General features: G+C 35.7%; 89 protein-coding genes and 1 pseudogene (2 of these 90 running past the window's edge). 40 read left to right on the forward strand and 50 right to left on the reverse strand.

What is annotated here, in order from left to right:
• Positions 1 to 567: pseudogene (locus Q5N69_RS00985) on the reverse strand (porin); it reaches 644 nt to the left of the window's first position.
• A gap of 266 nt (positions 568 to 833) precedes the next feature.
• Positions 834 to 1,493, reverse strand: coding sequence for a 7-cyano-7-deazaguanine synthase QueC (queC, locus tag Q5N69_RS00990; RefSeq protein ID WP_304366774.1), 660 nt, complete (start codon positions 1,491 to 1,493; stop codon positions 834 to 836).
• Between the two features lie 113 nt (positions 1,494 to 1,606).
• On the opposite strand from queC, the gene queE reads away from it, so the two are divergent.
• Positions 1,607 to 2,290 carry a 7-carboxy-7-deazaguanine synthase QueE gene (gene queE, locus Q5N69_RS00995; RefSeq protein ID WP_304366973.1) on the forward strand — a complete coding sequence of 228 codons (684 nt, stop codon included), beginning with the start codon at positions 1,607 to 1,609 and terminating at the stop codon, positions 2,288 to 2,290.
• 84 nt (positions 2,291 to 2,374) lie between these two features.
• On the opposite strand, the gene Q5N69_RS01000 is transcribed toward queE, so the two are convergent.
• From Q5N69_RS01000 to pdsR, 3 genes are all read right to left on the reverse strand, one after another.
• Complete coding sequence (locus tag Q5N69_RS01000; protein ID WP_304366775.1) at positions 2,375 to 2,788, reverse strand: peroxiredoxin; 414 nt, start codon at positions 2,786 to 2,788, stop codon at positions 2,375 to 2,377.
• Between the two features lie 249 nt (positions 2,789 to 3,037).
• The gene (gene pdsS / locus Q5N69_RS01005; protein ID WP_304366777.1) at positions 3,038 to 5,317 is read right to left on the reverse strand and encodes a proteobacterial dedicated sortase system histidine kinase; all 2,280 of its coding nucleotides are present in this window, start codon (positions 5,315 to 5,317) and stop codon (positions 3,038 to 3,040) included.
• Positions 5,318 to 5,356: 39 nt separating this feature from the next.
• Positions 5,357 to 6,103: a proteobacterial dedicated sortase system response regulator gene (pdsR, locus tag Q5N69_RS01010; RefSeq protein WP_304366779.1), complete on the reverse strand. Its 747-nt coding sequence runs from the start codon at positions 6,101 to 6,103 to the stop codon at positions 5,357 to 5,359.
• Positions 6,104 to 6,338: 235 nt separating this feature from the next.
• Between pdsR and pdsO the strand changes: the two genes are divergently transcribed.
• The 3 genes from pdsO (at position 6,339) to Q5N69_RS01025 (ending at position 8,515) form a co-directional block, all read left to right on the forward strand.
• Complete coding sequence (gene pdsO, locus Q5N69_RS01015; RefSeq protein ID WP_304366781.1) at positions 6,339 to 7,148, forward strand: sortase-associated OmpA-like protein PdsO; 810 nt, start codon at positions 6,339 to 6,341, stop codon at positions 7,146 to 7,148.
• Positions 7,149 to 7,428: 280 nt separating this feature from the next.
• Positions 7,429 to 7,965: a peroxiredoxin-like family protein gene (locus tag Q5N69_RS01020; protein ID WP_304366783.1), complete on the forward strand. Its 537-nt coding sequence runs from the start codon at positions 7,429 to 7,431 to the stop codon at positions 7,963 to 7,965.
• Between the two features lie 136 nt (positions 7,966 to 8,101).
• Complete coding sequence (locus Q5N69_RS01025) at positions 8,102 to 8,515, forward strand: hypothetical protein (RefSeq protein WP_304366785.1); 414 nt, start codon at positions 8,102 to 8,104, stop codon at positions 8,513 to 8,515.
• A gap of 153 nt (positions 8,516 to 8,668) precedes the next feature.
• On the opposite strand, the gene Q5N69_RS01030 is transcribed toward Q5N69_RS01025, so the two are convergent.
• Entirely contained in the window at positions 8,669 to 9,361 is a 693-nt protein-coding gene (locus Q5N69_RS01030; protein WP_304366786.1) for a VC0807 family protein, read from the reverse strand.
• Between the two features lie 561 nt (positions 9,362 to 9,922).
• Between Q5N69_RS01030 and Q5N69_RS01035 the strand changes: the two genes are divergently transcribed.
• From Q5N69_RS01035 to Q5N69_RS01045, 3 genes are all read left to right on the forward strand, one after another.
• The gene (locus Q5N69_RS01035; RefSeq protein ID WP_304366787.1) at positions 9,923 to 10,198 is read left to right on the forward strand and encodes a putative quinol monooxygenase; all 276 of its coding nucleotides are present in this window, start codon (positions 9,923 to 9,925) and stop codon (positions 10,196 to 10,198) included.
• Between the two features lie 44 nt (positions 10,199 to 10,242).
• Positions 10,243 to 10,674 (forward strand): hypothetical protein, encoded by a 432-nt coding sequence (locus Q5N69_RS01040; protein WP_304366789.1) that lies wholly within the window; start codon positions 10,243 to 10,245, stop codon positions 10,672 to 10,674.
• 128 nt (positions 10,675 to 10,802) lie between these two features.
• On the forward strand, positions 10,803 to 11,051 hold the full coding sequence (locus Q5N69_RS01045; protein ID WP_304366791.1) for a DUF3297 family protein: 249 nt from the start codon (positions 10,803 to 10,805) through the stop codon (positions 11,049 to 11,051).
• 173 nt (positions 11,052 to 11,224) lie between these two features.
• Here the strand turns inward: Q5N69_RS01045 and Q5N69_RS01050 are convergent, their stop codons facing one another.
• On the reverse strand, positions 11,225 to 11,620 hold the full coding sequence (locus Q5N69_RS01050) for a hypothetical protein (RefSeq protein WP_304366793.1): 396 nt from the start codon (positions 11,618 to 11,620) through the stop codon (positions 11,225 to 11,227).
• Positions 11,621 to 11,714: 94 nt separating this feature from the next.
• Between Q5N69_RS01050 and Q5N69_RS01055 the strand changes: the two genes are divergently transcribed.
• On the forward strand, positions 11,715 to 12,155 hold the full coding sequence (locus tag Q5N69_RS01055) for a MarR family winged helix-turn-helix transcriptional regulator (RefSeq protein WP_304366795.1): 441 nt from the start codon (positions 11,715 to 11,717) through the stop codon (positions 12,153 to 12,155).
• 154 nt (positions 12,156 to 12,309) lie between these two features.
• On the opposite strand, the gene Q5N69_RS01060 is transcribed toward Q5N69_RS01055, so the two are convergent.
• Positions 12,310 to 14,709: a DUF1566 domain-containing protein gene (locus Q5N69_RS01060; RefSeq protein ID WP_304366796.1), complete on the reverse strand. Its 2,400-nt coding sequence runs from the start codon at positions 14,707 to 14,709 to the stop codon at positions 12,310 to 12,312.
• A gap of 396 nt (positions 14,710 to 15,105) precedes the next feature.
• On the opposite strand from Q5N69_RS01060, the gene Q5N69_RS01065 reads away from it, so the two are divergent.
• Together Q5N69_RS01065 and Q5N69_RS01070 are read left to right on the forward strand one after the other, a co-directional pair.
• Entirely contained in the window at positions 15,106 to 16,422 is a 1,317-nt protein-coding gene (locus Q5N69_RS01065; RefSeq protein ID WP_304366797.1) for an AarF/ABC1/UbiB kinase family protein, read from the forward strand.
• Between the two features lies 1 nt (position 16,423).
• A complete protein-coding gene (locus Q5N69_RS01070) occupies positions 16,424 to 16,696 on the forward strand; it encodes a TIGR03643 family protein (protein ID WP_304366799.1) in 273 nt (90 codons plus the stop codon).
• A gap of 73 nt (positions 16,697 to 16,769) precedes the next feature.
• Here Q5N69_RS01070 and dinG read toward each other — a convergent pair whose 3' ends face one another.
• A complete protein-coding gene (gene dinG / locus Q5N69_RS01075) occupies positions 16,770 to 18,848 on the reverse strand; it encodes an ATP-dependent DNA helicase DinG (RefSeq protein WP_304366975.1) in 2,079 nt (692 codons plus the stop codon).
• 214 nt (positions 18,849 to 19,062) lie between these two features.
• Here dinG and Q5N69_RS01080 point away from each other — a divergent pair, with 214 nt between their 5' ends.
• The 4 genes from Q5N69_RS01080 to Q5N69_RS01095 all read left to right on the forward strand — a co-directional run bounded on the left by Q5N69_RS01080 (position 19,063) and on the right by Q5N69_RS01095 (position 24,971).
• Positions 19,063 to 21,513: a DNA polymerase II gene (locus Q5N69_RS01080; RefSeq protein ID WP_304366801.1), complete on the forward strand. Its 2,451-nt coding sequence runs from the start codon at positions 19,063 to 19,065 to the stop codon at positions 21,511 to 21,513.
• Between the two features lie 279 nt (positions 21,514 to 21,792).
• Positions 21,793 to 22,305 (forward strand): type II secretion system protein, encoded by a 513-nt coding sequence (locus tag Q5N69_RS01085; protein WP_304366803.1) that lies wholly within the window; start codon positions 21,793 to 21,795, stop codon positions 22,303 to 22,305.
• Positions 22,306 to 22,532: 227 nt separating this feature from the next.
• On the forward strand, positions 22,533 to 23,621 hold the full coding sequence (locus Q5N69_RS01090; RefSeq protein WP_304366805.1) for an MBL fold metallo-hydrolase: 1,089 nt from the start codon (positions 22,533 to 22,535) through the stop codon (positions 23,619 to 23,621).
• A gap of 168 nt (positions 23,622 to 23,789) precedes the next feature.
• On the forward strand, positions 23,790 to 24,971 hold the full coding sequence (locus tag Q5N69_RS01095) for a cystathionine beta-lyase (RefSeq protein WP_304366807.1): 1,182 nt from the start codon (positions 23,790 to 23,792) through the stop codon (positions 24,969 to 24,971).
• A 115-nt stretch (positions 24,972 to 25,086) separates the two neighbouring features.
• On the opposite strand, the gene Q5N69_RS01100 is transcribed toward Q5N69_RS01095, so the two are convergent.
• Complete coding sequence (locus Q5N69_RS01100; protein ID WP_304366809.1) at positions 25,087 to 25,380, reverse strand: DUF3817 domain-containing protein; 294 nt, start codon at positions 25,378 to 25,380, stop codon at positions 25,087 to 25,089.
• A gap of 288 nt (positions 25,381 to 25,668) precedes the next feature.
• Here Q5N69_RS01100 and Q5N69_RS01105 point away from each other — a divergent pair, with 288 nt between their 5' ends.
• From Q5N69_RS01105 to Q5N69_RS01125, 5 genes are all read left to right on the forward strand, one after another.
• Positions 25,669 to 27,612 (forward strand): S9 family peptidase, encoded by a 1,944-nt coding sequence (locus Q5N69_RS01105; protein WP_304366811.1) that lies wholly within the window; start codon positions 25,669 to 25,671, stop codon positions 27,610 to 27,612.
• A 432-nt stretch (positions 27,613 to 28,044) separates the two neighbouring features.
• Positions 28,045 to 30,336, forward strand: a complete 2,292-nt coding sequence (locus tag Q5N69_RS01110) for a YHYH protein (protein WP_304366812.1) — start codon at positions 28,045 to 28,047, stop codon at positions 30,334 to 30,336.
• Between the two features lie 18 nt (positions 30,337 to 30,354).
• Positions 30,355 to 30,891: a hypothetical protein gene (locus tag Q5N69_RS01115; RefSeq protein ID WP_304366813.1), complete on the forward strand. Its 537-nt coding sequence runs from the start codon at positions 30,355 to 30,357 to the stop codon at positions 30,889 to 30,891.
• A gap of 251 nt (positions 30,892 to 31,142) precedes the next feature.
• Positions 31,143 to 32,582, forward strand: coding sequence for an ATP-binding protein (locus Q5N69_RS01120; protein ID WP_304366814.1), 1,440 nt, complete (start codon positions 31,143 to 31,145; stop codon positions 32,580 to 32,582).
• Position 32,583: 1 nt separating this feature from the next.
• Complete coding sequence (locus Q5N69_RS01125; RefSeq protein WP_304366816.1) at positions 32,584 to 33,261, forward strand: response regulator; 678 nt, start codon at positions 32,584 to 32,586, stop codon at positions 33,259 to 33,261.
• A 74-nt stretch (positions 33,262 to 33,335) separates the two neighbouring features.
• Here the strand turns inward: Q5N69_RS01125 and Q5N69_RS01130 are convergent, their stop codons facing one another.
• The 6 genes from Q5N69_RS01130 to Q5N69_RS01155 all read right to left on the reverse strand — a co-directional run bounded on the left by Q5N69_RS01130 (position 33,336) and on the right by Q5N69_RS01155 (position 39,237).
• Entirely contained in the window at positions 33,336 to 33,611 is a 276-nt protein-coding gene (locus Q5N69_RS01130) for a hypothetical protein (protein ID WP_304366818.1), read from the reverse strand.
• A 65-nt stretch (positions 33,612 to 33,676) separates the two neighbouring features.
• Positions 33,677 to 34,705 carry a YHYH protein gene (locus Q5N69_RS01135; RefSeq protein ID WP_304366820.1) on the reverse strand — a complete coding sequence of 343 codons (1,029 nt, stop codon included), beginning with the start codon at positions 34,703 to 34,705 and terminating at the stop codon, positions 33,677 to 33,679.
• Positions 34,706 to 34,895: 190 nt separating this feature from the next.
• On the reverse strand, positions 34,896 to 35,771 hold the full coding sequence (locus Q5N69_RS01140; protein WP_304366822.1) for a GyrI-like domain-containing protein: 876 nt from the start codon (positions 35,769 to 35,771) through the stop codon (positions 34,896 to 34,898).
• Positions 35,772 to 35,928: 157 nt separating this feature from the next.
• Positions 35,929 to 37,314, reverse strand: coding sequence for an alkaline phosphatase (locus tag Q5N69_RS01145; RefSeq protein ID WP_304366824.1), 1,386 nt, complete (start codon positions 37,312 to 37,314; stop codon positions 35,929 to 35,931).
• Between the two features lie 24 nt (positions 37,315 to 37,338).
• Positions 37,339 to 38,475, reverse strand: coding sequence for an endonuclease/exonuclease/phosphatase family protein (locus Q5N69_RS01150; protein WP_304366826.1), 1,137 nt, complete (start codon positions 38,473 to 38,475; stop codon positions 37,339 to 37,341).
• A gap of 78 nt (positions 38,476 to 38,553) precedes the next feature.
• Complete coding sequence (locus Q5N69_RS01155) at positions 38,554 to 39,237, reverse strand: TetR/AcrR family transcriptional regulator (RefSeq protein WP_304366828.1); 684 nt, start codon at positions 39,235 to 39,237, stop codon at positions 38,554 to 38,556.
• 714 nt (positions 39,238 to 39,951) lie between these two features.
• Between Q5N69_RS01155 and Q5N69_RS01160 the strand changes: the two genes are divergently transcribed.
• From Q5N69_RS01160 to deoA, 3 genes are all read left to right on the forward strand, one after another.
• Positions 39,952 to 43,056: a TonB-dependent receptor gene (locus tag Q5N69_RS01160; RefSeq protein ID WP_304366830.1), complete on the forward strand. Its 3,105-nt coding sequence runs from the start codon at positions 39,952 to 39,954 to the stop codon at positions 43,054 to 43,056.
• 413 nt (positions 43,057 to 43,469) lie between these two features.
• Positions 43,470 to 43,886 (forward strand): cytidine deaminase, encoded by a 417-nt coding sequence (locus Q5N69_RS01165; RefSeq protein ID WP_304366832.1) that lies wholly within the window; start codon positions 43,470 to 43,472, stop codon positions 43,884 to 43,886.
• A 45-nt stretch (positions 43,887 to 43,931) separates the two neighbouring features.
• Positions 43,932 to 45,245, forward strand: a complete 1,314-nt coding sequence (deoA, locus tag Q5N69_RS01170) for a thymidine phosphorylase (protein WP_304366834.1) — start codon at positions 43,932 to 43,934, stop codon at positions 45,243 to 45,245.
• Positions 45,246 to 45,403: 158 nt separating this feature from the next.
• Here the strand turns inward: deoA and upp are convergent, their stop codons facing one another.
• The 5 genes from upp to udk all read right to left on the reverse strand — a co-directional run bounded on the left by upp (position 45,404) and on the right by udk (position 49,955).
• On the reverse strand, positions 45,404 to 46,030 hold the full coding sequence (gene upp / locus Q5N69_RS01175; RefSeq protein WP_304366836.1) for a uracil phosphoribosyltransferase: 627 nt from the start codon (positions 46,028 to 46,030) through the stop codon (positions 45,404 to 45,406).
• 554 nt (positions 46,031 to 46,584) lie between these two features.
• A complete protein-coding gene (locus Q5N69_RS01180; RefSeq protein ID WP_304366837.1) occupies positions 46,585 to 47,163 on the reverse strand; it encodes a thymidine kinase in 579 nt (192 codons plus the stop codon).
• A gap of 43 nt (positions 47,164 to 47,206) precedes the next feature.
• Positions 47,207 to 47,980 carry a deoxyribose-phosphate aldolase gene (gene deoC, locus Q5N69_RS01185; protein WP_304366838.1) on the reverse strand — a complete coding sequence of 258 codons (774 nt, stop codon included), beginning with the start codon at positions 47,978 to 47,980 and terminating at the stop codon, positions 47,207 to 47,209.
• A gap of 54 nt (positions 47,981 to 48,034) precedes the next feature.
• Positions 48,035 to 49,285, reverse strand: coding sequence for a NupC/NupG family nucleoside CNT transporter (locus Q5N69_RS01190; protein WP_304366840.1), 1,251 nt, complete (start codon positions 49,283 to 49,285; stop codon positions 48,035 to 48,037).
• Between the two features lie 28 nt (positions 49,286 to 49,313).
• Positions 49,314 to 49,955: a uridine kinase gene (gene udk / locus Q5N69_RS01195; protein ID WP_304366842.1), complete on the reverse strand. Its 642-nt coding sequence runs from the start codon at positions 49,953 to 49,955 to the stop codon at positions 49,314 to 49,316.
• Between the two features lie 415 nt (positions 49,956 to 50,370).
• Here udk and Q5N69_RS01200 point away from each other — a divergent pair, with 415 nt between their 5' ends.
• Together Q5N69_RS01200 and Q5N69_RS01205 are read left to right on the forward strand one after the other, a co-directional pair.
• Positions 50,371 to 51,588 (forward strand): phosphopentomutase, encoded by a 1,218-nt coding sequence (locus tag Q5N69_RS01200; protein WP_304366844.1) that lies wholly within the window; start codon positions 50,371 to 50,373, stop codon positions 51,586 to 51,588.
• A 79-nt stretch (positions 51,589 to 51,667) separates the two neighbouring features.
• On the forward strand, positions 51,668 to 53,953 hold the full coding sequence (locus Q5N69_RS01205; RefSeq protein ID WP_304366846.1) for a TonB-dependent receptor: 2,286 nt from the start codon (positions 51,668 to 51,670) through the stop codon (positions 53,951 to 53,953).
• Between the two features lie 255 nt (positions 53,954 to 54,208).
• Here Q5N69_RS01205 and deoD read toward each other — a convergent pair whose 3' ends face one another.
• Together deoD and add are read right to left on the reverse strand one after the other, a co-directional pair.
• Positions 54,209 to 54,916, reverse strand: coding sequence for a purine-nucleoside phosphorylase (gene deoD, locus Q5N69_RS01210; RefSeq protein ID WP_304366848.1), 708 nt, complete (start codon positions 54,914 to 54,916; stop codon positions 54,209 to 54,211).
• 168 nt (positions 54,917 to 55,084) lie between these two features.
• Positions 55,085 to 56,098, reverse strand: coding sequence for an adenosine deaminase (gene add / locus Q5N69_RS01215; protein WP_304366849.1), 1,014 nt, complete (start codon positions 56,096 to 56,098; stop codon positions 55,085 to 55,087).
• A gap of 303 nt (positions 56,099 to 56,401) precedes the next feature.
• Between add and aroG the strand changes: the two genes are divergently transcribed.
• Positions 56,402 to 57,454, forward strand: coding sequence for a 3-deoxy-7-phosphoheptulonate synthase AroG (aroG, locus tag Q5N69_RS01220; protein WP_304366850.1), 1,053 nt, complete (start codon positions 56,402 to 56,404; stop codon positions 57,452 to 57,454).
• Between the two features lie 651 nt (positions 57,455 to 58,105).
• Complete coding sequence (gene fbaA / locus Q5N69_RS01225) at positions 58,106 to 59,179, forward strand: class II fructose-bisphosphate aldolase (RefSeq protein WP_304366852.1); 1,074 nt, start codon at positions 58,106 to 58,108, stop codon at positions 59,177 to 59,179.
• A 124-nt stretch (positions 59,180 to 59,303) separates the two neighbouring features.
• On the opposite strand, the gene Q5N69_RS01230 is transcribed toward fbaA, so the two are convergent.
• Positions 59,304 to 60,272: an AEC family transporter gene (locus Q5N69_RS01230; protein WP_304366854.1), complete on the reverse strand. Its 969-nt coding sequence runs from the start codon at positions 60,270 to 60,272 to the stop codon at positions 59,304 to 59,306.
• 805 nt (positions 60,273 to 61,077) lie between these two features.
• Here Q5N69_RS01230 and Q5N69_RS01235 point away from each other — a divergent pair.
• Positions 61,078 to 62,118: a LacI family DNA-binding transcriptional regulator gene (locus Q5N69_RS01235; protein WP_304366855.1), complete on the forward strand. Its 1,041-nt coding sequence runs from the start codon at positions 61,078 to 61,080 to the stop codon at positions 62,116 to 62,118.
• 64 nt (positions 62,119 to 62,182) lie between these two features.
• Here the strand turns inward: Q5N69_RS01235 and Q5N69_RS01240 are convergent, their stop codons facing one another.
• Complete coding sequence (locus tag Q5N69_RS01240; protein WP_304366857.1) at positions 62,183 to 63,070, reverse strand: AraC family transcriptional regulator; 888 nt, start codon at positions 63,068 to 63,070, stop codon at positions 62,183 to 62,185.
• A gap of 133 nt (positions 63,071 to 63,203) precedes the next feature.
• On the opposite strand from Q5N69_RS01240, the gene Q5N69_RS01245 reads away from it, so the two are divergent.
• On the forward strand, positions 63,204 to 64,553 hold the full coding sequence (locus Q5N69_RS01245) for an MATE family efflux transporter (RefSeq protein ID WP_304366858.1): 1,350 nt from the start codon (positions 63,204 to 63,206) through the stop codon (positions 64,551 to 64,553).
• Positions 64,554 to 64,658: 105 nt separating this feature from the next.
• Here Q5N69_RS01245 and Q5N69_RS01250 read toward each other — a convergent pair whose 3' ends face one another.
• The 9 genes from Q5N69_RS01250 to Q5N69_RS01290 all read right to left on the reverse strand — a co-directional run bounded on the left by Q5N69_RS01250 (position 64,659) and on the right by Q5N69_RS01290 (position 80,853).
• Positions 64,659 to 65,954 carry an MFS transporter gene (locus Q5N69_RS01250; RefSeq protein ID WP_304366860.1) on the reverse strand — a complete coding sequence of 432 codons (1,296 nt, stop codon included), beginning with the start codon at positions 65,952 to 65,954 and terminating at the stop codon, positions 64,659 to 64,661.
• Between the two features lie 700 nt (positions 65,955 to 66,654).
• On the reverse strand, positions 66,655 to 67,629 hold the full coding sequence (locus tag Q5N69_RS01255; protein ID WP_304366862.1) for an aldose epimerase family protein: 975 nt from the start codon (positions 67,627 to 67,629) through the stop codon (positions 66,655 to 66,657).
• Between the two features lie 41 nt (positions 67,630 to 67,670).
• Positions 67,671 to 69,326, reverse strand: a complete 1,656-nt coding sequence (gene pgi, locus Q5N69_RS01260; RefSeq protein WP_304366864.1) for a glucose-6-phosphate isomerase — start codon at positions 69,324 to 69,326, stop codon at positions 67,671 to 67,673.
• Positions 69,327 to 69,431: 105 nt separating this feature from the next.
• Positions 69,432 to 71,450: a transketolase gene (tkt, locus tag Q5N69_RS01265; RefSeq protein ID WP_304366866.1), complete on the reverse strand. Its 2,019-nt coding sequence runs from the start codon at positions 71,448 to 71,450 to the stop codon at positions 69,432 to 69,434.
• Between the two features lie 135 nt (positions 71,451 to 71,585).
• Positions 71,586 to 72,548, reverse strand: a complete 963-nt coding sequence (gene tal / locus Q5N69_RS01270; RefSeq protein ID WP_304366868.1) for a transaldolase — start codon at positions 72,546 to 72,548, stop codon at positions 71,586 to 71,588.
• A gap of 228 nt (positions 72,549 to 72,776) precedes the next feature.
• The gene (gene xylA, locus Q5N69_RS01275; protein WP_304366870.1) at positions 72,777 to 74,096 is read right to left on the reverse strand and encodes a xylose isomerase; all 1,320 of its coding nucleotides are present in this window, start codon (positions 74,094 to 74,096) and stop codon (positions 72,777 to 72,779) included.
• Between the two features lie 65 nt (positions 74,097 to 74,161).
• Positions 74,162 to 75,619 carry a xylulokinase gene (xylB, locus tag Q5N69_RS01280; protein WP_304366872.1) on the reverse strand — a complete coding sequence of 486 codons (1,458 nt, stop codon included), beginning with the start codon at positions 75,617 to 75,619 and terminating at the stop codon, positions 74,162 to 74,164.
• Positions 75,620 to 76,248: 629 nt separating this feature from the next.
• Entirely contained in the window at positions 76,249 to 79,269 is a 3,021-nt protein-coding gene (locus Q5N69_RS01285) for an endo-1,4-beta-xylanase (protein WP_304366874.1), read from the reverse strand.
• Between the two features lie 456 nt (positions 79,270 to 79,725).
• A complete protein-coding gene (locus Q5N69_RS01290) occupies positions 79,726 to 80,853 on the reverse strand; it encodes an alpha/beta hydrolase (protein WP_304366876.1) in 1,128 nt (375 codons plus the stop codon).
• 468 nt (positions 80,854 to 81,321) lie between these two features.
• Here Q5N69_RS01290 and Q5N69_RS01295 point away from each other — a divergent pair, with 468 nt between their 5' ends.
• Positions 81,322 to 81,948 carry an isoprenylcysteine carboxylmethyltransferase family protein gene (locus Q5N69_RS01295; protein ID WP_304366878.1) on the forward strand — a complete coding sequence of 209 codons (627 nt, stop codon included), beginning with the start codon at positions 81,322 to 81,324 and terminating at the stop codon, positions 81,946 to 81,948.
• Positions 81,949 to 82,023: 75 nt separating this feature from the next.
• Here Q5N69_RS01295 and Q5N69_RS01300 read toward each other — a convergent pair whose 3' ends face one another.
• Both Q5N69_RS01300 and Q5N69_RS01305 read right to left on the reverse strand, forming a co-directional pair.
• Positions 82,024 to 82,419, reverse strand: a complete 396-nt coding sequence (locus tag Q5N69_RS01300; RefSeq protein WP_304366880.1) for a universal stress protein — start codon at positions 82,417 to 82,419, stop codon at positions 82,024 to 82,026.
• 258 nt (positions 82,420 to 82,677) lie between these two features.
• Complete coding sequence (locus Q5N69_RS01305; RefSeq protein ID WP_304366882.1) at positions 82,678 to 83,460, reverse strand: ThuA domain-containing protein; 783 nt, start codon at positions 83,458 to 83,460, stop codon at positions 82,678 to 82,680.
• Between the two features lie 190 nt (positions 83,461 to 83,650).
• Between Q5N69_RS01305 and Q5N69_RS01310 the strand changes: the two genes are divergently transcribed.
• The 7 genes from Q5N69_RS01310 to Q5N69_RS01340 all read left to right on the forward strand — a co-directional run bounded on the left by Q5N69_RS01310 (position 83,651) and on the right by Q5N69_RS01340 (position 89,907).
• The gene (locus Q5N69_RS01310; RefSeq protein WP_304366884.1) at positions 83,651 to 84,619 is read left to right on the forward strand and encodes a Gfo/Idh/MocA family protein; all 969 of its coding nucleotides are present in this window, start codon (positions 83,651 to 83,653) and stop codon (positions 84,617 to 84,619) included.
• 96 nt (positions 84,620 to 84,715) lie between these two features.
• Positions 84,716 to 86,170: a sugar porter family MFS transporter gene (locus tag Q5N69_RS01315; RefSeq protein WP_304366885.1), complete on the forward strand. Its 1,455-nt coding sequence runs from the start codon at positions 84,716 to 84,718 to the stop codon at positions 86,168 to 86,170.
• A gap of 316 nt (positions 86,171 to 86,486) precedes the next feature.
• Positions 86,487 to 87,518 (forward strand): glycoside hydrolase family 43 protein, encoded by a 1,032-nt coding sequence (locus Q5N69_RS01320; RefSeq protein ID WP_304366976.1) that lies wholly within the window; start codon positions 86,487 to 86,489, stop codon positions 87,516 to 87,518.
• Positions 87,519 to 87,547: 29 nt separating this feature from the next.
• Complete coding sequence (locus Q5N69_RS01325; protein WP_304366887.1) at positions 87,548 to 88,216, forward strand: hypothetical protein; 669 nt, start codon at positions 87,548 to 87,550, stop codon at positions 88,214 to 88,216.
• Between the two features lie 74 nt (positions 88,217 to 88,290).
• Positions 88,291 to 88,983, forward strand: a complete 693-nt coding sequence (locus Q5N69_RS01330) for a hypothetical protein (RefSeq protein WP_304366888.1) — start codon at positions 88,291 to 88,293, stop codon at positions 88,981 to 88,983.
• A 132-nt stretch (positions 88,984 to 89,115) separates the two neighbouring features.
• On the forward strand, positions 89,116 to 89,604 hold the full coding sequence (locus Q5N69_RS01335; protein ID WP_304366890.1) for a hypothetical protein: 489 nt from the start codon (positions 89,116 to 89,118) through the stop codon (positions 89,602 to 89,604).
• Between the two features lie 105 nt (positions 89,605 to 89,709).
• Positions 89,710 to 89,907 carry a CPXCG motif-containing cysteine-rich protein gene (locus Q5N69_RS01340; RefSeq protein ID WP_304366892.1) on the forward strand — a complete coding sequence of 66 codons (198 nt, stop codon included), beginning with the start codon at positions 89,710 to 89,712 and terminating at the stop codon, positions 89,905 to 89,907.
• A gap of 214 nt (positions 89,908 to 90,121) precedes the next feature.
• Here Q5N69_RS01340 and Q5N69_RS01345 read toward each other — a convergent pair whose 3' ends face one another.
• From Q5N69_RS01345 to Q5N69_RS01385, 9 genes are all read right to left on the reverse strand, one after another.
• Positions 90,122 to 90,475: a hypothetical protein gene (locus Q5N69_RS01345; RefSeq protein ID WP_304366894.1), complete on the reverse strand. Its 354-nt coding sequence runs from the start codon at positions 90,473 to 90,475 to the stop codon at positions 90,122 to 90,124.
• 410 nt (positions 90,476 to 90,885) lie between these two features.
• Positions 90,886 to 91,854: a D-2-hydroxyacid dehydrogenase gene (locus Q5N69_RS01350; protein ID WP_304366896.1), complete on the reverse strand. Its 969-nt coding sequence runs from the start codon at positions 91,852 to 91,854 to the stop codon at positions 90,886 to 90,888.
• Positions 91,855 to 91,857: 3 nt separating this feature from the next.
• On the reverse strand, positions 91,858 to 93,177 hold the full coding sequence (locus Q5N69_RS01355) for a glycoside-pentoside-hexuronide (GPH):cation symporter (protein WP_304366898.1): 1,320 nt from the start codon (positions 93,175 to 93,177) through the stop codon (positions 91,858 to 91,860).
• 75 nt (positions 93,178 to 93,252) lie between these two features.
• Complete coding sequence (locus tag Q5N69_RS01360) at positions 93,253 to 93,792, reverse strand: cupin domain-containing protein (RefSeq protein WP_304366899.1); 540 nt, start codon at positions 93,790 to 93,792, stop codon at positions 93,253 to 93,255.
• Between the two features lie 3 nt (positions 93,793 to 93,795).
• Positions 93,796 to 94,737, reverse strand: coding sequence for an SMP-30/gluconolactonase/LRE family protein (locus tag Q5N69_RS01365; RefSeq protein ID WP_304366901.1), 942 nt, complete (start codon positions 94,735 to 94,737; stop codon positions 93,796 to 93,798).
• Positions 94,738 to 94,800: 63 nt separating this feature from the next.
• On the reverse strand, positions 94,801 to 96,393 hold the full coding sequence (locus Q5N69_RS01370) for an aldehyde dehydrogenase (NADP(+)) (RefSeq protein WP_304366903.1): 1,593 nt from the start codon (positions 96,391 to 96,393) through the stop codon (positions 94,801 to 94,803).
• A 68-nt stretch (positions 96,394 to 96,461) separates the two neighbouring features.
• Positions 96,462 to 97,649, reverse strand: coding sequence for a fumarylacetoacetate hydrolase family protein (locus Q5N69_RS01375; RefSeq protein ID WP_304366905.1), 1,188 nt, complete (start codon positions 97,647 to 97,649; stop codon positions 96,462 to 96,464).
• 138 nt (positions 97,650 to 97,787) lie between these two features.
• Positions 97,788 to 99,566, reverse strand: coding sequence for an IlvD/Edd family dehydratase (locus Q5N69_RS01380; RefSeq protein WP_304366907.1), 1,779 nt, complete (start codon positions 99,564 to 99,566; stop codon positions 97,788 to 97,790).
• 25 nt (positions 99,567 to 99,591) lie between these two features.
• Positions 99,592 to 101,232: a glycoside hydrolase family 43 protein gene (locus Q5N69_RS01385; protein ID WP_304366909.1), complete on the reverse strand. Its 1,641-nt coding sequence runs from the start codon at positions 101,230 to 101,232 to the stop codon at positions 99,592 to 99,594.
• A 925-nt stretch (positions 101,233 to 102,157) separates the two neighbouring features.
• Between Q5N69_RS01385 and Q5N69_RS01390 the strand changes: the two genes are divergently transcribed.
• Positions 102,158 to 103,588, forward strand: a complete 1,431-nt coding sequence (locus Q5N69_RS01390; protein ID WP_304366910.1) for a polysaccharide lyase family 7 protein — start codon at positions 102,158 to 102,160, stop codon at positions 103,586 to 103,588.
• Positions 103,589 to 104,102: 514 nt separating this feature from the next.
• Here the strand turns inward: Q5N69_RS01390 and Q5N69_RS01395 are convergent.
• The 3 genes from Q5N69_RS01395 to Q5N69_RS01405 all read right to left on the reverse strand — a co-directional run bounded on the left by Q5N69_RS01395 (position 104,103) and on the right by Q5N69_RS01405 (position 107,941).
• Positions 104,103 to 105,218 carry a polysaccharide lyase family 7 protein gene (locus tag Q5N69_RS01395; protein ID WP_304366912.1) on the reverse strand — a complete coding sequence of 372 codons (1,116 nt, stop codon included), beginning with the start codon at positions 105,216 to 105,218 and terminating at the stop codon, positions 104,103 to 104,105.
• A 488-nt stretch (positions 105,219 to 105,706) separates the two neighbouring features.
• Complete coding sequence (locus tag Q5N69_RS01400) at positions 105,707 to 106,717, reverse strand: kelch-like protein (protein ID WP_304366914.1); 1,011 nt, start codon at positions 106,715 to 106,717, stop codon at positions 105,707 to 105,709.
• A gap of 390 nt (positions 106,718 to 107,107) precedes the next feature.
• On the reverse strand, positions 107,108 to 107,941 hold the full coding sequence (locus tag Q5N69_RS01405; RefSeq protein WP_304366916.1) for a hypothetical protein: 834 nt from the start codon (positions 107,939 to 107,941) through the stop codon (positions 107,108 to 107,110).
• A gap of 595 nt (positions 107,942 to 108,536) precedes the next feature.
• On the opposite strand from Q5N69_RS01405, the gene Q5N69_RS01410 reads away from it, so the two are divergent.
• The gene (locus Q5N69_RS01410) at positions 108,537 to 109,535 is read left to right on the forward strand and encodes a substrate-binding domain-containing protein (RefSeq protein WP_304366918.1); all 999 of its coding nucleotides are present in this window, start codon (positions 108,537 to 108,539) and stop codon (positions 109,533 to 109,535) included.
• A 93-nt stretch (positions 109,536 to 109,628) separates the two neighbouring features.
• Here the strand turns inward: Q5N69_RS01410 and Q5N69_RS01415 are convergent, their stop codons facing one another.
• Positions 109,629 to 111,290: a glycoside hydrolase family 43 protein gene (locus tag Q5N69_RS01415; protein ID WP_304366920.1), complete on the reverse strand. Its 1,662-nt coding sequence runs from the start codon at positions 111,288 to 111,290 to the stop codon at positions 109,629 to 109,631.
• A gap of 134 nt (positions 111,291 to 111,424) precedes the next feature.
• The gene (locus Q5N69_RS01420; protein WP_304366922.1) at positions 111,425 to 112,612 is read right to left on the reverse strand and encodes an endo-1,4-beta-xylanase; all 1,188 of its coding nucleotides are present in this window, start codon (positions 112,610 to 112,612) and stop codon (positions 111,425 to 111,427) included.
• Between the two features lie 492 nt (positions 112,613 to 113,104).
• Between Q5N69_RS01420 and Q5N69_RS01425 the strand changes: the two genes are divergently transcribed.
• Together Q5N69_RS01425 and Q5N69_RS01430 are read left to right on the forward strand one after the other, a co-directional pair.
• Entirely contained in the window at positions 113,105 to 113,836 is a 732-nt protein-coding gene (locus Q5N69_RS01425; RefSeq protein ID WP_304366924.1) for an NUDIX domain-containing protein, read from the forward strand.
• Positions 113,837 to 114,019: 183 nt separating this feature from the next.
• Positions 114,020 to 115,343, forward strand: the 5' portion of a protein-coding gene (locus tag Q5N69_RS01430) for a glycoside-pentoside-hexuronide (GPH):cation symporter (protein WP_304366926.1). 32 nt of this gene lie beyond the right edge of the window; the window shows 1,324 of its 1,356 coding nt (coding positions 1-1,324); it begins with the start codon at positions 114,020 to 114,022; its stop codon lies beyond the right edge, outside the window.

The raw sequence follows: 115,343 nt of genomic DNA on the forward strand, positions 1-115,343 counted from the left end.
TTCAGTATCTGATGTGTATATTGTTCCATCGAATCTACCCCAGTAGCCCTCATAGTTAATTAGCAAGTCGTTAATGCTAAACTCGTAGTTAGCCAATATGCCATCAAATGTTGCAAAAAACGCAGAGTCATAAAATTGCTGGGGTAATGTTAACCAGGGATAAGCAAAACCAACATCTAGGCTATCGCTATAGTTGAAAAATGGAATTCGCTGCCTTCCAAGTTTAACTTGTAATGCATTATTTGGCTGATAAGTAAGATATAGCCATTCTAAACCTGACTGTCTTTGTTCACCTGTATGCGCAATGCCTTGAGCGGTAAGAGAGAAGTCATCATTGAATTTATAATCAGCTTGAAGGGCAAATAGTGATTGTTTATTAATACTAATATTATTGCTGTAGCCTACATATTCTGCATTTTCATCATCAAGGTAGCCAAGAATAACGCGAGCAAAACCAGAAAACTCAAGTTTATCTTCTTCAGCAAGAGCAATAGAGCTCGTGGCTAGTAAAGAGCTTAATAAAATGAGGGCAACACTAGATGTAACTTTTAATTTTTTAACGGTCATAATAATAATAATAAAGACTCTAGTGAAGTTAATAAGTTACTAATGAACTTATTATGATAAAGAAAATCATTGAGTCAAATTTATAACTTATTAATTTGTTATTTATTAATAGGATGATTGAATGTTTTAAGTAAAACTATTTGAAGAAATGAAGAAATGAAGAAATGAAGAAATGAAGAAATGAAGAAATGAAGAAATGAAGAAATGAAGAAATGTGACGCAGTGTTTACGTCACGTATTTTAATTTAACCTAACTCTTAATTATTTTAGGCTTCGTAAGCAATAGGATCTGTTACATTGTTTTCTTCAAAGGCTTCTAAACGTTCTTGGCAAGCACCACATTTTCCACAGGCTTTTTCACGACCGTTATAACAAGTCCATGTGTGGCTGTAGTCTAAGTTCATGCTGATGCCGTCAGTTAAAATAGCTGTTTTGTTAACATTTAAGTACGGGCTAAATATTTCAACTGCTTCGTAGTTAGCAATTTGACAAACATCGTTCATCTTCATCACAAACTCAGGTCTACAATCCGGGTAAATTGCATGGTCACCAGAATGTGCGCCGTAATAAACTTGCTCTGCACCAACTGAAACAGCATAGCCAACTGCCAATGAAAGTAAAATCATGTTGCGATTTGGCACAATAGTCGACTTCATGTTTTCAGCTTCGTAGTGACCTTCAGGAATATCTATATCGTCGGTTAACGAAGAACCAGCTAATAATTGGTTGATAGCTGAAATATCAATAACTTTATGATGAACATTAAGTTGTTCACAAACATGGCTTGCACATTCAAGCTCTTTTACATGTCGTTGTCCGTAATCGAAAGAAAGTGCAAACACTTCTTTTCCATCTTTTAAAGCGCGATTAAGTACGGTGAATGAATCCATGCCGCCTGAATAAATAACAACAACTTTGTTAGCCATTTCTAATGTCTCTTGAGGTACAATACCCGAAATTCTCGTTAAGCGATTAATAGGAATTCAGGTTATAATAATAAAAGCGCGCATTTTACTAGAAAATCAACACAGGCTAAAGCATAAAAGTGAAAACAACTTGCTATAAAATTAATGAGTTCTTCGAAACCATTCAAGGAGAAGGATCTTTTACCGGACAACCTTCTATATTTATTCGTCTACAGGGATGTCCTGTGGCTTGTTCTTGGTGTGATACTAAACACACATGGGACATAAATCTTGACGATTCAGTTAGCACTGAAGCTATGGCAAGTAAAACCGAAGAAACGACACAATGGGCAAATATGTCTGTTGAACAGATTCTCGCTTGGGTGAAACCCAAAGGTTATCAAGCTAAACATATCGTTATTACCGGTGGCGAGCCTTGTATGGTTGATTTAACGCCTTTATGTGAAGGTTTTGAAGCTCAAGGTTATAGTTGTCAGGTTGAAACCTCAGGTACGTTTGAAATTCAAGTAACTGATAAGTGCTGGGTGACGGTTTCACCGAAAATTAATATGAAAGGTGGATATAAAATTCTACGCAGCGCTTTAGATCGCGCTAACGAAATCAAACATCCTGTTGCGACAGAGCATCATGTTGAAGAGCTAACTGATTTACTAGCGGAGCATGAAGTCACTAACAAGCCCATTTATTTACAGCCTATTAGCCAAAAACAACGAGCAACTGAACTGGCGATCGAAACTTGTATTAAAAACAACTGGCGTTTATCTATTCAAGTTCACAAATATATTGGTATTGAGTAGCTATTTAGTCGTTATTTCGTGAGCTAAAAGGAACGAAATGAAGCTAATGCTTTTGTTCCTTTTAATATCATTATTAGATCAATTTTACGATTCAGTGACTATTCCAATAAACTTGCTAGCTAACGCTGACAAAGTATCCTCAGTTACAACTTCAACATTATCTTTACCTTTAACATTACCAGCTTTAATTAACACAGTTCTTGGATAACCATGCCCACCAAACAAGTTAGTGATTTGTTCATGTTCAGGACTAATAAAATCTCCTTTTTGTAATTGAACGTTTACTTGTAGAACATCAATATCTGCAGAATTCAATTTTTCAGTAAAACCATCAATATGTAGTGCTTGTCTTTCAGTACAGTCGGGACACCATGCTGCAACAATATTTACAACAAAAGTATCGCCTAAAGCTATACGACGATTAACTTCTTCAGGTTCAACAATCTGAGGTGTGTAGGCTGACGGTAAGTTATTATTAGAGTTTTGTTCTATTGGCATTTGAGTTAATTCTTTTGTGTTGTTTTGGTTAAATTTTTCAGGCTATATTATTCAGGGATTATCGCCAATTTACAAAGTGTTTTGATATGTTAGTTAAGATGGCAAATAAAATACTTTATAGCTTGAATAGCTTTCGTTATGTCAATTTTCTTAATGTTTTAAATAAATAAGCTTTAAAGTCAAATAATAAACAAACAGCTAACTTTCTTTGTTGTTGATTTTATCATTTGTTCAAAAGCGAGTTCATACTTAGCTCAATGCTTTATCCAAAGTAATACTTAAGGTTACACCTGCAGGATTGTGATGATCATTAGCGCTAATACTTCCTTGATGAAACTCTACAATCAGCCTTGCGATATAAAGTCCTAAACCTAAATGCGGTTGGGCTTGTCGTTTAGTATCACGCATCGATACCATCGAATCAAATAATCTATCTTTCATTAATTCAGGTAAGTGCTTGCCGTTGTTACTAATATGGATCACAAAAGTTGATTGGGTTTCTTGTAAACTAATACTCACTTTTTGGTCGTTACTAAACTCTACTGCGTTGGCAAATACCTTATCAAGCAACTGTGCAATATGTTCAGGCGATCCCTGTATGTTGGGGACTTGTTTACTATTTAGGTGATTGCTTTCGTTCACTAAACCATTCAATGAAAATTCTACATCTGTGTATATTTGTTTGTAACCTTGCACACAGCCCACCAGTACTTGTTGTAAGTTAAAGGGGACACGTTCAGTGGTGGCCAGCATTTGTTCTAAATTTGTTGCTTCACTCATATTTGTTAAGATCAAATTCAACGTATTAATACCTGTTTGTGCTCGCTCTAAATAAGGCACTGTACTTTCAGGTAGTTGCTGCATCGTTAGGTTTTCAAGCGATGTTCTAACTACTGCAATCGGTGTTCTAAGTTCATGTGACAAGCGTGACGACATACCTTCTAGATAATGGTTATATTGGCTAAGTCGATTAACTGCAGTTGAAAAGCTACGTGATAAATCACCAATTTCATCATTAGCGGTTGATGCAATAAGTTGATTATTAATACGCCCATTTTCGTCAATACTTGATTCAGCCTGATTGCGTAATGTTCTTATGCGGTTAGATATGCGCGATGCAAATAAAAAGAAACATGTAGCACCCAGTAACATGATAGCGAGTATTGACGTAAAGAGTTTCTCAAGAGCTTGGTTTCTTAAAGTTCTGATGCCATTTGTAGTTTCTTCTACAATAACTGCACCGTGTACTTGGTTATTAATATAAATAGGGTAAGCGGCTGAAAGCACAACAGCTTGCTGATCTGTGGTTAAACGCCATTGTGAATGCGCATTACCTTGCAGCGCGCTCTTAATATGTTTACCTGTTAAATGCTGTGCGTCGTATAGTTCGTCGATAAAATCTTTAGGTGGCTTGGTGAGGAATTTATAATAAAAAGGTAATAGCCAATTTTCTTCAATTGAGTGCCATACAGAGGTAATAATTGAATTGTTTGAGTCATTCGAGCCAGAGTTATTTGAAGCAGTTCTTTTATTCCATACACCGTTGGCTTGTTTTAAATTTCCTGCTTTTGCTAAAACCCGTTGATGTTGATCCACTACCCATACACTTGAGTTGGTGTAACTCATGCCTTTTACAATACGCTCAATTTCAGGTGAGGGCACTAGCACAGTACCTAAGGTTTTTGCGCTGCTTGGATCGGCTGAACCAATAACACTAAGAGCATCGGTAAATTCTTTATCTACATCATGAAAAGCAAACGCGATATTGTCGCCAACCATCTCCATAGGAATACGTAATTCTACATTGTAACCTTGCGGTGTCTCTAACCAATGCCCTTGTATTTTAGGGGCTACGGTGATAATTGTTTTAAAAGGTGGATTCTGTGCAGAGTAATCAAAACTCTTTATTTCAACACCAGCAGTTTCAATAATTTGTGTTTCAACTTTATAAGCATCTAACCAACCTGAATTTTTGTTACTTATAATGAAGCGATTAAAGTTGTTTTGTGGATCGCTTAAGCCGATTTCTAAATGATCATTTTTAAATATACCGCGCGCATTTTTGTGACGATATATTAATTTATTATCCACGACAGTAAACATCATATAGAGATATTTATCGTATTGACCAACAGTAGCATTGAAGTGCAATGAACTTTCTACAGATGACTTTGATAACTGATTTTTTTCACCGTAATAATGAGCGCGGGAGTTAAATAATGGCCAATCAATTGGTAAGCCGTCTAATTGAATTGCTGTGGTTAACTTGTAGCTATAAAGATCTTTGCCTTTTTCAACATTAGGCAGAAAGCTTGCTTGGTTATTAAAAAGGTTAGGGCGTTCATGCAAAGCGGTTGCTAAAGCACGAGCTGTGCCGACGATGGTTTGCTCTTGTCCGTAACGTAGGTATTTTTCCATTTCCCATACGTACTGATAACCAAACCAAGGTAGGCTGAATAAAAACGATGAGAGTAAAAGTAATTTAATACGTAACCCAAACCTAAAAAAAGACTTACTTTTATTAGGCATAGTTAGAGCTTCACGCTTAATTTTTGTTTGCTCACTTTATTAAGCATTATGGATTGAACCTGCATTATTTGTTGTGTTGTTAGTATTAGTGGGTAAGTCTTCATTCCAGCGATAACCCATGCCGTAAACCGTTTCAATGTAATCAAAAGTGGCATCTATTCTTATAAATTTTTTACGAATACGTTTTATATGTGAAGTAATAGTGCTGTCATCAACAAATATATTAGAATCTTGCATTAATTGAGTTCTGTTTTTCACATGTCCTGGATGCTTAGCCAAAGCGTAAACCATCCAAAATTCTGTAATGGTTAAATCAATTAGTTGATTTTTCCACATCACACTCATGCGTTGGCTGTCTATTGTCATTGAACCAACATTTATTAGATGATCTACTTGCTGAGGTTCTTTCATTGCATTTTGACGACGAAATAAAGCTGAAATTCTAGCGCTTAGGTGAGGTAAGCTAATATCTTTTGTTAAATAATCATCAGCACCAATTCGTAATCCTGAAACCGTATCAAAGTCATTATCACGAGCCGTTAGAAAAATAATCGGTAAAGTCGTTGATAGGGTTCTTAACCACTGACATAAAATAAAGCCACCATCGTATTCCTCCTCTAAACCAATATCTAAAATAACCAAATGTGGCAAGCGTAAAGTAAATGCTTGTGTCGCACTGTCACGATCGGCATAAGTTTGTACTTGATACCCTTGGCTACGAAGCACATCAGCATAGTTTTCTCTTATGGCTGCTTCATCTTCAACTATCGCAATACGTTTACTCATTTATTCCTTTACCTTTGTATTTAAACTAAGCCTGTTTTTATGAGGTAAATATATCTAATTATTCCGCTAAGTTCGCGCTTTTATTGATATTGCCATATTGTTGCCACATTTGTTCTTTGATTTTCCTTTTTTACGTCGGTATTTAGTCTGACTTGTTTTGTTTAATAGCTACACCAAACGAATAAAGCTATTCGGTTGAAACTAAAAACAAACTTAATCACTGAAGGAAATAAACATGAACTCTTTACGTATAAACTCAAAAAGCACTAAATTATTTAACTCAAGAAAATCAGCTATTAGCTTGTTAGTTATTGGCTCATTAATGGCAGCACCAAGTTATGCCTTTGATGAAACAAATACTGCAATAACCCCACAAGAAAAAGTAGAACAAGCTAATACAAACGTAGAAATAGGATTTGGTTCAGGTGCTTTAATTGGCGCTGTTGTTGCTGGCCCCGTTGGTGCATTTGTGGCAGGTTTAGTGGGAAGCCTGATTGCTAAAAATGTAAATGCTGACAACACCATTGAAGATTTAGAAGTTACTTTAGCGAGCACACAACAAAATATAGATGAAGTGATAGCACAACATCAAAAATCGTTGCAAGCAACCGAGCAATCTTACCAAGCTGAGTTGTTATCGTTAGAAAGTAACTACAAACAATCAGCGCAATTACAAGCTGAAAATTTATTAATGAGCTTACAATTCTCAACAGGTTCAAGCGAAGTTAAGCCACATTATCAACAACAAATAATAGCCCTAGCTAAAATGTTAGAGCAATCACCAGAGTTGTCGGTAGATTTGTCGGGTTATACCGATTTACAAGGTGATGAAGTTTTAAATCATGCGTTATCGTTAGCGCGAGTCAACTCAGTTAAAAACGCTTTAATAGATGGTGGCGTTGAAAGCGACCGTATTAAAATCTTTGCTCTTGGTGAATCAGAGCCAGTAGTTGCAAGCAAAGATAAAGAAATAAGCTTCTACGATAGAAGAGTAGTGATCAAGTTACATCACACAGAAGAAGAGCAAACAGCGCACAATTTTTAGATGCTTTTTATACCATATGTGATTTTAAAATATTCTGGTGACGGGTTAGCAGAATATAAAATGCTCTAAGGAGGTAAGTTAAGTCGACTACAATACATTCAATAGAGCTTATTTCGGCGGAGATAAATCGAATATAAAAATTCTAGTTGAGAGATCAACTAGAATTTTTATTGTTACAAACTAGAAAAACTTTTAACTTTGTAATTGTTTATTTCATAAGCTTGATAATGGCTTATCTAGCATCACCTTATTAAGTACAACAAACAATAAAGGCGGTTAAATGACAAATCATAAGTTAAGTGCAGGCCAAAAATTTCCATCATTATCAGTGAACAAACTTGATGGCGGTCAGATAGACTTTTTGAACCCTAAAGGAGATTTCGATTGGCTTTTAGTGGTGGTCTATCGAGGGCAACATTGTCCTAAGTGTACGCAATACCTAACAGAGTTAAATGAATTACTACCTAAGTTCAAAGAAGTTGGTGTTGGCGTTGTTGCTATGTCTGCAGACTCCGAAGAGCAAGCTCATACTCAAATTAACAAAATCAATCCTAGTTTTGATGTAGGTTATGACTTAACACTTGATCAAATGAAAACACTAGGCTTATATATTTCTAACCCAAGATCAGAAGCAGAAACCGACCATCCATTTGCAGAACCGGGTTTATTCGTTATAAACGAGTCTAAACAAATACAGTTAATTGATATTTCAAATGCACCTTTCTTAAGACCTGATCTTATGTCTGTTATTAACGGAATTGGTTTTATCCGAGATCCTGAAAAAAACTATCCAATTCGCGGTACATTAGATTATTAATAAATCAGCATAGATAAATAGTCTGCTTGGTTAATATTGATAGATAAAACCAAAGCTTTATCTTGAATGTTGATTCAATAAAAGCACATAATATCTTGTAAGTAATGAATTATTTTTTCACATACAAGAGATTAACATGACAGACACAGAGAGTAAGCCGAATTTATTTGTTAAAATAGTATATTGGCTAAGTACAGGTATTGTTTTATTTTTATTAACCTTTGCTGCTATTTCTTATCATGTAATACATGATGCGCAGGCAGCATATTTTACTGCATTTGGATACCCAACGTATTTAGTTTATCCATTAGCTTATTTAAAAATAGCCACTATTTTGATCATTGTTAGTCATAGATATAACGATTTACGCGATATGGCTTATGCCGCTTACTTTCTTAATATGGCAATGGCTTTGGTTGGTCATATTGATTATGGCGACTTTTATGGGCACGCTCTAGTGGGTATGATTGCTATTCCAATTTCGTACTTATTTGGTAATAAAGTACGAGGTCGACCACAAAGAAACTTATTTGGTCGCTGGACTAACTAAATCTTAAGTGAAAAATATTAAAAGCACTGAATCTAAGGCTCAGTGCTTTTTTATTTATTATTTTTCAATAAAATATGTACTTGATCTATGTTGCAACTTATAACTCGTGTTCACGATTAAACCCGATTTAAATCAACTTGTTTTTATAAATGATTATTGTTCTACCATTAACTCAGTGAGCTTATAACCTGTTAAATCTTTTATTACTCTTGAAACATAGTACATAAGAGCAGCAAGCATTAACATTGAGGGTATTACAATAATTGGGTAGCTCATCAACGTCATATGACCAAGTTCTTCATTAAACTCAACGGTTCCCGCAGGACTTGTTACAAGCCATTTTGCTAGTGCATAATTCATTACCGCAGAAAAAATGAATGTTAATGCTAATAATTTGTTAGCAAAACCTATCTTGTTTCTAAATACATCTGTTTTACCGTTTTCAGTAAGTTTTTCATATACAAGTCCTACCTTAAACATATATTCATTCAATAATAGCTTTGCAATTAATGGCTTACCATACATCCCCGTAAATATTGTGAATAATGCTATTAGCGTAGGTATAGATGCTTCTTTTATGGCTAACCACTGTACACTTAACTCAAATAATGCAATTCCGCCTGTTAATAAGGTACTAAAAAAACCGAATGCAGATATTAGATTCATCTCTTTAGTTCTTAGGTAATCATAAATAGCGTACCCAAGCGGAAATGACAAAGCTATAATCAAACCTGCAACAACACCGAAATACTCAGGAGTGGAGAACTTCATTAGAATCCACGAGGGTAAAGCTACATTAAAAATGATTTCTACGAAGGGTTTGTTTTTTGGTTTTTCCGCGGTCATTATTTATTTCTACTCTGTGTTTTAAATTTAATTGGGATTTTATTAAGCTAAGTTATTATGAACTTTTATCGATTAAATAGGGCTCAGTGATCTTTTGATATTTCTTTTACAGAAGTTTTACTTAAACACAAAATAACACCTAGTTCATTCAAAGTTAAAAATTTCAGACAAGTATAGCCTTTTAGAGTCATTAAAAACTAATTTACTCACTTGCTTCTATAATTTGTGTTCAGTAATTAGATACAACTGAATTTATACTGAAGGTAGGGCGACGTAAGAAACAAAGCTGAAGATAACTATTATATACAACTCACGCCACGATTAAATCTGTTTTAAACTCCACAGTAAGATACCAACAAACCCTTTTAGCGTCTTTATTATAAAGTATAGTTTATGAGATACTGATGCTATAAAATGCTAAAATGTACTATTTAAGTTGAACCCAGTTTAAGATGTTTTTAACTCATTTAAATTGTTATTAATCTTAGTTTTACCTTTACTGTAGCTGTTAGAAAAATATCAAATCAAGCTCAGGTTATTTATCTATTTTCAGGACATTACATGCCAATTATTGTTGCAGGAAAACTCATTATTAAAGAAGGATTACGTGATAGATTTATTATTGAATCTCTCGAATCAGTATCAATAGCCCGAGATAATCAAAGCTGTGAAGATTTTTCTGTGTCTCCCGATCTTTTAGAAGAGAATAGAGTAAACATCTTTGAAAAATGGCATTCACTTGAAGCTTTAGATGCTTTTAGAGTCGCTATTCCAGAAAATAATCTGTTTTCAATGGTAGAATCCTTTCAAGTTAATGAATATGAAATAGATAGCTAGTAACTAACTTAACCGTTTCCCCCTATATTTTAGAGTAATTTAAATTGAAAACTATTAGCCTACCAGTATTAAACTCACCATTGGTTGAAAAGCAAAAAGATAATAAAACAACAAAAATTACAGGTTATTCAGTGTTTAACGACATAGAGTATTCGATAGAAGATTATAACGGCTTATTTATTACCGACAGAATTGAAGCGCAAAATTTCCGTCATCGTATGAGCGAACCTGGTTATTTCAGTACTTGGCATGTGGCTGGTGATGCTACTCTTATTATTGTCCGCTCTGGTACTTTACGTATGACACTGCGAAATGGTGATTACCGGGACTTTTCAGCAGGTGATATGTTTGTTGCTCAAGACTATCTACAGGATAATGAAACTTTTAATAATGAAGTTCATGGTCATACCGCTGAATTAATAGGTGATGAGCCTTTGTTTGCGGTGCATATTAAACTAGCAACAAGAGTTGTTTAATTATGGCTGAGTGATAATGATTAGTTGTTAGTATGAATATTTATCCTCTAAACTTGACTGTCTTTCTTGAGCGTTATGATTTTATTGTCTACAATAACGCACTTTTTTATTTACGTTAGAACGTTAAAATGACCGACACTAATTCAAAACCGGCTTTACCAGATCAACTTTCGGGGAATCCTCGCAGCCCACATCACGTAGCTGAAATTTTTGAGCACTCTATTGGTATTAAACTTAACGGCAAAGAACATTTCAATGTTGAAGAGTACTGCATCAGCGAAGGTTGGGTAAAAATCCCTTCACCTAAAGCATTAGATCGTCGCGGACAACCAATGTTGATAAAACTTAAAGGCACTGTTGAAGCTTTTTATAAGTAATCAATACCTGAGAAGTTTTAGCTAGAATTTAGCTCAACTAAAAACACAATACCCAGTAACGAGTTGCTTCGATACTGGGTATTTTTTTGTCTAATGTATGTACCTTCTAACTCAAAGGGTTAATAAGATACTTGTTTTTTGTAGTTAATTTCTTTAAATATATTTCTTAATAGTTAATTCTCAATACTACATATTTCTCTTCTTTTTATTATTTGCATAATGCCAAATACTGTAACCATTAGAGCGATTAATATAGTACTAATAATACCTGCCATAGTTGTTATCCATAATCCCATAAGCAATAAAACACTAGAGCCAATAGCCCATAAAAAATCACCAAATGAGAAGTACAATATTAACCATTTGTTTGGTGTTTGTTGTAATGAAGCCCAAATTAAATGAAGCCCATTGAATACTAATACAGCAGCTAGAATCTGTAATATCAATTCAGGGAAGAGGGTATCACTTCCTAAAAAGACAGCGACTTTTATTGGTAAGCATATAAATATCAATCCAAATATTATGCAACTTATGGCATTTGCTATTAAGACGTTTTTAAGTGTGAACATATTTACTCTCATGTATACTAGGTTGACATAGACGTGAGGAGATTAAAGTAGAGAGTTAATTATGTCAACAAGGTTGACAAGAAAGGGCACCCCAATGGTAGAAAGTCAGTCTCTAAAGTTGGCTCTTGGTGCTAGCCAAGTTAATGATTTAATATCAAAATATTTATCCAATGCTTTAAAAGAAAAAGGTTATAAATTTGCATCACCTTCAGCATTAAGCTTTTTAAGCACATTAGAATGCGGCGTTAATTACGCGTCAGAAATAGCCAGAAACTTAGGTGTTTCACGTCAAATGGCAGCTAAAACTGTTAAAGAATTATGTTTAGCAGGGTATTTAGAGCAGCTAGATGATGTAGGTAAACAAAAGAAAATTGTATTTACTCAAACGGGTGAATTGTTAATGTCTGATGCAAGGCAGCTGTTGGCAGACATGGATAAGATCCTTAATCAAAAACTTGGTAATAATGTTATTACTACTACCGTTGATAATCTTAATAAGATACAGACCACAATAAGAAAGTTATCTGATGGCTAAGTAGCTATTATTGTTAAAATACTTCCGGAAAAATAAAATACTTCGTCATGCGTTTTTTTTACCAATGTAATTTATAACAGCAAAGGAGCTTATTCTCATAAGTTCCTTTTCTGTTAAAACAATCAAACTTAACTAATTTAATTAACTAAGCCAATTAACGAGCATTCTTAGGTGGTCCAGTTGGGGCTTCACTTGCGCTGATATAACCATCTTTATTTTTATCGAAATGATTGAAGCGAGTTTCACCAGCTTTAAACTCTGATAAATCAACTTTCCCATCGTTGTTTTTATCAAAACGGTTGATGAATTTATTACCATGAGTACTTCTAACTGTTGTTTGATTTCTTGGTGTATTGCTTTTTGTATTACTCGCTTCATTTGCAGTAGCATAACCAGTAGTTGAGGTAGTGATATTGGTATATTCATATCTATTTTCTTGTAGCTCGCCTGTGGCTATTTCAAGGTTTCCACCTCTTACTAAACGAACATAGTTGTCTACTCGGATCATATCGCCTTGTGGGCCTCTCGATGTTGGTTCACCTGTTTTAGGATCACTACGCTGTGAGCCTGCGCCATGAACGTCCATAGTTTTTCCACGCATTTCACCTAAAGCTTTACCAAAAGCTACATATACAGCACCTTCGGCCTGCACTGGACCATCAAGGTGAGTTGTTGAGCTCCAGTAATATGGATAATCTTTTTCGCCACCTTCATTTTTAATCGATGATGTGTAAAAGATAGGATCAATTGCTGCTGAGTTTGATGTTTCTGGCGATCGCGTATAATCAACAATACTTTGTAGCTCTTTGGCATTAGGTAAGCGCCAATCGTTGAAGCCACCTAATGTTGATTCTTGAGCGTATTGCAGTGCTTGTTGCCAGTTTAAACCTTTAAGGCTGTCACTTTGCTGCCAAACTAAGCCCGTTGCTTTATCTGGCACTGTGCCATTGTTGTTGTCTACAAAATTGTTTTTGCCATAGTCGGTATTGCCTCTGACAAACCTGAAGTACATTTTATTAGGCGCTGAACTGCGAGGATTATATTTTGGATAACCTTTGATACGGCCATCTACAAAGTTAACACCAAAAACCGTTTCGTCGTTCTTCATGGTTTTTGCAACATACTCAGTGCTCGACCATGTTTGAGCGTCAATCTCTCGCTCTTTAGAGCTAGTATCGCCAATGGGCTGATTAAAGTAAGTCGTGTCGATGAAAGGAGTTAGTGCTTTGTCACCTTTAACTGTGCCTGAAAATTGAATTAAAGAATAAAGCTCTTTAATGTTAGGTATACGCCAGTCGTTATGACCTCCTGTATTTGTGCTATTAACTTTTTGTAAGGCTTCTTCAAAGGTAAGTTTTTCTCCCATGTCTTTTTGCCACACAAGTCCCGTTACGTTATCTGTAATTGTGCCATTTTGATTGTCAGTGTAAGAAGGTGGGTTAATAATATAACTAGCGTCTTGACCGAAAAAATCAGCTCCCTGCTTAGGCAATGAAATAGCGCTATTGTTGCTGTAAGAAATACGTTGTCCTGAATCAACAATGGTGTAGATGTTTTCTATTTTAGGGAGGGCAGAGTTTATAGCTGATGATCGAGGTGCTGATGCTTTAGCCGCTTGTTTGTTTATTACCATTAAATCTTCAGCAAAAATAACATTACCACGGTAATTTTTTTCAATTTCTTTCAAGCTTGCAGCCGTATCAACAAGTGTAGAATTGAAGTGCGTATAAACTAAGTTTTTAACATTTGCTTGTTTAGCCATACGGCTTGATTCAGCTAGGTTAAGGTGCGCATTACCTTTCTTCTTTCTGTTGCTATTGTCTTTATTATTAGATGATTTTTTCTCCGTTTTACCTTTGTTTTTTTGACGACCATCTTTCATTACCATACCGCCTGAATCAATGATCATAAAATCAGCATTTTTAGCAAGAGTAGGTAAGTCGTCTGAATAAGTAAGATCACCTGTAATTACAATAGATTGACCTTTATAGTCGAAGCGATAAGCAATGGTATGGATAGTATGTGGAACTTGTAGAGTAGTAACAAGAATGTCATCTATTTTGAATGACTCACCACCTTGTAAATCTCTTACATCAAAAGCTTTTTCACGTTCAGCTAAAGTGCGTTGAGTTTTACTGAGGCGGTATGAAATATCTTCGTTATAAAGCGCTAAATTAGATTCAGCAAGCTTAACGGTGTTTGGTGGTCCTATAATAGAAAAGCTATTTCTTCCTAAAAGGGAGCGGATAAACATAGGAACAAACTCTTCGTTATGATCAAGATGATGATGAGTAAAAACTAGTGCTGATAAGTCTCTCGGATCAAAACCTAACTTATTCAAATTAGCTTGTGTGCCGTTGCCCATGTCTACCAAAATATGCGTATTACCCGCTGAAACCAAAGTACTGGCACTGGCTCTGTTTTCATTATAAATAGGTGAGCCTGAACCAATAATGGTAGCCGTAAGTTTATCTGCAGCTTTAGCCATATTAATGAGTGATGTTGTTGAAAGCAGTAATGTTGATAAGAGCAATACAGTGATTATTTTTTTCATAGTAAAACCTAACTTTGATTAACCATTATGGAGTTAAATACTCATGCCACCTTAACTTCTGATCTTAAAGTGGTATGAACATAATAAAGTCATTGTACAAATTCAGCTGAGTATTCTTAGGCGAATTTACAAATCTTTAGGCTATTTTATAGCGTGAAGATTAATACCTGCTGAATGTTAACAATGATTTTTAATTTGATTGAAGTTATGACGATTGAAGCAGCATCAAATATTTGGGGGGTGGTAAAAATTGCTCGGTATTTTACACGGGTAAATAGTTGAGGATTTTAATAAGAGTCTCTTGTTGTTAAGACTGAATTTATATTTAACTTTTAAAGTGATCAAAGCATTCAATCTAATCGTATAAATAATAAATGCATGACATGGTAAGTTGATGTGAAAAAAGAAAAGTCTGTTCCTATTTCAAGATTGTCTCGATTAACCAGCTTGGGCTCAATGGTTTCTAAAGTTGCAGGTAATATACTTGTTGATGGTGCAAAACAATGGTCTAAAGGTCAATCAACCACAGTAAAAGACTTGCTGGTTCAACCTAAGAATATAGAAAGCTTAGCTGATAAGCTGTCAGAATTACGTGGTGCAGCCATGAAAGTTGGGCAAATTTTATCGATGGATGCTGGCGATTTATTACCACCAGCCCTGAGTCAATTACTTGATAAACTTCGTTCGAATGCTTCCCCTATGCCTCATAAACAACTTATACAAGTACTTGAAGCTGAATGGGGAAAGGACTGGCTGGATGGTTTTGGCTATTTTGATTTAAAGCCTTTTGCTGCCGCATCAATAGGTCAGGTACATATTGCACATAAAGACAATGGAGAAAAACTGGCGGTAAAAGTGCAATATAAAGGTGTTTCAAAAGCAATATCTAGTGATGTAGATAATGTCGCTTTATTATTGAAAATGTCTGGTTTACTACCAAAACATATTGATATTGAGCCACTCCTTGAAGAAGCTAAAGCGCAGTTACTTATGGAGGCCAATTACACACAAGAGGCTGCTTTCATTAATGAATACCGCGATACGCTAACACTTAAAGAATTCGTTTTACCCGAAGTACATAATGATTTATCAACTCAATCCATTTTAGTGATGAACTATATTGAGGGCGTTCCTATTGACGAGGTAGCGGCATTAGATCAAACCGTTAGAAATAGCGTTATTGAATCTTTAATAGCGTTGTTTTTTGAAGAATTATTTTCATTCCGCTTAATGCAGACAGACCCTAACTTTGCTAATTATTTGTTTCAAATAGAGTCAGGTAAAATTGTATTACTTGATTTTGGCGCTACACGTAAAATTCCACATGATATTAGCTTGGGCTATTTAGTATTAATTAATTCTGGTGTTAAAAATGATGAGAGTGGAATGGTGAATGCCGCTAAAGATATTGGATTTTTCCAAGATGACATCGATCCTGATTATTTAAATCAAGTGTTAGGACTGTTTAGGTTGGCATGTGAGCCACTTATTATTAACGAAAATTACAATTTCGCAGAGAGTGGTTTAGCCCAAAGAATTAAAGAAAAAGGGATGTTAATTAACACACAACAAGAACAATGGCATACACCACCGATTGATGCCGTATTTATTCATCGAAAATTGGCTGGCTTATATTTACTTGCTGCAAAGTTAAAAGCCAATATTAATATACACAGGTTATTTGATAAATATGCGACTAAACAAAGATATTGATATGTTAACCCCATCAGAAAAATCAAGAGTTATTGAAATGGCTTGGGAAGATCGTACGCCTTTTGAAGCTATTGAAACCTTATATGGATTAACCGAACCTCAGGTTATTGGTTTGATGAGACAAACATTAAAACATAAGACGTTTAAAAATTGGCGAGCTAGAGTTTCAGGGCGAAAAAGTAAACATTTAAAATTACGTTCTGAAGTCATAGGCCGATCTCATTGTCCAAGCCAGTATAAGGTAAAATCAGCCACTAAAGCTAAAAGTCGATAAGCTTTTAGCTTTAGCAATTTACTTTAGCCGATATGAACCTACAGCTAGCTGTAAGTCTTTAACTCTGTATTAGCTAGTATTTTACGATGCGTTTGTAAGGTGGTAATGAATCGAGCAGCTGTTTACCGTAACGTTTACTTACTACACGTCTGTCGAGTAGGGTAATAGTGCCTTCGTCATTTTCATTTCTTAATAATCTACCTGTTGCTTGAACTAATTTTTTAGAGGTATCAGGTACTGATAACGACATAAATGGATTACCACCTTTAGCGGTAACATATTCTGCTTGAGCCTCTTCAACGGGTGAGGTTGGTACGGAAAAAGGTAGTTTGGTAATTATTAAGTTGTTTAGATATTTACCAGGTAAATCTAATCCTTCAGAAAAACTTTGCGTACCAAAAATAATGCTTTGTTTATCGCTGTCGCAATTCTTTTTATGTATCTCAATAATCTGCTGGCGTGACTGTTCGCCTTGCACCTGAATGTCTAACTTGTTGCTTTCACGTAAAGCTGCAGCGACTTTTTCCATTTGCCAATAAGATGAAAACAATACCAATGTAGAGGATCCTTGATCAATGATTTCAGGGAGTTTCTCTATAAGTTCATCTGTAAATTGATCGGCACTGGGTTCATATTTCATTACCGGAATGACTAATTCAGCATTATTTTGATAATCGAAAGGGGAGTTTACTTGTTGGTATTGCGTACCATCATTGTTTTGTAAACCGACTTGAAATCTAAAATGTTCAAAAGAGTTTAACGCTAAAATAGTGGCTGAACATAAAACTGCACCGTCGCATTTGCTCCACAAGTTATCTTCAAGGGTAAAACCAACTTCAATAGGTGAAGCTGAAAGCACGTAATCGGAACGTTTTCCTTCTGAAATTTCAACCCAACGTGCTAAAGGCGCACCTTTTTCGTTATCTGTTTTTTCGTACATCTGCCAAAGAGAATGAAGATTTTCAAGTCGTTGGAGCATAAATCCTGACTCAGCTAATAATGGTTCAGCCAAATACATTTGGGTTTCGCCATCTTTGGTAGATTCCATTAATAAGTTATAAAGCTTATTGGTATGAGCCAAACATTTTTTGCTGAGTTCGCTAATGTCTTCAGACCAGTTTTTTAACGATTTTGGAATGATGCCATTTTCAAATCGAAACTGTTTTTCTTTAGGGAAGTAGGCTTCTTTATTATTTTCGATAAAGGTATAAACTTTTTGCAGTTCAACTAATAAATCTTGGCAATCGTCACCTAATTTTAGAGCCGGAGAAATAGCACGTTGCGACTTTATGAGCTTAGCCATCTTATCGCCAGTTTCTTTTAGCTTAGTTAGCCACTCTATAGCTCCCTTCACGGAAACACTGGCACTAGAGTGGTCACGCGTAACTTTTGGAAGGTGATGTGCTTCGTCAATTATGTAGAAAACGTCTTCAGGTGCAGGTAAAATTTTACCACCACCTAGTTCTAAATCGGCTAATAATAAACTGTGATTTATAACTAATACATCACTCATATCCATCGTTTCTCGGGCTTTATGAAACGGACAATGTGTGTGTTCAGCTAGGTGTTTTAAGCAACTATGTTTATCGCATTGTACTTGTTGCCAAATATAATGAGGAACACTATCTGGCCATGAGTCTAAATCACCTTGCCAGCTATTGTCGCCCAACTTTTTATGCATCTCGGCGAGTATTCTAACATCGGTAGCACTTGGTTTTTGTGCGAAAGTAAACCCAGCTTGTGGGTCGTCACCATTAGTAACGGCAGCACTTAATTTTTGTCGGCAAACATAACGTTGGCGACCTTTAACTAAGGTAAATGAAAAATCGAGACCTGAGTGCTTTTTCAAAAAAGGGAGATCTTTATCGACTAACTGTTCTTGCAGGGCAACAGTAGCGGTTGAAATACATACTTTTTTATCGCGAGATAAAGCTAATGGAATAGAGCCCAATGAATATGCTAGTGACTTACCAGTACCGGTACCTGCTTCAATAACAATAATTTTTCGGTTTTTATCGTATTCGCCTGCAAGGGTTTTAGCTATTTCAGCAATTAAAAAGGTTTGCTGTTTACGCGGGTTAAAGTTCGTCATATTTTCGCCAATGGCTTTATAGCTGGTGCGTATAACTTGCTTTATTTTGTCACTTAACATGTGAAGGAGGTTTCCATAATGGGCGGTATCATTTACACTGCTGTATATATTAACAGTTTTACTGTGCCTTTTTCGAGTATTCTTTTTAGTAATGACGAGTAATTCAATAGATAATTCTTCAAAAAGCACTCTGGCTGCTTCATCACTTGATTCATCAACTGATGTTTCTTTAAGTTCAGATGCTAGCGTATATCCGCATTCAAAAAACAAGAGTGTGCCGCAAGAAGTTAACCAAGGTTTCATTTTAACTCGTCAATCACAAGATCGTTTTGGACGAACTTGTATTACTTTATGGTTAAAAACAGCCACTGGTGCTGTGAAATTAGAAGTACTTGATGAGCTATCAGTATTTTTTGTTACTCAGTTACAACAAGATGAAGCGATTAAAGTACTAAACGATGCTTCAATTAAAGTTGAAAAAGTCTCACCTTTACAGCTAAAAACGTTTACTCAAGAACCTGTTACAGGCATTTATTTTAAATCTATGCGAGATTTTTATGCCGCACGCGATAGATTAAAACACCACAAAATTAAATGTTATGAAGACGATTTTAGGCCTGATGATCGCTTTTTAATGGAACGCTTTATTACCGCTAACTTAAGTTTTATTGGTATGGAAAAAGCAAACTTTCAGACAACTTCAGATCAAACCAACACGACCAATTACAAAGCGTATTCAAAAGCAAAATGTAAAGCTTTGCCGTATCACCAAGCGGATAAAAATATTGCCTTAACTATGGTTTCAGTAGATTTAGAATGCTCGATGAAAGGTGAGCTATATTCGATAGGTTTATATGCAAAAGAAAACGGTAAAGATATAAATTGCGTATTTATGATTGGCGAGCCAGAAGCAACCGAGCTTGAGTATATTCACTGGGTGGAATCTGAATCAGCTTTACTAAGTGCTTTTATTGAATGGATACGGGTTTATGATCCCGACATCATGATCGGTTGGAACGTGATTAACTTTGATTTTAGTTTGTTTCAAAAACGCTGCGACTTACTCGGTATTAAATTATCAATCGGCAGAGATGGCAGTGAACCTTATTGGCGAGAAAATGCTAACAGCGACCAAAAATTTATAGAAATAGCGGGCAGAGTCGTACTTGATGGCATCGACTTATTAAAAACAGCGACTTATAACTTTCCGAGCTTCTCCCTCGAAAATGTATCAAATACACTACTAAATACCGGTAAAAAAGTAAAAGACGTTGATAATCGTGTTCAAGAAATCACCGATAACTTCCACAACAATAAACAAGATCTCGCTATTTATAACCTTGAAGATTGCCGCTTAGTATGGCTGATTTTTGAAAAAACACAGCTGCTTGAATTTGCCATATTACGTGCTCAACTAACAGGATTGCCTATAGATAGGATTGGCGGATCGGTTGCCGCTTTTACGAATTTGTATTTACCCAAGCTGCATCGAAGTGGTTACGTCGCGCCAAATATGAGGGATGGTGAGTCGGGTTTAGTTTCGCCAGGTGGTTTTGTTATGGACTCGCTACCTGGTTTATACGACAACGTTTTAGTGCTTGATTATAAAAGCCTATATCCAAGTATTATTCGTACCTTTAATGTAGATCCTATGGGGTTAATTGAAGGCTTAGAAGACGACAAACATCAACGCAATAATCCAATAAAAGGCTTTGACGGTGCTTATTTCTCAAGAGAAAAACACTTCTTACCTGATATTATTCAATCTCTTTGGTTAGAGCGTGATAAAGCGAAAATTGATAAAAACGCTGCCTTATCTCAAGCAATAAAAATCATCATGAATTCCTTCTATGGAATTTTAGGATCTACGGGCTGTAGATTCTTCGATCCACGCTTAGCAGGCTCAATTACCAAACGTAGTCATGAGCTGTTAAAAATAACATCAAAGTGGATTGAAACTGAAGGTTATAAAGTGATTTATGGTGATACAGATTCTATATTTGTACATGTTGGCTCAGACAAAACCCAAGAGCAATGTCTTGTTTTAGGTAAAGAACTGCAAAAATTGATTAACACTAAGATGGATCATCTACTGCTAAACGAACATGGCGTGCATAGCCAGTTAGAAATTGAGTTTGAAACTCACTTCAGTAAATTTTTAATGCCAACAATCCGAGGATTAGATGTAGGTACCAAAAAGCGCTACGCAGGTATGATATTAGTACTTGACAAAGAAACAGGCGTTGAACGTCAGCAAATGGTTTACAAAGGCTTAGAAACCGTAAGAACAGATTGGACAGAGCTCGCAAAAGAATTTCAACAAGCTTTGTATTTAAAAGTTTTTAATGATGAACCAACGTCTGAATACATACTCGATATTGTAGAGCGTACCTTAGCAGGGGAGTTTGATGATAAATTGATATATCGAAAGCGTATACGCCGTCGTTTAAATGAATACGTTAAAAACGTTCCTCCGCATGTAAAAGCCGCACGCTTGGCTGATATGATCAATCAAGAGCAAGGCAAACCTTTACGCTATCAAAACAAAGGTTGGATCGAATACTACATCACCTTAAACGGCCCACAGGCTAAAGAATACTTAACTGCACCGTTAGATTATCAGTTTTATATAGACCGACAATTAGAAGCGGTAGCCGATGGTATTTTACCTTTTGTTGGATCGAGTTTTAACGAAGTAACGAATAAGCAAATGGGGTTGTTTTAGGGTTGATGAAATAACTAGTTTTAAAGTTATGCAGGTAATTTTAACTTCAAACTAACACTATTTTTGAATAGGAAATATTGATAACTCACGAAATTAAAGCCTTAATTTATTTACTGCCGCGGTATTACGCAATACTACAAAAAATAAGAAAAGCTTGATCTCCTTAGCACCACAGCTATTATAACTCTGATAGTCTCGTTGCTTTTAGATTAAATGGATCCTTGTCTCTTCTGCGCCGAACAAACACTTCTTCAGTAAAATATATAGAGATTAATATAGATGTATAATCAAAAGAAACAGCAAGGTTTTACCTTAATTGAACTAGTAGTCGTTATTGTTATTCTAGGTATTTTAGCCGCTACCGCAGCACCAAAGTTCATAGATCTTACTTCCGATGCTAACGAATCTGTTTTAGAGTCTGTGGGAGGAAATATTTTATCAGCCTCTAAGCTTGTGTACGCCAAATCAATTATTCAAGGCGTACAAAACCAGGCCACAGCCGATGTTGATTTGGATAATGATGGCATTACTGATGTTGCCGTTATATATGGTTATCCTAGTGGTGACAGAACAGGTGGAATAGCCAATGCTTTGGATTTAGGAGACGATTGGGCTTATGGGGATAGATCTAATCATGCCGCTTTCGTTTTAACTTCTTCATCCCTTGTTACTTTTAGTGGCATTACTAATAATAATATACCGATTACAGGAACTAACTGTTATTTGACTTACACGCCGCCTACAGCTGCTGGTCTCTCACCAACCGTGACATATATTACAGATGGTTGTTAATGATCTACTGGCATCTTTAAAAAACATTTATGTGTGTTTTTCACCACTTTAAGGTCGACTCTATTGATCTCATGGAAGATTGAAGCTGATATAACGTGAAGTCTTGAACAGATAAATGTGTTTTATTGCATTTGTGGTTCAATGGTAAATATCACTAACAATCTCTCTGTTTTTTATGAATCTTTTTCAGTAAATAATTCAAACTTAAAATCATAGGTTTAACATCATTGAAAAAACTAAGCACAATCGTTGGCTTATTAGCTTTCATCATTCTTATTGCTTGTAGCTCTTCAAATCAAGCTGATTCAGCTTATGCAAATGCTACCCAAAATAGTAATGAAATTTCAGGGGATGATTCTACAAATCGATCGAGTTTGTCGGTTGGTTTATCTATTTTTAAGCGTTCATTAATTCAAGATCGTAATAACGAAGTACCAAATGATAAATATGTTCAGCCTCTCAAAAGAGCTCAATTAGATGCGCTTGGTAATGAAAGCGTTTACGTCGTTAAGCTTGGTCATTCATCCATTCTAATGAAAGTTTATGGTAAATATTGGCTGATAGATCCTATGTTTAGCGAACGTGCATCTCCTGTTTCTTTTGTTGGACCAAAACGTTTTGAAGCTGCGGCAATTAGCATTGAAGATTTACCAAAAGTCGATAAGGTGTTTATTTCACATAATCATTATGACCATTTAGATAACGACACTATTGAATTTTTATCTAACGACACAACACTTTTTTATGTACCTGAAGGCGTTGATGAAAACTTAGCGAGTATGGGAGTTTCGAAAGCTAATATTCAAACATTCGTTTGGTGGCAAGAGGTCGATTTTATAGATAACTCAGATTACAACAATCGAGAATTTACTGTTGCTTTTACTCCATCACAGCACTTTTCAGGAAGAACACTTTGGGATAAGAATGATACATTGTGGGGATCTTGGGTCTTTTTACTAGACGAATATAAACTCTATTTTAGTGGCGATACGGGGTATTTTGATGGATTTAAAATTATTGGAGAAAAATATGGGCCTTTTGATGTAAGTTTTATGGAGAATGGAGCTTACGACGATCTTTGGAAAACTATTCATATGTTTCCAGCTCAAACAGTACAAGCTCATCAAGACCTTAAGGCTAAAGTTTTAATACCTATTCACAACAGTACTTTTGATTTAGCCTTTCATGAGTGGGATGAACCATTAAATGAGATTTTAAAGATATCTCAAGAAAAGAAAGTTACCTTAAGTACACCAAGGTTTGGTGAAATTATAGATTTGAAGAAGCCTATATTTACTGAGCATTGGTGGAAATAGTTTATTTTACGTGTGACTGAGCTAATGGTTTGAGTATTAGCTCAGTTATTAACGTTAAAGTATTCTTAGTTATTGTCAGAAATTCCGTGCACCTTTGATCTAATCAGGTTATAAATACATTATAGATGGCTAGATAGCTATAAGCTTTAAAGAAGTGAGATCATATAAATGAAAACTGAAACAAAAGTCGTATCAGCAGGACGCGCTGCAAAATGGACAAACGGTGTGGTAAATCCACCTGTACAACGTGCTTCAACCGTAGTATTTGAGTCGGTTAAACAAATGAAAGAGGCTGCGGTTAATAAAACCAATCAAACCTTGTTTTATGGACGTCGCGGCACTACGACTTCGTTTGCATTTAGTGATGCTATGGTTGAACTTGAAGGCGGCGCAGGTTGTGCTTTATATCCTTCAGGAACCGCAGCTATCACTAACGCTATTATTTCGGTTGTTAAAACGGGTGATCACATTTTAATGGTTGATAACGCTTACGAACCAACACGTGATTACTGTGAAAAAATTCTTGCTAAGATGGGCGTTACTACTACCTATTATGATCCGTTAATTGGTAAAGGTATTGAAGCGCTTATTCAAGAAAATACGAGTCTGATATTTTTAGAGTCGCCAGGTTCTATAACTATGGAAATTCAAGATGTTCCAGGTATTGCTGAAGTTGCACATAAACATGGTTGTATTGTAATGCTTGATAATACATGGGGCGCAGCGGTTAACTTCCAGCCTTTCGAACATGGTGTTGATATTTCAGTACAAGCGGCGACTAAATACATTGTTGGCCATTCAGACGTTATGTTGGGCACAGCCACAGCTGTTGAAAAATACTGGCCACAAGTGCGTGAGAACAGTTACATCATGGGGCAGTGTACTTCGCCAGACGATTTATATTTAGCGTTACGTGGCATCCGTACCTTAAGTGTTCGATTAAAACAGCATCAAGCCAGCTCGCTTAAAATTGCTAAATGGCTAGCGACTCGTCCAGAAGTTGAAACGGTACTTCATCCTGCTTTACCTTCATGCCCAGGCCATGAGTTTTTTGAACGTGATTTTAATGGTTCAAATGGTTTATTTTCGTTTGTATTAAACAAGGGCACACAAGCTGCAATTACTGCATTACTTGACGATATGGAGCATTTTAAAATGGGCTATTCGTGGGGCGGTTTTGAAAGCTTAATTTTAGCTATTTCGAACGTGCAATCTATGCGTACTCAAACCAAATGGAAATACGAATTCCCATTAATTAGATTACATGTTGGTTTAGAAGATGCGGATGATTTAATTGAAGATTTAAGCAAAGGCTTCGAGCGCTTTAATGCGGTTTTAGATCAAGCTTAGCTACTATTAATTACCCTCTAGAATTTTCGCGATAAATAAAAAACCAGATACTAAGTGCCTGGTTTTTTTATACTTAATCTGAATTCATCTTAAAAGAACATTCATTAAATTGAGTTCAAGCTACTTCTGATTTATGACTGTTTTTTAACTCTTTTTGCACAAACACTTCAACAGCTATAAAGGCAAAAGGGATCAAGGAAGCTAATAATATAAGAATAAAGGTTAGGAAAGACCATTTCTCTTTATGCCATGTTAGAAAAGCAAATACGATATAAATCATAAATAATACACCGTGCCCCATCCCTAATACTTGCACAAAATCCCTACTAATAATGTTTAACGTTACACATAAGATTAGTAGAAAAGATAGTCCTTCTATTAGACTAATTCCTCTAAAAATTTTTAACATTTAAAACCTATTTTTTCATTGAAACTATTATTTATGGTGAAAATTTTAACATAAACTGAATTTGGGATAATGACTTTTGTTAAGGGAAGATACATATTTATAGAACAATATTCGAGGTATTTGTTCTTTAGAAAATTATATAACTAGATTCAAATGAATAGCAGGATAGATAATTTAAAAGGATAAAGTAACTTGAATTATAGAGTATTAACATACTATTAGGCTGATTGGTTGTAGAGTGATTTTTATATATACTAATGTTTATTATAATAAAAAAAGGACTTATAAATGCGCTACATATTACTCATATCTATTCTTTTAAGTTTCACCTCAATTGCCGAAGAGCCTCTAGCACCACTCGAACTATATGCTAATAATCCTGAAATAAGCTTAATGACAATGTCACCTGATGGCACAAGAATAGCTTATAAAACTATACAAAACGATCGTAATATTCTAGTGATTAAAGATATAGCAACGGGTAAAACTTTAGGTGGATTAGCTTTAGATGGAATAAACGCTCAAGAAGTTTACTTTATTGATAATTTTAGAGTAATCATGAGAGCATTTGAATATAAAAAAGTGATTGGTTTTAGAGATAAGAATAACTTTAGTGCGGCCTTTATTTATGATCTACGTTCAAAAGAAACCAGACAAATATTAATACCAGGCCATGGAATTTACACTGGGCAAACTAATGTTGGCACCATTGTTGGTTTATCTCCTGATAAAAAGTCTGCTTATATGCCTGCTTATTATAGTGAGTTGGCTGGAGCGAGTCGCTTTGGTGAAGGTCCAGTTTATACTCTAATGAAAGTGAGTCTTGAAACTAAAAGAACACCTCGGCACCTCCGCATTGGAACCCATGATGCAATTGATTTTTTTGTTGATGAAAAAGGTGAACCTCTTGCTAGAGAGCGTTATAACCAAAAAGATGCCCTTCATAGAGTCCAAAGTTATGTTGATGGAAAATGGCTTGACATTTTTTCAGAAAATACACCATTTGTGCATCGCTCATTTGTAGGCTTAACGCCAGACAGAAAATCTTTAGTGATGACAATGACAGGGGAAAATGATCGAAGACAATATTTTACTATGTCATTAAAAGATGGGACTGTCTCTGAGCCTATTTTCTCTAGAGATGATGCAGATGTAGAAAGCGTTTTTAGCGATCTTCAGCGAGTAGTTTATGGCGTTGAATATTCAGGATTTAAATCAAGTTATGCGTTTTTTGATGACAAATTAACACAAACTTTTGCAGCTATACAAAATGCCTTACCTGAAAATAATTTTACTATGGTTGATCATACACCTGATTGGAAAAATATTATTTTCAAAATAGAGGGTGGGGAACAAGGAGGTGAATATTTACTATTTGCTAATAATGGCTTTAGTTTTATTGCATCTGGACGACCTAACATTTCTGCTGCCATTGTTAATCCAGTAAAAGAATATAGTTATAACGCTCGTGATGGTTATAAAATTCCTACGTTGCTTACTTACCCTAAAGCTAGCTTTGGTAAAAAACAAAAGCTTCCTGCTGTTGTTATGCCTCATGGTGGACCTGAATCTTATGACAAAATTAGATTTGATTGGCTTTCTCAGTATTTAGCCAGTCGCGGTATTTTGGTGATACAACCACAATTTAGAGGGTCTGAAGGTTTTGGTGCTACTCACTTAAGAGATGGTCGGGGTGAGTGGGGTCAGAAAATTCAAGATGATATAACTGATTCCATAACTGCATTGGGTAAAGAAGGTAAAATCGATCTCGAACGTGTTTGTATTATGGGTTGGAGCTATGGTGGATATGCGGCATTAGCTGGCGCGACAATGACGCCTGATTTATATCAGTGTGCGATTTCAATTAATGGCCTAAGTGATATAGAAGAAATGCTAGATTTTGAAAGGAAAAATTATGGAGAAGATAGTTCAACGTATCGTTATTGGCAGGAAGTTATCAACAGAAAAAACTTAGATGCTGCATTTCTTAAATCTATTTCACCAATAAATCATGTTGATAAAGTTAAAATCCCTGTATTATTGGTTTACGGCAGCCGAGACAGAATAGTACCTCCTGAACAATCTGAAGATTTTTATGATGCCCTAAAAGATGCTAAGAAAGACGTTGAGTTATTAAGAATAAAAGACGAACCCCATAGCTTTTTGAGAAATGAATCAAGGCTAAAAACTTTAATGGCAATTGATACTTTTTTAAATAAACACTTATTATAATTTTTACTAAAAACACATATAGGGAAAGTGTTAACGCTTTCCTTTCATTTTTCTCATTCCTTTTTAAATTCTATTCTTTTAATTCTTACTATTAGCTCAAAGAAAATCACGAAAATATCTAAAACTACATAATTTCCCTACATTTCATCGTTAAACTAATCAACCTCAGCTCGACTTAATAAGTTTTTCTATAGTGACTATTTTTACTAACTTCTTCGTTAAATTCACTTGCAATAGGCTAGCTATTGACGCGTAAATTTGCCTTGAATTAAGAAAAACTATCACACTATAGTGAATTAATAAAAATTAAACATTAATTTTCAATTAGTTAAACTTTATTAAGCCGAGTTGAGGTTATTCACAATAAATTTTTGACGTTTCATTTTTGACGTTTAATTCTTACTGTTTAAGTATAATATTTTGAGGTTTTAAATGATGAAAAATACGTGGACACTTTCGCTAGCTTTAGTGTGTGGTTTATCGCTAAGTGCGTGTAATGAAGGTACTGAACTAACTCAGCAATATAGCGATACTAATGAATTTACTTTAGCGAGCTCAGCTATGGTAGATGGTGGTAAATTACCTATCACTTATACGTGTGATGGCGAAAGTATTAATCCTCCCTTTAATTGGAGTGGGGCACCTGAAGCAACTCAATCATATGCGTTGATTATGCATCATAACGCTCCAGACGGTATTCATTGGTACTGGACGATGTACAACATCGATAGGGATGCCACAAAAATAAATAGTGGTGAAACACTCGGTTTATTGGGTAGTAATAGTGTTAACGATATAAACGAATATGCGCCACCATGCTCTAAAGGTCCTAGAGTGAAAAGTTATACCTACACACTTTACGCATTATCTGAGCCAGTAAACTTGTCTAATGACTTAGCTGAACTTACTGTTTCTAACAACCATGCGAAAGTAGATAAAGACACTCTGTTAGCAGCAATGAAAAACATCACTTTAGATTCTGCTGAACTTACAGTCAGCTATGAGCGGGATGGTCAGAGTTCAAAGCAAAGAACTGAAAAAAGACCTAAGCCAGCTCCTTTCATTCAACCTGATTTGTCTAAACATATTGATTCTGTTCGTTGCACTACAATTCAACAGTCGGTAAGTGACGCCGGTTTTGATAAAAATGTTGATGTGATTTGTGATGAAACCTATGCTTACATTGCATCTTCTACCTATCCTGATCATGAAATGATGACAGGCATTACCGGAACTAATGAACAAATTCCCGTACCTGCTGAAGGCTATGCAGCACCGATTAAACTCGAACCTAAGAAAGCCGATACATTAACGACTATTGATGCTGCTGTTGGCGTTGCTGTAAATGGTGTACCTATTTATGATTATTCATCACAAGGTGAATTAGATGTTAGTCAATACGATGCTAAACACGATACTTTAGTGCTAGGGCAGTTAGATAATTGTGGTGGTCATTCTGGTCGAGGGGATGATTATCATTATCATGTGTCACCTACATGTATGATCGATACCATGAAAAACCAAGAAAGCGATGCCATTATTGGTTGGGCGTACGATGGCTACCCACTTTATGGGGACAAAAATCCAGATGGTAGTGCTATCGCACAAGGTGATTTAGATGTATGTAACGGACAAGAAGATGATACTTTTGGATATCGATACCAAACATCACCTACACCACCATACATTATTCAGTGTTTAGTTGGCGAAGTTGATACATCGAAATTACCTAGAGTTGCTCCATTAAGTGGCGATACGCAAGGAATAAGAGCTGATCTTCGTCCACCTGCAGGTGGTGTTGAAAACTTAACTCACACAGTGTCAAAAGATGGCAGCCGCACTATGCGTTATTCATATCAAGGTGAAGATTATTTTACGACTTATACACCATCAAAGCAGGGTGATAGCTGTTATGACTTTACACAAAAAACTATTAGCAATGGTGGCAAAGTTGAAGAAGGCACTTTTTGCAGAAACAGTGATCAAGCAAAAGCTGAACCAGCGAAAAATTTAGCTACAGAGAAAGAAGACAGACCTAAGTCTGAACCTAAGCGTAAGCAAAATGTATTGACGCCATTAGTGACTGTTAATTCTACAAATCCAAACATTTCAGGTGAACACCATTTTAAGCTAGAAGCATGGGCTGACAACTGGTTTGCTGCTTATGTTGGCGAAAACCTTCTTATTGAAGATTCAGTCTCTATAACCACTGAGCGTTCTTTTAATGCAGAAAGAGTTATCTTTTCTGAAGATTATCCTATTCAGCTTAATTTGATTATTAAAGACTTTAAGCAAAATGATTCAGGGTTAGAGTACATAGGTGCCAGAAACCAACAAATGGGTGATGGCGGTTTTATTATGCAAGTAACTGATATAGATATTAATGAAGTTGTTTCTGTTACAGATAGCAGCTGGAAATGTGAAGTACTTCATCGAGCACCTTTGAACAAGTTATGTGAACAAGAGTCGAATCCTGTTGCTGGTGAAGGCTATTGTACTTTCATGTCTAAAGAAGCACCTAACAATTGGTTAAAGGCTGATTTTGATGATTCATCTTGGGCTAATGCAACTGAACATGATACTGCGTCGGTAGGGCCAAAAGATGGTTATAACGAGATAACTTGGAATGAAAATGCTCAAATAATTTGGGGCGATGATCTTGAAACTGTAAATACATTAATCTGCCGAGCAACCATTGAACAACCTGAATCTCAACAGAAATAAATAACCGGGAGAATAACAATGTTTTTAGTTAGAAAATTGCAATACGCAAAAAACTTGCGTGCTTTAATGTTTGTTTGCCTTGGTTGTTTTATTACTGTTAGTACTGCTTCAAACGCTCATGTTTTAAATGAAACAACAGCACAAGTTGTGCTAAGAGATGGGCAAGTTGAAGTGAAAATGTATACCGATCTTGAGCATTTTAGCTCTGCTTTACAAAGTGATCAGGCTTGGTTGTTGGGCGATATTGATGCCGTAATGCCTGAGAATTTAAATGCTAGTGAACAAGAAAGCTTTATTGTTAATGCGCTTAAACAAAAGATGCTTTTAACGGTAAATGGAAAGCCAATAAGTGTTGATACAGCATACATAGGAGGAGTTGTAGATAAAAATGATGCTGACACCAGAGAAGTTATTTTCCAAGCAAGACATAGCTTTTCAAAGGTATCTGAACTCTCTGTTTCATTTCATAAAAGCTTAGGGGCAGTGCATACCAGTTTTGTTAAACCTCAGTATAAATTAGTGAGTGCTGGCGATACGGCTAAGATGATTTTTTAAAAACTTATAATATTAAGCAATATCAGCTATATAAAATTGGCTTATTTAACAAGGGGGTTACCATCGGATTTAAATAGGCCTTTCTTATATCAAAACCTTAACTTTAGGTATTCATCTCCACTATTATTTTACAATCGGTTTCAGAGTGTGTGAACTACTTAAATTCAAGGTAGTTTGAATGGCTAAGGCTACCATCAATATGCAATACTGCTACTAAGCATAAAACCATGATTTTAAAGAACAGAGAACCCGTGAAGTTAATCCATAAATTCTTTTTAGCTTTTTTCGCTACAAACATTACCTTGGTTGGCTTAATGTTTGTGTTTATATATCTGAATTTTTCGACTGAGTTTAATAGCTTTGTTGAAAAAGAAGAACATAAGCATCTTTCAGACGTAAAACAGCAATTGACTCAGCTTTATTCTGAATTAGGAACTTGGCAACCTATCACGAAAAACACACAATTATGGCGCTCTATTGTTGAGCCTAAAAAGAATAATAATACGGCAAAAAACAAACCTAAAAAAATTGATGATAGTGCACGTGCAGATAAAAAATCCGCCTCATTATTATGGTTAAATATTCCTGCTGATTTACTCCAGACAGGTAAGCGCATTAGCTTATATGATAGCGATAAAAAGGTTGTCGTTGGAAGAGCTGATATAGATGAAAATCCTTATATCGAAGCTGTTTTGTTAAATAACAAGGTGATTGGTTGGATAGGTTTGGTGCCTTCTAATTTAGTTGAAAATAGTCCAGCTGAAGCTTTTTTATCGGCACAACTTCATAGTTATTTGCTGATCACTTTATTCGTTATTTTGTTGGCTTTTGTTATGGCGATTTTTTTGTCTAAGCATTTAATCAAGCCAATAAAACAAATTGTGAACGGCACCAATGCTCTCACTAAAGGTGAGTTTTCAAGTAGAATTATACCGCTTACTAAAGATGAATTAGGTACCTTGTCTAATAACTTTAATGAGTTAGCGGGTACTCTTGAACATAATCAACAAATGCGATTTCAATGGGTATCTGATACTTCTCATGAGTTAAGAACACCACTTACCGTTCTGCGCTCTCATTTATTAGCTGTGCAAGATGGCGTTTTTGTTGCCGATGAAAAGCGTATTAGCTTATTAATCAGTCAGGTTGATAATTTAAACCATATTGTTGATGATCTTGCTCAATTGGCTAACAGTGATACAGCTAGCTTAACTTATAGCAAGGTTGATGTTGACGTGGTTAATATACTTCAGGAATCAATCGATAGTTATACTGCACGTTTTAAAGCGCACAACTTAAAGGTTAGCAGCCAAGGTTTACAACGTTTTGGAGCATGCTTACTTAGCGGTGATAAAGATAGATTACAACAGTTGTTTTTAAACTTACTCGAAAACACTTGTCGATATACTCATTCTGGCGGGCAAGTAAGTATAGAGATTAATCAACTTGGTTCTGAACTAGAAATAACTTTGCAAGATTCGGCACCAAGTGTTTTACCTGAAGAACAAAGTAAACTTTTTGAACGTTTTTACCGTGTTGAGAAATCAAGAAATAGAGATTTTGGTGGCTCAGGACTTGGTTTATCGTTATGTAAACAAATAGTAGAAGTTCATGGCGGTGATATTTCATTAGACGATTCACCATTAGGCGGTTTATCCGTAAAAATTACATTTCCCGTTCTAGGTCTATAAAATGACACATAAAATACTGATTGTGGAAGACGAAGAAAACATTGCTGAAGTGCTCATTGCTTATAGCCAACAACAAGGTTTTAGCACTGAATATTTTAATTCAGGTAAAGGCGTTGTTAACTTTGTAAAACATAACCCTGTTGATTTGATACTGCTAGATTTAATGCTACCAGAAGTTGATGGTATTACCGTATGCAAAGAGATTAGAGCATTTTCAAGTGTACCTATTATTATGGTTACAGCTAAAAGTGAAGAAATAGATAAATTAGAAGGTTTAAACCTCGGTGCCGATGACTATATATGTAAACCTTTTAGTCCTAAAGAAGTGATTGCTAGAATACAGGCTGTGTTAAGAAGAGTTAATAAACCAACAGCTAACATTATTCATCAATCAGGCTTTGAAGTACAAAAAGAGGACTATGTGGCTTTACTTAACGGTAAAGATATAGGTTTTACCGCAGTTGAATTTAAAATATTTCTGCTTTTTGTAAGTCAAGCTGGGCGAGTGTTTACGCGTGAAGATATTATTAATACTCTCTATAACCAAGCTTTAGATATGTCTGATAGAAATATAGATAATCATATCAAAAATATACGTAAAAAAATCAACCGGGTTGAAGAAGGGCTAAACCCTATTTCCGCAGTTTATGGTGTGGGTTATAAGTTTAAAACAACATAGTCGATTTGTATTTTCTCACCTTGATGACGAACGTTGTATAAATTTAGTTAAGTCCATACTGATTATCAGTATGTTCATGATTTAGTTTGTTTTTTTTCTTTGCTTTGTTCAATAAACTGAATAGGCTGATTTCTCACACACATTAGTTTATCAGCCATATATTGACAGGTGCCAATATAGAGGTCGTTATGACCTCCTTCATATCGACACATTTGTGATTTTTCTTTTATTGCACAAGCTTTTATTGCAAGTTCGTTTAATGGTCCTGAATGAGCATTAGCGTAGCCCATTAAAAAACATAAAACACTTGTTGTTAATAAGGTAATAGCTGATTTTTGTTTAATTGTCATAACTTAACCTGAGCTGTGTTTAAGATGTTTTAATTCATTAGAAATAATTCTAATAACACTTTAACTTAATCTCTTGGCGGTGGTTTATGCCCTAGAGGAGGACCTTTTCTTCCATCAGGCCCGCCTGGAGGAGGTCCACCTGCATCAACAAACTCCCCATGAAGACAACCAATAAACAAGTTTTCGCTTGGGCTTGCTGCATGGTAATGATAGCCTCTTGTTTCATCCGTGTTTCCACGACATTCATCAAGTGTTTCTTCGTTACCTTGAGCATCTTTCATGACATATATGCCATAACCATCTACAGCATAACCAATTAACGGCGCGTGTCCGTCTTCTGTTGTTACCGTATCGGTACAACCTGTGGTTGAATGATAATGATAACCTTGATGTAAATTAATGTGCCCACCACAATCATCAAAAGCTGCTATGGTATAACTGCCTAATATAGCTTGTATTGGTGCAGGACCCGATAGTTCAGTGCCATCGAGTGCAATTCCAACCGTTCTCACACGGCCTGTTTTTTTTGCAGGAATTGGTGTTGTTGGAATAAGGTAAGTTAAGCTGAAGTCATCTTCTAAATAAGACAATTCACATTCAATACAGTTTTGTTTGTATTGCTCCTCTACATCAGGTCGAGCAGCACCTGAACATGATGCTTTGGTGGCTGTGTAGCGAATCTTATTTGTTTTAGCATCGTAAAGTACCCACTTTTCATCACCGTAATATTCATCAAGACTTAAAATGAATTGTCCAGTGAGATCAACGAGATCACCTTTTCCTTCATTATTAAACCACTTACCAGAAACATCAGCCCCGTCTTCAGTAGACCTCGGACAAAAAGGACCTGGAACTCTGCCTGCTGGAGCACCAGAGGTGATGATTTCATAGCAGGTGGTTTTGGTGCCTTGGGCTGTTTCACAGTCTACAATTTTAGGTGTTTTTGTAAATGCACCTTTAGTGAAAAGCGATAAATCAATACCTAATTCAGAGGTTGTTGATGTTACTTCGGCTATTTCTGTTTTATTACAACCAGCTAAGGTGAAGATACAAATAGCAATCCCAGCTATTTGACTATGTTTAATTAGGTTCATCGGTTATTTCCTTATGATCTTTCACTGTTTTTTTATATTTAATTCAGTTAATTATTATTTAGATTAATGAATATTTAACAGACCAAATTAAGAATAAAGAGTTCAGGACAAATAGCTATAAATATTTATTTGCGTGTTATGCAGCTAAATTAAACTTATTAAGTATGGTAGGTAATTTTATATCTTCAATTTATTGAATAGGTAAATAAATGTCAGTAACAGCTTCATTTTGGTTAACTGCAGGGAACATTTTTACGCGTTCAATAAAGCAAGGGAAGTCGCGCAATTGTTTCCCACTTTGCGGTAGCCATTCGCTGTAAATCAAGTTGATCAATTCACCCAAGTTATCGTCACTTCCTGAATATCTTAGTACAGCACAATAACCTTCAGGTATTTCTTTGAGTTTCACACCGTGTTTATTTTCTTTTAAATTATTTTCTGATGTTAGATTTTTTTCAGTGATATTTGTCGCTATATCAAATTGATATTCGTCTTCAGGTGTTGTGTTTGGATCGTTATATAAAATATTATAAGTTTTACTGAGTCCAGGTGTAGTATGGTGTGCTTTTCGCCAATTAATAAAGCGTTTTATACTGGTATGTAAGGTTTGAGGTGAGCCTTTGTGGGATAAGCTAGCTATTTGGGTTTTCTCAAACCATTGTATTTTTACATCAGTAATTTGCGAAGATTTCATCGTTGAATTTTCTCTCTTTATATTTTCTGTAATAGGTGTCCAATTAGGTGACTTTTTAAATTGCGTTGGTGTTACTGAGAATAAACTTTTAAATGCTCTAGAAAAAGACTCTGTATTTTCGAATCCTGCATCTAAAGCAATCTGTGTGATGGATAAATGGTGATAATAATATACTTGGTTAGCGGCTTTTTTCATGCGCTGTAATTTAATATATTGATAAACGGGTAAACCTACTTCAAGATGAAATAGTCTATGAAAATGATATTTAGATAAATGCTCTATTTTACAAAGTTGATCTAAAGCCAATTTTTGATCTAAATGTTTATCTATATAGTTACAGGTTTTATTAAAGTAGAGTTTGTTAGTATTCATATAATATTTTCAGAGATTTAAAAATGTTTTATTGACTTGATAATGCCATAAACTATTAGACGTTACCTGACAGTTCTTGCTATTTTTAAGGTATAAAAAAAGCTGAATATCTCTATTCAGCTTTTGAATTTGTAGCGAGTGTTTTACAAATTACAGACTATTTATCACCTAATAATTTAAATATCTTTTTCGCAATATCTGTATTGTCTTGATAACCATTAAATAAATCTTTGTTACTACCCATAGCAAAAACGGGAACATCTGCAGCTGTGTGCCCTGAAGATGTCCAACCTGTAAATGTACGGCCATTAATAATAAATTTAACCGTTTTATATATTTCTTTGTTTATGCTGATTTTTTCAGAAGCTTCAATATCAGTTATTGCTGTTACTTGAATATCTTTTAAGGTGTCGTTTTTAACACTAATGAGCTGAGTTACTTCTTCATTAGTCAAATCAAAGTTGAATAAAGAGCTAGCAAATTCTTTAGTAATATCATTATTTTCAAGTTTATTTGCTATTGATTGAGGTGATTGAGTCATGGTTCTTAAAACTTTTGGATCCCATTGAAAAACACCATCTACACCTAAGGTAACACCACCTGTACTGTGATCTGCTGTTATCACAACTAACGTGTCAGGGTTTTCTTTTACATAGGTTTCTAAGTATTCTAAGGTTTTAGCGAAATCATCCATTTCACCCATAGCTGAGGCTATATCGTTTGAATGACCAGCCCAATCAATTTGACTACCTTCAACTAAAAGAAAATATCCGTCTTCATTTTCTAAGTGTTTAGTGGCTGTTTTAGTCATAGCTGATAAACGATGCTTGTTGGTATCGTCTAACGCCCAAGGTAAACCTTTATCACCAAATAAACCAAGAAGAGGTTTGTCTGTTGAAACGCTATCTAAAAGTTGATAACTATCTATATAGTTAAAGCCGTTATCTTCAAATTCTTCTACTAAATTTCTATCTTCTCTGATAAAAAACTTCCAACCACCACCAAGATAAAGGTCTGCTTGAATTCCATTATCAATATAACTGTCGGCAATCGCATCGTAGTTATATCTGTAATCGTTATGAGATAAATAAGAGGCTGGCGTAGCATGATTAATTTGTGAAGTAACTACAACACCTGTTTTCATTCCAAGACTTCTAGCACGCTCTAATACGGTTTCAACGTTTTGTTTATCCATATCTACAGCAACTGCGCCATTATATGTTTTAATTGCGCTTGAAAGGGCTGTAGCACTCGCCGCTGAATCGGTTACATAATTATGGTGTGTATCAGGGTAAGTACTGCTCATACCTACTAAATGTCTATCGAATACAGTGTTTTCAACTCGTGGAGTTGATGGATCATCTTTGAAATAACGATAAGCAGTAGTATAGGTTGGTCCCATTCCATCACCTACAATCATAATTATATTTTTAGGTGTTGAAACTACCGGTGCAGGTTGTACTTCTTTTACAACTGTTCTTGTTTCTTTACCACATGACATGGTTAAACCAGCAATAGTTAACGCTATTAGTATTTTATTCATTAATGGATCCAATATATTTTAAGGTTATAGGCTGATATCAACCCAAACTAAACGATGATCTGAAGATGCAGCTCGATCTTTAATCAACCTAAATTGATCTTCTTCTGGTTGAGGCCAAAACACACCTGAGTTTATTACGGTAATAAAGTTCTTTGAAGGTAAAACATAATCTGCTCGCATACCCCAATGTGCAGTGTGATTTTCACTGTAAGGGTTATCCAAATTATTAGCTTTGCCCCCATGGCTACTAGGCTTAGTATCTTGAACATTAGGGTGAGCTAATAAATTGGTTATACCTTGTTTAATAGCATCCCCATCAACATTTGAAGAGTTCTGATCACCCATAATAACAAAAGCACTCTCAGGTTTTATTCCACCTTTAACGCCGTTGTCGTCGTATAAGTAATCACTTTTATTTGGTGTGATGTAATCAGTCCATAAGCGAATTTCATCGTGATTACGTTTACCGTTTCTATCTTCAGGACCATCAAAAACCGGAGGAGTTGGATGACTCGCTAGTAAATGAAGTGTTTTACCTCCAACTTTTACCGGAATATCCCAATGTGATTTAGAAGATAATCTAAAGTTGTTCCAAGCTTCATCACTATACCAAGCTTTGCCTGTTTTAGGGTCAATAGGTTTTAAAGCATTTGGCATATCTTTCCATTTGAAATGTTGGAAAGTTCTAATGTCTTGTTCATTAATTGGGTACTTTGATAGCAACGCCATACCAAAGTGACCAGGGAAATAGCCAAAACCATAAGTGTCATTAATAGGGTCACCATTTATTTTATCGTTATTTAAATCGAACGGGGTAGGTACACCAGTATTAACGGAACCTTGATAAAAATAGGGGAAGTTTATTGCCTTTTGGCCTTGTTGGCTTTTATTCAAATATTGAGAAATGAACAATTTTAAAGCTTGGTGTGAGTCATTTTCACGGTCAAATTCATTTAATAAAATAATATCCGGGTTTACACGTTGAATAATTTCAGCAATATTTCTTATTTGTTGATGATTGTTTTTTAATTGTGAACTTAATTCATTACCCTCAACTTTAGGTGTTTGACCTTTCACATAAGGAAGATAATTTAGCGCTTCCATACTAACATTGAATGTCGCTATACGAAGTTTTTGAGTTGCTTTGTTTTCGTTAGCCATGCTTAAACCTGTAGTGAGTAAAGTTATAAGAGATAACAGTAGAGTAATTATTTTCAATGTTTTTCCTAAATTTTAAAGCTAATCTTTTTTAAGCCCACAACCGCGTAATATAAAGTCAGTTAAAAAGGCGGTAACACGATCGCAATCTTCTTCTTCAAAATCAGCTTGATTCATTACTGTTAATATTTGATTGTCAAAATCAGCATAGTGTTGAGTGGTGGACCAAATCAGGAAGATCAGATGTACAGGGTCGACATCGTTCATCTCACCTTTATCAATCCAATGTTGAAATAAAGCGGTTTTATCTCTTACCCATTTACGTAGATAAGTGCGAGTAAAATCTTTTAGGTGTTGAGCACCTTGAATAATTTCCATCGCATAAATTTTTGAAGCATCAGGTTCTTTAAAAGATAATTGAACTTTAGAAGCAATAAATTTTTCTATCGCTACAGCAGGACCGTGATCGGGATCAATATCACCAATGGCGTCATCCCACATCGCTAATGTTCTTTCTAATACAGCATGATAAATGTTTTCTTTATTTTTAAAATAATAAAGTACATTGGCTTTAGGTAACTTTGCGCGATCAGCAATGGCCTGTACAGTAGCTCCCTTATAGCCCTGAATGATAAATTCTTCTTGTGCGGCAGCTAATATTTTATCTTGGCTTTTTTCTCTAATACTGCCTTGTTTTGTAGTTTTGATATTCTGCTCTTTTTGTTGAAGGTGAGTTTGTTTGGTTAGTTTATTCTTTTCTCTCATACTTTTGAATACTCCATTAATCAAAGTAACAGACTGAATACCTTTGTTTTTCTTATTATTTAACTACCATTTAACCTTATAGCTGACTATATGGTTTGTTTATTAGCTATTACTTTTTAGCACTTCTACTATTTTAAAACAATTTAATGACAGAAATATTAATTTATTTTTGTATAACTACGTGACTAATTTAACCCTTTAATAACTTTTAAACGAACAAGAGCATATTTATATCAAAATATTGTAGGTTATTGCCTAATAAATATCATTTTTTTATTCATCTTGTTCTGAAGGTCTATTTTTGAGTAAGTGTTGAATAACCTATTTTGAATGGCATGAGAAAATTGACTTTAAGAAGTTGACCAGTTGGTTTATTTAAAAATATTGTATCTTTAAGTATATTTTTTTGTTTTAAAAAATATTTTTTTAATATCGTAAATGAATTTTTAAATCATACTGTAATGATTGAAAAGTTACTTCATCCGACTGAATTATAATAACTTTATTTTTTATTTTGATTTTTTTACATTGAAAAAGTAAAGTTGTTTTTATCTAAGTTTCAACTAGATATGAAAACATGTAATGAAAATGTAACGAAACTTTGCTTTAATCAGAGTCGAATCATATAACAATAAAAATAAATATAACTATTTGCACAAGATTTTACATAAACATTAAAAAAACAAAATTTTAAACTTAAACAAGGATTACATGATGAAAGCTCATCGTATCTCAAAACTTACAGGTGCTGTAATACTAGCTCTTGGTTTGTCAACATCAGCAATGGCTAATACGACATCTTCAGGTGTTAAAGGTCAAATAACAGGTCCAAATGGAAATCCAGCAGCAGGTACTGTTGTAACAATTACCCATGTACCTTCAGGGTCAACTAAAACAACAGTTGTAAACGACTCAGGTAGTTTTTCTAGCCAAGGTTTACGTGTAGGCGGACCATACAAAATTGTAATTGATTCAGATAAGTATGAAGATACTGAATTAAATGATATTTTCTTAACTTTAGGTGAATCATACCCAGTTGCAGTTGCATTAGAATCTGACGACATGGAAAAGATTGTTGTTACAGGCCGAGTAGTTAACAAAAACTATGGCAGCAACAGCCCAGCTTCAAACTTTAACTTAAAAGATCTTGAGCTAGCACCATCAGTAAGTCGTGACCTTAAAGATGTTATCCGTGTAGATCCACGTGTTTATATTAACGAATCTAGCTCAAACGCAATTGTTTGTGCTGGTGGTAACCCTCGCTTTAACAGTTTAACTGTTGATGGCGCACGTATGAATGATAACTTTGGTTTGAACGGTAATGGTTACCCAACAGTACGTATTCCTTTTTCATATGATGCTATCGACCAAGTTGCTGTTGAATTAGCACCGTTTGACGTTCAATATGGTGGTTTTACTTCTTGTAACATCAATGCAGTAACTAAGTCAGGTAGTAATGAATTTAAAGGTAGTGTTTTTGCTGATTACTCAAGTGACTCTTTAAAAGGTGACAGTTTAGAAGGCGATGATATTGAAACAGGTAATTATAACGAAAAACGTTATGGTTTTAACCTAGGCTTCCCATTAATCGAAGATACACTATTCTTCTTTGCTGCCTATGAGAAATTAGATGGCGCGCAAATCATGCAATATTCTGCATTTGATAACGGCGCTATTTCACAAAGTGAAATTGATAATATCATCCAAATCTCTAAAGATAATTATAATTATGATCCTGGTACTATGGTTCCTAGTATCCCTGTTGATGATGAGAAAATCTTAGTTAAATTAGATTGGAACATTAACGACCAACACCGTTTAAATTTTGTTTATAACTACAATGATGGTTTTGAAATTGGTCAATCAGATGAAGGTTCAACTCGATTATCTTTATCTAATCATTTTTATGAACGTGGTGCTGAATTTAATTCTTACGTTTCGTCATTATATTCAGATTGGACAGACAATTTTTCAACTGAAGTTCGTGTAGGCTATTCAAAACTAGATAACCGTCAAATTTCTTTAGACCAAGCAAGTGGTTTTGGTGAATTCAGAATTGAACGTCTTGGTGCTGCGAATAATGTTTCTGTTTACTTAGGCCCAGATGATTCTCGCCAGTCAAATGAATTAAACTACGAAACGTTATCATTAAAACTAGCGGGTACTTACTACTTAGATAATCATGAATTATATTTTGGTTACGAACGTGAAGAGTTAGACGTATTTAACTTATTCGTTCAGCATTCTCAAACTGAAACACGTTTCAACAATATTGATGATTTCGAAAATGGTTTAGCTGATGATGTTTACTACGGTAATGCTAACTCACTTAACCCTGCTGATGCGGCTGGTGAATTCAGCTACGCATTAAATACTGTATATTTTCAAGATAAATTTGATTTAGAGTCTTACGATATTACTATCACTGCTGGTCTTCGTTATGACTGGTACACAAGTAATGACTTACCAAATTACAACCCAAACTTTGAAGAAAGATATGGTTTTTCAAACTCTCAAAACTTAGACGGTATTGATTTACTTCAACCACGCTTGGGTTTAAATTGGACTGTTGATGATCAATTAGAAGTACGCGCTGGTGTTGGTCTATATTCTGGTGGTAATCCAAATGTTTGGATTTCTAACAGCTATTCAAATGATGGTGTGCGTAACATTCAAGATAGTTCTGTTAGAGATTCATATATCTTGGGCCCTGACGCTATTGCTTTCGACGGTACTGGACAAGCAGGTTACGATATTCCAGTTCAGTCAATTGAAGCAGTAAGTACAGGAACTGCAGATTCAAGTACAAACTCTACAGATCCTGATTTTGAAATTCCTTCAGAGTGGAAATATTCATTAGGTCTTACTTATGTGACTGAGTCAGAATATGTAATCACCGCAGATTACTTATTCACTGATAAGAAAGACTCAGCTATCGTAACAGATTTAGCAGCAGAGCAATTTGGTACAGCACCAGACGGTAGACCGTTATATGATAGTGCTCGTGGTTTTGATAATGATTTCTATCTAACAAATGTTGATGGTGACGACGGTGAAACAACTGTAGTTTCATTAGCACTTAGTAAAGAATACGAAAATGGCTTATCAGTAACGGCTTCTTATGCATATACAAATGCTAAAGATGTTCACCCAATGACAAGTTCTGTAGCGTTTTCTAATTACCACGGCATTGCGGTTTCTGATCCAACGTCTCCAGGTGTAGCAACATCTAATTACGAGATCCCTCATAGATTTACATTAAATGTAAATTACGCTACAGAGTTCTTTGATGGCTTAAACACACAATTTAGTTTGTTCGGTCAAGCAATGCAGACGCATGGTTATGATTATAACTTCTCTAATGATTCAGATGGGTTTGGCTATAACGACACTAGCCGTCAGTTATTATACATACCAACTGAAAGTGATAGTTCAGTTGTATACGGTGCTGATTTTGATATAGATGCATTTAACAACTTCATAGCTTCTGAAGGCTTAACACGTGGTCAAATTATTGATCGCAACAGCCTTGAAGGCGGTTGGTGGACTAAGTTCGATGTTCGTGTTGAGCAAGAACTTCCTGGTTTCACTGCAGATCACAAAGCAAGCGCATACTTAGTTATTGAAAACTTTGGTAACTTGTTGAATGACGATTGGGGCGTATTGAAAGAAGGTAACTTCTTACAAGGTGCTGTGGTAGCTGATATTACTGACTCAGGCCAATACTCTTATAACGAGTTTACTTCTCCAAGTGTATCAAGCAGACAAACTGATGCTTCACTTTGGGAAATCAGAGTTGGTGTTAAATACGAATTTTAATTAAAACTTCGTAACTTAACCTCTTAATAAAAGCCTTGAATAACTCTGTTATTCAGGGCTTTTTTGTTTTAAAGCGCTTTGAAATAGTCAGCAAGGTTAAAACTAAGTGTGCTGTTAATAAATACATTACCTAACACTAACACTAACACTAACCCTAACCAGAGCAGGTGTAGTTAGGGCTTATTGTTTATTTTTGGTTGTTTGATTAAAACCTTATTTCTTTATTTAAGCGTTATAAATAAAGAAAAACATAAGCTTGTTTTAATGATATGGTTATATGTGTAACCTAACTCTAGTAAGGCTTATAGCAAGTTTGGTTTATTAATTAGTCTTTGGTTAAATAAAAAGCTAGCACTTATTTTTTATTTAAATATAATAAGTTGACTAAATGGTCAAATAAATAAGGAGCGGTCATGTCACAAATACCCGAATATTGGACGCAACAGGTTGTAGCAGCAAAAGATGCTTATGCTTTAGCTTATGCTCCATATAGTCAATTTCATGTTGGTGCTGCAGCATTAACAGAATCAGGAAAGGTTGTTAATGGATGTAATGTTGAAAATGCATCTTATGGCTTAACTGTATGCGCAGAGCGTAATTGTATTGCTAATGCCGTTATTCAAGGCGAGCAAAATATAAAATCAATAGTTGTTTATACCGAACAAGAAAAATTAACACCGCCATGTGGCGCGTGTAGACAAGTTATTGCTGAATTTCTACCTCAAGAAGCCGAGGTAATGTCTACCAATCATTTAGGTGATTATCAGTTGTGGAGCGTTGCAGAGTTATTACCCGACGCTTTTACACCTAAAAGTTTATTAGACATTTAATTTAATTGGCTTCGTCCAATAATAATAAAAGATTAAGGAAAACATATGTTATTACCACAAGAGATTATTAGAACAAAACGCGATGGTTTGATTTTGTCTGAAGATAAAATTCAAGGCTTTGTTGATGGTTTAGTTAATGGAACTTTTAATGATGCACAAGTTGGTTCTATGGCAATGGCTATCTTTCAACAAGGTATGGCAATTGAAGAAGTTGTTGCTTTCACTAAAGCGATGATGAATTCGGGTGATGTTTTATCTTGGCCTGAACTTGATGGACCTGTAGTTGATAAACATTCAACAGGCGGAGTAGGCGATAAAGTTAGCTTTATGCTTGCTGCAATAGTTGCAGCTTGTGGTGCCTATGTTCCTATGATTTCAGGACGAGGTTTAGGTCATACAGGCGGAACATCAGATAAGTTAGAAAGTATAGCTGGCTTTAACGTTCAACCAAGTATTGCAGATTTTAAACGTATTGTTAAAGATGTAGGTGTCGCTATTATCTCTCAAACTGATAACTTAGCACCAGCAGATAAACGTTTGTACAGCATTAGAGATGTAACAGGTACAGTTGAGTCAATTCCTTTAATAACGGCTTCTATTTTATCTAAGAAGCTCTCAGCTGGTTTAGATTCATTAGTGATGGATGTTAAAGTGGGTAATGGCGCTATGATGTCTGATATGTCAAAAGCTACCCAACTCGCACAAAGTATTGTAAACGTTGCTAATGGCGCAGGTGTACCAACACAAGCGATTATTACCGACATGAATCAAGTGCTAGGTACATCAGCGGGTAATGCGGTTGAAATGTATGAAACCGTTAAATACTTAACAGGTAAACAAAGAGAGCCAAGATTACATGCGGTTGTAGTGGCATTAGCTACATCTATGTTAATCAGTGCTAAGGTTGCTGCGACTGAAGAAGAAGCAAAAACAAAGATTAACCATGCACTATCAAGTGGTGCAGCAGCAGAAATATTCTCTAAAATGATTGCTGCTTTAGGTGGTCCAAGCAACCTTATGGAAGCACCTTGGGAGTCAATGAATAAAGCCAAGGTGATTAAAGACGTTGTAGCTACACATTCAGGTTACATCTCAGCAATGCAAACACGCGATATTGGTATGTCGATTGTTGGTATGAAAGGTGGCAGAACAGCGAATGGTCAAATGATAGATCACACCGTTGGTTTTGATCGCATTTTACCTGTAGGTACTGTGATCAACAGAGGTGACGTTGTTGCTAGAATTCATGCTGCGGATGAAGATCAAGCAGCTAAAGCGAGCCAAGAATACTTAACGGCTCTATCTATTAGTGAAAGTAAGCCTGAAGCTGTACCTGTAATTTATAAGATTATCGATTAGTTTTACCTATATCCTTTGCTACAAAGTAAAATCATATGAACGAGAAGGGCGCTAAATAGCGCCCTTTTTGTATCGGTTTTACTGAAATATAATTTAATCCAAACCAATTTAGCGAAAGCCAAGCAAGTGCTTGATCAAAATTACACGTTTACTTTAGGTTATAAAGTACCAAAAATCTTATCACCGGCATCGCCTAAGCCAGGCAAGATGTAACCATTTTCGTTCAACTTGTCGTCGATTGCTCCAATAAATAAATCAACATCAGCATGATTTTTTTGTAATAGCTCAATGCCTTCAGGTGCAGCTACTAAAAATATCGCTTTAATGTTTTTACAGCCAGACTTCTTTAAAAGTTCAATAGTTGCTAATGCCGTACCGCCAGTCGCTAACATAGGATCGATAATGATAGCTGTACGCACATTAACGTCTGAAACTACATTTTCATAATAGCTTTCTGGTTGCAGTGTTAGCTCATTTCTTTGTAAACCCACAACACTTATTTTTGCACAAGGTAAGATGGTTAGTGCACCATCTAACATGCCTAAGCCAGCTCTTAAGATGGGAATTAGTGTCGGTTGTTTATCAGCAAGTAACGGTGTAGAAATATCACCAGACCAACAAGCAATTTCTTGATCAGCAAGAGCTAATTCAGTGGTTGCTTCCATGGTAAGCATGGTTGCTAATTCTCTAGTGAGCTCGCGGAAAGACTTTACTGAAATTGAATCTTTTCTTAATAAACTAATTTTGTGTTTAACAAGCGGATGTGTGCTTTCGAATATAGCCATGGTTAGCTGTGTCCTTGGTGAATTTATAAAGTATTAGGGTCTGTGTTTTTGTAGATATTTTAGCTTTAGATATAGCAGCTTGTGCTTAGAATGTACTTTTATACCAATTTGATCAATAAATTGTTCAACTTAGAGCTACATTAGCAGACTTAGAACAAACAACATTATTTAAACATAGTTATTCTATTTATCCGTAATTTTGTGCAGTTATCAGTTTGCTAATGAGCTCCCAAAGGCGAGTTTAAAAGGCTTGTTTACTTCGTTATTGATTTTGACAAGAGAGTAACCATTCTCGGCTTTGTCTCCTGAGTCGCTCTACCTCCACCATCCATGGTGTCGTCTTCAATCACTGCCTCGCCTACATGGATGTAGGTGCTTAGGTACAGTCTGGAACTATGAACCTGTGCCTATAAACCTTTTAATTCTCGCTAAGTGGTCAATTAATCAACTTGGTATTATAGATTACTCATCAAGATCAAAAGGTTTTCATCTCTAATAAAATATAACAGTGAACATTGAATACATCATTTTTTAAAGGGAGTGCTTATGGAATGTTAAGACCAAACCAGCGTTTTAAAATGAGCTCTACATAAAGGTTCGTATCGTTCATTACCACCAACTTCTACTTGCTCACCGTCTTTAACTGGGTTGCCATTTTCATCTAAACGTATAACAAAGTTAGCTTTACGACCACAATGACAAATTGTTTTTAGTTCAACTAATTTATCTGCCCATGCAAGTAAAGCTGCGCTGCCAGAAAATGTTTCACCTAAGAAATCTGTTCTTATACCGTAGGCAAGTACAGGAATATTTAAAGTGTCGACTATGTCGGTTAGCTGTTTTACTTGTTCTTTTGATAAAAATTGTGATTCATCTATTAGCACACAATCAATTTTTTTATTTTTGTGTTCAAGTTTAATTTCATCAAACAATTGCGTATCTTTCTCAAACAAATGAGCATCTGCGTGTAGTCCTATTCTGGACGCTATTTTTCCTTCTTTAAACCTGTCATCAAGTTTAGCTGTATATAATAACGTGTTTAGATTACGTTCAGAATAGTTGTAAGCTGATTGCAATAGGTGAGTGGATTTACCTGCATTCATTGTTGAATAATAAAAATAAAGCTGTGCCATGATACTGTTTACCTAAAAGAGTGTTATACCAAATAGGTATTAATTAATATGCTGAAGCATCTGGCTTTTCTACATCTTGATCTAGAGTAATTAATAAGTTACCTAATAAGCTGCTTGCGCCAAATCTAAAGTGAGTTTTACTTAACCAAGATGCACCTAAAATATCAAATACTAAGCTTAGGTAAACTTCTGCATCATTAACATCTTTAACACCACCAGCAGCTTTAAAGCCAACGTTAGGGTTTAACTCATTAATAACATTTAACATGATTTTAGCCGCTTCAGGTGTTGCATTTACTGCAACTTTACCTGTAGAGGTTTTAATGAAATCAGCACCGGCATTAATCGATATTTCGCTCGCTTGTTTAATAAGCTCTGGCGTGGCAAGTTCACCTGATTCAATAATTACTTTAAGTAAAACCTTTGAACCACAAGCTTCTTTACAGGCTTTAACTAATTCAAAACCAACATCAGCATTACCTGCAATTAAAGCTTTATATGGAAATACCACATCCACTTCATCTGCGCCTAAGCTTACTGCTTCACGTGTTTCACTTACCGCAGATTCGATATTGTCGTTGCCGTGAGGGAAGTTAGTTACCGTTGCAATTTTAATGTTAGGCGTGTTTTGCTTTGCTAATTGGGCTTTAGCTACTGGTATGTATTTAGGGTAAATACAAATCGCAGCTGTTTCACCAACAGACGATTTAGCTTGTTGACACAAAGCAATAATATCACTATCTACTTCATTGTTAGTTAATGTAGTTAAATCAATTAATGATAACGATAAGGCTGCAATTTCTTTTTTATCTGTCATGTTAATGTTTCTTAATTTTAAAATTATTTAGTTAATTATTGTGAGGTTCAATCATTACAAAGTAATGAAGATACCTGCAATAGCGGCGCTCATTAAGTTTGCAAGTGTTGCTGCAATCATTGCTTTTAAACCTAGTTTAGCTATGTCTGGTCTACGATTAGGCGCCATTGAACCAATACCACCCAATAAGATAGCGATAGACGATAAGTTAGCAAAACCACATAAAGCAAACGTTACAATCGCTTGAGTACCAACACTTAACGAATCTTTAACTTCAACAAAGTTTACGTAAGCAAAAAATTCATTTACAACAACTTTTTGTCCGATAAAACTACCTGCTTGCAACATTTCATTGGCTGGAACACCTATAACGTAAGCGATAGGTGCAAAAATGTAACCTAACATCCATTCAATAGTGATGTGATCGTAACCAAAGAGTGAGCCAATACCGCCCATTATCATATTTAATAAGGCGATTAGCGCAATAAAGGCAAGAAGCATAGCGCCAACATTTACTGCTAATTTTAGGCCTGATGTAGCACCTGTTGCTGCTGCATCTATAACATTTACAGGCTTTTCTTCTTCATCAACCTGCTCAATTTCATCATTATTACTTTCTCTGTTTAACTTTTCAGTTTCAGGAATAATGATTTTGGCCATTAATAAACCACCTGGTGCTGCCATGAAAGAAGCCGCAATTAAGTATTTAAGATCGATACCTAAACCAGCGTAACCAGCCATTATACTACCAGCTACCGAGGCTAAACCACCTACCATAATAGCGAATAATTCAGATTGACTCATTTTTGAAATATAAGGACGAACAATAAGAGGGGCTTCAGTTTGACCAACGAAGATATTGGCAGTTGCAGATAGAGATTCTGATTTAGAGGTGTGTAAAAGTTTTTGTAAACCACCACCAATAATTCGTATCACCCATTGCATAATACCTAGGTGATATAAAACAGCGATTAAAGAAGAGAAGAAAATAATAACGGGGAGAACACGGATAGCGAAAACAAAACCAACACCATTAGCAAACATAGCATCGGTGCCTAAACCGCCAAAGAGGAAGTTGATACCGGCTTTGGCACTGTCTATAACTTGTTGTACGCCACTGGTTATTGAAACTAAAGCTTCTTTACCAAAAGGAATGTAGAGTACGAATGCACCTAAGAGCACTTGTAAACCAAAAGCAAAACCAACGGTTCTCCAATTAATTTTAGCTCTGTTATGGGATAAAAATATTGCAACAGCGATGAGAAATACTATCCCAAAAATACCTTTAAATGCGCCAAGATCCATAAAATCCTCTACTTTTTATTGTTATTAATTATTTATGACTTATTAATTGACGTATTTTTGCTTTAATTACTTCAATTGCCATTCTGTTTTTACCGCCACGAGTGATAACAATATCAGCCCAAAGTTTTGAAGGCTCGATAAATTGGTTATACATCGGACGTACGGTTTCTAAATATTGATTAGTGATTGATTCTATACTGCGTCCACGTTCTACAGTATCTCTCTTAATTCTGCGAATTAAACAAATGTCGAGAGGTGTGTCCATATAAACTTTTATGTGGAATCTTTCACGTAATTCTGGGTTTGTCAGCAGTAAAATACCTTCAACTAGAATGATAGGGGTTGGGGAAACCGTTATAGTTTCTGCTGTTCTTGTATGAGTTTTATAGCAGTAAATAGGGCATTCAATACTTTTGTTTTCTACTAATTGATGAAGATGTTCACTCATCAGAGAATGTTCAAAAGCGTTAGGGTGATCGTAATTTGTTAACTCTCGTTCTTCCATCTTAAGATGGTCTTGAGCTTTGTAATACGAATCTTCTTTAAGGATTGAAATACCTTCACGACCTAATTCAGGTAATAACTCTTTATAAATAGTTTGCGCAAATAATGTTTTGCCCGAAGCCGATGCTCCGGCAATTGCTATAATTGTAGGTTTGTTTTGTATCAAAACGGTGCCTTTAAGTATTCATTATGATGTTGATGTTATTAATAACATGGTGAGTTCTATACTTGTCAACCAGTGAGTATAACAAACTGTTGTTATTAAAAAGAGTAATATTAGCCTAATAAAATGATTTCATATTTACATTTTGGTTATAAATATAAATTTACCATGAAGCGCTATTAATCGTTATCTATTTATATAAATTATCACATATTGACCAATTGGTCATGTTTAAACTAGTATATAATGTAATTTATGTATGATTATTCATTATTGGTAGTGATTTTTGATGTGATTTAATGCTTAATTAACTTGTCTTTATTATTTCGATTAAGAATATAAAATGGCACTTTAGTTAATGATTGTTAATAATCCACTTACTATTATTTAACTGACTTTAGAATGACTGAGAAATAAAATGGCAAGAGCAATAATATTTGTAATAGATAGTTTTGGTATTGGTCACGCACCCGATGCCGAAAAATTTGGTGATGTAAACGCAAATACATTTGCTAATTTATCTCAAGAATTTTTCGACCAAAAGAACACCGCGATTAATATTCCTAACTTTGCATCGCTAGGTTTAGTTAAAGCATGCGAGCAAGCTTCGGGAAGAAATTTCCCTTATATAGGTGGTGAGTCAACCAAAGGTGCTTACGCTTACGCTGCTGAAATAAGTACGGGTAAAGACACGCCAAGTGGTCATTGGGAAATGATGGGTGTTCCTGTTTTATTTGATTGGACCTATTTTGATGCGCGTGAAAATAGCTTTCCTGCATCTTTAATCGAGACTATTAATACTGAAACAGGTTATAATGGCATGTTAGGTAATTGTCATGCTTCAGGCACCACTATTATAGCTGCATTAGGTGAAGAGCATATAAAGACTAATTTGCCAATTTGTTACACGTCTGCAGATAGTGTGTTTCAAGTAGCGGCTCACGAAGAGCATTTTGGTCTTGATAATTTATACGCTTATTGTGAAAAAGTAAGAACTGTTCTTGATGAACACAACATTGGTCGTGTAATTGCGAGACCATTTGTTGGTGAGGACTCTGCTAGTTTTGTTCGTACAGGTAATCGTAGAGATTATTCTGTATTACCACCATCAAAAACAGTATTAGATAAACATACTGAAAACGGTGGTGAAGTGCACAGTGTAGGTAAAATAGCTGATATTTTTGCTCATCAAGGCATTAGCACAAATACTAAAGCGACAGGTATTCCTGCGTTAGTTGATGCAACAATTGATCATATTAATACGGCCAAAGATAATAGCCTTATTTTTACCAACCTTGTAAATTTCGATCAAGACTTTGGACATAGACGAGATCCTGTAGGCTATGCTGAAGCTTTAGAATATTTAGATAAACGTTTACCTGATATTTTTAATCAGTTAAATGATGACGATGTTTTGTTCTTTATTGCGGATCATGGTTGTGACCCAACTTGGCCTGGTAATGATCATACACGTGAATATGTTCCTATTATTGCGTACCACAATAATATTGAATCGGTAAATCTAGGAGAAAGAACTACATTTGCAGATTTAGGACAAACAGTCGCAGAGCTATTTAATTTAGAGGCGATGGCGTACGGAACCAGTTTTTATAAAGAATTGAATTTAAAAAAATAATAAATAATAAAAATTAATAATAACTATATAAACTTTTGAAACATGAAGTATTTAAAAATATCACGAGAGGAAATATGTAATGCGAAAATTTAAACAAAGTTCTATAGCACTTTGTATTCAAGCAGTTGTTGCTGCAAGTAGCTTAATGGCTACACAAGCAATGTCTGCTGAAGAAGCTCCAGAAGTTAAAGTTAAAGGCTTAGAAGTTATTGAAGTAACAGCTCGTAAAAGAGTTGAAAATGTACAAGAAGTTCCTGTATCAGTCTCAGCTTTACAAGGCGAAAACTTAGACGCATTTAGCTCTGCGGCTATGGATATTCGTTTTATGAATGCTCGCGTACCTAGCTTATCTGTTGAATCTTCGTTTGGGCGCACATTCCCTCGTTTTTATATGAGAGGCTTAGGCAATTCAGATTTTGATTTGAATGCTTCTCAACCTGTATCTTTAGTAGTAGATGACGTAGTACAAGAAAACCCAATTTTAAAAGGTTTTCCAGTATTTGACGTTGAACGTGTTGAAGTTTTAGGTGGGCCACAAGGTACTTTATTTGGTCGTAATACACCTGCTGGTCTTGTTAAATTTGATTCAGTAAAACCTTCTCAAACATTTGAAGGCTTTGCGTCTTTATCTTACGGTAGCAAAAATACGACTGATTTCAGAGGTGCTGTCGGTGGTGGTTTAACTGATAACTTATCTGCCCGTATCTCTGTTTTACGTCAAGACCGTGACAACTATATTGATAACGTTGCACCAGGCTTTGAACAGAAAGATGTACTAGGTGGCTACACAGACCAAGCAGCAAGAATTCAATTCTTATATGAAGGCGATGATTTTTCTGCATTATTTAACTATCACACACGTGATTTAGACGGTAAGCCAGTTGCTTTTTATGCTAATGCTTTTAAGCCTGCTAGCAGCGATCTTGTAGACTCTTTTGATCGTGATACGGTACAACATGACTCTGCGTCACGTGCTACACAACAGGTTGAAAGTGAAGGCGGAAGCTTAAAGTTAGAATTTGATTTAGGTGATTATGTATTAACATCAATCAGTGGCTATGAAAGTGCTGAATTATTCTCTCGTGCTGATGTTGATGGTGGTTACGGTAGCGCATTTGCTCCAGCAATGGGTCCTGGTGTTATTTCATTAGATTCTGAAACAGCTGATGCAATTCCAGATCATGAACAGTTAACACAAGAAATTCGTTTAAGCTCTAACTACGATGGTAACTTTAACTTTCAAGTAGGAGCTTTCTACTTTAATGAAGATTTAACCATTGAAAGTTTTGCTTACGATCCAGTATTTAGTGATGGTGATCAAACAGGTTATGTTGTGCAGAAGCAAGACACTACCGCTTGGGCGATTTTCGGTTCTTTTGATTATGATATTTCTGATGCAACTTCAGTAACATTAGGTTTACGTTATTCTGACGATGAAAAAGAGTATGAAAATAACAGAACTCAAACACCACTAGGTTTCTTAGGTTTCCCTGATGAAGCTTCAGGTTCAGTTAACCCAAGCGACACTCATGTAAGTTGGGATTTAAGTGTAGTTCATAAGTTAAATGCTGACACTAATATATATGCTCGTATTGCTGATACATTCCGTGCACCAAGTGTACAAGGGCGTTCATTATTTGCTTTTGATGAGAGTATTTCTGTAGCTGATTCTGAAACGATCATGTCTTACGAAACAGGTATTAAAGCAGATATTTTAGATGGCTTTGGTCGTTTAAATGCAACAGTATTCTATTTCACTATGGATGACCAGCAACTAACATCAGTTGGTGGTAGTGGTGGTAACGTAGCAAGCTTACTTAATGCTGACGAAACAACAGGCTACGGCTTAGAAGTTAACTCTGAGTTTCTGTTAAACGATAACTGGTCTATTACCGCAAGTGCAAGTTACAACAAAACTGAAATCAAAGATGATCAGTTAGCTGTTCCTACTTGTGTTCAATGTACAGTAACTGATCCAACTTTTACTGTTGATGGTACTACCTTGGCTTCTGTAGACGGTAACAGCTTACCTCATGCTCCTGAATGGATTTACTCATTTACAGCACGTTATAACCAAGAAATTGGTGATGGTGAGTTTTACGCTTATACCGATTGGTCTTATAGAGATGAAATTAGCTTCTTCTTATATGAGTCTGAAGAGTTTAAAGGTAAATCATTATTTGAAGGTGGCTTCCGTACAGGTTACACATGGGATGGTGATGATACTGAATATGACGTAGCGTTATTTGTACGTAACATTACTGATGAGCAACAAGCTATTGGGGCAGTAGATTTCAGTAACAATACAGCTATTGTAAATGAAGAGCGCTTTGTTGGTGCTGAGTTTAAAGTATCGTTTTTCTAAACGAATAATATTTAAACTTTCATGAGCTAAAAGTTAATAGGTTAAACCTTAATCAACTGAGTTTTAATAAGCTCAGTTATATTTTATTTAAGCTTTAAACATTAATTTTACGCAATAAAAAACCAGTGATTATGTCACTGGTTTTTTTATGTTTATTTTTATTGGTTGTTAAAGATTAAAACATGAAAAATAAACTTAAAGTAAGTAGTTAAGTGAGTTTGATTATTTAATCTAACTCACTTAAATCAGACTTATTTATGATAAAACACTTTCTAGTGTTAATTCCATCATATCTCTGAACGTTGTTTCACGTTCATCAGCTGTCATACTCTCGCCAGTTTTAATGTGATCACTTACCGTTAATACACATAATGCTTTTTTACCGTATTCAGCTGCAACACCATATAAACCAGCCGCTTCCATTTCTACTGCTAAAATTCCGTATTTTTCCATTAACGCGAACATTTCTGGTTGCGGAGTGTAAAACAAGTCAGCAGTAAAAATATTACCTACTTGTATTTTTTGCTTTAACTTATCAGCCGTATTTGCCACTTTTTGTAATAATTCAAAGTTTGCTGTTGCTGCAAAGTCACATTGGTTCATGCGCATTCTATTAACGTTTGAATCGGTACTTGCTGCCATGCCAACAATAATGTCTCTTACTTTTATGTCGTCACGTACTGCACCACAAGAGCCAATACGTATAATGTTTTCAACGCCATAATCTTTATATAATTCAGTTGCGTAGATTGAGATTGAAGGTATGCCCATACCAGAACCCATTACTGAGATAGGTTGTCCTTTATAAGTACCTGTGTAACCAAACATGTTACGAACACGTGTTACGCATTTTACATTTTCGAGAAAGTTGTCAGCAATATATTTTGCTCTTAACGGATCGCCAGGCATAAGTACTGTTTTAGCGAAATCGTCTGCTGCTGCTTCTATATGAGGTGTTGCCATGAGAAATAACCTTTTTAGTTGTTAAAATCTCAGTAAGTTTTTAGCCAGTGTATTGAAAACCTGCTATCAAGGGTATTTTACTGATATGTTTTTAATGTTTAAAATCGTTTAAATTTTACTTAATGTTAGGATGTAAATCCAGTTTAACCTGAGTTAAATTTTATTTGCTTAACCCTTATTCAGGTTATTTAGTACGCTTTGTCTTAATGCTTTTCTTTCACTTTCTGACATAAATGCTGCTGCAATAGCATTTTCTTGTAAAATATTTACTTCTGTATCGGTAAAGCTGAGTAGGTTACGAGCTAGTTCAAACTCACCTTTAAGCTCTATACCTTCAACTGCAGGATCATCTGTATTTAAACAAACACGTAATCCATGTTTTAAAAATGTTGTAATTGGATGCTTACTTAAATCGCTGATAGTGCCTGTTTGGTAGTTAGATGTTAAACATGACTCAATAGCAATATTATGTTTTTGCATATACTCAAGTAGCGCTTCGTCTTGATAACTTTTAACACCATGACCAATACGTTCAGCTTTTAAATCGTTGATCGCTTGCCAAACACTTGCTGGACCCGCAGCTTCACCAGCATGAACAGTAACGTGTAAGCCAGCGTCAGACACTTGCTTAAAATGTTCAGTAAATAATTCGCCAGGGTAGTTATATTCATCACCCGCTAAATCAATACCAATAAGTTTATCTTTATGAGCTAATAAACCATTTAACTCTTGTTGACATTGTTCAACACCAAAAGTACGACTTAAAATACCAATCAACTTAATTTTTACTGGGTATTTTTTCATACCTTCATTTACGCCATCGATAACTGCCGCAACTACATCTGCAATAGGCAATTTATAAGCCATTGACATGTAATAAGGAGAAAATCTTAATTCTGCGTAATGAATGCCAGCATTAAATACGTCTTCAACGTTCTCAAAAGCAATTCGTTTACAATCATCTAAACTAGATAAAACGTTTACGCCCCAATCTAGCTTCTTCAAAAAGGCGAGTAAATCCGGTTCGCTTTCTATAATTTGAACATGCGGAATAAATTGCTCAAACTGTTCTACAGGTAAAGTAATATTATTTTGTTGAGCTAATTCCCAAATGGTTTCTGCTCGAATGTTTCCGTCTAAATGACGATGTAAATCTATCAGTGGTAATTCTGGGTTTATCATTAAAATAGCGTCTCCGTTTTTTAAATGTACAGAGTTTGTGGATCTTTCAAAAGCTCCACAAATCCTAGTATTTATTATAGTAAATATTTGATAAATACTAAATGATTTACTCGGTTTCTTATTCTGTCCACATAAGTCATTTTTTATCGTTTTAAATTGATTTATTCTTAGTGTTAGTTCTAGTAAAGCTTGTAGATAGTTGCTACATTTACTGGCTGCTTTTTAAAAAGTAATTCTATTATTTAGTAGAGCGCAATTGTAGATACGTCCTGATTATTAAATTGAAGTTAAGAGAACCTTATTATGTTTAACCAAACCGATGATGTACGCATCAACCAAATTAAAGATTTATTACCTCCAATCGCTTTACTTGAGCGATTTCCATCATCAGAGAATGCGTCAAAATCGGTTATAGCTGGTAGAGAAGCTATTCATAATATTCTTGAAGGTGAAGACGATCGCTTATTAGTTGTCATTGGTCCGTGTTCAATTCATGACACTGAAGCAGCCATTGAATATGGTCAACGTTTAGTTAAATTACGTGAAAAATATAAAAATAATTTAGAAATTGTTATGCGTGTTTATTTTGAGAAACCGCGTACAACTGTTGGTTGGAAAGGTCTTATTAACGACCCTTATATGGATGGCAGCTTCCAATTAAATGATGGTTTACGTTTAGGTCGTAAATTATTATTGGATTTAAATGAACTTGGTTTGCCTACTGCAGGTGAGTTTTTAGACATGATCACACCACAATATATGGCTGATTTTATGTGTTGGGGAGCTATTGGTGCTCGTACAACTGAAAGTCAAGTTCACCGTGAGTTAGCATCTGGCTTATCATGCCCCGTAGGCTTTAAGAATGGTACTGATGGAACCATTAAAGTAGCGGTAGATGCTATTGGATCTGCTGCGGCATCACATCACTTTTTATCAGTGACTAAACTTGGTCATTCAGCTATCGTTGAAACAACAGGTAATAAAGACTGTCATATTATTTTACGTGGTGGCAAAGCCACAAACTATGACCGTGATAGTGTTAATGAAGTAACAAACTTATTAGCAAAGTCTAAACTAAATACGCGTATTATGATTGATTTCAGTCATGCTAATAGCAGTAAGAAATTTGAAAACCAAATGCTTGTTTCTACTGATGTTAGTCAACAAATAAGTGAAGGTAACCACAATATCTTTGGTGTTATGGTAGAAAGCCACTTAGTTGAAGGTCGTCAAGATCTTGTTGATGGCAAAGCGTTAACTTATGGGCAAAGTATCACTGATGCTTGTATCGGATGGGACGCAACAGAAGTTATGTTAGCTCAACTTAGTGAAGCTGTTGAAGCTCGTCGTTCATAATAGATGTAAAGAATAAGTATTCACTTAATTCGCATAAATAAAAAGCCCGTATTTTACGGGTTTTTTATTATCTATTTTATAAAACATATCATTTTTTAATTTTTTACATTAAATATTTTATAATTTTAAGATGAAAAATATAAAATATTATGTTCTCGGTAACAGTGACTCCACTCAATAAATCACATTAATTGACTTATTAATCATCCTCTAATGACTCTGCTATCACTGTATAAGACTGAGTCTGATAAACTCGAAAAAAATGATTATTTCAAATAAAAATTCAAATTTATTTTAATCAGTCAGTTTTTAACTAAAGTATTTACTTTCAATGTATTACATTGTTTTTTAGCTGGTGGGTTGAATAAATATACCGTTTTAGGAATCAGCTTTAACTTTTTTTAAATTTGTACTTAAGTTAAGCTTGCACATGAATTCAAGCATTGTAAGTTTTGGGTTTAAGCTTTGTTTTTTGGTATTTAAAAAAACTGATCGGTCAAAGTAACAAAATGTGCATTAAAAGGTTATCAAGCTGCCTAATGTACTTCACTCATTTCGTTATACCGAGTTGTACAATTTTCATGCTGTAGAACACCTCGATATAACATAATGAATGATCTAGCTGAATAATTATTAAAGGAAATATAAAAAATGAAAGACAATCATTCACCTCTAGGTAGAGTTGTGAGCGGTAGTGAAGTTCAGGCATTATTTGAGCAAGCTAAAAAAGGTGCTTTTGCCTACCCAGCAGTTAATGTTGTTGGAACAAGTTCAGTCAATGCGACTTTAGAAGCCGCAAATAAAGTGAATTCACCTGTGATTATCCAGCTTTCTCATGGCGGGGCGTCATTTTTTCTTGGTAAAGGTTCAAACTTGAGTGGTGACGAAGCGTCTGTAGTTGGTGGTATTGCTGCTGCTCGTTATGTACATGCCGTTGCAGAAGCTTATGGCGTACCTATTATCTTGCATACGGATCATGCAGCTAAAAAATTATTACCTTGGATTGATGGTTTGCTTGATGAAGGCGAACGTCATTTTGAACAAACAGGTAAACCATTATTTAGTTCTCATATGATCGATTTGTCTGAAGAATCATTAGAAGAGAATATTGATATTTGTTGTCAGTACCTTGAGCGCATGTCAAAAATTGGTATGACCCTAGAAATCGAATTGGGCTGTACTGGTGGTGAAGAAGATGGTGTTGATAATTCTCATCTTGACTCAAGCATGCTTTACACTCAACCTGAAGATGTTGCTTATGCTTATGAAAAACTTAGTGCAATTAGTAATAAATTTACCATAGCAGCTTCATTTGGTAATGTTCATGGTGTTTACCAATCTGGCAACGTTAAGTTAACTCCAACTATTTTATTAGATTCACAACGTTATGTTTCAGATAAATATAACTTGCCTGAAAACAGCTTAGACTTTGTTTTCCATGGTGGTTCTGGTTCAGCTAAATCAGAAATTACTGAAGCGATTAGTTACGGTGTTATTAAAATGAACATTGATACCGATACTCAATGGGCGACTTGGCAAGGTGTTTTAAACTACTACAAAGCAAATGAAGGTTACTTACAGCAACAAATTGGTAACCCGGATGGTGCTGACAAGCCTAACAAGAAGTATTACGATCCAAGAGTTTGGTTACGTAAATGTGAAGACAGCATGCAAGAACGTTTGCAAGAAGGCTTTAAAGATTTGAATTGTTTAAACCGTTGTTAATAGGTTAACAAAACAAATAAATGAAATATGTAAAAGAGACTAGGTTTACACTTAGTCTCTTTTTTTGCCTGCTATTTTGATCACAACTCGATTAAATCATGATGTTGTTGTTCAAACGTCTCAGTTAGCTATGAATAAGGCCAAGAGATACAAGAAGGGCAAAGCCTAGGGTTATTGTAAATAACGACAATAACGTTGATACAATGATTATTTTGGCAGCTAAATCACTATTGCCATTCATTGCTTTTACCATAACAAAACTTGCCGTTGCAGTAGGAGAAGCAACTAATAAGAATAAAACACCTGCAGCAATAGGATCAACGGGCCAAATTATTAATAAAACGATTAATACGATAGGGCTTATTAATAGCTTCCAAATACTCGAAATAACGGCAGGGCGCAGATTATCTTTAAGTTGCAACATATTCAACGAACCACCAATACAAATAAGCGCTAACGGTAATGTCATTTTGGCTAAGTAGTTATTGGTTTGAATAATCATATCAGGGATCGGTAAGCTAATAATATTTACACATAGTCCTGCAACAATACCAATGATCAGCGGGTTTTTGACGATATCGATAATGGTCTTTTTTAATGAAAAGCTCTGTTGTCCTAAGCTTGCATTAAGGGTGTAAATGGTAAGTAGGTTATATAAAATAATTACGATTGCCATAGGCAGTGTTGCTATTGCTACCCCTTTTTCGCCATAAGCATTAGCAGCAAGTGCTAAACCTATGATGATCAAATTACCTCGAAATGCGCCTTGAACAAAAACCCCTTTGTCGGCTTTAGCCTCAATGGCACCTTTTGCAGTAAAAGTGCTTAAGAAAAATATGACAAAAGTCGTAATAACAAGTAAAGCAATATGTTGAACATTGATTAATTGTTGAAAATCACGGGTCGCTGTACTCATAAACAACATTAAAGGTAAACCAAAATTAAAAATAAGCTTTGAGGATACTTGAATGAAATTTTCGTTAATAAATTTCTTGTGATTTAGCCAAATACCTAAGGTAATAACTAAAAAGATAGGCGCAGAAACATTAAGTGCGACTTGTATTAATGAGAGAAAATCTTGATTTTGAGGCATTTTAGTTAACTTATATCTACGTAAATTGAGGTGGTTGTCTTTACTTAGTTCTGATGTTTAGGTTAAATAACCTCAGCTCGGGATAAGCAAAGTTACTCAATAAGCTATTTTTAAGCCTAACATAGTTGCCTACATGGATGTAGGTACTTAGTTTTTATCGGGAATAAAAAACTGTGTATTCGTTACCAATAGCCAGCTATTGGGTACACAAATCCGCCTTGCTAGGCATAAAACTATCAATATTGAGTCATCATATTACATGTAAAGTACTCTGATGGTTCTTTAATCTATTGATAAATGATTCTTTTTATTGAATGTTATGACATTCATTATCCCGAGTTGAGGTTAAATATTAAGAGCAATGAATCATATAAAGTTTATTTACAAATAGCATCCAGTATATTCGGGGTTTTCATGGTTTTGAATTAAATTTTAAGCAAACCAAAGGTAAGTACTATTTATCTATGTCCCATACATTTTCTGTAAAAACAACCTCGTAAAACTCTAACAAGTAGCGCTAAACAACAAGTTAAGATTATACCGCAAGTTATAAGCTACGGCATTAAACGTTAATATTTTAGCTCGATAAAATTTCTTTATACGCTCCCCCTAAATCCTAAGATTAGTTGAAAGCTAGATGTCTGTTAAAAAGAGTAAACACCACTCAACTTTAATGGTAATTTTTAGTAACATTTTTAGCCCATTAGTTTTTATAATACACTGAATTAATCACGTGATATCGCTACCAAATTTTGTTAAGGTGTTAACATCACCATTTAGGTTATAACAATAAAGGATTAACAAAGTGAAGGCTTCTAGAAGAGCTCGAATAAAAGATGTAGCAGAACATGCTGGCGTATCGAGCATGACAGTGTCTCGTGTTTTAAACAAAGATCCTAAAGTGAGTGACGCTAAAAGAGCTTTAGTCGCTGAATCTGTTAAAGCCCTAAATTATAGACCTAATGTTTCTGCACGTCGTTTAGCCAGTAATAAATCATTTTTTATTGGCTTGCTCTATTTCGATTTAGATACTTCATACGTGAGCAAGTTTTTATTACGTGGCTTAAAAGTGTGTAGAACAACTGGGCATCACCTAGTTGTTGATGAAATTGATGATGATATTGAGAAGTCTTTAGCTTCGGTTAGGGAGTTGATAGAAGAAACTCGTGTTGATGGTTTGATTTTGTTACCTCATGTTTGCGACGACGTTAAATTATTAGCAGCATTGCAAGAGGCTAATATTACCTTTGTTCGTATCGCACCTGATACTCAACTGAGTTTATCGCCTTACATTTGTATGGACGATTATCAGGCGAGTTTTGAAATGACCGAATTACTTATTAAAAAAGGCCATACAAAAATTGGTCATATTATTGGTAATCCAAATCAAGGTGTTAGTCGACTGCGTTATCAAGGTTATTTAGACGCATTACGTTCACATCAAATCAACACACCGCCTGAATATATTGAGCAAGGTTTATTTACCTATGACTCAGGTTTAATAGCTGCGAAAAAATTACTCGCCTTAGCAGATAGACCAACAGCGATTGTTGCTGCCAATGATGAAATGGCTGCTTCAGTTTTAGCGGCTGCAAATTTAGCACGAATTAATGTACCTGAAGAGTTGTCTATATCTGGTTTCGATGATGGTAATGTTGCTGTAACTGTATCACCAAACTTAACAACTGTTAGACAACCCATTCATGAAATGGCGGAGCTCGCTATCGATATTATTGCTTCAGGTAAATTTTCAGATTTAGCGAAAGCCAATACGCGTGAATTTAGAAATGTTCTCGATTTTGAGATTATCGAAAGGGATTCAACAGCTCAAGCACCACAAAAGTAAAACCTGAGTAAATTAATCTCTATTTATGGGGCTAACTCATTAGAGTGAAAATACAATACTGACCTTAGCTATTGGTTTTCTTCTCTATACTGCGCCATTTTCCTGGACTAATACCATAAAATAATTTGAATCTGTGAGCAAAGCTAATACTGTCAGCATAACCGATAGAAAAGGCTATTTGCTCTAAATTATATTGAGTGTACCTCAATAAATTACAGGCATATTCTAGTCGGTATTTAGTGATCAGCTTTAAAGGTGACAGTCCTGTTTCTCGTTTGCATAAACGATAAAACTGCGGCTCAGACAAATGCATTTTCTCAGCGAGGCTAGCGACAGTCCAAGGATATTGTAGTTGTTTAATAACTGATTTGATTAAGGCTTTAAACTTATCTTGCTGTGGCGTTAAGCTAACGTTGGTATTGGTAGCTTGTTCAATTTGGAAAATTAAAACATCCATCAAGCCAGACATTATTTCAGACTGATGCTGACCAGCCACATAATTAATATCTTGTAATAAAGACATGGTTTTATAAATAGGCAATGCATTATCTGATTGAAATATAGAGGCATTTAGTTTGTTTATATATTTAAACTTTGGGCAATCATGTAGTAAAAACCAACACATACTCCAATGTTCATCAGCTAATTCATAAACGAATGGAGTACCAGCAGGTAAAAGCACAATACTTCCTTCTGGGATTAAATATTCGCCACTTTCTAAACGTATTTTGCCACAGCCAGATTGTGTTGCTAGTAAGTAATGGACATCTTTCTTATCACTTTGTTTATTATCAAAAACCTCACCAGTACCATTCTTTCCTATTTGATACTCAGTTCTTAGTGTTGATATTCCAGCACATGCTATAAGCGAATCTGCATCGCCTGGTATTTTATCAAAGTTAATAAAATACTCTTCACAGTCTTGATGAATATTTAATATATCTTTCCACATAATAGAAGCTCGATGATAGTTTTAGACATAATAGATGATATTTGTAGTTATCGTTATAGTTTATTATTTAACATAGAATAGCGCCCTTGTTATTTTCTCCAAAACTATCTCCTTTAAACGGTTTTTACTCATTATGTTTGATGCTACTTTAATTAAAAAAGCTTCCAAGCTTGCTTGGCCTATTTCTGTGCAAAGTATTTTGGTTACCTTGTTAGGCATGATAGATATCATTATGGTATCTCATTTAGGAGACACGTCAGTTGCAGCGGTAGGTGTAAGTAACAGAATATTTTTTGTTTTTTTAGTGACTGTTACAGGAGTTGCTTCAGGTGTTGGTGTATTGTCTTCTCAGTATTACGGAGCAGGGCGAACCAATAAAATTAAAAGTACCATCATTATGGCTATTGTTTTTGCCTTATGTGTTGCTGTGCCGATTGTGATACTTAATTTCTTTTTTGCTGCAGATGTTGTTGCGCTTGCTAGTGCTGATATTTCCGTTATTGCTCTTAGTGAAAAATACCTGTGGATCACTATGCCAAGTTTGTTTTTTATCGCCATCATTCTCATTTTTGAAAACGCTTTACGTGGTACTGGGCAAGTTAAATTACCTATGGTATTCAGTATATTAGCCATATTCTTAAATGTTGTTTTAAATTATTGGCTTATTAATGGTGGTTTAGGTATCGAAGCTATGGGAGTTGAAGGTGCTGCATGGGCTACTACACTTTCTCGTTTGTTTCATTTATTAACAATCGTTTATTGTTTGAAAAAAATATCTCATACCGTTTTTCCTAAAAAAGAAAGTTTTACTGAAATCAATAACCGAGGCTCATGGAAAAAGTTTATTAAACTTATTTTTCCTATCATGATCAGTTTTGGGGTTTGGTCGTTAGGCACTTTTGTATATCAAATCATTTATGGACAAATGGGCACCACGGAACTTGCCGTAATGAGTATGTTAACGCCGATAGAAGGAGTGTTGATTGCTTTCTTTATAGGGTTTTCATCAGCTTGCTCTATTTTAGTTGGAAACATGTTAGGTGCTAACGACTTTACTAGTGCGTGGAAAACCTCAGTTACTTTTTCTATTGGCGCACCTATTACTACCTTTGTTTTAGCTATTGTTTTGTATTCGTTACAAGACGTTATTTTTATGCCTTTTCAGTTAATGACTCAAGAGACCATAATTTTAGCAACAGAAATTTTCTTACTCATTATTTTTGGTACTAGTATTAAAGTTTTCAACATGACAATGTCTATGGGGATCTTACGTGCAGGTGGTGATACTAAGCATTGCTTGTTAATTGATTTTATTGGTATGTGGGTAGTAAGTATTCCGCTTACTTTCTTGGCTGCGTTTTATTTTGATTTACCTTTATTTTGGGTTGTTGTTACCGCTTATTCAGAAGAAATATGTAAGGCGATAATGTTTACAATTCGCATGCGTAAAAAGCATTGGTTAAGAAATTTAGCAACAGATTAAGGTTATTACTGACCTATCTAATAGTCTAGTTGAGTACATAAAAAAGGTTTATAACGAGTGATTAATCTCAGTTATAAACCTTTTATAATTTTCAGAATTTATGGATTAGCTAGTTACAGCTTCACTTTGATTCTTATTTTCTTGTGCTTCAGCCTCTGCTTTTGTTGTAGCAAAAACAGGGTACTTTCCAAGTGGAAGTAACATCAAACTTCCTACTATAAAGATAACACCTAAAGCTGCAAACGCTATTTCATAACCACCAGTTGCATCATAAACCGCACCTAAAATACTCGGTGCTAAAGCTGCTCCAATGGCAAACGCAGCCCAAAGGTAACTATAAATTTTGCTGTAGTTACGTGTGCCAAAATAACGTGACGCTAAATAAGCAATAATATCAAATTCAGCTCCAGCTGCTAAACCAATGAGAATTGTTGAAAGGTAAGCAATCTCCATCGAAGGAGTACCTGATGCTAGTAAAAAACATGATATTGCAGGTAATGCCATAAGGATTGCAGCTACACCAGGTGCCCAAAAACGATCTAATAGTAAACCTGTGGCAATACGTCCAAAGATAACCGCTAAACCAATGGTAGACATTACGGCGCCTATCATAGGGCCTGTAAAACCTGAACCCGCATAAAAAGCAGGTAAGTTAGGAATAGAACCACCAATACCACATGAAATTGCCATAAATGCGATAGCAATTAACCAGAAGCGTTTATCTGATATTGCTTCTTTAATTGAAGGTCCGTAAACATAAGGGCTATCTGCGCTGTTAGTATCAACGGGATCACCAGACTTATCTTTAAACATAAAATAAACAACCGGCCAACCAATTAAAATAGGTAAACAGGCAAGCCATACAAATGTCATGCGCCAACCGTCAGCTTCTATAAAGCCAGGAACAAGTTTGTTAACAAGGAAACCGGTTAAACCTGTACCCATTAAAATAATTCCTAGAGCTTTACCACGATGAACATCAAAAGCGCCAACGATGACTCGAGTCCAAGTAATTGGAAGGGTACCTGCACCGGTAATACCTAAAACTAAAGCAATAGTACAATACTGCCAAACTGGGCCTGTTTGTAAGGCAAAACTAGCAAAAGCTAAAGCAAATAATACAAGGGAAGTGAGGGCAACCTTACGAGCGCCGAATTTATCACAAATCCCTCCTAAAAAAGGTATAGCAAACAGTACACCTATAGTTTGAAATATCATAGGTAACTGACTTTGTTGGCGTGTCCAGCCAAATTCTGCTTCTAGAGGAGCAACAAAAAGCCCATAAGAATAAAAAGGTACTGCGGTTAAACCTACTGTTACACCAACAAATGCGGCTACAAGTAATTGCCAATTACGTTTAAATTCGCCGGCGACTTCTGTTTCAGTATTTACGTTTGCCATTTTACTTTCCTACTTTGAATGTATTTCTAGTCTAGATCGTAAAGAATAAATGTCTCTCTTTTATTAAACAGAGTTTTCTAATTTTTCTAAATCTAGTTAAAACAGTTTTTATTTCTAAATAACATATAAACATATAATTATATAACAATCAAATTAACAATGACTGATATTATAAAATAATGAGTAAAATGAGTTATTGATATAAAACTTTTATTAGAAATTACGGAGGAAGAGATAAATTTAACAAAGATAAGCAGCAACTAGGATTAGTGTTTACTATGTTAAATTATTTATAGTAAATCGCTTTATAACTTGGTTATGCAGAGTTCAATACAAAGAATAGAAACTATTAAATAAGTAATAATTACAAAGCTACTGATATTGAAAGCAATATTTATCAGTAATTCATTATGCTTGATGTTTATTTTATTACGAAGCCTTTTTTAAACTATTTGTATTTCTTCATATAAAACAAAGTGATGTAGGAACTTGTGTATATTGAGAGGAAAACAGCTGTAGGCTAAAATATTCTCATTTAAGCCTACATAACCTCAAGTTGGGTTAATGGATTTAATAACGCATTGATTTCTTAAAGTATCGTTTAGCTTTATCTGAATTAAGAACATAAAAAAGCTGTTAATAGCATTATTGAGTAAAATAGCTTAACCCGAGCTGAGGTTAGGTAATATAAAAGATAATATTACCTTGTTAATTTATAACAAATCACTGTTTTTAAAGGTTGTGCAGGGCTTGTGAAATGAAAAGGGAAGTTAGCTTGATTAGGGCTGTCAGGACAAAACTGAGGTTCTAAGCATATTCCTTGATTAGTTGTAAAAGGTGCAGTTAAATGAAGCCCTGTATAAACCTGTACTGCAGGGTAGTTAGAACTTGCGTGTAACGTTAACTTTTTATCACTACTTTCAATTGATGCATGAGGAAAGCTTGTTAGCTTAGTTGTTGTATCGGTTAATGAAAGCAAGAAGTTATGATCTAGCTGCTCCATATTGCTTTTTGACGATACTTCTCTCGTTGTTCTAAAGTCAAACCGTGTGTTGTTTACCGACGCAATCTCACCTGTTGGAATACATTGTTCATCAACAGGTGTGTAGTGGTCGCTAAAAATTTGTAAGTTATGGGCTGTAGTGCTTTGTTCTTTGTTTAAATTAAAGTATGGATGAGCTGTTGGTCCAGCAATAGTAAACTGTTCTGAGTTCACCTTAATACTTATAGTTAACTCACTTTTAGCTGATATTTCATAGATTACTTCGATATTTATATCACCAGGGAAACCATTAAAACCGTCTGTTAAACTACAGGATAATGTAACTGAATTGGTCGTATGCTCAATACATTGCCAAAATTGAGTAGCAAAAGTATTAGCACCGCTATGAAGTATGTTGTCACCTTCATTAGCGGCTAAGTTCACTTCTGTACCGTCAATTTTACAACGCGAATTGCCAATTCTATTAGCATATGGTCCAACAATCGCGCCCAAGTATGACTCATCAGTAAAGTAATCTTCTAGGTTAGAATACCCCAAAACAACATTACGAATTTCATCATCTACTTGAGTGTGCCAACTGACTAAACGAGCACCATAATTACTGATGCAAAGTCGATCATTAATGTTATCGCCATGCTGACCCGTTATTTCATAAGTTGTTATTTGAACCATTTGCTAATTTACCTATCTTCTTAAAAAGTGCTAAAACTTAATTACGAGTGATTTTTTGGTTGGTGCTCTTGAAAATAATTCATCAAACCTTGTGTAGAACTGTCGTGGGTTTCACTCACCGTATTTTTGGCTAATTCAGCTTCAATATTATTGGCTAAGCCTTTACCTAATTCTACACCCCATTGATCGAAAGAGCATATTTGTAAAAGAATGCCTTGAGTAAATATTTTGTGCTCGTATAAGGCAATTAAACTACCGATAGCTCTAGGTGAAATACGCTGCATCAAAATGGTATTTGAAGGGCGATTACCTTTATGAACTTTATGAGGTGCAACTTTATCGATATAGGCTTGTGTATTACCTTTGGCTTTTAATTCTTCACGAATTTGCGTTTCATCAACACCTTGCATTAAAGCTTGTGTTTGCGCAAAAAAGTTAGCCATTAAGGTTTGATGATGACCTTTAACAGGAGTTGTGCTTTCAACCGAGCCAATAAAGTCTGCAGGTACAATATTGTTACTTTGATGTAAGTATTGATAAAAAGCGTGCTGACCATTAATGCCAATTTCTCCCCAAATCGTTGGAACAGTAGGGTAGTCGATTGAGTCGCCTTGCCAGTTCACTGATTTACCATTACTTTCCATTTCTGCTTGCTGTAAATACGCAGGCAACATATGCAAAGCTTGGTCGTAAGGTAAAATAACTTGCGATTGAGCGCCTAAAAAGGTGCAGTTCCATAGGCTAAGCAGCGCTAAAATTACTGGTGCATTTTGTTCTAATGGTGCTTTGTAAAAATGGTTATCAATTTCATTAGCGCCTTCTAATAGCTCAACAAAATTATCAAAACCTAAACTAATAGCAATGGGTAAACCTATAGCTGACCATAATGAAAATCTACCACCTACCCAGTCCCACATGTCAAAAATATTTTCTTCTTCAATACCAAAGGCTGTAGCTTTTTCTTTGTTAGACGATACCGCAACAAAATGCTTAGCAATGGCTGCAGGATCAAACGAAGAAGCGACTAACCAGTGCATGGCTGTTTTCGCATTGGTCATGGTTTCAGTGGTTGTGAAGGTTTTACTCGAGACAATAAATAAGGTGGTTTCAGGCGTTAACGGACGTAAAACGTTGGCGATTTGTGTGCCATCAACATTAGAAACGTAATGAACATTAACGGCATTGTCACTGTATTCTTCTAATGCTTCAGTCACCATTTGTGGGCCTAAGTTAGAGCCACCTACCCCAATACTAACCACATCGGTAATGCTTTTACCTGAATAGCCTTTCCAAACGCCTTGGCGAACTTTATCTGAAAAAGACTTCATTTGATTTAGAGCTTGTTGTACATCTTCATTAATGTTTTTGCCATCAAGTGTAATAGGCTTTTGCGTTTGATTACGTAAAGCAATATGCAGCACGGATCTATCTTCAGTTGGATTGATGCGCTCACCTGAGAACATTTTTTCACGCCAGCCTTCAATATCACATGCTTTAGCTAAGGCTAAAAGGTTGCTCATGGTTTTATCGTTGATTAAGTTTTTAGAATAATCGAGTAAAAACGGTGATAACTTAAGTGAAAATTCATCAAACCTTTTTGGGTTTTGTTTAAACATGTCACTCATGCGTTCTTGTTTCATTTGTTGTGCATGTTCAACGAGTGTTTGCCAGCTGGCGAGTGAAGTTCTAGGTTGCATTGTATGTTTCCAATTTCTCTTTTATGCGTTAACAGCTAAAAAGAAACTACAACCATTATTGAGGAGCAATAAGAAGTTGTAGTTTCTAAAGTTAAAACAACGCGATTAAGCGGCTGAATTTCTATTTATTACGTCTAATGTAGTGTTAACAATATTGTCAGTAGTAAAGCCAAAGTGTTTCAATAATTCGCTACCAGGTGCTGATTCACCAAAGGTTTTCATACCTATGATTGCGCCATTTCTTCCTGTGTATTTATGCCAAAAATCAACATGTGCTGTTTCGATAGCAATAACCGATTTAACTTCGCTCGGTAATACACTTTCTTGATAGCTACTCGATTGTTGATCAAATACGCTAGTACTTGGCATAGACACAACTCGCACATTATTCCCTTGTTCAGTTAATGATGCAGCTGCTTCAACAGCAATACCAACTTCCGAACCTGTGGCAATTAAAATAGCGTCTGGTGTGCCAACGCAATCAACTAATACATAACCGCCTTGTTCAATGCTTTTAACTTGTGCATTGTCGCGATTTTGATGAGGTAAACCTTGGCGACTAAAAATTAATGCACTTGGACCATCTTGTTTCTGAATTGCAGCTTTCCAAGCTACAGCAGATTCAACAGCATCACATGGGCGCCAAGTTGTTAAATTTGGCGTCATGCGTAAGTTAGCTATTTGCTCAATAGGTTGATGAGTTGGACCATCTTCACCTTGACCAATAGAGTCGTGGGTATAAACAAAAATGTTTTGAATACCCATTAATGCCGACATACGAACAGCGTTGCGCGCGTATTCCATAAACATAAGGAAAGTTGCACCGTAATTGATGAAGCCACCATGTAAAGACAAGCCATTCATAATGCCGCTCATACCAAATTCGCGAACACCGTAATACAGGTAATTACCATCAGCATCTTCAGCCGAAATCCCCTTAGAACCAGACCATAAAGTTAAGTTAGAACCCGCTAAGTCAGCAGAACCACCTAATAACTCTGGTAGTAAAGCGCCATATACACCGATTGCATTTTGCGAAGCCTTACGACTTGCTATGTTTTGTGCTTCTTTTTGACAAAGAGCAATATACTCATCAGCTTTTTGTTCGAACTGTTCTGGAAGATCGTTATTAAGTACACGACGACTAAATTCTTCAGCAAGCTCTGGATATTCAGCTGAATATGCTGCAAAAGCCATGCTCCAGTTTTGCTCTGCGATAGTACCTTTTTCTTTGTTATCCCAAGCTTTGTAAACGTCTTGTGGAATTTCAAAAGGAGCATATGGCCAATTCAAAAATTCACGTGTTGCTGCAATTTCTTCATCACCTAGTGGTGCGCCATGACAGTCGTGTGAACCTGATTTATTCGGTGAACCAAAACCAATTGTTGTTTTACAGCAGATCATTGTTGGCTTATCGGTAACGCTTTTGGCTTCTTCAATGGCTTTATTAATAGCAACAGGGTCGTGTCCGTCAACATCACTGATCACATGCCAGTTGTAAGCTGCAAAACGGGCAGGGGTGTTATCAGTAAACCAACCTTCAACATGACCATCAATAGAAATACCATTGTCATCCCAAAAGGCAATTAACTTTCCTAAACCTAAGGTTCCCGCTAGCGAACATACTTCGTGAGAAATACCTTCCATTAAACAACCATCGCCTAAAAAGCAGTAGGTGTAATGGTCAACAATATCCATGTTTGGACGGTTAAAATGGGCAGCTAAAGTTTTTTCAGCAATCGCCATGCCGACAGCATTAGAAACACCTGCGCCTAGTGGTCCTGTTGTGGTTTCTACACCAACGGTATAACCATATTCAGGATGTCCGGGGGTTTTAGAGTGTAATTGTCTAAACTGCTTTAACTCATCAATAGGTAAATCATAACCACTTAAATGCAGTAATGAATAAATTAACATTGAGCCATGACCATTACTTAAAACAAAGCGATCTCTGTCTGCCCAATTTGGGTTTGCCGGATTGTGTTTTAGGTGATCATTCCATAATACTTCTGCAATATCTGCCATGCCCATAGGTGCACCTGGGTGACCTGATTTTGCTTGCTGAACTGCGTCCATAGATAAAGCGCGGATAGCATTAGCTAAATGCTGTCTTGAAGACGTCATGATGAATTCCTTACATAAGTGTCTTGTTAGTTAGTTTCAAAAAGAAGCTGCATAACGTTGAAATAGTGAAATAACCTGAATATAAAATGTGGGGTATATTCAGGTGAGCTTCATTAAATGATTGAATGGTAAAACTTATAGCAGTTCGTTAACCATTGCTTCTAAGGTGTTTTGGTCTTTAGCAAAGTTGCGAATACCTTCAGATAACTTTTCTGTCGCCATAGCATCTTCATTGTGTTGCCATGTAAAAGTTGATTGAGTTAAAGGTATAAGTTCTTCACGTGACTTAATTTGCACTACACTAGCATCAAGCTTGGTTTCAAGTGTGCCTTCAGTGTTTTGTAATTCAGTTAATAATGCTGGCGAAATGGTTAATAAATCACAGCCTGCTAATTCAATTATTTCTGAAGTATTTCTAAAACTTGCGCCCATAACTACCGTTTTGTAGTCGTAAGTTTTGTAATATTGATAAATTTTAGTAACAGATTGAACACCTGGATCGTTTGCACCTGTGAAATCTTTACCTTCTTTTGTGATGGCTTCTTTAGCTTTGTACCAATCTAGGATGCGGCCGACAAAAGGAGAGATTAGGGTTACATTTGCTTCTGCACAGGCTACTGCTTGAGCCATACTGAATAATAAGGTTAAGTTACAAGCTATGCCTTCTTTTTCTAATTGTTCAGCGGCTTTAATACCTTGCCAAGTAGAAGCCAGTTTAATTAAAACGCGATCTTTTGAAATGCCGGCTTTCTCATAAAGAGCAATTAACTTACGACCTTTTTTAATACTTGCTTCTGTATCAAAAGATAGTTTTGCATCAACTTCTGAAGAAATTCGACCGGGTACATGTTTTAAGATCTCACAGCCAAAATTCACAATTAATTGATCACAAACATCATCAATATCGGCTTTGCCGTTAACGCTTGATTTACTAATAGCATCATCAATTAAATGTTTGTATTGTGGAAGTTTTGCAGCTTGTAAAATAAGCGATGGGTTAGTTGTGGCATCTACAGGGTTTAATGCTTTGATAGAGTCTACATCACCGCTATCGGCTACCACTTTAGTGACTTGTTTTAGTTGTTCAAGTAGGTTCATTGTATTTTTTTACCAGCGAACATTAAAGAGCGCGGCTTACCTCATGTTTAATGTATGTAGGTTTTGTTGAACTTTGTATTATTTTTATGCCTTGTCTAAGACAATTTTCTCTCTCAGCAAAAGTTATAAACAAAGATCAAAAGACCTTAGTATTTGATTGTGTTTACCACCGACCCGGGGAAAGCCGATGGCAAACTAGTTACAACTTGTTCTTACATTAAGTAAGTATTAAACGTAACGGTTAACAATGTTTTCAAGTAGTTCTTGACGACCAGAAACCTGTTTAGGGTTAATGTTTTCTTCAAGTACTAACTTAGATAAACTTTCTAGGCTTTGCTCACCAGACATGATGCTTTGACCTAATTTACCTTTCCAACCAGCGTAACGCTCGTCAACAAATTGAGTTAATGGACCATCTTCAATTAACTTAGCAGCGTTCATTAATGCTTGAGCCATAGTGTCCATACCGCCAATGTGACCAATGAATAAATCATCACGTTCACATGATTGACGACGAAGTTTAGTATCAAAGTTGAATCCGCCAGTATCTAAACCACCATTTTTCAAAATTTCATACATAACTAAAGTACATTCAGCTACATCGTTAGGGAATTGATCTGTATCCCAACCATTTTGCATGTCGCCACGGTTAGCATCAATACTACCCATAACACCTTCAGCACAAGCAACAGCAATTTCGTGATGGAAACTATGACCAGCAAGTGTTGCATGGTTAGCTTCAATGTTTACATGAACTTCACCAGCAATACCGTGCTTGTGTAAGAAACCAGCAACAGTGGCTGTATCGTAATCGTATTGATGCTTGGTAGGTTCTTGAGGCTTAGGCTCTATTAATAACTTACCTTTAAAACCAATTTTGTTTTTATGTTCAATAACCATTTTAAGGAAACGTGCATATTGCTCGCCTTCTTGCTTAAGGTTAGTGTTTAATAATGTATCGTAACCTTCACGACCGCCCCAAAGTACGTAGTTTTCACCACCTAAACGATGAGTAACATCCATGGCATGCTTAACTTGAGCAGCAGCATAAGCATAAAGATCAGGGTTAGGGTTAGTTGAACCACCAGCACAAAAACGTGCATTTGAGAATAAGTTAGCTGTACCCCAAAGTAATTTAACACCCGTGCGGTCCATTTCTTTTTCAAAAATGTCAGCAATGTGGTTAACGTTTGAATGGAATTCTTTTAAAGAATTTCCTTCAGGAGCGATATCAGCATCATGGAAACAAAAGTAAGGAGCACCTAGTTTTTCGAAAAATTCAAAAGCAACTTTAGCTTTTTGTTCAGCAAGTTGTAATTGGTTGCCCGTAGGTTGGATCCAAGGGCGGTCAAATGTACCTTCACCAAAAATATCAAAACCTGTTGAACAAAAGTTGTGCCAGTAACAAGCAGCGAAACGTAAGTGTTCTTTCATCGTTTTGCCAAGTACGATTTTGTTTTCATCGTAATGACGGAAAGCTAGTGGGTTAGTGCTGTTAGCACCTTCAAATTGTATTTTGTTTACGTTGTTAAAAAATTGTTCACTCATGGTGTTCTCCTAATTAAATCAGTTGTTAATTTGTTTTGTTTAAAATGTTTTATTAAAAGTTCAGCTTAAAAATGTTCTTTCAAGCTAAGGTAAAGTTGTTGGTATTTACGTTTTTGTGTTTGGTAGTAATCAGCCATTGCTTGGTCAGGTTCAATAACATGAGCTACTTCGCCCGCTAAACAAACCGTACTTGCATCTACTTTATTTGCGCCAACTTTAGCTAAGCGTGCAGCACCGTATGCTGGACCTACTTCACCACCGTTGCGATAAGTTAATGGCTTGTTTAATACGCTAGCGAGAATTTTTCCCCATAACTTGCTGCGAGATCCACCACCAATAACTGAAACTGTATCGATTTGCGTGCCAGCAGCCATTAAGGCTTCTTGTCCATCGTTAAATGCGTAAGCTATGCCTTCTAAAACTGCACGACCTAGTTCAGCTGCGTCAGTGTTATGGCCTAAGCCAAAGAAAACACCTTGGGCATTTGGATTGTTGTGTGGAGTACGTTCACCAGACAAGTAAGGTAAGAAGATCACTGAAGAGGGCACTGAGAAATCAAGTTTTTCAACTTCGTCAAGCAAGCTTTTTTCATCTTTAAAGCCCGTTAATTGTGTTACCCAAGTTAAACAACTTGCAGCACTTAAAATCACCGACATTTGATGCCAAGTATTAGGAATACAATGGCAGAAAGTATGAACAGCACTATCTGGATTTGGGTTGTAAGTTTCGTTAGCAACGAAATAAACACCTGATGTACCTAATGACAAAAACGCTTCATTTGGGTTGATAACACCAATACCAGCTGCACCAGCTGCATTGTCGCCACCACCTGCAATTACGGGTACTTGATTCATTCCCCATAGCTCAGCAATATCTGAATTTAGATGACCTGTAATTTCAGTGCCTTCAAATAACGCTGGCATTTGCTCAACCGTTAAGCCGGTTGCCGCTAACATTTTTTCAGACCATTGTCTTTTTTCAACATCAAGCCACAACGTACCGGCACTGTCAGACATATCTGAGGCAAAATCGCCTGTCATTAAAAAGCGTAAGTAGTCTTTAGGTAATAACACTTTAGCGACTTTGTTAAAATTTTCTGGCTCATTTTCTTTTAACCAAACTAGCTTAGGTGCAGTAAAACCAGGCATAGCAATGTTGCCTGTTATTGAGCGAGTATTAGGTTCGCGTGCTTCAATGGTTTTACATTGTGCTTCGCTGCGTCCGTCATTCCATAAAATGGCAGGGCGGATAATTGCGTTGTTATTGTCGAGTAAAGTAGCACCATGCATTTGACCTGATAAGCCAATAGCTACAACCGAAGATAGCGCATCGCTGTTTTTAGTTTTTAATGTTGCTATAGCGTCGTTAGTTGCTTGCCACCAATCACTAGGTTCTTGCTCAGACCATAACGGTGCTGGGCGACTAACTTCTAATGATGCTGATGCTTGATCAACAATCTTATCGTTGTTATCGAGTAATATAACTTTTACACCCGATGTACCTAAATCAATTCCCAAGTACATAAAAACTCTCTAATGAATTATGTTTGTTTATTTGTTAGCGCTAACATTATCATCGAGAAAATCATTTGGCAATGCTTTGATCTGTAATTATTTAAGCTTTGATTAGTCTGTTAACACCTTTTATATTAGCTTTTTTAGCTTACTTAACTCTAACTCATTGTTTATTTGACTATTTCTTTTGGTACTTATTAAATTTGTGAATATGATGTTTTGTATTTTTACATCTAATAAAAATATGAATTTATAAATAAAAATGGTTTTTTATGTTGATTTTAAGATAGCGCTAACATTTTATTGTCTTAAAAATGATTTTGAGCGGAGGTGATAAGTCAGTTTTAGACGTTTTCTATTAATAAATTTTCAAAAAAGGAGAGTAGAACTAAGCTAAAGTTTGTAATGTTTGGAGAATAGCTAAGCCGATAGAGATGCTACGAGGTAATAGAGTTTGGAAATATTATTAGGTTAGCATGGCCGCAGATATTAATAGTTAATAAATGTAGGTTAATAAGTGTATGCAAATAGATGTTAGCTAAAATTTTACTGATAAATATGGGCTAGTTTTACGCCAGCCCATAGGTGTTTTTGTTGAGACGAATTTACCTTAATCCCTTTATAAATCGCGTTACTATTTATTCTACAGCAGCAAGCTTAATTAGGGCGTCGTCTAAGTACATATCAACACCGACAGCGGCGTTAGAAAAATACACAGACAATTCTGTTAAGTTACAATCAGGAGTAGTAAAAGTTCCGCTCACTTCAGTCCATTCACTATTTGAGACAGTAACGGCTGGACCGGCATCAACATACAGTGCTTCTTCACCTTCACAAGTTTGCTTTATGTTAACACTAATATCTTCGCTTTCAGATCCAGCAACTCTTATCCAACCACTCATATCATAAGTGGTATTTGCTGTACCTGTACCAAAAAAATCATACACAGGTCCGTGCCAGTTATTTGCACGAGAATTCACTAGTGCAGATTTTTCACCTGTGTGAGCAAAGTCAGTACTTTCCTCGATATTTGCTCCCCAGGTTGCCCAACCATTTACACCTGATTCAAATGTTGAATTGGTAAATAGATTATCTGGGTCTACAGTGACTTCACTCGTAATAGAAACGCTATCAATATAAATATCTACACCTATAGCAGGTCCATCAAAGTAAACATCGGCACTTACAAGGTTACAGTTAGGTAAAACTAAACTACCTGTTAACTTAGTCCAATCACCATTAGTTGCTGTTATAGTTCCATGTTGAGAGTAAGAAGCATCTTCTTCTGTATCACCTTCACATAATGTTTTTAGTGTAATGTTTATTAGATCTTCTGCTGCATTTTCAATACGTGCATAAGTGGTAATTTCGTAAGTTTTTCCTGTTTCAGCATAAGGCTGTAAATTAAATACAGGTCCTTGCCAAGTACCGGTTCTATCGCTATGTAAAGCACTGCTATTTCCAGTATTAGCATAGTTTGTTGAGCTAGCTAAAGTACCGCCCCAAACTGACCAACCTTCGGTGTTTTCTTCAAAGTCGTTATTACTTACTAAATTAGGACCAAGATTTTTTTCTTCTTTATGAAAGGTTACATTATCAACATAAATGTCGATACCTACAGCAGGCCCTTCAAAATAAAGAATAGCGTCGCTCATTGCACAATTAGGTAAGGTAACTTCTCCTGCTAATAAAGCCCAATCTGTAGCGCTAGATTCTACCGCGCCTGTACCTAAGTACTTAACACCATCTGAACAAGTTGCACTTATGGTTGCTTTTACTTGAGCCGAACCTTCACTAATGGCAGTTCTGGCAAACAATTGATAAGTCGCACCTGACTCAACCAAATTTAAAATGTTAGTTGATGGCCCTTGGTATTCTTGAGTACGTGAAGTACCCACTAAACTTTGTGTACCTGCAAATACTTTGGTGGTTGTTATTGCAACTTCAGAAGAGTCGTAACCTTCCCAGCCCGAAGCATCAACTTCAAAGTCGCTGTTAGCTAAAATGTTGTCGCTGAAACCTTCGGTATCAGGCAATAAAGCTTGTGGACGAAGACTTACTGCATCTATGTAAATGTCTTCATTAGCTGCAGGTCCTTCAATTACTAGGGTTGCTGCTACAAAGTCACATTCAGCTATTGTTAACGTACCAGCTAACTGAGTAAATTCTGTATTAACTGCAACAGCTGAGTTAACAACAATTGTTTGGGCTTCTTCATCTAAACATTCAAGGATTACATTGACTGAGCTTTCTAGCGTTGTTTCATTAGCCAACATTACCCAAGCTTCAACGTCGTATACGTTGTTTGCTTTAAGTAGAGTGGTAATATCAATACTTGCTGTGGCTTTGCTTGTATCCGTGGATGAAGCGATAAGAGAAGTAATACCATTCTTTTGGGCAATAGTTGTTCTTAAGGCTGTTTCATCTAACGTTGTCCAGCCATCTGTGGCAATTTCGAAGTTACCATTAGCAATTAAGTTTGGCATAACACCTGAAGCATCAGCTGCAATTCCAACAAAACCATCAGCTAAGGCATAGTAAGCGGGCTTTCTTTCGTATTCAGCTGTATATAAAAGTGGATCATCTGGACCAAATTCACCATCAATCCAGCTGTATTTGTCTGTAAAGCCCCAAACAGTAACGGCGTCACAACGTTCTATATTCATACATGCATTAACGGCACGATGGTATACCTGTTGCTGAATCGCAAGTTTAGTCACTTGATCCCAAGGCAAAGAAGATAAACGTACATCAATTTCACTAATGTTTACGTCTAAATCTAAATCTACAAAACGCTGAAAGTTATCTGTCATTTGCTGGGTTGATGGAGCATTTGACGCATCTAAATGCATTTGAAAACCAACACCATCAATAGGTACTTCAGCATTAACTAATTCAGTAATCATAGTGAACACAGCAGCAGACTTTGCATTGATGTTATCTATGCTGTAATCGTTGTAGAACAACTTTGCTTCTGGATCTGCTGCGTGAGCTCTGATAAAAGAGTCAGCAATATAGTTTTTATTTAGCTTTTCAAAGAATACAGAGTCACGATAATTAGCATCATCACCCATGACTTCGTTTGCAACATCCCACGCATATATTTGTCCGCTGTAACGAGGAGCTAAGGCATCAATGTGTGCATTGATCAAAGTAGTTAATTCTTCAGGTGTTACATCACTATTGACAAAATTTGGTGCTTGGCGATGCCAAACTAATGCATGACCTTTAAATGCCATCTCATTTTCTTCAGCAAAAGCTATCATGCTGTCTAATGCACTAAAGTCCCAAACATCCGATGTTGATTTTTGTATAGAGCCCCATTTACCGATATTTTCTGGTGTGATGTAGTTAAATTCAGCTTTAAGGATATTGATGTAATCTGTTTCATTATTATTTAAAACACCATTACTAACTGCTGCTCCCACTCTTTTATTGGCTACATTTGCCGCTTCAACTAAATTAGTTATTAGTGGCTGAGGTGGAGTAGGCGGCTCTTCAACGGAAGGTTGTTCTACAACAGGCGGAGTAACTGCTGGTGGTGTTGGTTGCTTTTTATCATCATCACAAGCAGATAATAATAACGCTGGAGTCACGAATAGTGCTGCCTTTAATGCGTTAGGCTTAAAGAGCTTAATTTTGTTATTGATTATGTTCATTTATATTTCCTGAAATACATTAGTTATGATGTTGTTACTTTTAGAAAAGTAACTTTTTATTTATTGTATTTATGTTCAACTAGGTTTGAGTCAAAATAACTATAACCTAATTGTAAAATAGACTATTTGATTTGTGTTCACAATAGAATTAATTATTTAAATACAGATTAAATAAACAGTCTGGTGATGTTTTTAGTGGAATTTAAAGCAAAAAACTGTATTGGGTTTTTTAGGTAAGTAACTGAATTAAATGGTATATAGATGGGTTTTAAAAAGCATAAATACTTTAAGAATGAGTATGTTATTAAAAAGTTAAATATTTAGCTGAACTATAAACAAGTTTATAAAAGTTGATCCGCTGAACTGGCATTAATTGAATAGATTAGAGTTAATTAAGTTATTTCAATATAGCAAGTTCAGGGTTCAAATTAAGCGTTTTAACTTATTGCTACGCATTTAAATTAAGCGATAACAATTAATACTGCTGATATATTCCAAATCTCTTTCGACTGTTTGTCCGTTAAACATTTGGTTGAAAATAGCTTTGAGTTTGGCATTTTTATTGACACTACTTCCTTTAAAGTAGCTGTGTTCTGAATCTACTGCCTCAGCTTCAGTAACGTCTATATACACGGCATTATCACTGTCCAATTTTTTAAGATAATGACCCAAACGTGCCTGTTGCTGTTTTCCTGGTTTAATTCTTGAAGCTTTCAAGGCGGAATCGTCTTCGTTAATCACAATATACACACGTTTACGTACATCAAGACTTTGAACCCAGTGAGCATGATTTTCATTATTGGTATCTGCAGCAACAAGGCAGATATTATCAAAGACTAGTTCAGAAGTGGCATTGTCACTGGTCATTAACGAATGTTTCAGCAAATAATTACCCATACTGTGACAAAGTAAATTTATTTTAACGACACAAGATTTATTAACAAGCTCGCTGTAAAGAGAAGCGGCTGCCATAGGGTTAGCATTATCGTGATACTTAGCATCTACTTTGCTTCTAATTTCAGTTAATGAAGCTTCGGTAAGCAGGGCATGATAATAGCTGATCTTTCCTACAAAGCGATTAATCGCGCCAGATGAAGCTCGCGCGTCAGATTTATCACTAAGGTATGAAGCTGTACCCGAAATAGCACCACCACCATTAGCTGGCCAAGTAAAAGGTACAACAATCACATTGTATAATTTTTCAATTTCTTCAGCGGTTTTTAATACATCGCCTACATCATTATTATAACCATGGACAAAAAATAGAATGGATTTACCTTGTGTACGAGCTTGATCAAACAAGTTACAAGCGACGGTTAACGAGCCGTACCAGTCTTTAGAGGTATCAATGTTTAAATGATATTTGCTTTTGAGTCTTTCTACTTCTTCAACTGATAGCTTATCGTCGACACTTGCTGCTGACCAGCCCGTACCTTTCTTCGAAACTTCAATTGCACGTAATTCATTTGGACCAAAAGGACTCGGTGTTTTACCAAAAACACTTAAGCCTTTGCCTTTTTTTATGACTCTGTTTGTAATTAAATACATATTATCACCACTGTGTTGAGTGCTTAAATCTCCCATACAGCAACTGTAAAAATGTATTTAATATCAGTTATTGGAATAGATTTTATTTGTGTTCTTGTTTTTTGTTCAGATAGGATTTTATTAATCCGCTATGGGTCTATAATCTAATGTCTGTATCAAAAATACAATAGCTGGTTACAGTAACAAAAACTTATTTCAATCATATTAAGATTAATAATAATTGAGTCTTAATTTAAAGTTGTTGAACTATTTACCGTTATCGATTTTGTCCGCCAGTTTTTATAAAAAGCAAACCTTTGAACATTTGGCGAGAAGAATGTGCTATTACCTGGTAAATTCATTGATCTGCTAGATACTAGGTTACGCGATACTTATTGAAAGAATTGAGAACTTAATCTATTTTATTGAAATTGTTGGTTCTTTTTTTGTTATCATTTATATCATTAAAAGTTAACTCTCATTCAAGGCACTAGGTTAAAGCCTGTTCAACGTTAAGGATAACCGATGGATTTTATTCAGTCACCTTCAGGAATTATTGAATTCGCTCGTATTTATTTAGCAATTTTTTACACATGTGTTGCTCTTTTTTATACCGTAAAGATTATTGTCACTCAGAAAAAACAATTGGTGGATTTAGTTCATCCAGGTGAACGTTTTTGCTCTACTTGGTGGAATCATCTCACCTTTCGTTTTTTTAGAGCAAGCATATTGTTGATATGTTTAAGCCGAGTGTTTTTTGAAGGTATAGATACTTATCTCGTTATGTTGACGCCTCTACAAACCTTTCCTGTTATCTTTGTTGGTATTGTTTTTATGACCGTTGGTTTTGGGATGACAGTTGTAATTCATTTAAGTATGGGTAATAAGTGGCGTTCAGGTATTGATAATACAGGTCCTAAACAGCTTATTACTGATGGGTACTTTAGGCGTTCACGTAATCCTATTTTTGTATGTGTAGCATTTTCTCAACTGGGTTTCTTTTTGGCTTTACCATCGCTATTTACTTTAATTTGTTTATTGATTGGTGTGGTTATGTTGCACAGACAAATTATTGCGGAAGAGCAGCATTTAACAAATGTATTTGCTAATGAATATAAAACTTATGCTACAGATGTTCGTCGCTGGTTATAGTGGGTATAAGAAGGAATTAAAAGTGCAGAGGTAAAGGAAACTATAATGACAATAGTTTCCTATCTATACCCATGATTAAATTCTTAATAAGGTTACATCACATTTTGCATAATTAGCCACACCATTAGCCGTAGAGCCTATGAGCGCTTGAATGCCTTTTTTTGAATGTGTACCTAACATAATTAAGTCAGCTTCTTCCTTCTCAGCCAACAAACAAATTTGCTCATATGGTTTACCAAACTTAACCGATACATTTTTCTTTGGAATACCCAAGCTTTCTGTAATGGCTTCCATTTTAGGTAATGTTTTTTCTTTCAATTCTTTTTGATAATCTTTAGGCAGCAAAGCATAAGGAATAATATGAGTAACAAACAATTTAGCATTACATAAAAGTGCAAATTCTTGTGCTTTTGCAAGTACCGCTTCACCTTCTTTACTCGCCTCTATTGCGCAAATAATCGTTTTATACATAGACATCCTTAAATAATTTTTGTTGGTATTTATTTAACCCTAGTTCGAGTTAAGCTATTTATAAATTATAGACTCGAAAAACAGTTTTGCTTAAAACACTTTAAACTAATAATGCGCTCTTATGTTGTTCACTTTTTATAATAAATAACAATAACCTTTACTATTTCATATAGCTAAAGCTTTAGAAAGGTAATAGAAGAAAAATTTGTTATAGATTTGATCTATATCTAAGTATTTAGCTGTAATTGAAGTTAAGGCTTATTCCAGTATACCTTTACCTGTCGCAGCCCAATATATTCCGCCGTACAAATGTTGTTTAAAAATAGGATTGTTATGAACAGCGTTTATGTGACCTAAAGCTGTGTAAAATGAACGCCCGCCATCAAAGTTTTGATACCAAGCGATAGGGTGGAACTCTCCCATGCCATTTCCTGTTCTCCCATTTCCCCAATCAGAGTGAGTGCTATAGCTGTTTTCATTAACCGTTAACAGGTAGTTTAAATTTTCACTGTTTTCATCGCCAAAATCGTACCATTCATCTGTCCATAAACTATTATTAGGGACTTGGTTCATTCCTGGAAATTTGGTGTTCACCACTTGTAGCCTTGCGGTTTGAACTTCAGGATGAATAACAAAAGTTCTGCCAACTAGTTTGTGAAACCAAGGCCACTCGTATTCAGTATCTGAAGCGCTGTGAATCCCCACAAAACCTTTACCTGATTGTATATAACGCTTAAAAGCTGCTTGTTGTTCTTGGTTAAGCACATCACCTGTGGTCATCATAAATATAACCACATCTATATCAGCTAAAAACTTATCATTAAAGTACGAAGCTTCTTCATGCCATACCATATTAAAGTGATGTTCTTTGGCTAGTGCTTCAATATTAGCTACACCAGCAGGTATCGCTTTATGGTGCCAGCCACTAGTTTTAGTAAAAAGTAATACGTTAAATTGTTGAGCTACTGTTACTGCTGAAAACAGGCTCACAAACATAAAGACGAGTATTCTACATTGAATTTTTATCGCACTTGTTTTCATATTTTTTAACACCTTATGATTTATTTTCTGTTTTATATTTAATAAAAAATGTTATAGTTGTTTTGACAATAACATGGCTTTAAAATCAAGTCATTGTTAATAATTAAAAAATATATTCTCAAGATCTTAGCTTAACGCTTACTTGAGTTATATATTGAAGTTCTATTTATGTGCAGCAGAGGAAATGAGTATGCAAGGTGAAAAATTACGTTGGGGTATTATCAGTACAGGCAATATAGCCAGTGACTTTTGCGCTGATATGACTTTTGTTGATAACGGAGAGCTTGTTGCTGTAGGTTCAAGAAATATAGAAAGCGCACATGCTTTTGCTGACAAATTTAACATTTCCAATGCTTACGCTGATTACCAATCTGTTTATGATGATCCAAATGTCGATATTATTTATGTAGCCACTCCACATAATTTTCATTTTGAGAATGTACGTGACGCTTTAATGGCGGGTAAACATGTTCTTTGTGAAAAGCCTATCACTGTAAGCAGTGAAGAAAGTCAGCAATTATTTGATTTAGCGAAACAAAAGCAATTGTTTTTAATGGAAGCTATGTGGACATACTTTTTACCTGCCATTGTTAAAGCACAACAGTGGGTAACTGAAGGGCGTATTGGTAAAGTTAAACAGATAAAAGCTGACTTTGGTTATCCAATGCCTTATCAATTAGAGTCTCGAGTTTACAGAGAAGACTTAGCTGGCGGTTGTTTGTTAGATATGGGCATTTATCCTTTAGCTATTTCAACTTTATTTACAGATGCTGAGCTAGACAACTTTTATGTTAAACCACAGTTTGCACCTAATGGCGTTGAAGATGATTTAGTGATGTTAGCAAACGCTGGTGATGTACATCTTACTTTAGGCACATCGTTTCAATGCAAGCTACATAATTGGGCTATTATTATTGGTGAAAAAGGCTCAGTGGTTATTCCAGATTTTTGGCGAGCTAAAAGTTGCGAGCTATATCATTCAGACGATTTAGTTGATAGCTTCCAAGATAACCGACAAAGTATCGGTTTAAATTATGAAGCACAAGCAGCGGGTGAAGCAGTTTTAGCTCATAAGTTAGAACATCCAAATATGACTCACGCAGTTAGCCAACAATTACAAAAACAAATGGAAGCCATTAAAAGTACATATAAAAAGTAGAAATAAATCAATCATAAAAACAAGCTGGCGCTATAAGCCGCTAATAATAATTACAAAAGTATAAAAATAGATCGATTAACGATCGGGGATATTTAAATGTTAAACAATAATCAAACGGCTAATGGTGCTGAAAACCTTGTCGATGTAGAAGTTACGATGAAAGAAAATAAGCTATTTATCTTTTTAATTTGTGTTGTAGCAACCATAGGTGGTTTTTTATTTGGGTTCGACAGTGGCGTAATTAACGGTACGGTTGACGGTCTAAGATTAGCCTTTAATTCAGATAGTGTAGGCACAGGCTTTAACGTAGCGAGTATGTTACTCGGTTGTGCTATAGGTGCATTTGTTGCTGGTAGTTTGGCCGATAAATTAGGTCGTAAAACTATTCTGATTATTACCGCAATATTATTCATCGTTAGTGCTTATGGCTCAGGTGTTTCGGTTACCTCTTTTGAGTTTGTTATTTACCGTATTATTGGTGGTTTTGCTGTAGGTGCTGCGTCTGTTTTAGCGCCTGCTTATATCAGTGAAATTGCACCTGCTAAGTATCGCGGTACGTTAACAACTATTCAGCAAGTGGCTATTATTTCTGGTTTGTTTTCGGCGTTTGTTAGTAACTATTATTTAGCTGATATTGCTGGTGTTTCAACGGCAGTTTTATGGATGAACTTTGAAGCTTGGCGTTGGATGTTCTGGATAGAATTATTGCCTGCTTTGATCTTTTTATTCGCTTTATTATTTATACCGGAAAGCCCGCGTTTTTTAGTATTAAAACAACGTGACGATCAGGCTTTAGCTGTTCTTAAACGTTTATATGGTACAGAGTACGCGCAAAGTAAGCTTAGCGAAATTCAAGCGTCATTCAACGAACATAATCATCAACCTACCTTTAAAGACTTATTAAATAAAAAAACGGGTGGAGTTCGCAAAGTTGTTTGGGTTGGTCTTGGTTTAGCAACACTACAGCAGCTTGTGGGTATTAATGTTGTTTTCTATTACGGCGCAATCTTATGGCAAGCTGTTGGTTTTTCAGAGTCAGACGCCTTACTGATTAACATATTAAGTGGTGGTGTAAGTATTGCCGCATGTTTTATCACTATGTATTACATCGACAAAATAGGCAGAAAACCTTTACTACTTATTGGTTCAATCGGGATGACCATAACGCTAGCTACTTTAGTTACATCTTTCATGACTGCAGATATAGATGCATCAGGTAACTTAATTTTAGGCTCTATGGGTGTTGTTGCATTAGTTTCAGCAAATGCTTATGTGTTCTTTTTCAACCTTTCATGGGGCCCGGTAATGTGGGTATTGCTCGGTGAAATGTTCCCTAACCAAGTACGCGGCTTAGGTTTAGCAGTAAGTGGTTTTACTCAATGGACAGCCAACTTCGCTGTAACCATGATGTTTCCTATCATGCTAGGTTCAATTGGCTTAGCTGCAGCATATAGCTTTTATGCTCTGTTTGCTGGCCTTTCAGTTATCTTCGTTCTTAAATTTGTGAACGAAACCAAAGGTAAAGAGCTAGAACAAATGGATGGCTTATAACCTCTTTTTGAAAAGCTTTATCAACCTTTAAAAATACTTAGTAAATAACTTAGTAAGACATAAAAATGAGTAAATTCACTTTTATGTCTTACTAGATTTTTTCGCCCAAAAATCGGAGAAACTTATGAAAATTGAAAAACATTCCGTTAAGCCAACGAATAAAATAGCCGTTTTATCTCAATCAGTTATAAATTCTATTCCAGTTAAAGTTGTTGTTGGAGTAACATTAGCGTTAACAATAAGTTTGAGTGTTAATTCAAACGAGATAAGCACTGAAAAACCTCTAGATAAAGCTGATAACGCACATAATAAAAGCATGCATCATCAGCTTAAAACACACCTGCCTGAAGCCTTGTTTCCTCAACAACCGCTAGTTACGCATATGTATACGGCAGATCCTTCTGCTCATGTGTTTAACGGTAAGTTATATATTTATCCGTCTCACGATATTGAAAGTGGTGTGGTTAGAAACTCGTCTGGCGGACATTTTGATATGCGCGATTATCACGTCTTCTCAATTGATGAAGTGAATGAAAACACTCAACCTAAAGTTATTGATCACGGACAAGCATTACATGTAGATCAAGTTCCTTGGGCAACAAAACAAATGTGGGCGCCAGATGCTGCCGAAAAAGATGGTAAGTATTATTTATATTTTCCAGCTAAAGACAAAGACGACATTTTTAGAATAGGTGTAGCAACTGCCGATACGCCAACAGGGCCATTTGTGCCAGAAGCTGAACCAATTGAAAATGCTTACAGTATTGACCCGTCAGTATTTCAAGATGACGACGGGTCATATTATTTATACGTTGGCGGCATTATGGGAGGACAATTACAACGTTGGCAAACAGGCAGTTACATAGAAGAAGACAAATACCCTGCTGATAACGAACCTGTTTACATGCCTAAAATCGCTAAGTTAAATGCCGACATGAAAAGCTTAGCGCAACCATTACAAGACGTTGTGCTCCAAGATGAATTTGGAAAACCTATTCTACAAGGTGACTTTGAGCGCAAGTTTTTTGAAGCTGCTTGGGTACATAAAATTAAAGACACCTACTATTTTAGTTATTCAACAGGTCATTCTCGATTTATTCAATACGGCACATCAAAAAGCCCATACGGACCATTTACTTGGAAAGGCAAAGTACTTGAGCCGGTTTTAGGTTGGACTAATCATCACTCAATCGCAGAGTTTGAAGGTAAATGGTATTTATTCTTTCATGACACTTCACTAAGTGGCGGAAAGACCCATTTACGTAATATCAAAATGGTTGAGTTAATTCATAACCCTGACGGAACTATTCAAACAGTTGATGCTTATTTGGGAGAGATCAGCGAATGATTTATTTTAATAAAATACAAGGAAAGCAGATGAAGAATTCACTTTTATTGGCTGTAATTATTTTAGCTGGCTTTGGTTGTTCACAAGCGGATAAAACAACTAGCAAAGCACAAGAAGACTCGACAATCAGTTTACAAACTCAAGCTCTTACTAAAACTGGGAAAGAAGAAATAGTCACTAATGCTTATACAATGAATAGTCAGGCACTCACCGATATTAGCGACATTATAAATTTACCTAATGTAGAAAAAGTTCTCATCGCCAATAGCGACTTTACTTTACATGAACAAAGCTCAAGCCATGCAACATTTTATGATGACCCAAAAACTCACTCACTAGCAATAGATGCTGCTAATCTAGATTTCAGAACACAATATGCAATAGCGACTTACACATTAGGTGTGGAAGAAGAGGGCATATTCGAGCTTGGTTTCGTATCTTTATCTGAATTTGATGGCGAAAGTCACTACAAGCTGTTTTTAAATGATGAGTTAGTTGGTGATTTTACCAATCCAAGAACAGAGCTAGACTTTCATGAAGTGTATTTCAGCACAGGAACAGTGTTTTCTTTAAAAGCAGGTGACGAAATAAAAGTTGAAGCCATTGCTGCATCTAATGGTTTGATACCAGAAGATGGTGGTTATGCGTGGGCAAGAGGGCGATGGAGAGCTGTTACTTTAATAACGGGCGAGAAGTAACCTAAAACATCACGTAAGTTAATGTTTTAGGAAAGTAAAAACAAACCGAATTAATAAATACATAGGGATATACAATGAAAGCCAATTTTTTAAAGAAATCATTAACGGTTGTCTTATCGTCATCACTTGCAGCATGTACTGTTAGTTCTTTACCAGCATTAAGTAACAGTACTGGTGCATTTATTGAAAGTAATGGTGTTGTGGTTGTAGAAATGGAATCAACTAACTATAGCGGTAGTTGGAAACTAGTACATGGCGGTAATGCAATTGAATGGATGGGCAACGATGAATTTAATAAGCCAGGTAAAGGTGTTATTGATATAAAAGTAAAAATTACTAATCCAGGTATATATCAATTTGATTGGGCTAATAAAATTGGTGAAGGTAGTTCTACTACTGAAGCTAATGATTCTTGGTTGAAAATAGAAAGTGACAAGTTTTACGGAGATAACGGTATTACGATTGTTTGTCCAAAAGGTATGGATACTGCTAAGAATACTTGTATAGGTGAACTTCCAGAAGGTGCTGGACAACTTGGTTGGTTTAAAGCGTATCGAAGTGGTGGTGAAGTCAGTGAATTTATATGGTCAACCAACACTTCAGACAATGATCCTCATAAAATTTATGCTCAATTTAATCACCCTGGAATTTATACAGTGCAAATATCAGGTCGCTCTAAACATCATATAATTGACCGTTTCATCATGACAAAAGATGCCGTTATGCACGAGTTGGTTAAGCATCAAGATGAATCAGTACGTGAATAACTAATATAATATTAGATAAAAAAGTAGTAAATTTATGTACTTTCGTTTGTTACCCGTAGTTTTGGTAATAGAATTTAGACATAGGTGCATACTAAAAATAAGCTAGTTATCTTTAATAAAAAGGTCTTTGATATGGGGAAGTTATTAATATTATGTTTAAATTTAATCGCTTTTAATTCTTTTGCTTGCTCGTTTGCACCAGTGTTTGATGAATTTATTACTACAGATGTTGCTTTAATAAAAGCGAGTTCACCTCGATTTTCGCTTGAGTCAATTCATAGAGGAACGGATGATGGAAACCATGGCTCTTGTTCAGATCTTGGTATCATTAAATTAAAAATTGATACAATACCAGCTCATGAGCAAGGTTATATTTTTAAAATTGTTAAAGGTCGATTTGAAGATCAACTATTTTTAGATTCGCCTGTTGTACTTTCAAAATTTATCCAGAATAAACAGCTTTATAGTTTTATGTGGTTTGACGGCATCAATGAAGTACAAGAACCTATTAATATAACTATTCAAATAACCGCAGTATCCCTTTCCGGAGATAAAAGTGAACCTCAAGTGTTAAACATATCTCATCCGGGAATATCAAAGCCCTGGTGGAAAGTGTGGTAGAAAACAGGATTAAGAATATAATAAAGTATGATTAAAATAGTATGTTATCCCTTATACTCACTATTTAAATATTATTCATTTAAATAAACATAGGAATTCTAGAACTTGAATCAATTATCTGAGAAATCTATTGGCTGTCCTTACTGTGGTGAAAACATTAGAGTGTTGCTTGATCCATACGATTCGGATCAACAGTATATTGAAGATTGCCAAGTATGTTGTAAACCCATAAACTTCATCGTTTCTGAAAACATGGATGGCGAACTATCCGTTAATGTTTATAGTGACGACGATACGTTTTAATATTGGCTTTACTCTAACAGGAGCTAAAGTAAATGACTGAATGGATTTAGGTTCGATGCTACAGTTTGGTTATCAGTTCTAAAATACAATCCCTATATTAGATAACAAATCGTTATCTGATGTGACCATTTTTAAAATTAAAAAAGCTGGCACAGTTAGTTATTCACAAACAAAGCCAGCTTTCTTTAGTCATTTAATATGACAGAATACTTTTCTAAAACATCCAGCGTTCTGGATCTTCAACCGCTCTATTAGCATCAAGTGCTTTCATACCTTTTACTGAGCGAATAATTAACCAAACAACCCAAAATAAAAGAACAAACCAGCCAACGATAACTAGCGATAATATAGAACCTAGTACTAAATAAAGTGCGCCAATCCAAAAAGTTCTTATCTGAAATTGATAATGAGTTTTTAACCATTCAGGGGAACCTTCTTTATTGATGTAAGCCATAACCACACCTATAATGCCTGTTATACCAAAGAATAGTCCTACCAAATAAAGTATATATACCATTTTGGCAGAATTAGTATTAGTTGGCTCATTTTCTATTATTTCGTCGTTCATGTTTTATCCTTTTATATGATTATTTTTGCTTTTATTAAAGCTTCCAAGTTTGCTTAAATCATCAATCTTAATGTTGTATTTCAAATAAGCGTTTAGCTAGAAGATACAACAAAGGCTTAGTTACCTTTGATATGATTAATTGCATATTAATCTGTCTAAGGTGTTACTAGCAATAGGAAAAATTTATTGATATTTAAATGTTCATTGAAAACTAAGCATAGTTGATGGATTTCCTTAACCCTAATTTTAGATTTAAGGTTAAGGAATGTTAGTGTTTTGTGCTGGCTTATATTTGAAGTGTTTGTAGCAGTTGCTGAGCTGTTACTTCCTACTATTATTTATATTATTCTAGGTTAAGTATTCAACCATTAAGTCAAAACATTGGGCTGAAATTAAGTGAGGCTAAAAATCTAATAACCAGACTTTTTATCCACCACATTTCGTAACTCTTTGCCTTCTTGAAACAAACGTAGGTTGTCTAACGCTATGTCTCTCCAGGTTTTCATCACATCGTTGTAGGTGCCTCCTACGTGTGGAGTAATTAATAGGTTTGGCGTTGTCCAAAGTGATGATTCTTTGTTGAGAGGTTCTTCAATGGTTACATCTATTCCAGCTCCATTAAGTTGTCCCGTTTCTAAGGCATTGATCAAAGCGGTTTCGTCAACTGCGTTTCCACGACCAATATTAAAGAAAAAGCTAGGAGAGGCTAATGCATTAAAAAGCGCTTCGTTAAAAAGATCAGAAGTTTCAGCGGTTTTAGGTAAAGAAGATACAACAATATTGGCTTCTTTCGCTGCTATATTAAGTTCATCAACGCTGAATAACTTACTTACGTGCTCAACACTTTTGGTTATGTTTTTACGTACGCCAATAATCTTTACTCCAAAGGGCACTAAGCGTTTAATAATAGCTAAACCAACTGAACCAAGACCTACCACTAATACTGTTTTACCTCTAAGCTGAAACAGGTTTTCACATTTGGTTAAGCTGGTTGACTGCCATTGATTTTTACTTTGGCTATTGACAAACTGAGGGATATTTCGCGTAACCGATAACATAAGCGCCATTAAGTGATCAGCCACCACATCGTGATGATCGTCTGAACAGTTGGTAAGCACAAACGGCGCGTTAATTAAATAATTATGTTCACTCAGCCATTCTACGCCGGTTCCAAATTGTTGAAACCATATTAACTTAGGTAGAGAAGATAAATGTTCTCTTGGAAAGTCGCCTAAAACAATATCTATTTCTGCTGCACTTTTTAACACGAGAACAATATCTGTTGTAATAAGCACATCTCGATTACCTGCATATTCGTGTAATTGGAAGTTGGCAGCTGTGTCCATGAGTGAAGAGTCTATCCACATTAATAATTTCATAGGTTATACAGTCTCTTTGTTTTTCATTGTTAGTGACCATTTATAATCTAGCTTATAGAAGTGCAGTAATCCATAAGCGACTAATGCACCAATTGCTGGGCTTGCTGCAAAAATAATAATAATGCCATCAAGTGATGATTGTGTTTGCTCAACATTTGCTTGGTAACCATAACCAGCAAGCATCCAGCCCGTTAGGGCACCACCTATAGCGATACCAAATTTTAAGCTAAGTAAGTGACCCGAAACACTCATTGCCATAGGTCCGTTACCTGTATTTTGGATGCTGTAATCAACAGTGTCAGGTACTGAAGAAAAAAGTAATGGAATAAATATCATGTGGAAAAACTGAGTAACTAAGGTAATTGAAAGCGCTAAGTACACTTTATCTGCAGGAACGAAGTACAGCATAGTGCTTGTTATTGTGATGCCCATACAGGCTATTTTCATCAGTTTAACTTTACACACATAACGTATTGCCCAGTTCGACATAAATGCTCCTAATATCCCTCCAAACATGCTGGCGGTAATAAATAGGCTGACGAGTTCTTCGTGTTTTAAATAATACGTTACGTAATACGCCATAACACCACCGCGCATAGCAACAGTAATAAGTACCACAAAAGTAACGAGCGCTAGAACTCGCCATTGGTCATTTTTTAGCACAGCAAATATATCGGTTTTAATCGGTACGTTGGTTACTACTTCTTGAGCTCGCTCTTTGGTAAAAGCGAAACAAGCGATAAAACAAGCCATGGCAACTAAGGATAAAACCGTCATCGCGAGTGAAAAACCTAGTTGTTCATCTCCTTGACCAAAGTAAGCCACTAAAGGCAGTGTGAGCAGGGCAACGATAAGTCCACCAGCTTTAGCCATAGCAAAACGCCAAGCTTGAACTGAGGCTCTTTCTTGAATATCTGTTGTTAGTATTCCGCCTAATGCTGAATAAGGAATATTCACGGCAGTATAAGCTAACATCATTAAAGAATAAGTGATGTAAGCGTAAATGAGTTTGTTAGCATGTGTTGTATCAGGTGTTATGAAAGCAACAATTGTGAGTAAGGTAAAAGGAATTGCCATCCATAATAAATATGGGCGATAACGACCCCAACGCGATTTAGTTCTATCTGCCAGTGCTCCCATTAAAGGGTCAGTAATTGCATCGAACGCGCGGACAACTAACATTAATGTGCCGGCTTCTGCTGCGGTAATACCAAATACATCGGTATAGAAAAACATCATAAAGGCGATAACAACTTGAAACACTATATTGCTGCCGGTATCCCCAAGTCCGTAGGCTATTTTTTCTTTGATGGTTAACTTCATTTCTTTTCCTATTTATTACTTTTTATTTTTATAATGTATGTGCGTTATGTTTAAGCTATAGGTATGTCTTTGATGTTATTTTTTATCTGTTGTTGATGAGTCAATTGGAGCTTTTATTTCGACACCTTTACTACTTGCTCGGGTAATAAAGAATTTCATAGGTACTTTGCCTGTATTAAATATGCCATGCACATCCCAAGGGCCTACATACAATACATCGCCTTTTTTAGCAGGAGTTTTAACACCGTTTAACGTCCATTCTCCAGAGCCTTCTACTATGTATAAATACTCTTCTTCAGCATGTTGATGAGGTGGATGAATTTCGTTATTTGCTTCTATAACGGCTAAGCCAACAATGGTGTCTTTTGTACCTATAGTTTCCCCGTAAAAATAGGTATGAAATACACTGGCTTCGTAAGGTGTTTTATGAGTGTTTTCGAAGCTGACTATGCCTGATTGAATGTTCTTTTTATTAGTTGATGCGCTATCTTCAGCTGCTATATTTGCAGGAACATTTACTGATGAGCAAGCAGATAGCCAGCTAAGGCTGAGTGTTATACACAATGATTTGATTGGTGTGTTAAGCAAGTTAGATAATGGTGTTTTGTTATTCATTATTTATCTCCTTTTAGTGTATGAGTTATTGTATGAGTTATGGCGTAAATTCTGGCCTGAATCTAGGTATAGGTTTTCAGCTTTACCTTGGGTATTGGTTTTATATGAAAATAAACAGCCAGCTAAAGGCTGGTTTGCGCTGTCTTCATCAGAAAGGTATTCAGACGCTGAGGTGATGTACAAAGTATCTAAGTTTTCGCCACCAAAAACACATTTAGTCACTTGTGCGACAGGGAGTTTGATGTGTTGCAGTAAGGTGCCATCTGGCGAGTATTGGTTAACTCCCCAACCACCCCAAAGAGCGACCCAAAGGTTTTCGTCTTTGTCTAAACACATTCCATCAGGGTAGGTACCTTCTTTATCAAAATGAATAAAGGTTGAACGACTAATTAAGTTGCCAACCTTATCAAGCTCACAGCGATATACTTTTTGACGGATTAACGTATCGGTGTGGTACATAATACTTCCGTCGCTGGTAAAGCATGGACCGTTAGTGCAGTGGTAATCTTCATCTTGTAGACTAGATTTTCCAGCTTCATCAAACCGATATAATTCTCCAAGAGAATTATTCATTGGATCATCAGTATGCATGGTGCCTGACCAATATTGACCATGAGTATCAACAGCACCATCATTAAAGCGAATAGCTGTGTAATCTATATTTGGTGCGCTTATTTTGGTATGTGAATCGTTAATGATGTCTAGCGCGTAAAAGCCATCGTAGAGAGTGCCAACTAATGTATCGTTTTTGCTAAAACCTATACTGGTGATATTTTGTTTTACAGGCCAGCAATCAGTTGTACCTTTTTCACCTAACAAAGGCTTATATCGGTAAACTTTATGACCTAAAATATCACTCCAATAAATGGCTTGTTCTGCAACAGACCAAATAACAGCTTCGCCAATACGGCAATGGCTTTGATGGACTAATTCGACGTTAGACATACTTATCCTTAACTTCTTATTTCACTTAACTTTTATTGACTAATGTAGTGTTTAATCTTTGCTTTAGATTGATTGCGATGAAAACTCACCATTCACACGACGTACAATCTTGTACGGATTGGCATTTTGTAGCTCTGCAGGCAAAAGCTGTGTAGGTGTGTTTTGGTAAGCAACAACACGAGTAAATCGGTGAATTGCATCGATACCGACACTCGTTGTAGTGCCATTTGATGAAGCAGGGTAAGGACCTCCATGATGTTGTGAACCACATACTTCTACACCGGTAGGAAAACCATTAAATATAATACGTCCAGTTTTTTGCTCGAGTAAAACAAGTAGCTCTTTCACTAAGGAGTTGTCTTCATCAACGGCATGTATGCTGGCAGTTAAGTTACCTTCTAATACTTTAGCTATCTGGGTAAACTGCGCATCATCATCACATTCAACCACTAAGGTTGCAGGGCCAAATACTTCACTTTGTAGTTGTGGATTTTGCAGAAAAGCGCTTGCTGTGGTTTTTAATACAACGTTAGGTGGTAATAAGGCATTGTTGGTTGTTGAAGTTAAGCTAACCTCATCATTATTAACCCATTCAACTTTACCCGTTGAGATAAAGTCTCGAACACCTTTTAAAAATGCTTGCCCGATACTTGCATTTAACGTCACTCCTTTAGCGTTAGCACTCATGCTTTCAGCTAGGGTATTTACAAAGCTGTCGTTTTTTTGAATAACAATAACACCAGGAGATGTACAAAATTGTCCAGTTCCCATACAAACAGATCCGGCAAGTGCTTTAGCTAAAGATTCACCTGATTGAGCAAGTACGTTATTTGTAAAGAACATTGGATTAACGCTACCCATTTCTGCAAACACAGGAATAGGTTTAGCTCGTTTAGCTGCGGCATCCATTATTGCTCGGCCACCAGTTAAAGAGCCTGTAAAACCTACGGCTTCAGTTAATGGGTGACAAACAAGCTGAACAGATAAAGGAATGGCATTACCTTGTAATAAAGAGAAAACACCTTTTGGAAGTTCACAACGTGAAATGGCTTTACCAATAGCATAAGCAAAAAGCTCATTGGTTGCTGGATGTGAAGGATGGCCTTTAACTACCACAGAATTACCTGCAGCAAGTGCCGAGATAGTGTCGCCACCTAATGTACCAAAAGCAAATGGAAAGTTAGACGCGCCAAATACAGCAACTGGGCCTATAGGCTTAAGCATTTTACGTAAGTCTGGTTTAGGTAAAGGTGCACGCTCAGGTTCAGCTGTATCAATACTTGCTTGTACCCAGCTAGCATTTTTTACTATTTCTGAGAAAGCTCTGATTTGACCTGTAGTGCGGCCACGTTCACCTGTTAATCTTGGTAACCCTAGTCCTGTTTCTTGGTTACAAACTTCAAGTAGTTGATCACCTAAAGCTTCAATTTCTTCTGCTATTGCTATGAGAAAGTTAGCATGATCAGTTGGTGAAAGTTGACTAAACACAGGATAAGCCTGAGCCGCTGCTTGCATAGCTGAATTCACCTCACTTTCTAGACAATTATTATGCTTAGAAAGAAGTTCTTGAGTTGCGGGGTTTTGTGCTTGAAAAGCTTCTCCTTTTGGAGAAACCCAAGTGCCGGCGATATATGATTGTTGTGTTAGTTTGTACATAAATTGGATATTCCTAAATTAGGTTCAGTTAAATTTGCTTAAGTTAATGTTCTTTGAAGAAGCCTTTGCTATATAAGGTTTCGTTGAGCAAGATTTTTAATGAGTGCGCTAATACCAAATTCCCATGGGGGGATTTGATCAGAAAAATGCACGTTGTTTTGTAGAGAGCCAAGTTTGCTGGCAGATATAACAACACAGTCGTTAATTTTGTGTGTGAAGCCCATGTTGGGTTCATCACGATCTTGAGTTGGCGTGAATAAAGTGCCAGTGAATAAGGCGAATCCGTCAGGGTATTGGTGAGATTTTGAATATGTTTGTGCGACAAGATCTTCTACATCACGACTAATTTGTGTCATGTCGTTTGTGGCTTCAAGTACGTAGCCGTCTTCACCTTTTACAGTCAGTGTTACTTGTGCTGACTTAACATCTTCAAGGCTAAAAGTTTCATCAAACAAACGAATAAAAGGCCCAATAGAGCATGATGCGTTATTGTCTTTTGCTTTACCTAAAAGTAGAGCGCTTCTGCCTTCTACGTCACGTAAGTTAACATCGTTACCTAAGGTAGCTCCGACAATTTTTCCTTGGTTATTTACTGCAAGTACAACTTCTGGTTCTGGATTATTCCAGCTTGAAATAGGGTGTAATCCTACTTGTGCACCAAGTCCGACGGAAGAAAGTGATTGAGATTTAGTAAATACCTCAGCATATGGACCGATACCTACTTCTAAATATTGAGACCACATATTTTCTTTGATCAGTACTTCTTTTAGCTCTAGCGCTTCAGGCGAACCAGGTATTAGGTTTTCAATGCTTGAACCTATGGTTTCGTCTATTTTAGAACGAATATTTTTAGCGACTAGAGGATCACCACCTGCTTTTTCTTCAATCACTCTTTCAATCATTGAACAAACAAAAGTAACACCACAGGCTTTTATTGCTTGTAAATCGAATGGCGCTAACAGGTGTAAATAGTCCGTATTACAAGGATGATTAATTGAATTTGCTATTAGCGTTTCAACAGTGCCAATAATAGGAAAGCCACCAGATAATAGTTGTTGTTTAGTAACACCGTTATTGAGTAAGTCAGAACACGTTGGAGCTAATGAAGATAGGTCGTAAACATTGGAGTCGTTTATCCAAACAGGTGAAGGCCCACCGACTGCCTGAGTATTTTTACTGGCATTTTGTGGGATCCAAGCTCGTCCGATTAATGTGCCAGCATATTGGTCTGATGGTAAATAGTCATTTAATTGCATATTAATTATCTTCTATGTGTTCTGAGTTAAATGTTTAATGATTAACATTACTTAGCCAAACCAGTGCTTGAAAGCACCCGTTTAATGTTTAGGACAACACCTAAGTTTTGGCTGAGTAGTTGTTAAAACTATTGCTTTCTAATGATTGTGTCTTGGGAGTTTTTTAGAGATCCCTTGATACTTAGTTGCTAGCTCAATAACGCCCCCTTGTGATAAATCGCCCACGGTACCGCGGTAAATTTCTTGCCAAGGTGTTTGTGATTTAGGAGGTGAAAGTGGCGTTGTGGATTTGCGACTTTCAAACTCACCTTTGGGCAGCAAAACGTCACACGTTCCCTTGTTCATATTGATCCGCAACATATCGCCTGTTTGTAAATAGGCTAAACCACCGCCAACAGAGCTTTCTGGTGAAACATGTAAGATAGAAGGGCTGTCTGATGTACCTGACTGACGTCCATCACCTAAAGTTGGTAAGCTTGTAATACCTTGTTTAATTAGATAATCAGGTGGCTGCATGTTCACAACTTCAGCTGAACCAGGCCAGCCAATAGGACCTGCACCACGGATAACTAAAATACAATGAGCATCAATGTTTAATGCAGGATCGTTAATGCGCTGATGATAATCTTCTGAGTCTTCAAAAATTATTGCGCGTGCATCAAATACACCTTCATTACCTTCTTCAGATAAAAATCTTTGAGTAAATTCAGGTGAAATAACGCTAGTTTTCATAATGGCGAAGTCGAAGAAGTTACCTGAGAATACGGCAAAACCAGCGTCTTTTAGCATAGGTTGAGCAAATGGCTTTATAACGTCTCTATCTGTTTTTGGTAAATTTAATAAATTATCAGCTAAGGTTTTACCTGTGACTGTTAGCACATCGCCATTTATTTCTTTGGCGTTTAATAATTCCCACATGATGGCAGGAACACCACCTGCTCTATGAAAGCGTTCACCTAAGTATTCACCTGCGGGTTGAACATTGGCAAGTAAGGGGATTGGGCGGGCAAGTTCATTCCAATCTTCAGCGGTTATTTCAACACCTGCATGCCTAGCCATTGCCATAAGGTGTGGTTGTGCATTGGTCGATCCACCAATCGCTGAAATAACTTTCATGGCATTAATAAAGGTTTCGCGGGTCAGTACTTTAGAAGGAGTGAGATCTTCATAAGCCATTTCAACAATACGAACACCCGTACGATAGGCCATTTGACCTCTTTCTTTATAAGGTGCTGGTATTGCGGCACAACCGGTTAAAGACATCCCTAACGCCTCGGCAACCGAGTTCATGGTTAATGCCGTTCCCATGGTATTACAGTGACCAGCTGATGGAGCTGAATCCATAGCGATGTTTAGAAATTCGGTTTCATCAATTTCTCCAGCGGCTAAACGCTTTCTTGAACGCCAAATAACGGTACCTGAACCTACTAATTCACCGTCATGCCAGCCATCAAGCATTGGACCACCTGATAGAACAATAGCTGGAATATCTACTGTTGAAGCTGCCATTAAACTTGAAGGCGTTGTTTTATCACAACCAGTTGTTAGCACAACGGCATCAATTGGATAGCCGAATAGTATTTCTACTAAACCTAAATAAGCTAAATTTCTATCAAGAGCAGCCGTAGGGCGTCGACAATTCTCAAATATTGGATGTGCAGGAAATTCTATTGGAATTCCACCAGCAGCGCGTACGCCATCTTTTACACGTTTTGTTAATTCAAGATGAACACGGTTACAAGGTGCTAGATCACTACCTGATTGAGCGATACCAATAATAGGTTTACCTGAACGTAGCTCTTCAGGCGTAATACCGTAATTCATAAAACGCTCTAAATATAAAGCGGTTAGATCGATATGCTCTTTGTTATCAAACCAATCTTGCGAACGGAAACGGTGGTTTTTATTTAATTTCATTATAAGGTTTCTTATGTAGATTAATTTAAAGATGAGGGACATATTCAAAATGATGAAAGTCAGCAAAGACACCTTCACAACTTTGATCTGAACAATGTAAACAGACGAACGCACCAGTAAAAAATCCTTTGCCTTTTACGTAGTCGTCTGAGAGTTTCCATGCATCAAATACAACTTCTATCCCTTGCCAAGTAACATCATCGAATGAATATTCAAACATTAAGGCGCTGCCACAGACCGAGACTTTTAGTGATATATAGCTAACAGAGTCGGGGATCTTTATCGGTTGTTCGTAAAAATAGTACGTTGCTTCACCTCTATCGACTTGAATGATCCGTAGGCATCGAGTACCCAAGCTTTCATCTAACTCAACAAAGCAGTAAACCCAATTTTTAGTATTGTAATAACAAGCTATACCTGCGTTTTGTTGTTCATTGTTTGGTGAGAATGACACTTTGGTTTTAGCGTCGAAGTCAAAATGCTTCCATCTGTGGCCAACGGTTGATTGGGGAAATTGAGAAACTAACGGCTCTTGTCCAAACAATCTTAAATGGGATTTAGTATTTGTTAGCGCTCCCATTTTTGTGCAAAAAGGAACCCGTAACGTTTGCCATTCTGGGTTTAGGCTATCTTTATCAAAATTGTCGATAAAAACTTCTGATAGCGGCTCTGTTTTATGTGCTGATTTATTAGCGGAAAGTTGAGTAAATATAGGTGCTTCAATCTGTAATTTAGTATGAGAGCCACCAACAACATAAGGCCAGCCATTTCGCCATTCTATTTTGTCGATTGCGGTTTCTCTGCCTAGCGGGCAGTAACCCGATATTTTGTTATTTTGAATCTTAATGGTGTCAGCAATAGGGCGACCCACAAGAAAAACCATATACCATTCGTTGGAATGGGTTTTAATCATAGAACCATGTCCTGCTTTTTGTAGTGGAGCTTCAGGGCTATCAATGGTGGTTAAAATTGTTTCATCAGGGTGTAACTCAAATGGACCAAAGACACTTTTACTGCGTAAGACTGTTACAGCATGCTCATAAAGGGTTCCGCCTTCAGCAACCAGTAAATAATAGAAGTCGTCAACTTTATATAAATGTGGAGCTTCAGTTAACTTACGTTCTGTTCCGCCAAATATTACTTTACGATCTGTCGATAGGCGTTGTTCATTATGAAAGTATTCTTGGATGATAATGTTGTTATGTGGATTACTATGATGTCTAGGTCCCCATTGTCGATAAGTTATAAACTTTTTGCCTGATTCATCATGGAAGAGGGAAGGGTCAAAACCACCAAACTTCAGCTTGATTGGTTCACTCCACGGACCTTCTATATTCTCCGCAGTAACAAGGAAGTTGTCACCAGATTTCCATGGGCTATCAACGCTTTTAACATTTGAATAAACCAGCCAAAACAAACCATCACTGTAAGTTAAACAAGGAGCCCACACGCCTCCAGAATCCGGTATACCATTCATATCTAATTGGCTTACGCGATTTAAAGGTTGAGCAACTAAGTTCCACTCTTGGAAATCTGTACTATGAAATATACGAACGCCAGGAAACCATTCAAAGGTTGAAGTAGCGATATAATAATCTTCACCTTTATTACAGATAACAGGATCTGGATTAAAGCCTTTTAATATTGGATTGTTGATCATTTCCATAGATTACTTCTCAAATTAGTCAGTTTATTATTTTCGAGCTTATACAAAATCTGATTTTATTTAGATTTATTCAGTTTTTTTAGCTTAGAATGTTCCCGGTAACATTGCAAGTGACTTATTTAGAAAATTACTCAGTAAATATAAAGTAAGCATCAAGGTGTTTTATTTTATAGGGGTTGTTATTTAATTAAGGTTATGTTTTAAATCGAATTTTTTAATATTTTAGAGAAGAGGACAATAAGAATGAATGTAGGTTTAAATGGATTTTTAATATGAGACTGTTGTTACAAGAAAGTATACGACCTATTAATTCTTTAATGAAATAAGATTTTTATAGGTGACAGATTTGCGTGTTAACTAAAGCTTATTGAGTTTTTGCATTTAACCTTAGCTGAACCGAAGGTTTTAGATGTTTAACATTTGGGTTGAATTTTCGAATAGCTAGTTACCTATAATAAACACTTTCTTGAATAGATATTGAATATACTGTTGTAAATGTAATATCAAAAATTCAACAGATTTTAAATAAAGTCAGGCAACTGTAGGAGACTGCTGTTAATTTTTATTTATTTGTTTTTACGCCATTCTCCATTATTTTATCGCTAATAATGTCTTAATTCTTCCTTCTATCTAGTTGTTTTAAAATAAAAATCATAGCGATTGTAAACCAATTGGTTATCTAGGCTATTTCTTGTTCATCATACGAAGGCGAGAGTTTTTAACAACTTTTATAATTAAAATACATTGATTTTGTATACCTTTTAGGTAAATCTAAGCTGAAATTTAAATTTGGTAACTAGTGTTTTTTATTTCGGTTATATAGGTTGGTATTACCTATTTGAAATTTTTTATGAATAAGCTAGGTCATATTTAAATAGTTAGATTTAATTATTCTTATAAATATAAAATTATTGGGGTTGATGTGTTGATAAATTATAAAGTTGTTTTTTTATGTCCATTGTTACTTGCTGCTGGTTGTGGGTCGTCTTCATCAGATGATCCTAGTTCTTCAAATATAGCAATTACTGCAGAAGCAGAAACTCCTGTTGTTGAGGTTCCTGTAATCGATGTTCCTGTAGAAGAAACGAGTGAGCCACAAGCTGATATTACTTGTAGTGGGCTCGCTTTTTTACCTTTTAGCAGCGCTGTTGCTTCAGATTCAAGCACAGGATATTCAGCAAGTAATGCTATTGATGGCAGTTTTATAAGCACTTCACGCTGGTCTACAGCAAGTATGAACCAGTCTTTAACCCTAACTCTTGAACAAGCTGCTTTAGTTAAAGGTGTATCTATTACTTGGTTAAACGAAGATAGTCGCAGTTATAGCTACGATATTGAGGTATCGACCGATAATAGTACTTGGACTCCTCTTGCGACTTCAGAGCTAAGTGATGCTTCAACGGATAGAGGGGTATTCACAGATTTAACAGACACAACAGCTAAATATATCAAAATTATTACTACAGGTAATAATGTTGATAACAGTAGCAATATTGTGGAAATTGAGGCTTTTGGTTGTCTGACTGATATTACAACCGATATTGAATTAATCGATTGGTATTTAAGTATTCCTGTTGATGAAGACATTGCAACGACCGCAGTAAATATTGGGAAGGAAGATTCAGATGATGATTTAGATGATGATTATTTCCATGCAGAGTTCTTTTTCAACTCTCTTGATAACGGTTTAGTTTTTAGAGCGCCTATTGAAGGCACTAAAACATCAACAAACACTAAATATACTCGTACCGAATTAAGAGAAATGTTACGTAGAGGCAATACAAGTATTAGCACTCAAGGTGTTAATGCTAATAACTGGGTATTTTCAAGTGCGCCACAAAGTGAGCAAGATAAAGCGGGTGGAGTTGATGGTGAATTAGTTGCTGAGTTAGCGGTTAACCATGTTACAACAACAGGTGACGCTAATCAGGTAGGCCGTGTAATTATCGGTCAAATTCATGCTAATGATGATGAACCTTTACGTGTTTATTACCGTAAACTACCAGGTAACGAGAAAGGCTCTATCTATCTGGCTCACGAAATACGTGGTGGAGACGATGTTTATTATGAATTGATCGGTACTCGTTCACAAAGTGCATCTAATCCAAGTAACGGCATAGAATTAAACGAACGTTTTGGTTATAAAATTACGGTAGTTGGTAATTCTCTTGATTTTGTTCTTTCTCGAGAAGGACAAGCAGATATTACACAAACAATTAATATGAGTAATAGCGGTTACGATATTGCTGATGAGTATATGTATTTTAAAGCTGGTGTATATAATCAGAATGACAGTGGTGAAGAAAAGGATTACGTTCAAGCAACTTTCTATAAAATAGAAAATACTCATCAATAAATGAGTTGGTTTTCTCTCAACAGACCTTAGTTTGAGAGGAAAATACAGTTTAAATGATTAATTAATATTAACCTTCATCTTAATATTAATAGAGACAAAAGCATCGATATTATCGATGCTTTTTTGTTTTTAGGTTAAAGGGTATCTCATCTTTTATTTTACCTTTCCTTTGATTTAATGGACTTTTGCCAATACTTGTAAAGCACAAAGCACAAAGCACAAAGCACAAAGCACAAAGCACAAAGCGATAAAGCTAGTTGTTAGTTTTTTAGGTTAGCTTTTAATTAGAACTGAGTTGTTTTAAGAAGAAGTGAATAGGTTTTATCTTGAGTAAGTTTTTTAGTTAATGGTGTGATTGATGCAAAGTGCTAGAAATGGTTAATAATAGACATAAAAAAACCGGTGATAAACTCACCGGTTTTAATAACTTATAACTATTATTGAAGCTGTTGAATTTTACTTAACACGACCAAGATAGTTATCAGAGATTAAACAATTACAGCACAATCGCTATCTATTGTTTTACAGAATCACTTAGCTCTAATTTGCTAAATGTTACTTGAGTATAATCGCCGTTATTTTTATCTGTTTTCCAATCGCCTGTACCTAAACAAGCTGCATACCACATACCTGGAGCATCTTTAGTGCTACATTGATTATAAGCACCTGCTTTAAAGTAAAGCCAGTCAGCAGTGTAACCTAATGGATGATCTTTAGTATCAACTTCACCATAAGCATCTACGTTATTAGCTAAGTTAATTGAGTAATTAACTGTTGGTTTATCTTTAGCTGTAAATGTTAAATGCATTATATTTCCATCTACATTGATGGTGTAGCTAAACTCTTCACCTAGTGCAACACCTGCACTTCCTGGTTCATCAGCATTTCTCCAAGTGTTACCCCAAACTGGGTAAGCTATATCTGTTCTATTTGCGTCATCTTTAGGTAGGTTACGTTCATAAGTCCAAAAAACTGAACCATTTTCATGACCTGGGAATTTTTTATAATAGATTTTAATCGGCTCGTTACCCCAACCAAACCCTAAGTTTTTAGCTACTAACGCTTTATCTTTACCTGCATGGATTTGACCAACAACTACAGAAAACGCTGGTGGTTTTAAAGGGTTCATAGCACGTAAGGCAACATGGTCTACTTTTAATGTAGCTTCCATTTTTCCGCCTACAGCACCGAAACGTTCTGATAGTGGATGTGCTTCTATAGCGAAGTTATTTCCAGCATAACTTGTTTTAATTTTAGTATTTGAACCACGTAACATTTGACGAAGTTCACTGCGTGTATTTGATGAATTAGCAGATGTTATAGCTTTATTAGGAGCGGTAAATACCATGCCACCGTTTTCATCAAGATAAAAGAAATCAGGGTGTGAATAGGTTTGCATTTCTTTTACTGTGATTGTATCGATTTTTTTATCGTTATTTAAATCTACCGGTACATTCATTTTCCAGTGAGATAGGTCAAATTTATCAGCAGGTATAGATTGTGCCGTTTTTGACTTTTCAGCATCTGATGAAGCCACATCAGTGCTAGCACAAGATGCTAGTAATGATATCGAAATTGGTAATATAGCGCCGTAGCTTATTACTTGTTTTAATAGGGTATGTTTCATCATTTTCTCTTTATGTTATTTAGCGCTTAATGTTATTTAAGCGTTTTCTAATTATGTATTAAATCGGTGAACTTACTATATACATTAGCTTTCGTTATAACTCTGACTCTTAAAGGTCTAGAAAGTTTATATGGTTTCTATCCATTGTATTTATAACTTATTTAGCAATGTTTGAGTAAATAATTGGTAATAATTAATTGTAAACATGTGTAAAGCCAATAGGGTAAAATACATCAAACCAATTTGAGCTGTCAAGTTGCTTGTGTGATGCTTATACATTGTCAGTAGTAAATGATAAAACTCGGTCAGCTTAAAATGTGGGATTGAGGATTAAATAAGATAAATTTAGTTTGATGTGATTTGGATTTAAGAAAGGTCAATAGGATAAGTGGAGACTGATTTGAATAACGTTGATGTGTAGGTAATAGAAAGTAAGGTATCGCTTACTTCCTATTATGTTTTAGCTGAAATATTTATAATGTGTTATCTGCTTAGTTAAACACTTTATTAAGCTTGATACGTTCTACTGATTTTAACTCTGGTGACCCACCTTGCATACCTGAGCCAGAAGCTATCCATAAATAACCATTCAATTCTATAACACCGCTGCCATGCCTACCTTGTGTTAAAGACGCACTTGTTTTCCAAGTTTGTGAAACAGTATCAAATATATGTACTTCTTCATGAGCTTTTGTTGGATCTGCGCTTTCTCCTCCAGCTACAATAAAACTATTTTCATAGGCGAATAAAGCAATACCCGCTCTTGGTATTGGCAAGTTAGATTTTGCGACTATCCAGCGATTAGCCTCGATATTGAATATATCTACTTTAGGCTCAACGAGTTCAAATACTTGTTTATTTTGTCCTAAAGTACGACGTCCTCCAGCAATATAAATAGTATCATTTATAATAACGCCTTGAGCATGGTCCCGTGAATGTGGAGCATCAGGGAGTACTGTCCATTTATTGGTTAGGAAGTCGTAACGATCTACCCAATTGACATTGCCATCAAGGTGCCCATTAGTAATACCGCCTATAAGATAAAGTGAGTTACCTTTGATGACGGAAACTGCTCCGCCTCTCAATCTTGCTTTAGGAATAGTAGGCCCTTGTTGCCATTTATTTTCTTTAGGATAAAAATAATAAATGCTTTCAACGGGTTTTTCTGAAGGATAGCCACCTGTCATAGCACCAGCTACCACTATTTTATTTTGCCAAACACTAGGTTGGAAATGATGAAGCTCAATTGGCGACTTTTCTAATACTCGCCAAGTTAACTTATTAGGATCAAACTCATCGACAGGTTTTATCCCTCTACCGCCAATTAAATAACCTTTATTGTTAAACTTTACAAAACCCGCTTCATGACGTGCAGAGTATTCTTTAGAGGTTTTTATTGTTTCCCAAGTCTCTGCTTTACATACGCTAGTTATAGCAAAGAGGGCAGTAGTAAAAATAAAGATTGATTTGGCTATGTTGAATTTTTTAATGCTCTTTTTCATCATTTGATCCTCGTTGTTCTTAGGGGGTGTTGACCTTTAGAGATTTTTTACAGCAATGTGTTTGATATTTAGACAAGGCAGAGTGTGTGAGGTGTAGCTGGCTAATCGAACAGACGATAACGCCCTGTCTATCCAAAGTTAAGAATTTCAAACACGTGCTGCCCTTTGGGTTCATTTAAAACGAATTTACTCATTGCTGCCTACATGGAGTCCGTACTCGGGTTATGTTGGAACGTATAACCCGTGTTCGCTTTTTTAATACGACTGCATGGATGCAGAAGGTAGGGCGACTCAGGAGACAAAGCCGAGAATGACTATTAAACAAAGTCCAAATCTCGATTAAATCCGTTTTAAATTGAATGAAATTCAACCCTGAAAGTTCAACAGACCCTAGTTATTTGCTTTGTTAAATTTTGCAAAGAAATCAGTAACCGTAGCAACATTAGTGATATCTAAGATATAAGTTACTTCAACAAGGTCTGAAAAGTCAGCGCCACCGTCAGCAATAGCTTGGTTGTTATAACGTCCATTAACGCCATTGTATTTTTTGCTAATCTTATTGGCTTCTGTCCATGCTTTTGATGAGATGAGTTGTGTGTTTTCAAGTTGATTAACTAAATAACCTTTGTTGTTAAAACCAGGCGAACCATTATCTTCTTTATTACCATCTTCTATTTTTATGTAGGTTGTTTGGTTTTTAACAAAGGCTAAAGCATCAACACTGGTTTCTTTTTCATTCCATGTACTATGTTGTACAACAATAATTTGGTCTTTAGAGTATTTAATCCCAAACTCAGTAAGTGCTTCTAAAAGTTCTTGGGTAAAGTCACTTTGCCCAGCTTCTGTAATCCAAATTCGACCATTTTTAGATAAGGTTTTATTTATCTTTTTTATGGTTTTATTGATAGATGTTTGTCTGTATTGATGAGCGTCAGTCCAGTTCTCATTAAATACAATATTGAATAACTTATCCGCAGGAACATATAAGCCAGCTTGAATCCCGTAAGTACCGCTAACCGCATAATAATTGATGGTTTTAAACTCGTCTGATTGAAGAATTAAATCTAATGCTGCTATGGTGTGCGCGTCATCTACATCTGTTTTAAGATCGAAGTTTAGTAAGAGTAGGTCTTTGTCTTTATTGAATTTAGTATCAGCACTATAACTGTTAAAAGAAAATAAGGTTGTGAATACTAGGGCTAAAGTTATTAGTTTTATAGTCATGTTTAGTCTCTTAATTGTAATGTTATTGTTCTTTTGACTATAACATGAAAATACAAATAATAAAGAGTATTCTTAATTTGAATTTCTTCTCCTAAATTAAATTTATATTCGTGAAAATATAGAGGCAGTGATTACTTAGTTTTTAGATGCAGTTCTCATTTAATGAATACTGCTGCCTAAGATGAATAATGCTCAGTTTGATAATTAAAAAATAAACATAATTTGTTATACAGGTTTTATTATCTACATATATGGTTTTCAAGACATTTTTTTTATTATCAAAGAGACTTTAAGGCGCATTTTTTATATAATGATTTTGTTAAGAGCAGTCCGGGTTAAGTTGTTTTACTCAGCTAGTTTTTGAAATCTGTTATTTAAGTGTTTATCCGTGTTTTTCTCGTCTAGTAGCATATATTGGCTTTAAAACTCATTGATAATCGCATGAATATCATCATTAAATGGTGGTTTTCTAATTGATGTGGTTGGTAATCACATAATGAAAGCTATCACTTAGTGATTCAATGAGTTATAAAACCTATTAACCCGATCTTAGGTTAGTTAATTTTATAAGGATGTGTTTTATACACAATAAATTATGAATAAATCGAGAAGAACTACACTGCAAGATATTGCTGATGTTGTAGGAATGACCAAAATGACGGTTAGCCGTTATTTAAAGGATCCTAAGTTGGTTGCTGAATCTTCCCGTCACGCCATTGAATTAGCTATTAATAAACTCGGATACATTCCGAATAAAGCACCTAATATACTTTCCAAAGGAAAAAGCCAAGCCATTGGCGTTCTGTTCCCATCTATTTCAAACCATGTTTTTGATGAAGTACTAAGAGGTATTGAGTCGGTTACTGAACCCGCTGGTTATCAAATTATGATTGCGCATTATGCTTATTCTCCTGAACTTGAAGAGAAACGTATTAGCTCGTTATTGGGTTATCATGTTGATGGCCTAATATTGTCTGAGAGTGTGCATACAGAAAATACGTTACGCATGATTGATTCGTCTGGTGTTCCAGTAACTGAAATTATGGACACCTGTAATAAACCGATTCAACAAGCGGTAGGTTTTGATAACTTAGATGCTGCAAAACAAATGACCTTAAATATGCTTGATAAAGGTTACAAAAATCTTGCTTATATTGGCTCTAAAGGTGATGTTCGCGATTTACTTCGTCAAAAAGGTTATGAAGAAGCTGTAAAGTCTCGTGATTTACCACCTTTAATCTTTCGTTCTCCAGAATTTACGTCTATTCGTTTAGGTTTTGAAATTTTAGATGATATTTTAGCATCTGAACCTAAAGTTGATGGTGTTATTTGTACTAATGATGATGTTGCTATGGGGATGTTATTAAGCTGCAAAAACCGAGGAATTAAAGTACCTAATGAATTAGGCATAGCAGGTATGCATGGCCATGATATGGGTAAGTTATATTCCCCAACTTTAGCAACTGTAATTACCCCTAGATATTTAATAGGTAAAGTAGCGGCCGAACAATTGTTAGCTAGAATTGATGGCTTAGAAGATATAGAAACTTATATAGATCTAGGTTTTAAGCTTAATGAAGGCGAAAGTATTTAATTTTATATAAAGGCTAAACTGAAATATGAATTTTTGTTATTCATACTTCAGTTTGCCGAATTAATATTGATATTTTAGCGCTTGAAAGCTGAGTTATTCTGACTTCTCTTGGTATCTAAAAAACTCAAAATCTGCGTGAATTTTCTGCCCTGATAGATCTTGGCAAGCTAAGCCGACAAATGCTCCTGTAAAGCATGGAGAATAACCTTTCTCTGTATGAACAACATAATCATCAGATAATATACTACCGTCCAATTTAGGGCCGATTTTTATCCATGCTGGAAAGTTGTTTTTAATACTTGTAGCAAAATAAAATTGAATACTTTCACCATTAAAATCCGCTTTTAAAAATATTCTGTTCGCTTCAGTTACTTCTATTTGTTGTGGAACAGGGTGCGTAGTTTTATTGTCATCACAACTTATGATGTTTATAAACTTTTTACCTGAATATGCGCCAATGTCATCGCCTGTTATATGTAAGTAATGGTAGTGAGTCGTGTTGTAATAACAAACTAATCCTGCCATTTGCTGAAAGTTTTCAGGTTCAAACTCTATACAAGTTGAGGTTATAGTGTGATGAGCTTGCACGCGACGCGCGATCATACTTTGTTCAAAACACGAACTTAATGATTCTCTACCGTATAAGCGCAGGTAACCTTGACGGTCGGTTTGGCTGATCCAGTCTTTTGTTATTGGTACTCTAAGGCTCTGAAAGTTGATATCTAAACTCGGAGAGTCGAAGCTAATTCTTGTTGGCGCTTTTTTAAATAGATGTTCTGGTAAGTTTGGTGCAGGAACAAATTGACGAGCAACGTGATATTGATCGTTTGAATCTACATTAGCTAGTTCATTATTAAATTCGTTATCAAGATAAAGCCAGTCATCATCTTTCCATATCACTTTTTCTATCGCTGTTTCTCTACCTGTAATGCATCGCCCTTGTTCAGTTAATGGACGCCCAGTTAGAAATACCATATACCATTCACCATTTTGGGTTTCAACTAAATCTGCGTGACCCGTTTTTTGTAGATAGTTACTCGGCGTACCTTTAGAGGTAATGATTGGGTTATTAGGCGCAATCTCATAAGGACCAAAGATAGATTTAGAACGCGCTAACGTTACACAATGGTTGTAACTTGTGCCGCCTTCAGCGGTTAATAAGTAAAAATAACCATTCTTTTTATAAATGTGTGGTCCTTCAGTAAGACCATGTTCACTTCCTGAAAAGATATGATGTACTTTTCCAATAGGCTTCTTCAGATAACGATCAAATTCCTGTAAGACAATACCACCAAAAAATTTACTGTTTCTGTGATCTACCATCATACTCATGTAATATGACTTACCGTCATCATCATGAAATAATGAAGGGTCAAAGCCTGTACTACTTACAAATGATGGTTTAGACCAGGGGCCTTTAATATCTGAAGAGGTAACTACATAATTGGGCGTATCTTTCCAATCACCATTGAAGTTTTTTACCACTGTATAGGTAAGGTAAAAAACACCATCTACATGAGTTAAGCAAGGTGCCCAAATTCCACAAGAATCAGGTACGCCTTTCATATCAAGTTGTGATTCTCTATTGAGTGGTCGAGTAATCAGATTCCAATTCACTAAGTCCTTTGAATGATGTATTTGTACGCCGGGGAACCATTCAAACGTTGAGGTGGCAATATAATAATCATCGCCAACTCTAATAATACTAGGGTCAGGATTAAAGCCTTTTAAAATAGGATTAGAAATTGTATTCATAATTTACTCTTTGATTAAAATTAATCATTTACTGCGAATAAGGTTGGTAACCATAACTGGCCAAGCTTATGATTACCGGGGGGAAGGGGGATATATTTGTGTTATAAATGTGCAAGTAACTTATTAGGTAAAATCTATTGCTCGCTCAAACTAGACACAAATGATTTAGCTTTTAGTTGACGGTCAAATAATAATGGATAATCTGTGCGACCAGGCATTGGCCAATCATTTCTCCATGTATTTGCATCACTAACACCCCAAAAGGTAACGCGCTTGATAACGTTTTGATGTTTATTAAATATTTTAAATAACGCTCTGTAACGATCTCCTAACTCATTTTCTACTGATTCAGGTAAAGCTGTAGGGTACGGGTTAAAAGAATCTTGTAAGGCAATGTTAAGTGATACATCCGCACCCATGTTTTCTTCATCTGGAAATGGAATAACTGATACATCTAACTCAGTAATTAAAACATCCATATTTAAAGCGCTATAAGCTTTAATAGAGTCTTCAATTTCATTTAATTCAGGTGAAGTTAAAGAGTAGTGAGCTTGCATGCCTACACCATCAATACGTATACCTTTATCTTGTAAGCTTTTAACTAATCTTAAAACACCGTTACGTTTTTCTGGCTTGTATAAGTTGTAATCGTTGTAATAAAGTTTAGCTTTTGGAGCGGCTTTTGCTGCCATAATAAAAGCTTGTTCGATAAAGTCGTCTCCAATAATTGTAGACCATTTAGACTCTCTCAAAGAACCATCTTCATTTAATGCTTCGTTGACTACATCCCATGCATCAATTTTACCTGCATAACGACCAGCAACCGCATTAATGTGATCTTCCATACGCTTAAGTAATTGAGCTCTATTTAATGGTTTACCCTTTTTATCTTCAAATACCCAATCAGGTACTTGCGAATGCCAAACGAGTGTATGACCGGTAAAGAAATGGTTGTTTTTGTTTGCAAACTCAACCAATGCATCGGCTGCTTCAAAATCGTAAACACCTTCAGAAGGGTGAATTCGTTCCCATTTCATTGAGTTTTCTGGGGTAATTGCATTAAATTGTTGGTTAACAAAAGGTAGCACGTCGGTGGATTGACCTATTATTTGCTCACGACTTAAAGCGGTACCAATTTTGTATTTATCTAAAAATAAGTCTTTTAGTGCAACAGAATCGTTTGCATTACTTTCTGTTATTAATGCTTGTGCACTCGATGTGTTTTCTTGAGTATTATTATTATTGGAGTTAATACACCCAGACAAAGCCATTGTAATAGCAGGAATTAGTAATATAGTTTTAAATGATTTTTTATGTGACATAGGAATTATCTTCTAATTGTAATTATGACTATTACTATAAGCGTTTAGCATGGAAAGTTTCAATAACTTTTAACAATAAATTGATTTTATTTTCCTTACTTATTGATATTAAATAGTTTATTTATATGTTCTTGGTATATTTTTATTTGCTTATAACTCGACTTAAAGCGTATTACATAAGTAACTGTTAAATAAAAACACTACTCGATTTGCTAATTATCTATTTTTTGATATTGGACTTAATAAGCGTATTATATTTTTTAGATTTTGCTTTTTAAATAAACGGCAAGTTACCGGTAACATCATAAGTTATTAATATTATTAATGAAAAATCTATTTATTTTCCATAATATTAAATCGATTTATTGATTTGTTAATGTGGAATATGTATCCTCATCTCAATCAAATAGTCTATATAACTATATAGGTAGATAAGTAGGCTTTTCTATCTAATATATAACGTACTGCATCAAATGAGTTAAGAGCCAAATTATGCACCATAGTTCATCTAACATACCAAGCACAGTGCTTGATGAAGAAAAAATCCCTGACGATTGTATTAGCAGCCTTACTGTAGATAACCTTATTTTTACTTTGCACGACAGCAAGCTTAAAGTTTTGTTAGTAAAGTATAATAGAGGCCTAGCGAATAATCAGTGGGGTTTGATCGGACACTGGGTTAGACGCGATGAAGATCTTAAAGATGCAGCATTACGTGTTGTTAAAAAAACAACAAATGCTGATAACCTTTATCTTGATCAACTAGGTGCTTTTGGTGATGTTGACCGTTATCCTGCAAGTCGAATTATCACTATTGTGTATTACTCATTGGTTAGATATGAAGAAACAGCTTTAATTTCGGGTGAGAATGCACTTTTATGTGAATGGTTTGATGTTTACGACTTACCTAAACTTATGTTTGATCACTCTGATATTTTAGCCGCTGGTTTAAATTACTTAAAATATAAAGTACGCCATGAACCTATAGGCTTTAACTTATTACCTGAAAAGTTTACTTTATTAGAGTTACAAGAAATTTACGAAGCTATTCTTAATAAATCTTTAGATAAACCTAATTTTCGCCGTAAATTTCAGAAAATGAACTTATTAATAAACTGCCAAGAAAAACAGAAAAAGGTAGCGCACAGAGCTGCAACACTTTATCGATTCGATATCAATGAATATGAAAAGCTAAAAGAATTTGGTTTTACCTTCGAGTTCTAACTCAGCAGTATTCCATTATTAAAGCCTAAGTTACTTTTGGCTCTTATCTAAAAAGACAACATTTGTTGTCTTTTTTGTTTTAAATCTTTGTTCTTTTAATAGCTGCTTTACATCTAACTAAATTAGATATAGTATTTTCGACTATATCGATAATTAGACCATGTAAGTTGTAGGTGGATTTTAATGAACAATAAAAATAATAAATTAAGCATAAAAGAAAAATTTGGTTATGGGTTAGGGGATACAGCAAGCAACATCGTTTTTCAAATGGTTGCTAATTTCATGTTGATTTTTTACACCGATGTTTATGGTTTGTCAGCGGCAGCAGCAGGTACTTTACTGTTAACTGTAAGGTTATTTGACGGCTTTACTGATCCAATTATGGGAAGTATTGCTGATAGAACACGAACAAAGTGGGGCGCGTATCGTCCATACTTACTGTTTTTGGCAATTCCTTATGGTGTATTTGCGTGTTTAGCTTTTATAACCCCAGATTTCGATTCAACAGGTAAACTTATATACGCATACATCACTTACGGATTATTAATGACCTGTTATACCGCGATCAACATTCCTTATGGAGCGTTAGGTGGTGTTATGGTGAGTTCTCCTAAAGAGCGAGCTTCATTGCAATCTTATCGTTTTGCAATGGCAATGGCAGCATTAGTTGTGATTGTTTGGGCTTTACCTAAACTTGTAGAATTTTTTGGTGAAGGGGATGATCAACTAGGTTATCCGTTAGCTATGGCATTTATGGGAACGCTTGCGGCTATATGTTTTGTTTTTTGTTTCAAAATGACCAAAGAAGAACCTCTCCCTCCTGTAGAAGGAAATCGTAAAAGCGCCTTCAAAGAATTTTTCTCACTATTTAAAAACGATCAGTGGATCATTATTGCTGCAATTAGTTTAGCAACTTTAACCTTAATAGGTATTAGAGCGTCTGTTGCTCCCCACTATATTAAATATTACGTGGGTGAAGAAGACTTAATATCATCGTTTCTTACCATCGCTGCCATCGGCTCGGTATTAGGTGCAGTATCAACTAACTTTTTAACTAAATTTTTTGAAAAGAAGGTTTTATTTCAAGTCGCTATAGTAGTGGTTATTATTTCTCATAGTCTTTTTTACGTTATCGATTCAAGCCAAATTACCGCCATTTTCATTATTTATTTCATCGCAAATTTTGCTCATATGATGATCACACCCATAATGTTTTCTATGGTTGCAGACACAGTTGATTATGGTGTACTTAAAACGGGTAAACGCTTAACGGCAATCACATTCTCAGGGCATTTATTAGCGATAAAATTTGGTTTCGCTATTGGTGGTGCATTAGCTGGTTGGATACTAGCTAGTTACAACTATGTACCTAATCAAGCGCAAACTGAAGATACCTTAAATGGCATATTACTCGCATTTGCTGGCATTCCAGTTATTTGTATGGTGTTGAGTTTGATACTTGTTAAAAAGTATAAGTTAACCGAATTAGAAGTAGAAAGAATTCAAT

Origin of the sequence: Pseudocolwellia sp. AS88, assembly GCF_030551755.1 — a bacterium.
In the GTDB taxonomy this organism is placed as follows: Bacteria; Pseudomonadota; Gammaproteobacteria; order Enterobacterales; family Alteromonadaceae; genus Pseudocolwellia.

Coding starts and splice junctions, on each gene's coding strand:
- queC (WP_304366774.1), bottom strand. CDS start 1,493: ATGGCTAACAAAGTTGTTGTTATTTATTCAGGCGGCATGGATTCATTC.
- Q5N69_RS01000 (WP_304366775.1), bottom strand. CDS start 2,788: ATGCCAATAGAACAAAACTCTAATAATAACTTACCGTCAGCCTACACA.
- pdsS (WP_304366777.1), bottom strand. CDS start 5,317: ATGCCTAATAAAAGTAAGTCTTTTTTTAGGTTTGGGTTACGTATTAAA.
- pdsR (WP_304366779.1), bottom strand. CDS start 6,103: ATGAGTAAACGTATTGCGATAGTTGAAGATGAAGCAGCCATAAGAGAA.
- pdsO (WP_304366781.1), top strand. CDS start 6,339: ATGAACTCTTTACGTATAAACTCAAAAAGCACTAAATTATTTAACTCA.
- Q5N69_RS01020 (WP_304366783.1), top strand. CDS start 7,429: ATGACAAATCATAAGTTAAGTGCAGGCCAAAAATTTCCATCATTATCA.
- Q5N69_RS01025 (WP_304366785.1), top strand. CDS start 8,102: ATGACAGACACAGAGAGTAAGCCGAATTTATTTGTTAAAATAGTATAT.
- Q5N69_RS01030 (WP_304366786.1), bottom strand. CDS start 9,361: ATGACCGCGGAAAAACCAAAAAACAAACCCTTCGTAGAAATCATTTTT.
- Q5N69_RS01035 (WP_304366787.1), top strand. CDS start 9,923: ATGCCAATTATTGTTGCAGGAAAACTCATTATTAAAGAAGGATTACGT.
- Q5N69_RS01045 (WP_304366791.1), top strand. CDS start 10,803: ATGACCGACACTAATTCAAAACCGGCTTTACCAGATCAACTTTCGGGG.
- Q5N69_RS01050 (WP_304366793.1), bottom strand. CDS start 11,620: ATGTTCACACTTAAAAACGTCTTAATAGCAAATGCCATAAGTTGCATA.
- Q5N69_RS01055 (WP_304366795.1), top strand. CDS start 11,715: ATGGTAGAAAGTCAGTCTCTAAAGTTGGCTCTTGGTGCTAGCCAAGTT.
- Q5N69_RS01060 (WP_304366796.1), bottom strand. CDS start 14,709: ATGAAAAAAATAATCACTGTATTGCTCTTATCAACATTACTGCTTTCA.
- Q5N69_RS01070 (WP_304366799.1), top strand. CDS start 16,424: ATGTTAACCCCATCAGAAAAATCAAGAGTTATTGAAATGGCTTGGGAA.
- dinG (WP_304366975.1), bottom strand. CDS start 18,848: ATGTTAAGTGACAAAATAAAGCAAGTTATACGCACCAGCTATAAAGCC.
- Q5N69_RS01085 (WP_304366803.1), top strand. CDS start 21,793: ATGTATAATCAAAAGAAACAGCAAGGTTTTACCTTAATTGAACTAGTA.
- Q5N69_RS01095 (WP_304366807.1), top strand. CDS start 23,790: ATGAAAACTGAAACAAAAGTCGTATCAGCAGGACGCGCTGCAAAATGG.
- Q5N69_RS01100 (WP_304366809.1), bottom strand. CDS start 25,380: ATGTTAAAAATTTTTAGAGGAATTAGTCTAATAGAAGGACTATCTTTT.
- Q5N69_RS01105 (WP_304366811.1), top strand. CDS start 25,669: ATGCGCTACATATTACTCATATCTATTCTTTTAAGTTTCACCTCAATT.
- Q5N69_RS01110 (WP_304366812.1), top strand. CDS start 28,045: ATGATGAAAAATACGTGGACACTTTCGCTAGCTTTAGTGTGTGGTTTA.
- Q5N69_RS01115 (WP_304366813.1), top strand. CDS start 30,355: ATGTTTTTAGTTAGAAAATTGCAATACGCAAAAAACTTGCGTGCTTTA.
- Q5N69_RS01125 (WP_304366816.1), top strand. CDS start 32,584: ATGACACATAAAATACTGATTGTGGAAGACGAAGAAAACATTGCTGAA.
- Q5N69_RS01130 (WP_304366818.1), bottom strand. CDS start 33,611: ATGACAATTAAACAAAAATCAGCTATTACCTTATTAACAACAAGTGTT.
- Q5N69_RS01135 (WP_304366820.1), bottom strand. CDS start 34,705: ATGAACCTAATTAAACATAGTCAAATAGCTGGGATTGCTATTTGTATC.
- Q5N69_RS01140 (WP_304366822.1), bottom strand. CDS start 35,771: ATGAATACTAACAAACTCTACTTTAATAAAACCTGTAACTATATAGAT.
- Q5N69_RS01145 (WP_304366824.1), bottom strand. CDS start 37,314: ATGAATAAAATACTAATAGCGTTAACTATTGCTGGTTTAACCATGTCA.
- Q5N69_RS01150 (WP_304366826.1), bottom strand. CDS start 38,475: ATGGCTAACGAAAACAAAGCAACTCAAAAACTTCGTATAGCGACATTC.
- Q5N69_RS01155 (WP_304366828.1), bottom strand. CDS start 39,237: ATGAGAGAAAAGAATAAACTAACCAAACAAACTCACCTTCAACAAAAA.
- Q5N69_RS01160 (WP_304366830.1), top strand. CDS start 39,952: ATGAAAGCTCATCGTATCTCAAAACTTACAGGTGCTGTAATACTAGCT.
- Q5N69_RS01165 (WP_304366832.1), top strand. CDS start 43,470: ATGTCACAAATACCCGAATATTGGACGCAACAGGTTGTAGCAGCAAAA.
- deoA (WP_304366834.1), top strand. CDS start 43,932: ATGTTATTACCACAAGAGATTATTAGAACAAAACGCGATGGTTTGATT.
- upp (WP_304366836.1), bottom strand. CDS start 46,030: ATGGCTATATTCGAAAGCACACATCCGCTTGTTAAACACAAAATTAGT.
- Q5N69_RS01180 (WP_304366837.1), bottom strand. CDS start 47,163: ATGGCACAGCTTTATTTTTATTATTCAACAATGAATGCAGGTAAATCC.
- deoC (WP_304366838.1), bottom strand. CDS start 47,980: ATGACAGATAAAAAAGAAATTGCAGCCTTATCGTTATCATTAATTGAT.
- Q5N69_RS01190 (WP_304366840.1), bottom strand. CDS start 49,285: ATGGATCTTGGCGCATTTAAAGGTATTTTTGGGATAGTATTTCTCATC.
- Q5N69_RS01200 (WP_304366844.1), top strand. CDS start 50,371: ATGGCAAGAGCAATAATATTTGTAATAGATAGTTTTGGTATTGGTCAC.
- Q5N69_RS01205 (WP_304366846.1), top strand. CDS start 51,668: ATGCGAAAATTTAAACAAAGTTCTATAGCACTTTGTATTCAAGCAGTT.
- deoD (WP_304366848.1), bottom strand. CDS start 54,916: ATGGCAACACCTCATATAGAAGCAGCAGCAGACGATTTCGCTAAAACA.
- add (WP_304366849.1), bottom strand. CDS start 56,098: ATGATAAACCCAGAATTACCACTGATAGATTTACATCGTCATTTAGAC.
- aroG (WP_304366850.1), top strand. CDS start 56,402: ATGTTTAACCAAACCGATGATGTACGCATCAACCAAATTAAAGATTTA.
- fbaA (WP_304366852.1), top strand. CDS start 58,106: ATGAAAGACAATCATTCACCTCTAGGTAGAGTTGTGAGCGGTAGTGAA.
- Q5N69_RS01230 (WP_304366854.1), bottom strand. CDS start 60,272: ATGCCTCAAAATCAAGATTTTCTCTCATTAATACAAGTCGCACTTAAT.
- Q5N69_RS01240 (WP_304366857.1), bottom strand. CDS start 63,070: ATGTGGAAAGATATATTAAATATTCATCAAGACTGTGAAGAGTATTTT.
- Q5N69_RS01245 (WP_304366858.1), top strand. CDS start 63,204: ATGTTTGATGCTACTTTAATTAAAAAAGCTTCCAAGCTTGCTTGGCCT.
- Q5N69_RS01250 (WP_304366860.1), bottom strand. CDS start 65,954: ATGGCAAACGTAAATACTGAAACAGAAGTCGCCGGCGAATTTAAACGT.
- Q5N69_RS01255 (WP_304366862.1), bottom strand. CDS start 67,629: ATGGTTCAAATAACAACTTATGAAATAACGGGTCAGCATGGCGATAAC.
- pgi (WP_304366864.1), bottom strand. CDS start 69,326: ATGCAACCTAGAACTTCACTCGCCAGCTGGCAAACACTCGTTGAACAT.
- tkt (WP_304366866.1), bottom strand. CDS start 71,450: ATGACGTCTTCAAGACAGCATTTAGCTAATGCTATCCGCGCTTTATCT.
- tal (WP_304366868.1), bottom strand. CDS start 72,548: ATGAACCTACTTGAACAACTAAAACAAGTCACTAAAGTGGTAGCCGAT.
- xylA (WP_304366870.1), bottom strand. CDS start 74,096: ATGAGTGAACAATTTTTTAACAACGTAAACAAAATACAATTTGAAGGT.
- xylB (WP_304366872.1), bottom strand. CDS start 75,619: ATGTACTTGGGAATTGATTTAGGTACATCGGGTGTAAAAGTTATATTA.
- Q5N69_RS01285 (WP_304366874.1), bottom strand. CDS start 79,269: ATGAACATAATCAATAACAAAATTAAGCTCTTTAAGCCTAACGCATTA.
- Q5N69_RS01290 (WP_304366876.1), bottom strand. CDS start 80,853: ATGGGAGATTTAAGCACTCAACACAGTGGTGATAATATGTATTTAATT.
- Q5N69_RS01295 (WP_304366878.1), top strand. CDS start 81,322: ATGGATTTTATTCAGTCACCTTCAGGAATTATTGAATTCGCTCGTATT.
- Q5N69_RS01300 (WP_304366880.1), bottom strand. CDS start 82,419: ATGTATAAAACGATTATTTGCGCAATAGAGGCGAGTAAAGAAGGTGAA.
- Q5N69_RS01305 (WP_304366882.1), bottom strand. CDS start 83,460: ATGAAAACAAGTGCGATAAAAATTCAATGTAGAATACTCGTCTTTATG.
- Q5N69_RS01310 (WP_304366884.1), top strand. CDS start 83,651: ATGCAAGGTGAAAAATTACGTTGGGGTATTATCAGTACAGGCAATATA.
- Q5N69_RS01315 (WP_304366885.1), top strand. CDS start 84,716: ATGTTAAACAATAATCAAACGGCTAATGGTGCTGAAAACCTTGTCGAT.
- Q5N69_RS01320 (WP_304366976.1), top strand. CDS start 86,487: ATGCATCATCAGCTTAAAACACACCTGCCTGAAGCCTTGTTTCCTCAA.
- Q5N69_RS01325 (WP_304366887.1), top strand. CDS start 87,548: ATGAAGAATTCACTTTTATTGGCTGTAATTATTTTAGCTGGCTTTGGT.
- Q5N69_RS01330 (WP_304366888.1), top strand. CDS start 88,291: ATGAAAGCCAATTTTTTAAAGAAATCATTAACGGTTGTCTTATCGTCA.
- Q5N69_RS01335 (WP_304366890.1), top strand. CDS start 89,116: ATGGGGAAGTTATTAATATTATGTTTAAATTTAATCGCTTTTAATTCT.
- Q5N69_RS01345 (WP_304366894.1), bottom strand. CDS start 90,475: ATGAACGACGAAATAATAGAAAATGAGCCAACTAATACTAATTCTGCC.
- Q5N69_RS01350 (WP_304366896.1), bottom strand. CDS start 91,854: ATGAAATTATTAATGTGGATAGACTCTTCACTCATGGACACAGCTGCC.
- Q5N69_RS01355 (WP_304366898.1), bottom strand. CDS start 93,177: ATGAAGTTAACCATCAAAGAAAAAATAGCCTACGGACTTGGGGATACC.
- Q5N69_RS01360 (WP_304366899.1), bottom strand. CDS start 93,792: ATGAATAACAAAACACCATTATCTAACTTGCTTAACACACCAATCAAA.
- Q5N69_RS01365 (WP_304366901.1), bottom strand. CDS start 94,737: ATGTCTAACGTCGAATTAGTCCATCAAAGCCATTGCCGTATTGGCGAA.
- Q5N69_RS01370 (WP_304366903.1), bottom strand. CDS start 96,393: ATGTACAAACTAACACAACAATCATATATCGCCGGCACTTGGGTTTCT.
- Q5N69_RS01375 (WP_304366905.1), bottom strand. CDS start 97,649: ATGCAATTAAATGACTATTTACCATCAGACCAATATGCTGGCACATTA.
- Q5N69_RS01380 (WP_304366907.1), bottom strand. CDS start 99,566: ATGAAATTAAATAAAAACCACCGTTTCCGTTCGCAAGATTGGTTTGAT.
- Q5N69_RS01385 (WP_304366909.1), bottom strand. CDS start 101,232: ATGGAAATGATCAACAATCCAATATTAAAAGGCTTTAATCCAGATCCT.
- Q5N69_RS01395 (WP_304366912.1), bottom strand. CDS start 105,218: ATGATGAAACATACCCTATTAAAACAAGTAATAAGCTACGGCGCTATA.
- Q5N69_RS01400 (WP_304366914.1), bottom strand. CDS start 106,717: ATGAAAAAGAGCATTAAAAAATTCAACATAGCCAAATCAATCTTTATT.
- Q5N69_RS01405 (WP_304366916.1), bottom strand. CDS start 107,941: ATGACTATAAAACTAATAACTTTAGCCCTAGTATTCACAACCTTATTT.
- Q5N69_RS01410 (WP_304366918.1), top strand. CDS start 108,537: ATGAATAAATCGAGAAGAACTACACTGCAAGATATTGCTGATGTTGTA.
- Q5N69_RS01415 (WP_304366920.1), bottom strand. CDS start 111,290: ATGAATACAATTTCTAATCCTATTTTAAAAGGCTTTAATCCTGACCCT.
- Q5N69_RS01420 (WP_304366922.1), bottom strand. CDS start 112,612: ATGTCACATAAAAAATCATTTAAAACTATATTACTAATTCCTGCTATT.
- Q5N69_RS01425 (WP_304366924.1), top strand. CDS start 113,105: ATGCACCATAGTTCATCTAACATACCAAGCACAGTGCTTGATGAAGAA.